Origin of the sequence: Corynebacterium curieae (genome assembly GCF_027570035.1) — a bacterium.
Lineage (GTDB): Bacteria > Actinomycetota > Actinomycetes > Mycobacteriales > Mycobacteriaceae > Corynebacterium > Corynebacterium curieae.
Map to the genome: position 1 here is coordinate 576,094 of NZ_JAKMUU010000001.1, position 115,343 is coordinate 691,436.

General features: G+C 55.4%; 102 protein-coding genes, 1 tRNA gene and 1 pseudogene (1 of these 104 running past the window's edge). 40 read left to right on the top strand and 64 right to left on the bottom strand.

All coding sequences use genetic code 11. The features are described from left to right. The first annotated feature begins 190 nt into the window (after window positions 1–190). Both L8V01_RS02710 and L8V01_RS02715 read left to right on the top strand, forming a co-directional pair. Window positions 191–610 carry an organic hydroperoxide resistance protein gene (locus tag L8V01_RS02710; protein ID WP_269945606.1) on the top strand — a complete coding sequence of 140 codons (420 nt, stop codon included), beginning with the start codon at window positions 191–193 and terminating at the stop codon, window positions 608–610. 347 nt (window positions 611–957) lie between these two features. Next, complete coding sequence (locus L8V01_RS02715; protein WP_269945607.1) at window positions 958–1,260, top strand: hypothetical protein; 303 nt, start codon at window positions 958–960, stop codon at window positions 1,258–1,260. 167 nt (window positions 1,261–1,427) lie between these two features. Here L8V01_RS02715 and L8V01_RS02720 read toward each other — a convergent pair whose 3' ends face one another. Continuing rightward, the gene (locus L8V01_RS02720) at window positions 1,428–3,155 is read right to left on the bottom strand and encodes an ATP-dependent nuclease (RefSeq protein WP_269945608.1); all 1,728 of its coding nucleotides are present in this window, start codon (window positions 3,153–3,155) and stop codon (window positions 1,428–1,430) included. Between the two features lie 787 nt (window positions 3,156–3,942). Here L8V01_RS02720 and L8V01_RS02725 point away from each other — a divergent pair. Genes L8V01_RS02725 through L8V01_RS02735 form a run of 3 tightly spaced genes read left to right on the top strand, consistent with a single transcriptional unit; the run spans window position 3,943 to window position 5,298 of the window. Further along, on the top strand, window positions 3,943–4,275 hold the full coding sequence (locus L8V01_RS02725; RefSeq protein WP_269945609.1) for a helix-turn-helix domain-containing protein: 333 nt from the start codon (window positions 3,943–3,945) through the stop codon (window positions 4,273–4,275). Then, a complete protein-coding gene (locus L8V01_RS02730; protein ID WP_269945610.1) occupies window positions 4,268–5,026 on the top strand; it encodes an ImmA/IrrE family metallo-endopeptidase in 759 nt (252 codons plus the stop codon). The genes L8V01_RS02725 and L8V01_RS02730 overlap by 8 nt, the downstream gene beginning before the upstream one ends. A gap of 53 nt (window positions 5,027–5,079) precedes the next feature. Then, window positions 5,080–5,298, top strand: coding sequence for a PIN domain-containing protein (locus L8V01_RS02735; RefSeq protein WP_269945611.1), 219 nt, complete (start codon window positions 5,080–5,082; stop codon window positions 5,296–5,298). A 50-nt stretch (window positions 5,299–5,348) separates the two neighbouring features. On the opposite strand, the gene L8V01_RS02740 is transcribed toward L8V01_RS02735, so the two are convergent. From L8V01_RS02740 to L8V01_RS02750, 3 genes are all read right to left on the bottom strand, one after another. Further along, the gene (locus L8V01_RS02740; protein ID WP_269945612.1) at window positions 5,349–5,495 is read right to left on the bottom strand and encodes a hypothetical protein; all 147 of its coding nucleotides are present in this window, start codon (window positions 5,493–5,495) and stop codon (window positions 5,349–5,351) included. Window positions 5,496–5,807: 312 nt separating this feature from the next. Next, on the bottom strand, window positions 5,808–6,233 hold the full coding sequence (locus L8V01_RS02745) for a hypothetical protein (protein ID WP_269945613.1): 426 nt from the start codon (window positions 6,231–6,233) through the stop codon (window positions 5,808–5,810). 226 nt (window positions 6,234–6,459) lie between these two features. Next, a complete protein-coding gene (locus tag L8V01_RS02750) occupies window positions 6,460–8,034 on the bottom strand; it encodes a PucR family transcriptional regulator (protein ID WP_269945614.1) in 1,575 nt (524 codons plus the stop codon). 129 nt (window positions 8,035–8,163) lie between these two features. Between L8V01_RS02750 and gabT the strand changes: the two genes are divergently transcribed. The 6 genes from gabT to L8V01_RS02780 all read left to right on the top strand — a co-directional run bounded on the left by gabT (window position 8,164) and on the right by L8V01_RS02780 (window position 14,915). Beyond that, window positions 8,164–9,507: a 4-aminobutyrate--2-oxoglutarate transaminase gene (gene gabT, locus L8V01_RS02755; protein ID WP_269945615.1), complete on the top strand. Its 1,344-nt coding sequence runs from the start codon at window positions 8,164–8,166 to the stop codon at window positions 9,505–9,507. A 55-nt stretch (window positions 9,508–9,562) separates the two neighbouring features. Next, window positions 9,563–11,023: a flavin-containing monooxygenase gene (locus L8V01_RS02760; protein ID WP_269945616.1), complete on the top strand. Its 1,461-nt coding sequence runs from the start codon at window positions 9,563–9,565 to the stop codon at window positions 11,021–11,023. Between the two features lie 57 nt (window positions 11,024–11,080). Further along, window positions 11,081–12,073 carry an alpha/beta hydrolase gene (locus L8V01_RS02765; RefSeq protein ID WP_269945617.1) on the top strand — a complete coding sequence of 331 codons (993 nt, stop codon included), beginning with the start codon at window positions 11,081–11,083 and terminating at the stop codon, window positions 12,071–12,073. A gap of 48 nt (window positions 12,074–12,121) precedes the next feature. Continuing rightward, on the top strand, window positions 12,122–13,504 hold the full coding sequence (locus L8V01_RS02770) for a YkvI family membrane protein (protein WP_269945618.1): 1,383 nt from the start codon (window positions 12,122–12,124) through the stop codon (window positions 13,502–13,504). A gap of 6 nt (window positions 13,505–13,510) precedes the next feature. Next, entirely contained in the window at window positions 13,511–14,629 is a 1,119-nt protein-coding gene (locus L8V01_RS02775) for an alcohol dehydrogenase catalytic domain-containing protein (RefSeq protein WP_269945619.1), read from the top strand. Window positions 14,630–14,756: 127 nt separating this feature from the next. Further along, complete coding sequence (locus tag L8V01_RS02780) at window positions 14,757–14,915, top strand: hypothetical protein (RefSeq protein ID WP_269945620.1); 159 nt, start codon at window positions 14,757–14,759, stop codon at window positions 14,913–14,915. A gap of 9 nt (window positions 14,916–14,924) precedes the next feature. Here L8V01_RS02780 and L8V01_RS02785 read toward each other — a convergent pair whose 3' ends face one another. The 5 genes from L8V01_RS02785 to L8V01_RS02805 all read right to left on the bottom strand — a co-directional run bounded on the left by L8V01_RS02785 (window position 14,925) and on the right by L8V01_RS02805 (window position 20,312). Continuing rightward, window positions 14,925–15,446: a Pycsar system effector family protein gene (locus tag L8V01_RS02785; RefSeq protein ID WP_269945621.1), complete on the bottom strand. Its 522-nt coding sequence runs from the start codon at window positions 15,444–15,446 to the stop codon at window positions 14,925–14,927. A gap of 32 nt (window positions 15,447–15,478) precedes the next feature. Then, complete coding sequence (locus tag L8V01_RS02790) at window positions 15,479–16,375, bottom strand: adenylate/guanylate cyclase domain-containing protein (protein WP_269945622.1); 897 nt, start codon at window positions 16,373–16,375, stop codon at window positions 15,479–15,481. Between the two features lie 183 nt (window positions 16,376–16,558). Then, a complete protein-coding gene (locus L8V01_RS02795) occupies window positions 16,559–17,407 on the bottom strand; it encodes a hypothetical protein (protein ID WP_269945623.1) in 849 nt (282 codons plus the stop codon). A gap of 236 nt (window positions 17,408–17,643) precedes the next feature. Then, the gene (locus L8V01_RS02800) at window positions 17,644–18,252 is read right to left on the bottom strand and encodes a sugar phosphate nucleotidyltransferase (protein ID WP_420869454.1); all 609 of its coding nucleotides are present in this window, start codon (window positions 18,250–18,252) and stop codon (window positions 17,644–17,646) included. Window positions 18,253–18,407: 155 nt separating this feature from the next. Then, on the bottom strand, window positions 18,408–20,312 hold the full coding sequence (locus tag L8V01_RS02805; RefSeq protein WP_269945624.1) for a hypothetical protein: 1,905 nt from the start codon (window positions 20,310–20,312) through the stop codon (window positions 18,408–18,410). A 1,010-nt stretch (window positions 20,313–21,322) separates the two neighbouring features. Between L8V01_RS02805 and L8V01_RS02810 the strand changes: the two genes are divergently transcribed. The 3 genes and pseudogenes from L8V01_RS02810 (at window position 21,323) to L8V01_RS02820 (ending at window position 25,316) form a co-directional block, all read left to right on the top strand. Further along, a complete protein-coding gene (locus L8V01_RS02810; protein WP_269945625.1) occupies window positions 21,323–22,132 on the top strand; it encodes an ATP-grasp fold amidoligase family protein in 810 nt (269 codons plus the stop codon). 163 nt (window positions 22,133–22,295) lie between these two features. Further along, window positions 22,296–23,528 (top strand): hypothetical protein, encoded by a 1,233-nt coding sequence (locus L8V01_RS02815; RefSeq protein WP_269945626.1) that lies wholly within the window; start codon window positions 22,296–22,298, stop codon window positions 23,526–23,528. Window positions 23,529–24,063: 535 nt separating this feature from the next. After that, window positions 24,064–25,316: pseudogene (locus L8V01_RS02820) on the top strand (transposase). 131 nt (window positions 25,317–25,447) lie between these two features. Here L8V01_RS02820 and L8V01_RS02825 read toward each other — a convergent pair. The 8 genes from L8V01_RS02825 to L8V01_RS02860 all read right to left on the bottom strand — a co-directional run bounded on the left by L8V01_RS02825 (window position 25,448) and on the right by L8V01_RS02860 (window position 34,722). After that, complete coding sequence (locus L8V01_RS02825; protein WP_269945627.1) at window positions 25,448–26,722, bottom strand: hypothetical protein; 1,275 nt, start codon at window positions 26,720–26,722, stop codon at window positions 25,448–25,450. A gap of 107 nt (window positions 26,723–26,829) precedes the next feature. Further along, entirely contained in the window at window positions 26,830–27,738 is a 909-nt protein-coding gene (locus L8V01_RS02830) for a UTP--glucose-1-phosphate uridylyltransferase (RefSeq protein WP_269945628.1), read from the bottom strand. 247 nt (window positions 27,739–27,985) lie between these two features. Then, on the bottom strand, window positions 27,986–29,071 hold the full coding sequence (locus tag L8V01_RS02835; RefSeq protein WP_269945629.1) for a glycosyltransferase: 1,086 nt from the start codon (window positions 29,069–29,071) through the stop codon (window positions 27,986–27,988). Further along, entirely contained in the window at window positions 29,058–29,735 is a 678-nt protein-coding gene (locus tag L8V01_RS02840; protein WP_269945630.1) for a hypothetical protein, read from the bottom strand. The genes L8V01_RS02835 and L8V01_RS02840 overlap by 14 nt, the downstream gene beginning before the upstream one ends. Before the next feature lie 2 nt (window positions 29,736–29,737). Then, a complete protein-coding gene (locus L8V01_RS02845; RefSeq protein WP_269945631.1) occupies window positions 29,738–31,921 on the bottom strand; it encodes a glycosyltransferase family 2 protein in 2,184 nt (727 codons plus the stop codon). Further along, window positions 31,921–32,313 carry a hypothetical protein gene (locus L8V01_RS02850; RefSeq protein ID WP_269945632.1) on the bottom strand — a complete coding sequence of 131 codons (393 nt, stop codon included), beginning with the start codon at window positions 32,311–32,313 and terminating at the stop codon, window positions 31,921–31,923. The genes L8V01_RS02845 and L8V01_RS02850 overlap by 1 nt, the downstream gene beginning before the upstream one ends. Before the next feature lie 83 nt (window positions 32,314–32,396). Continuing rightward, on the bottom strand, window positions 32,397–33,338 hold the full coding sequence (locus L8V01_RS02855; RefSeq protein ID WP_269945633.1) for an NAD-dependent epimerase/dehydratase family protein: 942 nt from the start codon (window positions 33,336–33,338) through the stop codon (window positions 32,397–32,399). A gap of 196 nt (window positions 33,339–33,534) precedes the next feature. Continuing rightward, window positions 33,535–34,722: a glycosyltransferase gene (locus L8V01_RS02860; protein WP_269945634.1), complete on the bottom strand. Its 1,188-nt coding sequence runs from the start codon at window positions 34,720–34,722 to the stop codon at window positions 33,535–33,537. A 197-nt stretch (window positions 34,723–34,919) separates the two neighbouring features. Between L8V01_RS02860 and L8V01_RS02865 the strand changes: the two genes are divergently transcribed. The 3 genes from L8V01_RS02865 to L8V01_RS02875 all read left to right on the top strand — a co-directional run bounded on the left by L8V01_RS02865 (window position 34,920) and on the right by L8V01_RS02875 (window position 39,148). After that, window positions 34,920–35,195, top strand: a complete 276-nt coding sequence (locus L8V01_RS02865) for a hypothetical protein (RefSeq protein ID WP_269945635.1) — start codon at window positions 34,920–34,922, stop codon at window positions 35,193–35,195. Further along, window positions 35,188–37,839, top strand: a complete 2,652-nt coding sequence (locus L8V01_RS02870) for a glycosyltransferase family 2 protein (RefSeq protein ID WP_269945636.1) — start codon at window positions 35,188–35,190, stop codon at window positions 37,837–37,839. The genes L8V01_RS02865 and L8V01_RS02870 overlap by 8 nt, the downstream gene beginning before the upstream one ends. A 76-nt stretch (window positions 37,840–37,915) precedes the next feature. After that, complete coding sequence (locus tag L8V01_RS02875) at window positions 37,916–39,148, top strand: hypothetical protein (RefSeq protein WP_269945637.1); 1,233 nt, start codon at window positions 37,916–37,918, stop codon at window positions 39,146–39,148. On the opposite strand, the gene L8V01_RS02880 is transcribed toward L8V01_RS02875, so the two are convergent. Further along, window positions 39,140–39,958 (bottom strand): DUF6270 domain-containing protein, encoded by an 819-nt coding sequence (locus tag L8V01_RS02880; RefSeq protein ID WP_269945638.1) that lies wholly within the window; start codon window positions 39,956–39,958, stop codon window positions 39,140–39,142. The two genes, L8V01_RS02875 and L8V01_RS02880, sit on opposite strands and share 9 nt — an antisense overlap. Before the next feature lie 123 nt (window positions 39,959–40,081). On the opposite strand from L8V01_RS02880, the gene L8V01_RS02885 reads away from it, so the two are divergent. Then, window positions 40,082–41,029, top strand: a complete 948-nt coding sequence (locus tag L8V01_RS02885; RefSeq protein ID WP_269945639.1) for an ABC transporter permease — start codon at window positions 40,082–40,084, stop codon at window positions 41,027–41,029. After that, entirely contained in the window at window positions 41,019–41,867 is an 849-nt protein-coding gene (locus L8V01_RS02890; protein ID WP_269945640.1) for an ABC transporter ATP-binding protein, read from the top strand. The genes L8V01_RS02885 and L8V01_RS02890 overlap by 11 nt, the downstream gene beginning before the upstream one ends. On the opposite strand, the gene L8V01_RS02895 is transcribed toward L8V01_RS02890, so the two are convergent. The 4 genes from L8V01_RS02895 to wecC all read right to left on the bottom strand — a co-directional run bounded on the left by L8V01_RS02895 (window position 41,852) and on the right by wecC (window position 47,928). Beyond that, window positions 41,852–43,531 carry a glycosyltransferase family protein gene (locus tag L8V01_RS02895; RefSeq protein ID WP_269945641.1) on the bottom strand — a complete coding sequence of 560 codons (1,680 nt, stop codon included), beginning with the start codon at window positions 43,529–43,531 and terminating at the stop codon, window positions 41,852–41,854. The two genes, L8V01_RS02890 and L8V01_RS02895, sit on opposite strands and share 16 nt — an antisense overlap. A 216-nt stretch (window positions 43,532–43,747) precedes the next feature. Next, window positions 43,748–45,175, bottom strand: coding sequence for a glycosyltransferase family 4 protein (locus L8V01_RS02900; protein ID WP_338081040.1), 1,428 nt, complete (start codon window positions 45,173–45,175; stop codon window positions 43,748–43,750). A gap of 1 nt (window position 45,176) precedes the next feature. Further along, complete coding sequence (locus L8V01_RS02905) at window positions 45,177–46,472, bottom strand: glycosyltransferase family 4 protein (RefSeq protein WP_269945642.1); 1,296 nt, start codon at window positions 46,470–46,472, stop codon at window positions 45,177–45,179. 190 nt (window positions 46,473–46,662) lie between these two features. After that, entirely contained in the window at window positions 46,663–47,928 is a 1,266-nt protein-coding gene (gene wecC / locus L8V01_RS02910) for a UDP-N-acetyl-D-mannosamine dehydrogenase (protein ID WP_269945643.1), read from the bottom strand. A 215-nt stretch (window positions 47,929–48,143) separates the two neighbouring features. Here wecC and L8V01_RS02915 point away from each other — a divergent pair. Then, window positions 48,144–48,216 (top strand) — tRNA-Asn (locus L8V01_RS02915). A gap of 51 nt (window positions 48,217–48,267) precedes the next feature. On the opposite strand, the gene L8V01_RS02920 is transcribed toward L8V01_RS02915, so the two are convergent. The 4 genes from L8V01_RS02920 to L8V01_RS02935 all read right to left on the bottom strand — a co-directional run bounded on the left by L8V01_RS02920 (window position 48,268) and on the right by L8V01_RS02935 (window position 53,810). After that, window positions 48,268–49,641 (bottom strand): NAD-dependent succinate-semialdehyde dehydrogenase, encoded by a 1,374-nt coding sequence (locus L8V01_RS02920; protein ID WP_269945644.1) that lies wholly within the window; start codon window positions 49,639–49,641, stop codon window positions 48,268–48,270. Between the two features lie 134 nt (window positions 49,642–49,775). Then, entirely contained in the window at window positions 49,776–50,981 is a 1,206-nt protein-coding gene (locus tag L8V01_RS02925) for an oxygenase MpaB family protein (RefSeq protein WP_269945645.1), read from the bottom strand. 50 nt (window positions 50,982–51,031) lie between these two features. Beyond that, window positions 51,032–52,399, bottom strand: coding sequence for an oxygenase MpaB family protein (locus tag L8V01_RS02930; RefSeq protein WP_269945646.1), 1,368 nt, complete (start codon window positions 52,397–52,399; stop codon window positions 51,032–51,034). A 43-nt stretch (window positions 52,400–52,442) separates the two neighbouring features. Beyond that, window positions 52,443–53,810 (bottom strand): oxygenase MpaB family protein, encoded by a 1,368-nt coding sequence (locus L8V01_RS02935; RefSeq protein WP_269945647.1) that lies wholly within the window; start codon window positions 53,808–53,810, stop codon window positions 52,443–52,445. A 457-nt stretch (window positions 53,811–54,267) separates the two neighbouring features. Here L8V01_RS02935 and L8V01_RS02940 point away from each other — a divergent pair, with 457 nt between their 5' ends. Further along, a complete protein-coding gene (locus L8V01_RS02940; protein WP_269945648.1) occupies window positions 54,268–55,395 on the top strand; it encodes a PDR/VanB family oxidoreductase in 1,128 nt (375 codons plus the stop codon). Between the two features lie 23 nt (window positions 55,396–55,418). Here the strand turns inward: L8V01_RS02940 and L8V01_RS02945 are convergent, their stop codons facing one another. The 4 genes from L8V01_RS02945 to L8V01_RS02960 all read right to left on the bottom strand — a co-directional run bounded on the left by L8V01_RS02945 (window position 55,419) and on the right by L8V01_RS02960 (window position 60,033). Then, entirely contained in the window at window positions 55,419–56,339 is a 921-nt protein-coding gene (locus L8V01_RS02945) for a DMT family transporter (protein ID WP_269945649.1), read from the bottom strand. Window positions 56,340–56,520: 181 nt separating this feature from the next. Further along, window positions 56,521–57,897, bottom strand: a complete 1,377-nt coding sequence (gene accC, locus L8V01_RS02950) for an acetyl-CoA carboxylase biotin carboxylase subunit (protein ID WP_269945650.1) — start codon at window positions 57,895–57,897, stop codon at window positions 56,521–56,523. A gap of 34 nt (window positions 57,898–57,931) precedes the next feature. Further along, window positions 57,932–58,474: an acetyl-CoA carboxylase biotin carboxyl carrier protein gene (gene accB / locus L8V01_RS02955; RefSeq protein WP_269945651.1), complete on the bottom strand. Its 543-nt coding sequence runs from the start codon at window positions 58,472–58,474 to the stop codon at window positions 57,932–57,934. 2 nt (window positions 58,475–58,476) lie between these two features. Beyond that, window positions 58,477–60,033 (bottom strand): pyruvate carboxylase, encoded by a 1,557-nt coding sequence (locus L8V01_RS02960; protein WP_269945652.1) that lies wholly within the window; start codon window positions 60,031–60,033, stop codon window positions 58,477–58,479. A gap of 400 nt (window positions 60,034–60,433) precedes the next feature. Between L8V01_RS02960 and L8V01_RS02965 the strand changes: the two genes are divergently transcribed. Then, complete coding sequence (locus L8V01_RS02965) at window positions 60,434–61,789, top strand: MFS transporter (RefSeq protein WP_269945653.1); 1,356 nt, start codon at window positions 60,434–60,436, stop codon at window positions 61,787–61,789. Window positions 61,790–61,953: 164 nt separating this feature from the next. Here the strand turns inward: L8V01_RS02965 and L8V01_RS02970 are convergent, their stop codons facing one another. Then, window positions 61,954–62,595: a 3-oxoacid CoA-transferase subunit B gene (locus tag L8V01_RS02970; RefSeq protein ID WP_269945654.1), complete on the bottom strand. Its 642-nt coding sequence runs from the start codon at window positions 62,593–62,595 to the stop codon at window positions 61,954–61,956. Continuing rightward, window positions 62,595–63,338 (bottom strand): CoA transferase subunit A, encoded by a 744-nt coding sequence (locus tag L8V01_RS02975; RefSeq protein ID WP_269945655.1) that lies wholly within the window; start codon window positions 63,336–63,338, stop codon window positions 62,595–62,597. Before L8V01_RS02975 ends, L8V01_RS02970 begins: the two co-directional genes overlap by 1 nt. A gap of 115 nt (window positions 63,339–63,453) precedes the next feature. On the opposite strand from L8V01_RS02975, the gene L8V01_RS02980 reads away from it, so the two are divergent. The 3 genes from L8V01_RS02980 to L8V01_RS02990 all read left to right on the top strand — a co-directional run bounded on the left by L8V01_RS02980 (window position 63,454) and on the right by L8V01_RS02990 (window position 67,375). Then, complete coding sequence (locus L8V01_RS02980; RefSeq protein WP_269945656.1) at window positions 63,454–64,224, top strand: IclR family transcriptional regulator domain-containing protein; 771 nt, start codon at window positions 63,454–63,456, stop codon at window positions 64,222–64,224. A 12-nt stretch (window positions 64,225–64,236) separates the two neighbouring features. Then, window positions 64,237–65,454, top strand: a complete 1,218-nt coding sequence (locus L8V01_RS02985; RefSeq protein ID WP_269945657.1) for an acetyl-CoA C-acetyltransferase — start codon at window positions 64,237–64,239, stop codon at window positions 65,452–65,454. A gap of 295 nt (window positions 65,455–65,749) precedes the next feature. Further along, a complete protein-coding gene (locus tag L8V01_RS02990; RefSeq protein WP_269945658.1) occupies window positions 65,750–67,375 on the top strand; it encodes a histidine-type phosphatase in 1,626 nt (541 codons plus the stop codon). Window positions 67,376–67,392: 17 nt separating this feature from the next. Here L8V01_RS02990 and L8V01_RS02995 read toward each other — a convergent pair whose 3' ends face one another. From L8V01_RS02995 to L8V01_RS03005, 3 genes are all read right to left on the bottom strand, one after another. Next, complete coding sequence (locus tag L8V01_RS02995; protein WP_269945659.1) at window positions 67,393–68,049, bottom strand: DUF1707 SHOCT-like domain-containing protein; 657 nt, start codon at window positions 68,047–68,049, stop codon at window positions 67,393–67,395. Between the two features lie 39 nt (window positions 68,050–68,088). Continuing rightward, window positions 68,089–69,270 carry a non-hydrolyzing UDP-N-acetylglucosamine 2-epimerase gene (wecB, locus tag L8V01_RS03000; protein WP_269945660.1) on the bottom strand — a complete coding sequence of 394 codons (1,182 nt, stop codon included), beginning with the start codon at window positions 69,268–69,270 and terminating at the stop codon, window positions 68,089–68,091. Between the two features lie 85 nt (window positions 69,271–69,355). Next, on the bottom strand, window positions 69,356–70,636 hold the full coding sequence (locus tag L8V01_RS03005; protein WP_269945661.1) for an acid phosphatase: 1,281 nt from the start codon (window positions 70,634–70,636) through the stop codon (window positions 69,356–69,358). A 430-nt stretch (window positions 70,637–71,066) separates the two neighbouring features. On the opposite strand from L8V01_RS03005, the gene L8V01_RS03010 reads away from it, so the two are divergent. Beyond that, window positions 71,067–71,348, top strand: coding sequence for a hypothetical protein (locus L8V01_RS03010; RefSeq protein WP_269945662.1), 282 nt, complete (start codon window positions 71,067–71,069; stop codon window positions 71,346–71,348). Between the two features lie 73 nt (window positions 71,349–71,421). Here the strand turns inward: L8V01_RS03010 and dnaG are convergent, their stop codons facing one another. Further along, on the bottom strand, window positions 71,422–73,344 hold the full coding sequence (gene dnaG / locus L8V01_RS03015) for a DNA primase (RefSeq protein ID WP_269945663.1): 1,923 nt from the start codon (window positions 73,342–73,344) through the stop codon (window positions 71,422–71,424). A gap of 211 nt (window positions 73,345–73,555) precedes the next feature. On the opposite strand from dnaG, the gene L8V01_RS03020 reads away from it, so the two are divergent. Beyond that, complete coding sequence (locus L8V01_RS03020; RefSeq protein ID WP_269945664.1) at window positions 73,556–74,020, top strand: guanyl-specific ribonuclease; 465 nt, start codon at window positions 73,556–73,558, stop codon at window positions 74,018–74,020. A gap of 2 nt (window positions 74,021–74,022) precedes the next feature. Next, window positions 74,023–74,256 carry a barstar family protein gene (locus L8V01_RS03025; protein WP_269945665.1) on the top strand — a complete coding sequence of 78 codons (234 nt, stop codon included), beginning with the start codon at window positions 74,023–74,025 and terminating at the stop codon, window positions 74,254–74,256. A gap of 141 nt (window positions 74,257–74,397) precedes the next feature. Here the strand turns inward: L8V01_RS03025 and L8V01_RS03030 are convergent, their stop codons facing one another. The 5 genes from L8V01_RS03030 to L8V01_RS03050 form a co-directional block, all read right to left on the bottom strand. After that, the gene (locus L8V01_RS03030; protein ID WP_269945666.1) at window positions 74,398–77,664 is read right to left on the bottom strand and encodes an immunoglobulin-like domain-containing protein; all 3,267 of its coding nucleotides are present in this window, start codon (window positions 77,662–77,664) and stop codon (window positions 74,398–74,400) included. 351 nt (window positions 77,665–78,015) lie between these two features. After that, complete coding sequence (locus tag L8V01_RS03035; RefSeq protein WP_269945667.1) at window positions 78,016–79,308, bottom strand: deoxyguanosinetriphosphate triphosphohydrolase; 1,293 nt, start codon at window positions 79,306–79,308, stop codon at window positions 78,016–78,018. A gap of 51 nt (window positions 79,309–79,359) precedes the next feature. After that, window positions 79,360–80,976 (bottom strand): FtsX-like permease family protein, encoded by a 1,617-nt coding sequence (locus L8V01_RS03040; RefSeq protein ID WP_269945668.1) that lies wholly within the window; start codon window positions 80,974–80,976, stop codon window positions 79,360–79,362. Window positions 80,977–81,126: 150 nt separating this feature from the next. Then, window positions 81,127–81,762 carry an ABC transporter ATP-binding protein gene (locus L8V01_RS03045; RefSeq protein WP_338081038.1) on the bottom strand — a complete coding sequence of 212 codons (636 nt, stop codon included), beginning with the start codon at window positions 81,760–81,762 and terminating at the stop codon, window positions 81,127–81,129. Window positions 81,763–81,915: 153 nt separating this feature from the next. Further along, the gene (locus L8V01_RS03050) at window positions 81,916–82,491 is read right to left on the bottom strand and encodes a YdcF family protein (RefSeq protein ID WP_269945669.1); all 576 of its coding nucleotides are present in this window, start codon (window positions 82,489–82,491) and stop codon (window positions 81,916–81,918) included. A 53-nt stretch (window positions 82,492–82,544) separates the two neighbouring features. Here L8V01_RS03050 and L8V01_RS03055 point away from each other — a divergent pair, with 53 nt between their 5' ends. Next, window positions 82,545–84,554 (top strand): TPM domain-containing protein, encoded by a 2,010-nt coding sequence (locus L8V01_RS03055; RefSeq protein ID WP_269945670.1) that lies wholly within the window; start codon window positions 82,545–82,547, stop codon window positions 84,552–84,554. A 42-nt stretch (window positions 84,555–84,596) separates the two neighbouring features. On the opposite strand, the gene L8V01_RS03060 is transcribed toward L8V01_RS03055, so the two are convergent. The 3 genes from L8V01_RS03060 to L8V01_RS03070 are packed head-to-tail and all read right to left on the bottom strand — an operon-like array spanning window position 84,597 to window position 86,928. Next, the gene (locus tag L8V01_RS03060; RefSeq protein ID WP_269945671.1) at window positions 84,597–85,037 is read right to left on the bottom strand and encodes a hypothetical protein; all 441 of its coding nucleotides are present in this window, start codon (window positions 85,035–85,037) and stop codon (window positions 84,597–84,599) included. After that, window positions 85,037–85,546: a hypothetical protein gene (locus tag L8V01_RS03065; RefSeq protein WP_269945672.1), complete on the bottom strand. Its 510-nt coding sequence runs from the start codon at window positions 85,544–85,546 to the stop codon at window positions 85,037–85,039. The genes L8V01_RS03060 and L8V01_RS03065 overlap by 1 nt, the downstream gene beginning before the upstream one ends. 2 nt (window positions 85,547–85,548) lie before the next feature. After that, complete coding sequence (locus L8V01_RS03070) at window positions 85,549–86,928, bottom strand: glycine--tRNA ligase (protein WP_269945673.1); 1,380 nt, start codon at window positions 86,926–86,928, stop codon at window positions 85,549–85,551. Between the two features lie 185 nt (window positions 86,929–87,113). On the opposite strand from L8V01_RS03070, the gene L8V01_RS03075 reads away from it, so the two are divergent. The 4 genes from L8V01_RS03075 (at window position 87,114) to L8V01_RS03090 (ending at window position 88,714) form a co-directional block, all read left to right on the top strand. Then, window positions 87,114–87,404 (top strand): ArsR/SmtB family transcription factor, encoded by a 291-nt coding sequence (locus L8V01_RS03075; RefSeq protein ID WP_269945674.1) that lies wholly within the window; start codon window positions 87,114–87,116, stop codon window positions 87,402–87,404. Between the two features lie 68 nt (window positions 87,405–87,472). After that, window positions 87,473–87,892 (top strand): Fur family transcriptional regulator, encoded by a 420-nt coding sequence (locus L8V01_RS03080; protein ID WP_269945675.1) that lies wholly within the window; start codon window positions 87,473–87,475, stop codon window positions 87,890–87,892. Window positions 87,893–88,066: 174 nt separating this feature from the next. After that, window positions 88,067–88,516 carry a hypothetical protein gene (locus L8V01_RS03085; protein ID WP_269945676.1) on the top strand — a complete coding sequence of 150 codons (450 nt, stop codon included), beginning with the start codon at window positions 88,067–88,069 and terminating at the stop codon, window positions 88,514–88,516. A 3-nt stretch (window positions 88,517–88,519) separates the two neighbouring features. Beyond that, window positions 88,520–88,714 (top strand): helix-turn-helix transcriptional regulator, encoded by a 195-nt coding sequence (locus L8V01_RS03090; protein ID WP_269945677.1) that lies wholly within the window; start codon window positions 88,520–88,522, stop codon window positions 88,712–88,714. A 12-nt stretch (window positions 88,715–88,726) separates the two neighbouring features. On the opposite strand, the gene L8V01_RS03095 is transcribed toward L8V01_RS03090, so the two are convergent. The 4 genes from L8V01_RS03095 to L8V01_RS03110 form a co-directional block, all read right to left on the bottom strand. Further along, a complete protein-coding gene (locus L8V01_RS03095) occupies window positions 88,727–89,482 on the bottom strand; it encodes an isoprenyl transferase (RefSeq protein ID WP_269945678.1) in 756 nt (251 codons plus the stop codon). A 10-nt stretch (window positions 89,483–89,492) separates the two neighbouring features. Next, window positions 89,493–90,209 (bottom strand): DNA repair protein RecO, encoded by a 717-nt coding sequence (gene recO, locus L8V01_RS03100; RefSeq protein ID WP_269945679.1) that lies wholly within the window; start codon window positions 90,207–90,209, stop codon window positions 89,493–89,495. A 6-nt stretch (window positions 90,210–90,215) separates the two neighbouring features. Next, entirely contained in the window at window positions 90,216–91,253 is a 1,038-nt protein-coding gene (era, locus tag L8V01_RS03105; RefSeq protein WP_269945680.1) for a GTPase Era, read from the bottom strand. A gap of 119 nt (window positions 91,254–91,372) precedes the next feature. Next, window positions 91,373–91,576, bottom strand: a complete 204-nt coding sequence (locus L8V01_RS03110; protein ID WP_269945681.1) for a hypothetical protein — start codon at window positions 91,574–91,576, stop codon at window positions 91,373–91,375. Here L8V01_RS03110 and L8V01_RS03115 point away from each other — a divergent pair. Further along, window positions 91,575–91,958, top strand: coding sequence for a hypothetical protein (locus tag L8V01_RS03115; RefSeq protein WP_269945682.1), 384 nt, complete (start codon window positions 91,575–91,577; stop codon window positions 91,956–91,958). The two genes, L8V01_RS03110 and L8V01_RS03115, sit on opposite strands and share 2 nt — an antisense overlap. A gap of 71 nt (window positions 91,959–92,029) precedes the next feature. Here the strand turns inward: L8V01_RS03115 and L8V01_RS03120 are convergent, their stop codons facing one another. The 3 genes from L8V01_RS03120 to L8V01_RS03130 all read right to left on the bottom strand — a co-directional run bounded on the left by L8V01_RS03120 (window position 92,030) and on the right by L8V01_RS03130 (window position 94,741). Continuing rightward, window positions 92,030–93,046 carry a formamidase gene (locus tag L8V01_RS03120; protein ID WP_269945683.1) on the bottom strand — a complete coding sequence of 339 codons (1,017 nt, stop codon included), beginning with the start codon at window positions 93,044–93,046 and terminating at the stop codon, window positions 92,030–92,032. Between the two features lie 216 nt (window positions 93,047–93,262). After that, window positions 93,263–94,111, bottom strand: coding sequence for a pyridoxal kinase PdxY (gene pdxY, locus L8V01_RS03125; protein WP_269945684.1), 849 nt, complete (start codon window positions 94,109–94,111; stop codon window positions 93,263–93,265). A gap of 51 nt (window positions 94,112–94,162) precedes the next feature. Continuing rightward, window positions 94,163–94,741 carry a TetR/AcrR family transcriptional regulator gene (locus tag L8V01_RS03130; RefSeq protein WP_269945685.1) on the bottom strand — a complete coding sequence of 193 codons (579 nt, stop codon included), beginning with the start codon at window positions 94,739–94,741 and terminating at the stop codon, window positions 94,163–94,165. 98 nt (window positions 94,742–94,839) lie between these two features. Between L8V01_RS03130 and L8V01_RS03135 the strand changes: the two genes are divergently transcribed. Next, window positions 94,840–95,892, top strand: a complete 1,053-nt coding sequence (locus L8V01_RS03135) for a YhgE/Pip domain-containing protein (protein ID WP_269945686.1) — start codon at window positions 94,840–94,842, stop codon at window positions 95,890–95,892. Window positions 95,893–95,898: 6 nt separating this feature from the next. Here L8V01_RS03135 and ybeY read toward each other — a convergent pair whose 3' ends face one another. The 6 genes from ybeY to hemW form a co-directional block, all read right to left on the bottom strand. Next, window positions 95,899–96,507: an rRNA maturation RNase YbeY gene (gene ybeY / locus L8V01_RS03140; RefSeq protein WP_269945687.1), complete on the bottom strand. Its 609-nt coding sequence runs from the start codon at window positions 96,505–96,507 to the stop codon at window positions 95,899–95,901. Then, window positions 96,504–97,484 (bottom strand): PhoH family protein, encoded by a 981-nt coding sequence (locus tag L8V01_RS03145; protein ID WP_269945688.1) that lies wholly within the window; start codon window positions 97,482–97,484, stop codon window positions 96,504–96,506. Before L8V01_RS03145 ends, ybeY begins: the two co-directional genes overlap by 4 nt. Before the next feature lie 23 nt (window positions 97,485–97,507). Further along, window positions 97,508–98,266: a 16S rRNA (uracil(1498)-N(3))-methyltransferase gene (locus L8V01_RS03150; protein ID WP_269945689.1), complete on the bottom strand. Its 759-nt coding sequence runs from the start codon at window positions 98,264–98,266 to the stop codon at window positions 97,508–97,510. Then, window positions 98,266–99,420, bottom strand: coding sequence for a molecular chaperone DnaJ (gene dnaJ, locus L8V01_RS03155; protein WP_269945690.1), 1,155 nt, complete (start codon window positions 99,418–99,420; stop codon window positions 98,266–98,268). Before dnaJ ends, L8V01_RS03150 begins: the two co-directional genes overlap by 1 nt. A gap of 70 nt (window positions 99,421–99,490) precedes the next feature. Further along, on the bottom strand, window positions 99,491–100,540 hold the full coding sequence (hrcA, locus tag L8V01_RS03160; protein WP_269945691.1) for a heat-inducible transcriptional repressor HrcA: 1,050 nt from the start codon (window positions 100,538–100,540) through the stop codon (window positions 99,491–99,493). A gap of 59 nt (window positions 100,541–100,599) precedes the next feature. After that, window positions 100,600–101,739, bottom strand: a complete 1,140-nt coding sequence (gene hemW / locus L8V01_RS03165) for a radical SAM family heme chaperone HemW (protein ID WP_269945692.1) — start codon at window positions 101,737–101,739, stop codon at window positions 100,600–100,602. Between the two features lie 147 nt (window positions 101,740–101,886). Between hemW and L8V01_RS03170 the strand changes: the two genes are divergently transcribed. The 3 genes from L8V01_RS03170 (at window position 101,887) to L8V01_RS03180 (ending at window position 105,453) form a co-directional block, all read left to right on the top strand. Beyond that, window positions 101,887–103,284: a hemolysin family protein gene (locus tag L8V01_RS03170; protein ID WP_269945693.1), complete on the top strand. Its 1,398-nt coding sequence runs from the start codon at window positions 101,887–101,889 to the stop codon at window positions 103,282–103,284. Then, on the top strand, window positions 103,284–104,342 hold the full coding sequence (locus tag L8V01_RS03175; protein ID WP_269945694.1) for a CNNM domain-containing protein: 1,059 nt from the start codon (window positions 103,284–103,286) through the stop codon (window positions 104,340–104,342). Before L8V01_RS03170 ends, L8V01_RS03175 begins: the two co-directional genes overlap by 1 nt. 223 nt (window positions 104,343–104,565) lie before the next feature. Beyond that, window positions 104,566–105,453 carry a hypothetical protein gene (locus tag L8V01_RS03180; RefSeq protein WP_269945695.1) on the top strand — a complete coding sequence of 296 codons (888 nt, stop codon included), beginning with the start codon at window positions 104,566–104,568 and terminating at the stop codon, window positions 105,451–105,453. Window positions 105,454–105,680: 227 nt separating this feature from the next. Here the strand turns inward: L8V01_RS03180 and L8V01_RS03185 are convergent, their stop codons facing one another. The 3 genes from L8V01_RS03185 to L8V01_RS03195 form a co-directional block, all read right to left on the bottom strand. Continuing rightward, on the bottom strand, window positions 105,681–107,228 hold the full coding sequence (locus tag L8V01_RS03185; RefSeq protein WP_269945696.1) for a hypothetical protein: 1,548 nt from the start codon (window positions 107,226–107,228) through the stop codon (window positions 105,681–105,683). Between the two features lie 357 nt (window positions 107,229–107,585). Further along, on the bottom strand, window positions 107,586–108,266 hold the full coding sequence (locus tag L8V01_RS03190; RefSeq protein ID WP_269945697.1) for a hypothetical protein: 681 nt from the start codon (window positions 108,264–108,266) through the stop codon (window positions 107,586–107,588). Window positions 108,267–108,519: 253 nt separating this feature from the next. After that, a complete protein-coding gene (locus tag L8V01_RS03195) occupies window positions 108,520–110,352 on the bottom strand; it encodes an AMP-dependent synthetase/ligase (protein ID WP_269945698.1) in 1,833 nt (610 codons plus the stop codon). A gap of 94 nt (window positions 110,353–110,446) precedes the next feature. Here L8V01_RS03195 and malQ point away from each other — a divergent pair, with 94 nt between their 5' ends. Beyond that, window positions 110,447–112,570, top strand: coding sequence for a 4-alpha-glucanotransferase (malQ, locus tag L8V01_RS03200; RefSeq protein WP_269945699.1), 2,124 nt, complete (start codon window positions 110,447–110,449; stop codon window positions 112,568–112,570). A 40-nt stretch (window positions 112,571–112,610) separates the two neighbouring features. On the opposite strand, the gene L8V01_RS03205 is transcribed toward malQ, so the two are convergent. Then, a complete protein-coding gene (locus L8V01_RS03205; protein ID WP_269945700.1) occupies window positions 112,611–112,850 on the bottom strand; it encodes a hypothetical protein in 240 nt (79 codons plus the stop codon). Further along, window positions 112,843–113,058 carry a hypothetical protein gene (locus L8V01_RS03210; protein WP_239194141.1) on the bottom strand — a complete coding sequence of 72 codons (216 nt, stop codon included), beginning with the start codon at window positions 113,056–113,058 and terminating at the stop codon, window positions 112,843–112,845. Before L8V01_RS03210 ends, L8V01_RS03205 begins: the two co-directional genes overlap by 8 nt. A gap of 38 nt (window positions 113,059–113,096) precedes the next feature. On the opposite strand from L8V01_RS03210, the gene L8V01_RS03215 reads away from it, so the two are divergent. Then, window positions 113,097–114,395, top strand: coding sequence for a carboxylesterase family protein (locus L8V01_RS03215; RefSeq protein ID WP_269945701.1), 1,299 nt, complete (start codon window positions 113,097–113,099; stop codon window positions 114,393–114,395). Between the two features lie 16 nt (window positions 114,396–114,411). On the opposite strand, the gene idi is transcribed toward L8V01_RS03215, so the two are convergent. Together idi and L8V01_RS03225 are read right to left on the bottom strand one after the other, a co-directional pair. Continuing rightward, window positions 114,412–114,948 (bottom strand): isopentenyl-diphosphate Delta-isomerase, encoded by a 537-nt coding sequence (idi, locus tag L8V01_RS03220; RefSeq protein ID WP_269945702.1) that lies wholly within the window; start codon window positions 114,946–114,948, stop codon window positions 114,412–114,414. Continuing rightward, window positions 114,945–115,343, bottom strand: partial view of a hypothetical protein gene (locus tag L8V01_RS03225; protein ID WP_204611230.1) — the 3' portion only. 150 nt of this gene lie beyond the right edge of the window; only the last 399 of its 549 coding nucleotides appear in the window; the start codon falls outside the window, past its right edge; its stop codon occupies window positions 114,945–114,947. The genes idi and L8V01_RS03225 overlap by 4 nt, the downstream gene beginning before the upstream one ends.

Here is a 115,343-nt window from a genome sequence, read left to right on the forward strand (position 1 = left end):
CTACGCGGATGCATTAGGCGCAGGTGCGGTAGGAGCGCGCCACTGCCCAGCAGCTCGCCGCCCACCAAGTCTGCCCCTACTGCAACGCCAGCCGCAGCACTACCGAGGGGCACCATCGGCGTCGTCGAAGACTAGCTATCTTGCGTACAATCGGCGGACGTACAAAGACCCGATAGAAAAGGAGTAAATCATGGACGCCGTTTACACCACCGAAGCACTCTCCACCGGAGCAGGCCGCGACGGCCGCGCCGTAGTTAAGGATTCCGACCTGGATTTCACCATGACCGCTCCGAAGGAAATGGGCGGCAGCGGCGAAGGCGCTAACCCAGAGCAGCTCTTCGCTGCCGGTTACGCCGCTTGCTACCACTCCGCATTGAAGGCAGTGGCCAAGGACAAGGGCGTAGACGCAGAGAACTCCTCCGTCGGTGCCCGCGTTTCTCTGGGCAAGAACGACGAGGGCTTCTACCTCGGCGTGGACCTCGAGGTCACCATCCCAGGCGTTGAGGATGACAAGGCACAAGAGCTTGCCGACGCCGCCCACCAGATGTGCCCCTACTCCAAGGCCACCCGCGGCAACATCGAAGTCAACGTTGGTGTTGCACAGGACTAATTTCTAGCCTTCTCCCCAGCCCACGCCGCGCCCCTTTCAGCGCTGCGTGGGTATTTTTATGCATTATGCAACCTGTTTTGTCGGCGCCTGAAAGACCAATCGGAACCTCAGTAAGGTCAGAACCCTATTTTAAAAACGCGGGTTTCCTTCAATTAGACCGCCAGGTGGAACACCTATTTTATAAAATCAGCGATTCTTAACAATTAGGAGGGCGCCCTATAAAAAAATACCTATCTCTCTTTAAAGTCTATTTAGCTGCTGCCATCGGGATCGCGCTCATTGCTCTGTTAACTTTCAGAACACTCATTGTACGCCACATTCTCTTTTCAGCCGGACCGCAAAACCTAATGAATGATATGCGCTTCGACAGTCCGCCTATCAGCCTGGCTACACTCATTAGCAACAACGCAGACGGCAAGTTTTCCAGTACCTTCACCCTTTCACTCATCGCCAAGATTTCCCTCTACATCGCCGGCACCGCCGCGATGGTCATTTCTCTCGCGCCAGTTGTTTCCATACACTTCGGCGGCTCCGCAACACTCGAATTGCACCGCACCGATGGCCACATCTCCGCCACCAGGATGCGCCTAGCATTGATCACCAGAATGACGTTCTTATTTAGAAACCAGGATGGGTCTACCCACTCCTGACTTTCGAATAAAGCAGTTAGTTGGTATTAAACCAAGACATAGTTCCTAGGAGGGCGCCAGCAAACAGACTCAGGATAACGCCGAGTTTATGTGGTGTACTTGAAGGACAAACATTTTTAAAACTAGCCAGACACACTTCCAGGAAGTAAGAACACCTTCTTAAATACTCAAAACTGTGAACCGATTTGATCGCGCACTTTTCCGAGCACTGTGTCCATGAAAGATTTAGTAGCTTCATTTTCGAATGCGCGTATAGCAATGGCTTTCGTTACCCAGTCCGTTCCATGTCCCGAGATCTTCGGTTCCAAGTCTTCAAGCTGACCTCCGGGTACGAGACAAAGAGGGATTTCCATCAGTTTTTCGTTCAGCCGCTCAACCTCGCCTAAAAGCGGAAGATTGAGATGCAACTTGGTCAGTTTCTTGTTCAACAACTTTTTCCTGCGGCCTTCATACTTGTCTTCTGGCACGCCTTTTAATTCCGAATCCGCTTCCGAAAGAATGATTTCTTCAATCTCATTTCGGAACGAAATTAGATCATTCTCGTCACGAGCACTGGTCTCTTTTAGCACTTTGCTGAACGGCCCTCCACTATGATGACGGTTTTCCGACACAATGAAATCAGTATCTGCGACAATTACCGTCGGCGCCGTCAATGAGCGCAAAAGTTCGAATGTTGACGGAACATTGTTCTTACCCCCAACACCGACAAAGCAAATGGAGGAGGGCTGCAAGCCCGAAGGCAATTCTTCTGCAAGCGACTCTAGAGCTTCGCTAAAGAAATATGCGTCCTTTTCATTCTCAACGATAATCACTGCATCCGAGAAGAGCCCATCTAGTAGATGAGTATGCCGAATTCTACTTTTATTTCTAATATCTTCGTTAAAGGTCGGTGGGATCAAAGAAAAACTGTATTTCGACTTACCATTATCATCAACAGTTCTCTGTAGCCGAATAATAGACAGAGTATCTTTTTGGCCACCAGCCAATCCACTAAGTAGATTTTTGTCGTGAGTAGCGCAAAATATTTGTCGCCCTTCCTGCTCCGCCACCTTACGAAGTATCTGACCGAGCCGATGAGCCTGAGGAGGATGAAGAAACGCTTCAGGCTCGTCCAGTAGCACGATGGGCCTGTCATCAGCAAAAAGACCTAGCAAAATTCCGAGTACACTCTGCATTCCAAGGCCTTGTTGCCACACTTTGGGATGCCCGTCCATTTCTGCCCGCTGAGAGGATGAATAACTCTCGCCAATCCTCGGCATATTTTCGCTCGTTGGAGCAATCTTATAGCCTATGGTTCCCTCACCGATCTCGTATACTGACAGGGGCTCGCCAAACACTTCATGGAAATATTCGGTAACTTTCTTAAGTGCTACCTTGTCGTGCCATACTCGCTTGGCAAGACTATCTTCCTTTAAATCTTTTAGATGCGATTCTTGGACGCGGTTGAGCGGGCCGTCTCGTCGAACGAAATAACCTACAAGACATCCCAAGCTGGAGGCTCCGGAAAAGATGGTTTGAACCTCTTCGAGACCTATAAATCTATTGAGAGCTGTTAGGTGCGAGGAAAAGTGCTCTGGAACGTTCGCCTCGTACCGCCCCGATCGACTCAATGTCAGATTTTCGTTAGCCCACGAAGCACAAATCTCTTCCGACAAGTGTCCACGTCCCCGCCACTGAATTTCTGCTCTGGCGATTAGACCTTCATTCTGTTTCGAAAATGCAGAATCCACCCCCGCAAGCTGAGCTTCTAGCTGATCAAGAAAGTGCGATTTCCCTGAATTGTTGGGGCCAACAAGAGCAGTAACGGTACCAGCTTTGAGACAGATGTTTGCTTCACCGATTTGTATATTGGTAATAGTGGGCTTGACTACGCCGCGATTAGCATTATTCCTCATACCTTGAAATTAGAACACAACTTCTACAAAAACAATGACTTCACCTCCTTTTCCTCCAGAGCCTAGCCTTTCTGAAAGCCTATTCTTAATCCTCCGAAATTCCGTTGGGTCTGCGCATAGTGGTCTCCTACTCCAATTCACCCCGGTACTTCTCCGCTAGGACCTTTCGGTCCGCGAACAGCGCCGCAGCCGTACCTCGAGCGGAGGCGGACGAACTCGACACTGGCGGAAATAAAGGCCGCGGGATTAACAAAATCGTGACGGATGCCACCAGGACCACAAAGTGGACTGGGGAGCCCTTCTGAGATGAGGAGTGCGATGGCACCGGCAGGCGGCGCCCCCGCCCTCGCCTAGCTCGACGCGACGAAGGGCTTCAAAATCGAGCGATCGAAAAAGGTAGCGCCCCGTGGCCACCAAATTCAACGGCGGCTCTCCAGCCGCAGGCTTTTCCACCATGCCCACAACCGTCTTCACCCGGTCATCGCCGGTAGCCACAACATTAAATACGCCATAAGGACCTGGCTCTGGCGACAGCTCCGCCACGCTTCCCGCCTCCCCACCGAAAAGCAGAGCGCCGGTCGCCAACTCTTCACCGCGGGCCAGTTACGCATTGAGCAGGAGTGGATTCCGTATTCTCACGCGAGTGCGACAATTGTGGAGATTTACGGAAAAACTCAGCTTCAATTGACCCCACGGAGCAGGCTCCTCTCCCACAACCTCGAGCTCCTGAATCACATTGACTAAAACTTGATTCACGCGTTTAATGGAGCTAACAAGGAGTGCAACCATGAACATACCTACTGACTTTGGCGAGCGCGTCCGCACACAACGCCAACTGCGCGAGCTTAACCAACGAGAGCTTGCCGCCATGACCGATGGCATTCTGTCCCAATCGACTCTTGCCCGCCTGGAGAAAGGCACAGCCACACCAACTCTCCACCACATCATGGCCCTCACGTGGGCTTTGGGCATCGATGCCGCTGAGTTTGTGGACGCCACCCCGCTCTCCCAGCGCGTACGCGTTGCTCCTCGTGGAGACGGCGTTGGCGTGGATACTGCGACGCAGCAGCTATTGCCATTTCTTCAACTGCGTGTGAACTTGGACGGTCTCAATGCCTAAATCGAAAAGCCCATCACAGCAAGGCATTGACCTAGCTACCCGCTTTCGAGAAAAACACCTGCTAGGTACCGAGCCGATCGATGACATCAATGGTCTCATGAAGCTGGTCGAAGCGGACTTCATTGTCCTCGAATTGCCGAGCGGCTTGGATGCCTTGACTCTTCGCGATCCCGCCTCCGGTGCTTTAACAGTGGGGATTGGAACGAGTAGCAATCCGTATCGCCAACGGTTCACCGTGGCACACGAAATTGGTCATATCATGGCCGGTGACATTACTGAAGACGGGGCTTCCCTGCTCTGCGATACAACTCATCCTTCCGAAACGCGCGCGAACACTTTCGCACGGTGCGTGCTGTGCCCTGTGGAGGCACTACACGATCTTCCCCCGACTTCGACCCAGGAAGAGCTCCTATCATACGTCGTCCAGTGCTTCCAGGTCTCCCCCACTGTGGCAGCAATCCAACTCTGCGATGCCGGACTCATTTCGGAGGAGACTAAAGAAGAACTCAGAAGCTACTCTACTAAGCGGCTAGCCTCTCAATTCGGCTGGAAAGCCAATTACGATCACGCTGCCAGGATTTCGGAGTTGCCCCGCTCCTCTGAAAGGCTCGTTGCCGATGCATACAAGGCTTATAACCAGGGACTCATCGCTCTGCCTTCGGTTGCCTTCGCTGAACAGGTCAGCATCGAGGAAGTTATCGATTCAACGGATAGCGCGCAGCGCCCCCTCCAACAACGAACACTCAGGTAGTAGTGATATCGAAGCTGACCTAGCAGACTTCTTCGCTGACGAATAGGCGCAGCATGACTAGAAAATTCATCTTTGCTGATACCAGCGTGCTCCTCAATTTCATCTGCGCCGACGAACAGGATCTCCTTCTCAAGTTCGTGGGCGATGAACAGCTTTACGTACCGGAGGCCGTAAAAAATGAGGTGAAAAGAAAACTAGAAACTCCAAGGTTTCAGAGCTGCTATACGACTTGGACTTCCCTAGTTACACATGGCCACGTGAAAGTCCTCTAGGATGATTACGAACGCCTCTGGAAGCACATCCATCATTTCTCTGGACCCGGTTACACGATCCAAGGCGGCATGGCGAAAACCTTGGCGAGTACACCACTATCGCACATTGTCTTGCACTTCTTGAGGACAATCCCAGTGTAAGGACTGCAATCATCATCGATGACGAAGAAGCGAAGCAGCTCATAAACAAACGACAAGCAGCGACAGTCTTCACCACCGAAGCAGTGCTCCTCCGCTGCGTACAGCTTCACATCCTCACGGATCGCGGCGAATCACGACGAGTGTGGAAGAAACTCTCGAAGTTCGACAACCTACTCCCCTTTGAACAAACTAAGCTCAACGACCGCACTAACTATCGCCGCTTTAACTAGTCCAAGCCTCATGCTTTGGCATCGCTGGGTTCCACGACATCTCAAACTATCTTCAGATGCCTTGCTACAGGGCTCAAGGAACCACAGCTTTATGGCCGAGGTAATAACGACCTTCGGACAATGGGTAAGCTGCCAAGTCTATTCTTCCTTTTCCATTTTTCTGGCTTGCCTGTGCTCGCGCCTTCGAGCGCGTTTTGCTTTGCGGATGTCCACGACCCAATGCGGAACAAAAGGCCATGGAAGCGGAACCCCGATCACACCCGTAAATCCAATGCCTCCTATGACAAAAGCTGCCACGAGCGGAACTTTCAGCACCGTTTCCACAAACTCAGGAGGGTTCGCGAGCGCGACCAACCCTGCGGCACCGGCAGCGCCCATAATTAGCGTGCAGTAAGGATAAATGAAGAGGACACCATCACTTCCTGCGCCCATCACATCGGATGAGTCGTACCACTCTTCCGATCTGGGAACTCTCCGCACACACCGGATGTAGTAGGCCCAGTAGAACACCATGACAAGCACCGCCGCGACGCAAACAAGCAGCTCGGTAGTATCGCCGTCCATAGAATAGGGCCTCCTGTGGCTGCTGGTCGCGGTATGTACTAAAACGCTACCAGCGTCTGCTGGACCTGACCCCCGTTAGGTAGACACTGATATCCAGCCCGATTGGGTTGAGACGAAAGGTGATCTACCACCATGCCTAAGCGCTCTGAACAGTTCAAACGTGATGCTATGACCCCTACGAAATCAATGAGATCTCAGTTCACGCGGCCTCACCTGAGCACTGGGCCTAGTGGCTTCTAGAGGCTGCAGAGGCGTTTCCTAGAATCAAGAGTTCGGCAGCCACCAGCGGATCTTTGAGGTCTAGCTCGAGAATCTCTGCGATTTCTTCCATGCGGCGCCGCACAGTATGCCGGTGGGTTTCCAGTTCTTCGGCAGTATGAGAAATATTGCCGCCATTGCGCAGGAAAGCCTCTAGAGTACAGGCGAAATCGGTACGGTTGCCGGCATCAATTTCCTGCAGCCTTCCCCACGTCTCTTTTACGCGGTAGCCAATAGCACTGCGTACTTGAACATCGCCAAGCCAATTCAGAGATTTGGCTTCGGGGCCGACCAGCGTTCCCGCCTGAAGACCGAAGACTACGCGTTGTAGTTCTTCCACCACAGTTTCATTCAGATCAGACCACAAGAGTGGGACTCCCACGGCGATGCGTTGAGTGGTGCGCATTCCTAGAAATAGTTCTCGGATATTTTTCACGCTGCGGGTACCCCGAAAGATGAGGAAGGATGTGGTGGCGTCGATAGGCAGGGCAAAAAGCATGCGCCCGTAGCTGGCAAGTCGCTGATCTAGATTGCGTATAAACCGGTGGTGCCCCTGGGGCGATTTTGATTTCACCAGTACTGGCCGCACCCGCCCATCCGCATCGCCTACGTGGTGAAAGATCCGCTGCATCGAGTCTTGGTCTTTCGAAAGCCCAATTTGGATAGCAATAGCTAGGGAATTGAGCTCTTGCTGCATCGTGCGCAATTCCCGCGGGCGGGTGATGATGAGCTCTGCCAAGCCAGCAGCATGTTTGAGCGCTGTGCGATCATGCGAGCTGAAAAGGTGTGGAGCAGCCGCAATCAGACCATAGACGCGGCCTCCTTGGGGCTGGAGCCGCTGGGCAATGACATTGAATGAGCCATACTGGGCGGCGATACCAAATTTTCTTTTACTCGTTTCCTCCACAATGGGGCGAAAATCCAGTTCCTCAGCCCCTGGTATCCCAGCTTGGGCAGCGATTCGCCCATCCAGATCGACGAGGCACATATGGGCCTGCAGAGCTTGCGCTGTGCGCGATACCAGTTCTGGCAATCCCTGGGCGGCGGCCTCACTGAGCAACTGTTGCCGTTCCAACAGCTCCGCATGGGCTAGGTCGCGCTGACGTATCGCCTCACGGTGTAGCGCTGCCTGCAAAGAGATAAAGGGCGTCTCCAACGGGACAATGAATAAGGATATCTCTGCTTCCTTGGCAGCATCGATCATGGCTGAAGGAACCTCATCAAAAGCAATGCCTAAGCCGAATCCAATGCCGGCTACACCGGCCTCGGCAAGCTTGCGCACATAAAGAGGAAGCTCTTGTGGCGTGTGCGCGAAGGCAATACCTGTAAGTAAGACCACGGAACCTGCGCCGATGAATTCGCGCGGGTCCACGAGCTCACAAGGGTGAATAGCAGAGAATTTCCGCCCAGAATCGTGAACCTTTTCTAGGTTTAGCCCCTTTTGGGCCACTAGCCACGACAAGGACAGATCGATATCTGGCCTAGTGAGATCAGCCGCACCACGAACATCTGCATCGGTGCCTACTACGTTGAGTGAAACCATAGCCCGCCCCTCCACATCCATACTGTCTAAGTTTTTCGCCTCAATTCACCACACTGTCTATATCGCATATTACATCTTTCGGTACACAATGATGCACATCACATTCTCAATAAGTACCGAAGGAGTGACATGCAAGATTTCAACCACCGGCTTCCGCAGCAGCGGAACGTGCGCACCGCTATCCCCGGACCGCGTAGCCAAGAATTGGAGCAGCAGCGCGAGGCTGCACTCGCACGCGGACTAGTACCGGGCCTGCCGGCTTATATCGTCGATGGCGATGGCGGCGTTTTAGTCGACGTCGATGGAAATAGCTTCGTAGATTTCGCCTCCGGTATCGCCGTGACAACGGTGGGCGCCTCCAATGAACGAGTAACCACCGCTGTCTCCGAGGCCGCATCGCACCTTCTTCATACGTGCTTTTTAAATGCGCCCTATGAAGGGTTTGTTGCCGTCGCCCGCAAGCTCAATGAGCTCACCCCTGGAGAGCATAAGAAAAAGAGTGCACTCTTTTCCACGGGTGCCGAAGCAATAGAAAACGCGGTAAAGATTGCCCGCAACTACACCGGTAAAAACCGCGTGGCCGTCTTTGATTCCGCCTTCCACGGCCGTACCAATCTGACGATGACCATGACCGCGAAGAATAAACCCTACAAGGCAGGATTCGGCACTCTCGCTGCAGATATTTACCGTGTGCCCGGCTCGTATCCCCTGCGCGATGGCCTAGATGGCCAACAAGCAATCGAGCGCACCATACGCGTCATCGAGCAAACAGTAGGCACCGAGGAGCTCGCCGCAGTAGTCATCGAGCCCATTCAAGGCGAAGGCGGCTTTGTCGAACCCGCGGAAGGATTCCTTCCCGCGCTACAGAAGTGGTGCAACGAGAACGGCGTCGTCTTTGTTGCCGATGAAATTCAAGCTGGAATGTGCCGCACCGGTTCCTGGTTTGCCTGCGATAAAGAAGGGGTTGTACCGGATCTGATTACAACCGCCAAGGGCGTCGGCGGCGGCATGCCGCTTTCGGCTGTAACCGGACGAGCAGAGATCATGGACTCGCCCGGCCCAGGATCTTTGGGTGGCACCTATGCCGGCAATCCGGTGGCTTGCGCGGCCTCCCTTGCTGCCATCGAAGAGATGGAAGAAAAGAGCCTCGGCGCCCGGGCGCTTGAGATTGAGGCCATCATCCGCGAGGAGCTAGAACCGCTGCTGGAGCTGCCCAACGTGGCGGAGGTTCGCGGGCGTGGAGCAATGATTGCCATTGAATTCGCAGACGAAAAGGGCCGTCCGGATGCCGAGCTTACCGCCCAGGTAGCCGCCGCCTGCAAGGCCCAAGGGGTGCTCATCCTTACCTGCGGTCTCGACGGCAACGTCATCCGTTTGCTTCCGCCCCTAGTCATCAACGAGGAAACTCTGCGTGATGGATTGCAGGTCCTTGCCGCAGAAATCCGCAAGAGCCAATCCCCCACTCACCTCTAATCCCTAGATACCGGCTAAAGCAGCCACTGTCCCCACCAAAGAAGGAGTACACCTCATGTCTAACCCACACATCTACGATTGCATCATCCTCGGCACCGGCTACGGCGGCATTGGTATGGGAGCCCAGCTGACCAAGGATGGCACGGAAAACTACCTCATCCTAGAAGCTGCCGATGAAGTAGGCGGAGTATGGCGCGATAATACCTACCCGGGTGCCGCCTGCGATACCCAAGCACTTATCTACTGCTACTCCTACTTCCTCAACCTCGGCGTCTCGCGCATGTTTGCCGGCCAAGTCGAAATGCTGGGGTACTTAAAGGCCATGGCAGAAGAGTTCAATCTCTACGAGCACATCAGGTTCAACCACCGCATCACCCGCTCCGAGTGGCTGGAAGAGATGAAGGCGTGGGAGGTGGAAACCGCTACCGGTGAAACCTTCTACGGGCGTGTCTTTGTGGGAGCTTGGGGTCAGCTTTCCAAGCCAAAGATTCCTAACTTTCCAGGCCGGGAGCGCTTCAAGGGAGTACAGTTCCATTCCGCTGAATGGGATCATTCCACTGATTTGAGCAATAAGAAGGTAGCGACCATCGGCAACGCCGCTTCTGCCGTCCAGCTCGTGCCCGAGGTAGCTAAGGTGGCCGGTCACCTCGCCGTATTCCAGCGCTCTGCCAATTACATTCTGCCGCGCAACCAGGTCATCTTTAGTGAGGAAGAACTGCAGGAGTTCCAAGAGAACCCGGATTCCTACCGCGCTATCCGCCAAGAAATTCACGATACCCGCGAGGCAGGATTCGAGCGCACCCGCAAAGGCACAGATTCTGCCGCAGAGGGCGTCGAGCAGGCGATGGAGCACCTGCGCTCCCAAGTCAATGATCCCGCACTGGTAGAAAAGCTAACGCCTACCTTCGCCTTTGGCTGCAAGCGCATTCTGCGGTCGGATGACTTCTACCCCACCTTTAACCGAGAGAATGTCTCCCTAATCACCGAAGGCATTGCGGAGATTACTGAAAACGGCATCCGCACTGCCGACGGCGTGGAGCACGAGTTTGATGTCATCATCTATGCCACCGGTTTCTACTCCCAAGAATTCCAGGGCGATCTCAAAGTCATCGGCCGTGGCGGTCTAGACCTACGCGAGCGCTGGGGTAACTCACCGGAGGCCTACCTGGGTATGTCTGTCGACGGCTTCCCCAACTTCTTTATGCTCTACGGCCCCAATACCAACCTGAACCATCACTCCGTAGTGGCGATGCTGGAAGAACAGGATAAATACATCAGCCAGGCGGTAGATTTCCTGCGCGATAACCCAAACAAGGTGCTGGACGTAGACCCGCAGGTATTGCGCGAGTTCAATGACCGCATCCAAGCTGAGCTGCAAGATTCCGCCTTCTCCGCAGATTGTTCGTCTTGGTATAAGAACGAAGACGGCAAGGTCATCAATAACTGGTCCGGCAACGTGGCCGAGTACCAAGACCTCACCCGCGAGCTGCAAGTAGATGACTACCGCGTGGCGTAGTTACCCGAAGGCCCACGCTCCTTTATGAGCCGAATCGTTTCCAGAAAGGAACGCTTTATGTACACACAATCCGATGAATACTCCGGCCGCCCTGTGGCCGAGGATGCGTGGAAAGCACTCGCTCCTTTCCGTGATGCTGGAGCACAGTCTTTCCATAACTTCCCTATCCCGGAAGTCCGCGAAAGCTATATCAACTCCACCGGCGCCAATCCCCTGCACGAAAGCACCCCGCCGAAGAGCACCGACTATCCCGTGCACGATTTCCAAGTACGCGTCTATGAACCGCGAGAAGCTGCAGCGCGCCAGGATGCAACCCCGGCCATCCTCTTTATGCACGGCGGCGGGTGGCTGATGGGCAACCTGGAAACGCACGATTCAGTGGCGCGTAGATTAGCAGTGCTTACCGGTTTCCCTATCATCGCGGTGGATTATCGCCTCGCACCCGAGCACCCGTACCCCGCCGCCATCGATGATTGCCGCGCTGCGTACCGCTGGGTATCGGATTCCTCAGCAGAACATGGGCTCACCGTCGATTCGATTGCGGTCGTGGGCGATTCTGCAGGTGGCCAATTGGCGGCGGTGATGGCCAATGAGTTTAGCGGCGTGGAAGGCGTTGCCCCGCTAAGCAGCCAAGTGTTGCTCTACCCAATTACGGATTGTTCCCAACAGCGCACCGAAAACGGTGCCTCCTACCAGCGCCTAGAAGCCGGCTTTCCTCTAGTGGCCGATACCATGCGGTGGTTTATCAATACTTTTATCACCGAGGAATCCCAGCGCACCGCGAAAGACCTTTCACCGCTGCTGCACGAGCTTCCAGAAAACCTGCCCCCAGCGCTGGTCATCACGGTAGATAACGATCCATTGGCGGATGAAGGCGGGGAATACGCGCTCAAGCTCGCCCGAGCTGGCGTGGATGTGACTTATAAGCACCTGGTGGGCTACCACCACGGGCTTTTTACCTCCGCAGGCATTATCCAGCGCGGCGAGCAAGAGCTTGCCGACGTCGCTTCTTTCCTCCGCCGCACCGCCCGCGGCTCATCCCCGAGCTAGGCCGCTTCTCCTTTGCCCCTATCACTTTCCTAGTAAGGAACCACTGACATGTTTAAACGTTCATTTGGCATCGCGATGGCCTTCATCGGCGTGCTTGCCGGTGCCTCCTTTGCCTCTGGCCGCGAGGCGCTGCAGTACTTCGTGGCCTTTGGCAATTGGGGCATAGTCGGCGCGGTGTGTACCGCGATTGCCATGATGGTCTCCGGCATCACCATCTTGCAGATGGGTTCTTATCACCGCGCTAAAGAACACACTTCAGTCTTTGAAGCGGTCTCCACGCCCATCGTGTCCAAACTGCTAGATTTCGGCACGCTTACCTGCCTGTTCTGCATTGGCTTTGCCATGTTTGCTGGTGCGGGTACCAATCTAAACCAGCAATGGGGCTGGCCGGTATGGATCGGGGCAATCATAATGCTGATTTTGACCTTGCTCACCGGTCTTTTGGACGTTGATAAAGTCACCATTGCCATCGGCGCGATTACCCCGCTGATTATCGCTTTATTGACCATCGGCACTTTGTACACGGTCTTTACCGCCTCCCCGGATTGGAGCCACCTCAACGAGCAAGCACAACAGATTCCCACCACTTTGCCCAACTGGTGGGTCTCGGCGCTAAATAACATGGGCCTGAACGTCATTGTGGTGGTATCCATGACTATCGTCATCGGTGGCAATTTTCTCGATGCCAAAGAAGTAGGCTACGGCGGCATCATGGGCGGGCTATGCTTCCTCTTCCTCCTAGCCGTACTCGTCGGTGGCTTGTACATCTCCATCGGTCCGGTCACCGAGGCCGAAATGCCTACCCTAGAGATGATCACGCAAATTCACCCGTGGCTGGGTATTCCGATGGCCGTAGCCATCTACGGCATGATCTACAACACCTCAATCGGCATGTTCTATGCCTTTGCCAAGCGCTTGACCCGCAGCAAACCTCAGAACTTCTACAAGGTCTATTGCATCTCGGTGCTTATCGGCTTCGTCCTGTCCTTCATCGGCTTTGGCAACCTCATCGGCTGGGTCTATCCCATCTTGGGCTATATGGGCATCGCCATGATGTGCATCATTGGCTACGCCTGGGTCAAAAATCGCAAGGAACTAGAAAGCGAAAGCGAGCTGCGCCGCCGCGCCCGAGAGCTACTGCAAAAGCGCTTCGAAGGCGAAGAAACCCTATCGGAGGCAGAAATGCGCGAATTGGTCTCCATCGCCCGAAACTCATCGATCCCAGAGTCCGAGTTCATCACGGAAATCATGACCGAGGTAGATGCCGAGGATCCGCACCTACAAATCCATGACGGTAAATTGCACTCGCTCATTACCGGCAAACCCCGCCCGAAAAGGCGGCGAACAACCGTCGATGACCACACACCGCCTCATCCCCCGCACGAGTCGCACCAAGAAACCACAACCCCAAAGCTAGAAAAGGAGCTGTAATCCATCATGACTGAATCCCTGCAGATTAAAGGCGCCGTTCTCGAACGCTCTGATGCCCCACGCCCCTACGCGGACTCGCAGCCGCTGACAATCAGTGATCTCGAGCTCACCGCCCCTGGCGAGGGCGAAATCCTCGTAAAAATCACCGCCGCCGGCTTGTGCCATTCCGATCTTTCGGTGGTCAATAACAACCGTCCGCGCCCACTACCCATGCTGCTAGGTCACGAATCCGCCGGCGTGGTTGAAGCAGTTGGGCCCAACGTCACCTCTGTCAGTGAAGGCGACCACGTGGTCATGACTTTCCTGCCACGCTGCGGCGAGTGTGCAGGGTGCAAAACCAATGGCAAGATGCCCTGCGAGGTGGGCTCCAAATCCAATGGTGAGGGCACACTCATCCGCGGTACCCGCCACCTCACCCGCAATGGCGAGGTAGTCCAACACCATCTGGGCGTTTCCGGGTTTGCCACCCACGCAGTGGTATCCGAGCTTTCCGTAGTTCCTATTGGCAAGGATGTCCCGGCCGATATTGCTGCCATCTTTGGTTGTGCCATCCTCACCGGCGGCGGAGCGGTACTCAACGAGGTTAAGCCTGGTCCGGAGGACACCATTGCCGTCGTGGGCCTTGGTGGCGTAGGCATGTCCGCCGTGATTACCGCTGCGGCACTGGGTGTCAAGGAAATCGTGGGCATCGATATGCAGCCGGATAAGCTAGAAAAAGCCCGCGAGCTGGGTGCCACCTCTGCCATGTCCGCGGAGGAAGCAGAAGCCTCTGGGAAACGATTCAGCGCCGTGATTGAAGCAGCCGGCCACCCCAAGGCTTTAGAGACGGCCTATAAGATCACCGCTCCTGGTGGCCTGACCGTAACTGTTGGCCTGCCGGCTCCACATTCCGTTAGCGAAATTGACCCGCTCGTCATGACCAGTGAGGCTCGCCGCCTACACGGTTGCTACCTCGGTTCTTCTGTGCCAGCTACCGATATTCCGAAATATGAGCAGCTGTGGCGCGAAGGAAAGCTCAACGCCGAGGGCCTGATTTCTTCCCATATCAAGCTCGAAGATATCAATGCGGCAATGGATAACCTCAGCGATGGGCTAGCACTGCGCCAAATCATCGAATTTGACTAGACCCCTGGTTCCTCACTCCTCCCGCGCCCCGCGCCAGTTCATTCCCGGCGCGGGGCGCATCTCTACCTAGCCGCATACAAGCCCACATTCGTCGGCGCTGCTCGCCCGCTACAGAAAGAAGCGTCCCATGTCTGAAGAAAAGAAGACTTCCCAAGGCCACGCCGCGCCCACATCTCAAGCCACCAATGGAATCGGCACTCCTTCTCCGCACTGGAAGACTGTCAGCGTCTACAAAGGTCACGAACTGAGTAACACGGTTGGAATTTACAAACCTGCCAAACCGTGAAATCACCAACTATACTTTAACGATAAAAACAACAACTAAAGCCAGTAGAAAGACAATTTCAGACATCAAGAATCTCAGAGCCAGCTTAGCCCAATAGAATTTTTTCGCCGCGACCCTCGAGTTTTCAAACACCTGCTGGATGATCAAACTAGAATAAGCAACCTGAGTTCCATTAAGTGATTGAGACAGAGTATTAGCTAGTTCCTCGGGGGAAGTAAAGCCCTCGTAAATGTCATGGAAATAAATAGGAGAAAATCTTCCCCCGATATTTCTAGCATGCTTCTTTGTTCGGGGGTTCAGCCCCCGCAGACAACAGCCGGCAGAAGCCATAGCTGACAGTAAAACCAAGGCCTCAAATAGCTTAATCAACCAATTAGGCTCTGGAAAATCTCTTCCAAGCTGAACTAGGCCTGGTACACCTGCACCTACGAAAGCTAAGGTGACGCCGAGCTTCGCCTCAGCATGCCGAATCCACTCCGAAACCATATTCAGAAGATGCCAGAGGTACTCACGATATTCAGAAGTTTCCATGCCTTCTTTTGGATTCTCAGATCCAGGCACCTCTACTTCACTCCTCTGAGATTCCTCGTAGCTTTTAGCTCGTTGGCGCGCTTTCTTTCCAGCGATACCTGCAGTCGGGGTTTATCCACCTCGGATCGCTTCTTTTCGCCTCGCAGAATCGACTCGCAAAACTCTTCCCCGCAATTTGGACACCACGCAGAAGCAAGAAACATCCCTTGCCTTTCTGGGGCACCTTCAGGCAATTTCTTAATGGTCAAATCTTGCCACAGAAGAGAGGGCTCTCCGTTGCAGGTACAGGACCATGTCAAAAAATCATTCGCCTTTATCGCGTTCCAAACACTTTTAGTGACAGCCATCTGATTTTTGTCAACTGAGGCAGAGGCCTTAAACGCGTAATTCACCGGTTTTCCTGGCCAGATGGGCGCTTGGGAACCTGGCTTTCGACGAACTCCGACCTTCTTCGCCAAAAGCTTGCCAGAGGCAATACCTACTTTTAGTCCAGTGTCTGGTAAAGAATCCCATTTGGTTTTTAGTTGCTCCAGCAAATCCTCACCAAAGGTTTTTATGGTTACTCCTGCGCACAATGCCCTTTCTATTCGACGCTCACCCCAGAAAATCGCGTAGGCTCCGTCACCTTGAATAGATATAAAGTCCGCGCCAAAGTCATCGAAGATTTTTGCCACACTGCCGGTAGAGGCCTCGTATATATTTGCTGTTGACTGCACCCATTTATTCATTCCAAGCTTTGTGGAATTCTTCAGGTCAGCCATTACCACGACGGCGTCATCAATTACTTTCCATCGTCGGGCCTCTATTTTTAAGTCATCATAAACCAAGCTATCACCAGCTGGTTCGACTTCGGGTGTCCTTTCAAGCTCTATTGCAACATTGTTTTTGACTTCCCCGAGAAGTCCCCGCAGACCATTTTTCAATTCCACGCATCCGCCCCTTTCATGAATTGGTCCTCCAAATTGACTATACGCTTATGAGAAACCAGTATCCGAGACACGGAACGAGCCAATCGACCTCTCTCACGGCAGCAAATGCCCAGGATGCTCCCACCACATAGAAACACTTTGAGGGGTTCGGTTTCACACTCCATTCGTCAAACTCTTCCCTCTCTACTCATCGATAACTTCCCCATCAATGACGGATGGCTCGGCAGGGTCGTCTTCAAGCTTGTCAGCAAACTCCGGTGACAGTTCATCAATATCATCAAACTCACCGTTCAATTGGCGTTCGAAAACGTTGATAAGCCGCGTTCCCATCGGCCTGAATGAGGCCCACGCAATTCCACCGGAAACAGCTCCGCCTAGTACTGGAACGGCCTTGGTGATGGTCTTCTCTACGGTTTTCTTAGTCACCTCGGCGCCGAGCATCGTGCCGGTTTTCTTGAGAACCGGATACCAAAAAGTTTTGGTCAAAGCCTTTGCAGCAACCTTCTTTCCTATTTTGGCCCCAACCTTTTGTGAGGTGTTAGCTATAAGCGCAGCAGCGCCGGCCGCACCGAACATTCCTCCCAGATAAGCCATAACTCGGATCTTTGCTTCATCAGAAAGGCCAGATGCTCCATTTGGCTCGAAAAGCTCATCTTCCCCGTACAGATACGAAATCTGTTGTGCCATGCGCATTGCAAAACCGAAATACTGCACAACATCTGCAGCGCCAGCCGGAATCATCATGAGGATGTTAGATGGAATACCGGACGCAAATGATACTGCCGCCGTCTTGGTTGTATTGGACGCTACGATCTTTTTGGCATGCTTGCGCAGTGTAGCCTGAGAAAATACCGCCTGCGGACCAAGCTTGAGAATCTCTTCCAGATAAGGAGACTCTTGGAATTGTTCCTTTAAAAATTCGTTGCGATCCACTCTGACAAATGGAATTTTCGATGCCAAGTTGATCGTATTTAGGGCCGTCGCATACAAATCTTGCTCATCAGGAGCGGAAATTTGCAGCTTCTTTGACATGTTTGGTACTCCACCAATAGAGGAAACTAACTGCAAATAATACTAATTCACGGATTGCGGAACTTTATCTCAGAAACTTGAGTTATTTGAGTTATCGGCTCTAGGAAGACCTATGACTCTCACCCACCTCACCCCGATACTTCTCCAGCAGGGTCTCCAAGTCAGCGAACAGAGCCGGACCGTACTTCGGGTGGCGGAGGCCGAACTCGACACTGGCGGGAATGAAGCCGGCGGGATTACCGAGGGCATGGCGGATACCAACATGGACCACGACGTAGACGGGGGGTCTCGGAAATGAGGAGAGCGATGGCATCGGAAAGCTGCAGCTCCCCACCCTTGCCAGCAGTAATACGGCGCGGGGCACCAAAAGTCGCGCGGTCTAAAAGGCAGCGTCCCGTGTCCACCAAATTCGACTGCGCATCCTCAACCGCAGTCTTTTCCACCATGCCCACAACCTTCTTCACCCGATCAGCCTCGGTAGCCTCAACATCAAAGACGCCATAATTCGACACCTGCGACGGCTCCATCTCCACCGCCAACAACACCGAACCGCCATGCTCCTGGCGCACCCGAATCATCTCACTCATGGCGACGGTCGGCTCGATAACGTCATCAGGAAGTATGACGGCAAAATAGTCCTCATCAGCATCCAACGCGGCCTCAGCCAGCCCCACAGCATGCTCCAACCCCAAAGGCTCATCCTGAATCACCGCAACCGGATGAATAATCTCCGCAGCACGCTGCACCTTCGCCGCCTGCTCATCCTTCCCCCGAGCACGCAACAGCTCCGCCAAAGAATACTCATCGAAGTGCCGCAGCACTACTTGCTTGCTTGGCGACGTCACAATCGCCAGCCTTCACGCCTACACAGCCGCAGCTTTTCCCATTGGTCACTGACCACAAGGGAATAGATCCAGACCGCAACTAGTACGAAACCAGAACATTCCACCGCAGAGTTCGCACTCGCTTGTCCCCTGCCCACATCGCTAGTGGTCTGTTATTACACAGGAAGATCATGGCGCAAGGTTCGCTCACCATTCAATTTTTGTTTGAAGAACTTCACCGCAGATACCCCCATTCGCGTAGCTCGCGACCATGATTCCGATCCAGGCAAATTCTTTTGGAAGGTCTCCTCAAGATACACGGTGTCACCTGGACGTAGGTTGTCGATGGAGATGTTGATTGGTCCGCCGTATTCCGCGCCGTCTATCGCGAACATCGGTTTCCCGTTAACTACGACTGCTAGCTGCATGTAGTTCTTCGCGGCTGGGTTTGTGTACGGCTGATGGACTCGGAAACAAAGGGTTCCGCCCAGCTTCACGGCGTGCAAAAAGACGCGCATCCGGTTTCCTGCTTGCAATGTGTTCGGCGGCATTCTGAAAGACTTCTTGATTTCGACGTCGCAAAGATGATCGCCTTGAGGACTTACAACCTCGGCGGACAAAGCCGCACGACCGGAGCCGTTGTTGAGTTGTTCCCTCTTTAAGTCGCGCCACTCAGAGTAAAGGGTTTCCTGGGAATTAACAGGATAGCGGTTGAGCTCTGGGGCGTTCCTTTCAATTAAGTCGCGGACGACAAGACTGTTACGGACTTCCTGCTCGTCAAATGCCGCCATCAGGTCTCTTACTCGGCGGATACCCGCCGGGACCCACGTATCAAACGCTGCATCAAGTTCATTATGAATCTCTCCGAGCCATTTACCGTGCCTGAATTCCCAATAGGTAAGCGCGCCACGTCCATACCCGTAAAGATTCGAGTCATAGCCCAATGCCTTCAGGCGTGAAGTAACATCCGCCGGAAAATCGCCCTGGCACTTCTCTACTAAAGCGCCAAAGGACAAGTTAGAATTGCCCGTTCGTGAAAGCTCGATGGCATTTCCGCGAATGTTGAGCCACGGCCCTTCGAAAACCTTTCGATACGAAGCCACTAGGCGGTTTCCATGGAAACCCATCGTATTGCTCTGGAGGAGCTCCTCTAATTGGTCATCCACATTTTCGAGTGCCTCCATGTCAAAATAAACATGATCCTTCAATTCGCACGAAGAGATCATCTGGCGCACAATCGACTCGTCATTTTCCATCGTGCGGCCAAAGAAAGACCCTCGCTGTGCTAGGCCTTCCTCTCGTTTTGCGAGGCCATATGTGTAGCCCACGATACGGTCCCAGTACGGCTTAGCCATTGCAAGCACAACCCTGCTATCGACTCCACCGCTGATGGAAAATGCAATACGCGAATAGCGGTCAAAGTACTGTGCTTGTGCTGCGCGCCAAACTCGCTCAATCTCTGCATACTTGGATTCCGAATCCCACTCATAGAAGGGATTAACTTCTCGCGGATAAAAGCGAACTGTTTCTTTCTCGCCCCAGTTCAGTTTGTGATTCGGGAGTAAATGCCGCACTGCCTTGTAGGGCGTCAGATCTGCTGCCCACTGATACTCGGCAACACGGGCATCCTCGAGCGAATTGTCAATCAACTCGTGCGGTAAAACTCTATTCAACAGTTGCAAGTGCGAAGCCGCAATCGGTTGGTCGGCTGAGTAGTACACCGTCCTGTTTCCGATTGCGTCATTGTAAATCCAGGTATTCCCATGGAGGTGTAAAACGATGAGATAACGGCCGCACATATAGTCGAGCTCGTCTTCGAATAAGTCGATCGACTCTTGTGCCAGTTGCAAGAAACGACGCGCCGAGGGGTCATCTTTTCCGTTCTCCGAGCCCGAAGCCCAGTGCCCTCTAATGACCAAAAAATCTCCGCTTTCAGCAGAGGCTTGATCTTCATCCACAAAGCTATCGCTCCACCACCAAAGGCCATTTGGCAATGCTCGCTTTTCAAAATGCGCAATAGAACCAAAGTCCTTGCTGGACAATACGAAACCACTGGCAAACGGAACGTTTTTCTGAGTCATGCACGTAAGCTTAGCTTGAAGGTCATTTCGGTTGCTGCATGTCCCATAAGCCATATACACGACTGAGCGAAGAGAACTGGAACCTTAGAATCGCCGAGGGCTATTACGATCCTGCGGCAGCATCCCTGAATATTCGTCAGAGATCCCCCAAACAATCTATTTTTTGAGATCAGGAAGCCAACAAATATCCCGGCAAAGTCGTCTTCATCATTTTCCAACAGTGATTCGGTCGAAGCCAACGCTACAATTTTGGGAACCTAAACACGCCCTTTGCCCAAAACCCTATTGCACTCTAATTGTATTTAACTAGTTGTAGAGCCGGATCATAAATTTGCAATTATGTTCGACGCATCATATACAATATTCGCTCTTTGCATGAGTGGAATATCACAATTGAAATTCTCACAACACCCCAGTAGCAGGCAATTCTGTTTCGAGTTTTGCCCATTACCACTGCCAAAAGGAATCTACCCCTTTAGGTTGGATAGTTTTCGAGAACTAATGCCTGTGGCTTCAAATGGGAAACTCGGTACTTTTTGCGACACCAATCGACCCCTGCAGAGAATGGAACCTGTCGGCCTATCTTCCTCGTGACAGAGATCTTCATCCGCCACGAAGCGGACGTCGCCCCAAGGGAATGAGAGGCCGATCGCTTCGTGAAACTACCGCTTCCGACCCGTTCCTAATGTAATGAGCGGATCGGCTCAAAACTTGCAAGGGCCCGCAAGGTGGGAGCCAAAGTACTATCAGACTTTAGATTCCATACTTCACATCCTATTAATCTCCACAGTTAAACGAACTCTTGCCAAGGCCAATAGCTGAAAATCGAATAAATGCGAAGATACGAGAGTCCCACAAAGCAATAGTTAAATTGACTTCAATGAATTTGAATCTATCGTGTTACTCAGGTCACCTACGACGACAAGCTAAGCTTTCGCCCATTCAAACAAAAATACAAGTCATCAACATTTTGAGACGGTAGTATAAATTTAAACGGAAGGAGAAAATACATGACTAGATGGACCGACTTTATTAAGGCTCGAAATAGCGGAGAGGAGCCCGGTGCACCTTGGTGGGTAAACGATAAAGTTAAATTACACAAGTGGGCCAAGTCCAATGAGTTCCCTATGCCGAAAATCCTCCGCTCATGGGCTACCCCAGAAGAATTGGAGCTCACCGATTTACCTAAACGTTTCGTACTAAAACCTTCCGTTATGTTCTCAACTTGGGGAGTGATGCTTCTTGAGCAGTTGCCAGATGGAAATTATTGGGAGTCTCTACGGGAACGCCGATTGACAACCGAGCAGATCCTATCCGAGCAACAGCGTGCTTACGAACGCTGTAAATACAAAGGTGCGTACAGGCTAATAGTTGAAGAACGAGTAGATTCTCCAGACAAAGAGCAAGCAATCCCACTCGATTACAAGGTCTATTCCTTCTACGGCCAAACTTATCTCGTGCACCAGATCAACCGCAACCATTCTCCAATCAGGATGAATTTTTTTGATGGGAAGTTTAATCCACTTGACCTCGAAAATAGCATTATAAGCGATTGGAACACCCGCGACTTGGACGCACTAGTTCGTCCCAGCGATTGGCAGCAGCTACTTCAAATCGCAAGAAATGTAACGCTAAAATTAGAAACTCCATTTATGAGTGTCGACATGTTTGTCTCCTCGGACGGCCCCGTTATAGGTGAACTTACTCCGTCACCAGGTGACGCCTTCTATGGAAACAACTTTCGACTCAGTGAACAATTCGACCTCTTTTTAGGTGAACAATGGACGGCCGCAACCGAGCGTATTGCAAACGCCAATTAAACCAGCTCATGAACTGGAGATTTACGCAATCCTCAGTTGAGGTTCGCGGTCCCACTTCTCTACAAAAGAGGTAGAGTTCTGAATACCAGAATGCGGACCAGTTAAATCGTTCCGAGTCACTGTAGTTATATACCACGGCATTCTTTATTTCTTTGAAGGATTTATGCTTTATACTCCAAGGGGCGTCACGCTTGCGGAAAGTGCACACATAAAACGCTACCCCCCTCGCGCTCCCCAAGACCGTCAGCCAGACTATTTAGAGAAGTTTGACTTTCATACTGTTTTCTCGGACGTTTTCGTACGAAACGGACGCTTATGGATGATAGGCCCTCATTTCGAAAATCTCGAGGCAGAGTTAAAAGATTCGACTTTCAGATGGAACTGGGACGACATTTCACAGAGCGTTGTTTTCGAGAACTTCAACCGAATGTCTAGGGCTTCTGCGAACGTGCCGAATTCCCCGGGAGTACTTCAAATCGAAGGCCCCTTAGGAGAGTGGACACTGAGTGTCGGGCTCGTTCAGAATGAACTATTCTCCGAGGCAAATCTGTTAGTGACCCAACAACAAGACAATCGATTAGAATGGATCGCTTATTGGGCTTTCTATAATGCACGCGTTCATCACATCGATTCTGTAGTGATCTACGACAACAATAGCTCTTTATATTCCCCAGAGAGAATCGATCAAATCCTTTCAATGATTCCTGGAATAAAGAATCACGTCGTGGTACGTTGGGATACTCCATTTGGCCCATTGGGCGGTCCAAGCAATTGTTGGGATTCGGACTACGGACAACACGTTGCTTGGGAACACTCACGACGACTTTTTGGCGAAAAGGCCGACACCGCCCTGATGATAGACGTGGACGAACTTCCAATTCACGGAGATGGATTAGCTTTAACTCAAGTACTCGTTGATTCGGAACAAGCATCTCTCCACTTTGGCAGAATTCCTATTTTGCAGTACCCAAATAGAGCTGAAGCCCAGAAGAGTAATACACGCGTCCATTCTAATTACTCACTAGGGGAAGCCAAAGGGGCTTGGCTTTCCACCAAGTATATTTATGCCCCACATCGGATAAAGGATTCAGACCAATTAACGCCACACTTGTTACTCGGCCAGAATACCGCCCCTACTGACGAATCCAAACTATTCGCCGGTCACTTCGACGCGATTAGGATTCCATGGCGGACAGGGAGCAAAGCACCAACCCCTGAGATCCCAAATCGTTCCGCGATTAGGCGAGCCTACAAGGAGATACAAACCTTCAACACCATTTTTGATTGGCTCGAACCAGAGTGGAATGAGTTACTTCAGCGCATTCAACCGATAGTAAACACCCAAATGTCCCCCTGTGAGTCTGATTTTCTAATTCGACCTCAGACCAAAATCTGATACTTTGCCTATCTAGCATCAGCCGGTCTTCGTCACTAACCCCGTGAAATTGTTTACCGTATTGATACGGTATTTTGTCTTACTTGCCGCAAAACCATTCATACCTAGTGCTACTCATTGTGAAATGAAGGTTCCCATCTCGTTGTCCCGAGAGACAAGTAGAATTCTCGATGTTGCGAATGCAGCCTTCTTCGCCCGCTCTGCACAACCACCCTTTTCGGTAATTCCTAGCTGCTGGTTCCCAAAAGCTCACTGAAGATTGTTTCCGTTTTCCAAATCATCGATAGCTAGACCGTTAAAGCCTCGTACCAAGTCCTAAAGGATTTGTGCACCACAGCACCCTATTCAACGCCCTCCTTACCCACGTGGAGGCTTGACCGACTAAACAAACTTTGCTGGCTCTTCCGGTTTCGGGGTGCGTAGCGGGGTGAAGTAGAACACGACGGGTTCAGCGGGTCACCACAACATGTAGGGGTCCCTGATGTGAAGATGAAAGTTCCTACACAACCATCTAAACCCACCAGGGACCCGTACTGTGAAGCCTACTGGAAACCTCGTCGCCGACACTATCTGCCGTACCGCGGAAATCGGGCTTGCCATCACCGGTGCCGCTGATGCCGGACCGCTGACCATCATTGAGGCCACGCCAGTAGCCGTTATCGGCGTGTGCCCGGACTGCGGACAGCCAGGAAAGCTGCGCGACCACACCACCCGTCGACTCGTTGATCTTCCTGTCGTCGGATTCCCCACTAGGCTGCACGTAAAAGTCCCTAGATTCCGGTGCACAGCCACCTCATGTAAGAGAAAGATCTTCCAAGAATCTTTAACCTGCGCGGATGACGGCGCCAAGCTCACTGACCGGGTCACCCGTTGGATCTTGCAACGCCTTGCTATTGACCGGTTGAGTGTGTCAGCTACCGCCAAAGCACTCGGTGTGGGCTGGGACCTGGTCAATAAAGTCGCACTGGATGCCTGCCGCCAGCTTGTCTACGGCGACCCCTGCCACCTAGACGGGGTTCGCGTCCTCGGAGTCGATGAACATGTATGGAAACACACCAGAAAACCAGGCCAGGCATCAAACCTGGTGACCATACTCGTTGACCTCACCCCGCTGGTGGACGGGCGTGGGCCTGCACGTTTGTTAGACATGCGACCGGGCAGGTCCGCAGACGTGCTCAGCGGGTGGCTTAAGGAACGCGACCCCAGCTTCCTGGAGCAGATACAGGTGGTGATAATGGATGGGTTCACCGGATATGCCACCGCAGTCGAGGAGCAACTACCACAGGCGGACAAAGACTCCAACGCGAGACCACTGGGCGCCGCGGACGCAAAGATAACCCGCTGTACAAGCACCGGTGCACCCTGTTGACCAGGACGAACTATCTCACCGAGCGGCAAAAGCAACGCTTAGAAATGTTGTGGGCCACCGATAACGACTACGTGGCCCTAGAAGTAACGTGGTTGCTCTACCAAGACATGATCGCAGCGTACGCGCATCCGAAGAAATCGGAAGGCAAAAAGCTCATGGAACGCATCATCCACACCCTGCGTAAAGGATTACCAAAAGGCTTAGAAGAGCTCGCTCAACTGGGACGCACCCTGTGGCGTCGACGCAAAGATGTGCTCGCCTACTTTGATATCGGTGCCTCAAACGGCCCCGTCGAGGCAATCAACGGCAGACTCGAACACCTACGTGGCATCGCCCTAGGATTCAAAAACCTCAACCACTACATCTTGCGGTGCCTGATCCACTCCGGACAACTACAGGACAAAATCAACGCACTCTAAAACCGGAAGGGCCACTTTGCTTCACATCACCCGACAATGCCTCTGCACAGGACAAAAGCTATTCATGGAGTAGTTATTTCCCTAGTCTGTACCAACGTCGTAGATGGGTAAGGCTTATTTTCCTAGCGTATTTAGGCCTCGATCTGAAAAGAGTCAAACTTGCAGTATAAATGCACAGAGTCTTTACGGTTCTCGCCAAGCCCCTCCTGTCTCCACTGCCGGACGACTATATGGACTCCTGTTGCCGCCTCTGGTATTCGAAAAGAGTCATAAGTTGTCCATGCACGCCCCGGTGCCTCTTGTGAATAGAAGAATGCACAATGCAGCCCCGCAGACCAACTCAGTCCTAGCTTTCTCGCAATCGCTTTCTCTATTTCAACCCCATCAAAGTGAACTTCAATTGCATAGGCTTTAGCTAGTAAGTGTACGGGCGACTTTATCCCCACGGTACACACACGAATGGACGGAGAAAGGTTATATTTCTTCTCCAAAAGAACTGGATATCGCCTGTTCAGGGCTTCCGAGGAGCGAAAAGACGAACCACTGACTTTAACCTCGTTATTCACGCCGCTCGATTTGATTTCTATACAGGACAGATTGGTCCGCAATTCACTAGCTGATCTCGATGCAATCGTGGTTTCCAGGATCTGTATCAGCGATTCTTTAGTCGGAGCAACGTGCCCTGGCCCCAAGTCCGGCAGCAGTTCAATTAGTTTGTCCGGATTCCCACACGTAGATTTAAAGGTCGTAAAATGCTCGATGAAATGATGAGAATCTCCCTCGTTCTGAACATAGACAACCGACGTATCGTTGCCCTCGGCATAATCGCGCGCCACGTTGCCTTCAAATGGAAGGCATTCGCTTCCATCTTCAGTTTTCCAAGCTTTACGCAGGTAGTAAGGGAAATACTTGTACCGGGCTATATCCACCTGAGGGTTTACCGCCACAGCAACTGCCCCGTCAAGACGTGCAGCGTACTTAAGCGCAGCCCATCCGCCAGCAGAAGCGCCAAAGAATATAGGGCGAGTACCTTGTGATACGACTCGGAAAACTTCCGTTAGTGTCTCAATCAAGTCCGGTTGTTCCAGACTTCCCGCATACCATCCCAGACTAAGCGTTCGGTCAAGAATCATGGAAGGATCCGATACTAGAAGGACGTTTGCGTCGAGGGCCGAGGTCACCCCGCGACCGGTCCAGAATGGAACTTCTCGAACCTTCGAGGACGCAGCGCTAAAACAAATTACTGTGTTTTCAGCCTGTCTGTTGGTCCAGTGAAGGTGAATAGGAAGCTTATCTTCAATCGATATTGCACTGCTGGACTTGGAATCCCAGTGTCGCCGAAACTCTTCTACCGACGAGAACTCTTTAAAGCTCAGGTTTTTGACCGCTCGGCGAGGCATACGCACGTCATTCCTTCTGCGCTGTTCAGCGCTTTTCCACCATTAAATCTCGAGACCAACTTTGCTTTACCCGCGAAATTCTAAACAGAAATCCACCTGGCATCAGCAAAATTTTATCCTAATTCTGGTCGGTATTTTTCCAGCAATGCTTCCAAATCCTCGAACAATGCTGGGCCGTACTTAGGATGGCGAAGGCCAAACTCGACGCTAGCTGGAATGAAGCCAGCGGGATTGCCAAGGTCATGGCGGATGCCATCATGGACGACGACGTGAACGGGATGTCCCTCGGAAATGAGCAGATCGATGGCGTCGGTAAGCTGCAGCTCTCCACCCTTGCCCGGCTTGATCCGGCGCAATGCATCAAAAATGGCACGATCCAAAAGATAGCGTCCTGTAGCGACCAAATTCGACGGCGCATCCTCAGCCGCAGGCTTTTCCACCATACCCACGACTTTCTTAACCCGGTCATCTTCGGTGCGCTCAACATCGAACACGCCATAACTTGATACGTGCGCAGAGTCCACTTCCACTGCCAAGAGAACCGATCCGCCGTGTTCTTGGCGCACCCGAATCATCTCACTCATCGCGGCAGTGGGCTCAATGACATCATCAGGGAGCATGACCGCAAAGCAGTCTTCATCCTCATCCAAAACAGACTCAGCCAAACCTACAGCGTGTCCTAGCCCTAAAGGCTCCTTCTGAGTCACAACAACTGGATGAATAATCTCCGCGGCGCGCTGCACCTTCGCCGCCTGTTCATCCTTGCCCCGATCACGCAAAATCTCAACAAGTTCCGGGAACTCATCAAAGTGACGCATAACCTCGTCTTTGCTCGGCGACGTCACAATCGCCAGCCTCGAGGCACCCGCTGCTGCGGCCTCTTCCGCGATCATTTCTATGCCGGGAGTATCAACTACCGGGAGAAGTTCCTTAGGAACAGTTTTCGTAGCGGGCAAGAACCGCGTTCCCATGCCAGCTGCAGGGACGACAACGGTGAGGCCCAAGTTTGAACAATTCGACATGCAACTAGAGTAGCGTCTTGATGGATAATAAATGATCCAGCCTCAGCAAATTTCTGGATCATTACCGAATACGATGAAAAAGAGGTATTTCCGAATATCCTCGTCGCGGCTAAACAACCGCTGAAAAAGGAACTTTCTGTCTACGGTGAGCAACCTGCCAATACAATCGGATTGCTGAAAGTAATAGCCATCACTTCTACATTTCCGGTAACGATCGGGCTCTCACTTGACTTACTCTCAGTACGCTCTATTCACACTGCAATGCAGATATCATCATTCCATTCACGATCTTCTGACTATTACTGTGTTTGACTACAGTTCGAGCTACAGAAACCGCTTCATCGTAAGCGAAAGAGGAAGATACCTCCTTTAGGTCAGCTGAAACTGAGTTTGGGGTAAACCTAAAGACACCATGATCTCCGAAATTGCTCCAAAGACCGGCCCTGAGGTTCTTCCCCTTTTGAATTCCGACGGTTGCGCGTGCACCAGTACCAAGGCAGAGGGAACCAGAGGCAAGCGCTCGCATGCCGGCCATTCCTGCAGTGACGGTGAGAAATGCTTTATTCATCATCTGCGGGACGTCCTGTGGAAGTACCCAACCGTGCATGACGTGTGAGACATTTTTCAGCTCACGGGAGAGCATCCGATAGCGTCGATCGAAATAGTCCCGAAGAGGGCCATCGCCACAAACATCAATCTGCCATTTAATGTCTGGGTATAGCTCACTTAGAGCACGGACAGCTTCCTCAACCGAATCGATTTGCGGAGTCTTGTCCTTGGAAAGACGAGAAGCAGTCACGATATGCCCTACGCCATCCTTAAGCTTTTCATCGTGACTCAGAAGCGGTAGATCAAATACTTCGTCTGGAGCTGCATTGGGAAGATTTGACACCTTCCACGGTGCCACTCGTCCAAACCTTTGAACAAAATGCACCAAAGAAGGGCTTGCCGCAAGGAAAGCATCTACTTGGTCGGACCACTCGTACATGAAGTCATGGTATGCACCATGAATCATAACAACGTGCTCCTTTTGGGCAATCTCATTGGCGACAAGCCCAAACTGCCGTGCCGCCGGGGCATGGGAGAAAATCAGATCAAAATTCCCTTCCTCCCCTACTTGCTGCGCGACCTTCTTCCAGCCCTTTTTCCAGTTGACAACCTTAAATGATGCACCTGTTGCTTCCGCGCGCTCTTTGAATACAACGCCGCTGCCAACGAAAGTAACCTCATGACCTTGCTTCACCAACGCAGAAGCTGCATCAACGGTCCACTCGTGAACCCCGCCCCACTCGGCGACAGTTCGAACCGGCATCAAAATCTTACGCTTGGACATCGTTTAGCATTCCTTCCAAGATCTCGCTACTTACGACAGTGAGCTGTATTCCGATTGCAGCGCAAAGCTCAGCTAGTTCCTTCTTGCTCTGTTCGTCTTCGCCTTTGCGGTCCTCCACGACGAGAAAAGAAGACCTCCAATCGCCTGCTAGTAACAGTCCAAGCGCAACATTGAACCTCAGTTCGCTACTGTGTCGGCTGTCCGCGAACACCGATTTATTAACTGCAAATTCGACCCGATCTAGGGAAAAGAGCTTTCCAGTCCATTTTGTACTATCTCGAGTTTGAATGAGTACGTTTCGACCCTTGCCTTCTGGTTGAACCGGCGTTGCCTCGCTACGGTAGTCCGCAAGAATTAGCTGTGTATGGCTCTCTGGTTCTGCCTGCTTCAGAGGATTCACGTTGAGGTGCGGGGAATACTCGCCAAAGAGGCGTCGGAAAGTGCGATCAAGCTCAAGAGAAGCCTCGGGCGACGAGATAAATTGCCCGCTGTCAAGCGCTCCGAAAAGGAGGCTCCCGGCCAACAGTGCATTCAACGGCTGGACGCTCAACAAAGTGATATCTGCACGAAGCTCCCGTGGAAAGCTCAAGACATCAGTTGCATCATCAGTCTCTTGACGAAGGCAGAACTTTCCATTGAGTTGATTTTCGTAATCAAATTTCACTGCTACATACCTGCCAATCCGGAATCGTCAATGGAGGCGGCCACTGCTTCCTGCTCCCGTGCTGCTTGGTAAAACGGGAGGAAGTCCTTTGGGTCCTCATTCAACAGAAGCACTTCCGCTTGGGTAAAGCGCTCAGTCAATTCTCCGAGCGCCTGGATAGCTTCACGGGATGTTCCATAACCGGCCAAATACATGGTCGTGCTAAAGCCGAATTCACCCGTGCCGATAACTCGCCGCAGCAGTTTTTGATTTTCGCCTTGCAGCTCGTCCTCAGGAATCCATGCTTCTTCATCGAGATAGACAGCCACAAAATGCAACTTGCTGTCCATCTTCTTGGACTGCTCCGCTAAATGGACAAGGCGCCCCAACACAGCCTTGCGAACCCTAGCCGCTACTTCTCGTTCCATGGTCTCGAAATCTTCTGGGGAAATTAGCCTTTCGGCTTCATCTCCTTCAGACAGGACCATTGAAGGCTTAACAACAAAGTTCTTGATGCCCATTTCCCTCAGTTGAACCAAATCTTTCTGAGAGACATTTTCAAGCCTTGCTTCTTCAAAAAGGGCTTTTCCGGTTTGCAGATCCCGCCCGGTAAGAATGGTGGTGACTCGGTCTGGCATATCAGCAGCACGGGCCTTAGTCACCGTATTGCCGGTAAAAACTAGATCTCGTTTAATGAGGTGATCAGGAAGGTAACCGCCGAAATTGGCATGCAAGTTACCCGTACCCGGGGTTGAGGGGTATCTATTTCCTTTACCCTGAGCCGCCATCTGTTCATATCCATACCGAGAGGTTAGGAACCGGTTTGCCAGCTTTGAAAGGGTGTGACCGGCCTTCTGGTTGTCCGTATCCTGCGCGGTAATCTGCAGATCGTGCACACGCCGCAAATACATAAATTTCTGGACGTGAAGCCAGCGCACGCCGGAGTTCATCAAACGAGAAGCAAGCTCATGGTCTACGGATGAGGTCAGCCGCTCATCATAGCCGAATTGCTTAATCAGCCACGTTGGAACCGTCCACGTGCTGTGGCCTGGGCCGGCACCATTGAAGGCAATCATCTTCTCGTTAAACCCGGTACGGGTAAGAAATCCACGCAATTCACCGGTGGCGTCGTCGAAATTGATCCAACTGCCGTACGTAGCATCTACTGTGTCACTCAACGGAGTGATGCCATCTAACAACCTATCTGGGAGCATTAGATCGTCATCATCATGAACTGCCGTTAACAAGCTGTCTGAGTGTTGTGCTGCTGTATTCCGGGCAGCTGCCACTCCTAAGCTTTCTGTATGAGCGACAAATTTGATTCGAGGATCTCCCAGTTCCTCTACCAAGTTCTTGACTTTGTCCTGATCCTCGGAGCCGTCATCAACAACCACGATCTCGAATTCTTGAAAGCTCTGGTACCGGACCGAGTTGATGCTTTCTACCAACATTTCCTGTCGATCCTTGGTTGCGATCGCCACTGTAATGAGTGGTTCTCTAAGTTCCCTTGGCACTGTCCACTCTTCGAGATTCCGGTAAAGAGTATGGTTGGCCAACGCTATGCTTTTGGCCTGTGTTTCTGCCGCTGAGTCATTGGGAAGCTCATCCTTTACCACAAGCGCTGCAATGTCATTAGCTGGCTTTTCAAAGTCAAAGCCACCGCGCTTTTGGCGAAGAAAGAAATCGAAGCCCAAGGCAGCGCAAAACTGCTCGTGTTCGTCATAGCCACGCATTTCCATAAAATGCTTCTTTTGAATGAGAAACGCCTGGCCTAAGCGCTCGTTAGAAAATGGAAGGGCCGAAGAGGAATCTGGACCAACCAGTTCGGAATTGCAATTCGCCACATAGCGGCTAATAGGTCTGATACCCCGCTGCTCACGAAGCTGATACCAAGCAGCCTCAGAGTCGCTTTGTACCCTCAGCCAAAATGGCTTTTCCAAGAAAAGTAGCGTTTCTTCTGCGGCCTCCGCGGCAATCAAGTTAAGGCGTTGGGCGACGTTGTATTCCTCAACTGGTTGCCAAACCGTGAAAAACTCATCCCGCAGCGCGAATAACTCATCCAGTTCTGCTTCATCATCTATCGAACCGGCTGCAGGTAGAGAAAGCTTACACTCTGTTATCCCTTGTATCCCACGCAGATGCTCAATGAAGGGACGCCACAATTCCCTATCGGAGGGCAGAGAATTTAGTACTACCGATACGCTCATTAGTTCTTAATCCTTCTGGTCCAAGTCAGCCCAAGTTCATCGTCCTTCACGGCTATCAGCAGCGATTCCTGAATGCTCCGGGCCAGGTCCTTATCCTTTTTCCTCCAAGGGGACACCTCTACAAATACCGAACGTGCTGGGGCATTTAACGTGATTGGCTTTATTACTTCTGACTGCGCACCAGTTTCGCCAGCCTTCAAGTAGCGAAAACTGCCCCCTAGCTTTGGAGACCAAGATGCACTGACTTCTTCTGGTTCCAACTGCTTGCCTTCAGAATCGAAGAAAGCAAAAGTAGCAACGAAGTCTCGGTATTGATACTCAAAAGGTGTTGCTAGAGCCAGCGAGAACTCCTTAAACTCGCTGGGGAAAATGACATTTGGCCGATTTTGCATAGGGAAAAGTATATCCTTTTAGAAAGTAAGTCGCTGGCTAAGGAAGCGGAGGGAAAGCTGCTAGGAAAGGCACTAGTGTGGGTCTAGCAACGCCGTGCCCGGAAATACGAAACGGTTTCAGCGAGCCCCTGCTCAAGTTCAAAGTCTGGCTTCCAACCTAGTTCCTCGCCCGCCAGGCTCGAGTCCAATGATGATCTAGGCAAGTCACCAAGGCGAGCCGGAAGCATCGTAGGTTCAACTCCTGCCTCAGCTTCTGCAGCAATGAGTCGATGCAAGGCCAAGTCAGACGTTTCACGCCCCGTACCAATGTTGTACCGCGTTCCGTCAACTCCTTGTTGTGCCGCAAGAATAAAGGCCCGCGCGACGTCCTTTACATAGACGTAATCCCTAGTGTTATCTCCTTTACCAAAAGCGAAGGTTTCTGCACCTTCCAACAGCTTTTGGGAAAAGATAGCTACGACTCCGGCCTCTCCATGTGGATCTTGCCTTGGTCCATACACATTTGCGGGTGCAATGAATGTTGTTTCAAGACCATAGAGATAGCTAAAAGACTTCAGATACAGCTCGCCAGCTACTTTGGAGACCGCATAAGGAAACTTCGGATCTACTGGAGTCTTTTCAGAAACTGGGAACGAATCGGGCTCACCATAGATAGCCCCTCCCGATGAGGTATGCACAATTCGACGCACGCCGCAGCCCTTGGCGGCCGAAGCCATTCTAATTATGGCGGAAATATTAGAATCCGCGTCCGTGAGGGGATCTGCGACCGACTTCCTCACATCAATTTGTGCGGCAAGCGAAAAGACCACTTCAGGCTTGTGGTCTTCGAACAAAGCTGAAAAGTCAACCGTCCGAATATCGTCCTCAACGATTGCTACTTTTCCGGCCGCCTGCGCATCCGCCAAGTTTTCCATACGACCATGAGAAAAGTTGTCAACAACGACGACCTCATGTCCACTTTCCACAAGCAAATCCACGAGATGAGAGCCGATAAAACCCGCGCCCCCGGTCACCAAGGTCTTCATAACCAACTTCCTTTCCTTCACAGGCTACTTTACGGTAAACACTAGGGTTACGATTGCGCGGGGTATCCCCTACAGCATTTTGGCCACATTTTCTTTTTGGAATAAGCCTCTTTGGAATAAGCGTCCGAGTTTGCTAGATGGCTTTGAAGGCTTGTGGGGAGGTAGTTCCTACGGTGGCACTAATCTTGAATACTAATCAACGCGCGTGAATTTTATAATCAAGTTGCTTTCGTTGTTTGCCCTTTTCGGAATCAAATTCCGAAATGATTCGAATATTCCATTCCCCAACGTTGAAGTTTCCAGCTAAAGCAAAATCTCCAGAATCAGCGTCAAGTTTCACGCTAGCCATTTCACGGTAGATTCCGGTCTTTCCGGTCACGTGAAGAGAAACAGTCGCCCCGTTGTTAGTCAGACCAGTAAATTTGATACGCCCCGCCTTCACCTTGGCTTTTTGCATTGGCTGATACACATAAAGAAATGGAACAGTCGGATCAAAAATGGAGGAATTAGTCTTTACAATCTCCCGCTTTAGCTGTTTCATTGAAGCCTTGAGCTGTTCCATCTTCCAAAGCTCGCCTTGGGCTCGGCGCCAAGTCAGGCCGATAGTTGCTGGCATGGAAGCCTGTAAATCCACCCACTCTCGCAGTGCTTCGAGGTCGATACCGAATCGTTCCACATCTGCCGCAGAAATCTTTCTCCACGTATCAATGCCACCCACTCGCTTCTCATAAGAGCCATCGGCCTGCTTATGATAGGTGTACAGAAACTGTGGGCTTCCGACATCCGATGCAACTGCTCTATAGCCAAGGCGCTTCGCAACCGAGAGCCACTTGACATGATTCTGGAACATGACCCTATCAAGTTCAGTCAATCTGCCGTAGAAAACGGTATTACACGGATGAGATGCATAGCTCAGATTGCCCACTTCTTGATCTGGGGCGTTCAGCGCAAATCCCTTGGCCATGGAAACTACGGCAGGCTGGTCAGGTTCCTTTGCAATCTCATCAAAAACATTGTCAAAGAAATCGGCAGCGACAGCATCATCGTCGTCAATTCGAAGTACAGCAACCCGCTTCGACGGCGGTACTACGGCTTTCGCAGCATTCATAATTGCATCTCTGGTTTGAGAATTACTTTCCACGAAGACGAAACGAACAAAGCCCTGAGCCCCAGCGGAAACAATCGAATGCAATTCCTCATAAACTTGCGTAGGGATTGCGCTGTCTAGAACGATGTACCAAGTGAAGTTTTGCCCTTTAAAGCGAGACAGGCTGGGCACCGTGATCGCTTTCAATAACTGCAGACGAGCTGCCCACCATTTCTTATCAAAAACACCGATTCCGCACCGTGTTACAGCAACTATTGGAGTTTCCCGTACAGACAAACTTTCCTCCACAAGGTTACGAGGCCGTGAGCATTTAAGAAGTGGCTGATTAACAGCAAAGCGGGGGCGAAGCTAAAAGAGCCCGACTCCGCAGTAAAGACATAGTTTACTTCAGTCTTCCGTAGCCGTCACTCTGGTATGTTGAATCTGTAACTTTCACCTCGGTCAACCGTTACAACGGCTAAAGGCACCTGTTTATGAACCAAACTCCATTCTCTAACGACGATGTCGCGAAACGAGCTCTCGAAGTCATCAATTCGCTCTCGACTGAGTTGTCAAATACTTACAAAAATTTGGCCACTGAAGCCGACCGCAGCGACAGACTCCTCGACAGTATCGAGAAACAGCAGAAAGAAATCTCTTTCCTCAAACAACGCGTTGAGACACTCGAGAGCACTAAGGCACTAAAGTTGCAACGCCGTTACTGGAAGCTTAGGAAGGGGCTCCCCTTTGGGAAAGGCAAGTATGCGTAAAGAAGAGATACAGTCTGAGCACAAACGCCTACGTAAGGTAAAGAAGAAAGCAAAAGAAGGCCAGGTTCGTGCCGATAGTTTTAGCAAGGCCAGCCAGACCCCAATGTTTCGCAACTACCTGACCGGTACAGGTCCGCTGGTCAAACCAATCGTTAAACGAAAAGACTACCTTCGCGAATTTTCAAAATTCGAAGAAGCTAACGCCTCCGCTATGCAGAAGCTCCTAGCGGAGGCAGAAAGTTTACCTAAAGCTTCCGCGCAAAAGTGGAACACGAAGCGCGAAGCAAAAATCGGAATCATCGCCGATCGCTTTCTTTATGAATCCCTTGAAGTAGCTGCTGATTTCATTCCAATCACGCCCGAGAACTTTCGCGAAGCCATTCCACAGACTGATGTCCTATTAGTCGTATCTGCTTGGCGCGGGCTGAATGAGGAATGGGTAAATCTCCCGCGCAGGACCTCCGGTAAGCGAGAGCTTCTAGAAGAGACAATCATCCCATTTGCGAAGGATCAGGCAATACCTGTGGTCTTCTATTCAAAAGAGGATCCACCAAACTATGAGTCCTTTGTAAGCCTAGCCCGCCTTGCAGATCACGTTTTCACTTCAGCCGAAGAGGTTATTCCCAAATACAGGAAAGATATTCCTGACGGTATTCCTGTTGAACCCTTGCGATTCGGAGTAAATTACAAAATCCACAACCCCCTAGGCTCCATGCGCCATTTGGGACGTGAGATGGTTTTTGCCGGATCATGGATGAGTCACAAGTATCCTTCTCGTGCCGCAAGTACTGAGAAGATGTTTGACGGAGCACTTCGCGCGGGACTGCCTTTGTACGTTGTCGATAGGAACTTGGATCTAGATCCAAAGTCTTTTAAGAATTTGGAAAAATACATGTTCCCCGATCGCTTTGTAGCTAATCTTCACCGCCCGCTTCCCCACGATCAGCTGCTCCGTCTGCAAAAGCTTCTTCCCTTAGCATTCAATCTAAATTCTGTTATGGGAAGCCAGACGATGTTCGCGAACAGAGTTGTTGAACTTCTCGCAATGGGAACGCTGCTGATTTCAAACTACAGTGCGGGCGTTAATACGAGGTATCCCTCAGTGGCAATCATGGATACTGAGCTCGACACGCAACAGTTCCTCGAGACCTTGAGCGATGACTACCTCAGGTACTGCCAGGTCGAGGGAATTCGTGAAGTCTTCCTTCATGACACGGCCTTTGACCGAGTTGACAAAATCTTGAACTCCGTTGGCATTAACACCCCTGAGGACAACCACCGGATTCTCATTGTTGCAAACAGTCAAGCCGAATTTGAGCAATTCCAAAAGTCTCAAGCCTCTGATTTTGATTGCACTTACGTCCCCTCAAGCGAAGTCTCGAATATCAAGGGATCCGAGTATGGCGACCTAGTTATCTTCGCCGATCGCCTCGAGTCTTTCGGTCCTGACATCATTAATGATGCTGTGGCTGCATATCGCTACTCGGCACCGGATGCACTTTACATCACTGCTTTCGATTCAGGAGCTGAAGCTTACGAGCCAAAGGCCCACGGGAGTGGCATCTCAAAACCAGCTACCGCTTACTGGATCAACGCTGGAGAAATAGTGAACGATGCCAATGTAGAAACGTCAATGACAATCAAATCAAGTTTCACCAGCAGCAATGAGACGAAACAGTCCTCTCAGGAGGCTGAGCTTTCGGTAATTGTTCCTGCCTACAATAACGGCAAGCACCTAATCCATAAATGTTGCCAATCCATTTTCCGAAGCAGTATTAACAATCTAGCGAAGGTAATTATTGTCGACGACGGATCGACGGACCCTAAAACACAGGCCACCTTGAACCTTTTAGAAAAGACAAAGCCAAACGTTGAGGTATACAGGTTTCCTCTTGGAGGCTCAGGAAGCGCCTCGCGTCCTCGTAACAAAGGGCTTGAGCTAACTCAAACGCCATACGTGACATATCTCGATCCGGACAACGAACAGGTTAATGACACCTATATTAGGTTGCTGGACCGAGTGAAAGACACCGGTGCCGACTTTGCTATTGGAAACATGGTTCGCTTTAAAGGAAAGCGTAACCGCATCAATAATTCCAAAGAGCTCAAAAAGGCAATGGCAAAGAGTGCTGCGTTAGATGGGCAAAATGCCGATCTCCTTGAGAAGCTCGGCTTTAAACCAATGAGTATCCAGGCCCTTGTAGCTGATACTGCTTGGCTGAAGTCCCTCAACCTTGAGCAGCCAGTAGGCGCCGTTGGGCAAGACTCCTACTTCTTCCAACAAATGCTGTACTACGCAAGAAAAGTTTCAATCACCAGTCGTGCAGCACATATCTACTACGCCGAAATTTCTACATCTACGGTGAACGCAATTTCGCCAAAGTATTACCGGAAATACCTCCCTCTAGAAGAAGATAGAGCAAAGTGGCTAGAGGAGGTTGGTCTGCTTCGTGCGTACCAGGAGGATCGCTTCACCCAATTCCTTGAGCATTGGTACGTAAAGAAGCTGGAGAACGTCGATCCCGATGACCTTGACGAATGTATTGAGCTCATCGAGGAGATCAATGGGATCTACGGGTTATCAGAGGACTCGAACCCTGAAATCCGACGAATCATGGACAAAGCCCGCACTCTGAAACAGTAAGTAGACCGATCTGGCTGCGCCATCCATACCTTGTGTGTGGCGCAGCCAGATTTACTAATTCGCCCCTTACAACTCGATGAACCAGACTTTTCAACGAATATTTTCTACAGAGCCAAGCCGCACCTTCCCGTCCGTCTCGGACTTCTTGTCTAATTGGAACTTCGCCAAAGACACCGGGGATATCCAAGTGGAAATGGAAGAAGGAATTCCACTACGAATTCATTGGGATTTTAGGAATTCCTCGCAAACTCTGGTTCGGTTTTTGCCGGCACCAGCTGGATATTTCAGGCTTCCTGGCTGGCAAGATGATTCCATTTTTCCGAATCTTCAGTGCAACATCCTGCTTTTATCGGACCCTACCCTTTTGGCAGATGCCGGCCTCAGCCATACCTGGTTTGAATCCACAGATTTTTGCCCGAACCTTGAATCAAACATCAATTCAATTCTGAGCCGCATAGGAGAAGAAAGCGAGCTCCTCACTTTTGGAGAGCTCTCCAGTGGTTTCGCCGCGATTAAATACGGAGCGGTCAACAATGCTCGCATCATAGCCATAGAGCCCAGTCTTACGCGTCACCACCTCCGAGGCTGGAACGACTATATAGAATCGCTCAGCCCTAAAGACTCAGATTTGGACTGTGCCGCGACAGTAGTTCCAGAAAGCTACTCGCGGCGCTTGTGGGTGTTTACAAACCGCACTGACTTTGAGTACGAGAAAGTGATGCTGACTCCATTTTTGGAAACTGTCCCGTTGAGCATCGATCTGAAGCAAGTATCCTTCGCGGCCCAGCCCTCAGACAGGCTACTCACCAACAACTCACTTGAAAGAATTGTCGAAGAAATAGTCTCCGAGGACCAGCAAAGCTCGCCCTCGGAAAGTCGACTTCAAGTCGAACTTTCCGACTCAAGAATGAAGCCATCCTTTGAGCGGGCTCGGTTGCCTAGAAGAAAATTGGAAATCCTTTTAGATGAAAGTTTTTCTTTCACTAACCAGCCGAAATCATGCACCATAAAATTGCGCTCGACCACGGCTCTGAATCACAAGGATCTTGTACTTCTTTTCGCGTTCCACTCAACTCGCGAAAAACTCGCACCCAATGATATTTCGCTTGGTTGGTCGCCGAGCTTAGGCTCCTTTTTCCATTACGTGGAAAGCCTCACCTCCGACCAAGTCACCACGGTTTCAGAGTTGGAACTTCCTCCGTCGGTAACAGGTTTTCGTCTACGCTTGGCAAGGTGGGATATACCTGACGACCGGGAAATTCAAATTGATCTACAAACTGGTTTCGAGTTTCAGTCGACATCAACTTAGGACATGCGCTGGCGACTCTTCAAAATCCCCTACTCCGCGGTCGAAAGGATTGTTTTTTCGAGCGAAAATCCGAATTTCCTCGTCGAGCTTCCGATATACCGTCTTTTCATAATGAAATGGGGCGCTACCCCATTTATGATCAGGGTCACTAGTCGTATCTGCTAAGCGCAAAATCGTTACGCCAAGATTTTCAAGGTGCGCAAGGTAAGTAGAAAACACGTCGTTATAGAAATCAATTGATTTTCCGGCAACTTTCTTATTTTTCCCGCCGTGAATATCCCTGACGGCCCACTCTGGAGCCAACACCAAGAGTCGATCCTTGAGTTCAAGTTCCTTCAGAATTGCGACGAACATTGTAGCTGCTGCACACCACCGTGAATAATGCTCTTCTGAGCCAAATGCAATGAATCTTGCATTTTCTAGGACCGGCGATATTCCTTCGACACGTTTAAGTTCTGCACTGTTGGTAGCGATTGACCCATCATCGAATCGCCAGACACCAGAACGCTCAATATTTAGGTCCCACAGAATCACGTCCACTCCTCGCATTTGCCGGAGTTCTTTCAAAAGATGACCGGAAGCGTCTAGGTCCACCATCTTCTTTTGAAACGCGCTTGGAAGAACCAACTCTGGCAGACTAGCGCGAGCATCTGTCCCTACCGATAACAAAGAGTTTCTCGCAACATACTTCACAAGGTTGTAGGCCTGTGGATCGGCGAACGCCACGGTGTCGCGGCTCACGCAGCCGCCGTATACAAATACTCTCCACGTCTCTTTAGACAGATCAACAGTTTCTGCGGGATCTTGCATACCGCCCAGCATATATCACCGGATCAGGCCAATAGCGTCTCGGCGTATAGCTCTACTAGGCACTGTTTGCCTTTGCTCGTACTATGGTTAAGAAAGTTGTTTTTGTCAGGAGCACGTTACCGCATGATTAGACGCCGTTCTCGGAGTACACACGCCCAGTCTTCCAGCTCTGTTGATGTACAAAGCCTAGTTCTGAGCAATGAAATGGAAAAGGGTAAAGAGGCAACAGTCTTGGTGTCTCGCGAGCCCCTCGAGACCATTAACGCACTGCCGCCCTTTTCAGACTACGTCTCCCAATTATGGAAACTACGTCACTTCATATACTTCGACGCGCGTAGCAAAGCTTTTAAGTCATCCCGCGATTTACTACTTGGTAGAGCATGGATCATCATTCAGCCGCTTATCGACGTCATGATCTATGCGTTTATTTTCGGTGTCGTCCTCAAAACCTCTAGAGGAATTGACAATTTTCTTGGATACCTAACAATTGGTGTAATCTTCTTTGGCTTCATCACAACTGGTTTAAATAGCGGAACGAAACTCATTCAAAGTAGTTACGGCCTTATATCCTCTTTTTCTTTCCCTAAAGCCGCTCTCCCGATTGCCCTCGTTACAAAACAGTTCATTGACAACCTTCCCCCCGCAATCATCTCAATTGCCCTGTCTTTTGTGTTCCAGTGGCCACAAGGCCCCACGTGGAGGGTATTTCTCATTATTCCTCTTTATCTTTTGGCCCATCTACTGATTTTGGGCGTAATCTTTATTATTGCTCGGTTAACCGCTTTCATCCCAGATCTGAAAGCGCTGGTCGGCATTCTCAGTCGCGCGCTGTTTTTTACTTCAGGCGTATTCTTCTCCATCGATAGGTTTAGCGGCAGCCCTACAGCGCAAAAAATCATGGAGAACAACCCTGGTTATATCTTCCTGCAGGCGTGTAGAGACGTCACAATTTACAATACGGTTCCCGATCTGTCCTCTTGGATCCATTTGATTGCTTGGAGTTTTGGTCTCCTTATCATCGGGTTTATATTCTTCTGGAAGGCTGAAGAAAGGTACGCGAGTGTCAAATAAGGCGACAGTTGTTGCCAGGAAGCTTGGCAAGTCTTATTTCGTCTCTAAGAACGGATCCAACGTGGGCCTTTTCCGCAGCCGGATGAGGGAAGTTCGCGCATTGGAGTCAGCATCATTTGTTGCACATTCGGGCGAATCCATAGGCATCCTAGGGAAGAATGGCTCGGGAAAATCAACCCTGATTCGTCTAATGGCTGGGTCGGAATCCCCCACTCGTGGAGAGGTCTATGTCTCTGCCAAACCGACCATGTTGGGTGTGTCTGCTGCACTCCAGAGGCAAATGTCGGGTCGAGATAACACGAAGCTAGGACTTCTAGCTATGGGTCTTCAGCCTGATGAAGTTAAAGAGCTTCTTCCTAGCGTGATTGAATGGGCAGATCTTGAAGACGCCATTGATCGACCGCTAAAAACCTACTCCTCGGGTATGACAGCCCGACTGAAATTTGCAATAGCAACGTCAGTTAAGCGGGAGATACTCCTTATTGATGAGGCGCTGTCAACGGGTGACTCAACATTTGCTGCAAAAGCAAAGGAGCGCATGAACGACTTCTTGGACACAGCCGGAACCGTGTTCTTGGTCTCCCATGGTGCCACTACCATCCAAGAGCATTGCTCCCGAGCAATTTGGCTTCACGAGGGAGAAATGATTGCTGATGGGCCTGCACAACAAGTTGCTAAATCTTACCGAGTCTGGGGCAACCGCGCTGCGACTGGTAAGCATGAAGAGGCAGACGCCATCATCGAAAAGATGCGAAGCAAATTCGAGGAGCCGAAAATAATCTTCGACGACGAAGCGGAAAGGGCCTTGAATAAGGCCTCTGCTCAGAAATCGAAATGATCTCTGAAAGTGTTGAAAAGTACTACCTCACTATTGGCAAGAAATTCTAGGTCTTTAGAACCCCAAGTGTGATTTGTTTTCCCTCGGACCTGTAGGAAATTGAATCGGTCGGCAGAGTAAATGCGTTTTCCTGCTTTTACAAGGCTAGATAGAAAGGCCGAATCTTCCCCGATTGTTCTATCTTCAAAGGGATGCTCTTCAAAAGTAGAACGAGGGCCAAACAAGGTTGGGCCAGCTACGAAGTCAGTCCACCGATGTTCCTTTACCGAGTTCTTTAACGCAATAATTGAGCTTTGCTCCAAGGACACATACACAGCCTGCTTGCCAACGAGATCAGCCCCAGAGTATTTCAGAGAATAGTACTGGTCAATAAGATAATGTCGGCCATATTCATCGTCATCATCCATTTTCGCAATGTAGTCTCCGGTGGAAAGTTCAACCAGTCGATTTAAACAGTTACCCAAGCTTTCGTCGGAGGACACCGCCACTACTTTAAGATTCTGAACATTACTCTGGGCTTGCAGTTGAGGAAGATCCACGGTTTGTTCATCGAACCCGTGAAGCGCCAAGCATAGTTCAACTTCCACATCGCATTGTCGCCCAACCTGTTCAAACAGATGGTGAATCTGCTCGGGCCGGTTGGTAGCACTAATAACCGAAATCCGCGGCTTTACACTCGGTCCGTTGGTGAGGCCGAGTGTCATTTCAAGCACGAACTCTGCCCGTTTTTCATACGTATGCTGAGTCCATATTTTCCGCTGCGCTTTATGAACAATTCGGTCACGTAGTTCTTTTGAATTCACTAGTGCCCGCAACAGGTGTTGAGCCTCGACTCCATCGCTCACTGTTGGCAGTTCATCTGTGTCGAAGAAATGGTGTATCGCTGCGCTGGGGGTACTTACAACCACAGTTCCGGAAGCCAAAATTTCAAAGACTCTCCTGGAACACATCGAAGTACTGTTCACAACCGAGTTAACGTTTAGAAATACCTTGTGTTGACGGTACGCCGACACCATCTTTTTATACGGCAAGCCACCGACTACGTACCTATCAAATGGCGCTGGGAATTGATAGCGCTCGTCACCACCTGAATATCGCGAATAGATAGCCAAACCTGCCCGCATCCGCGGAGCCACAGCTGCAGCCGCGCCTAGGAGTAAATCCATCTGCTCCCTGCGCTCTTGAAACTTGTGCTTAAAATACATCCCGGCGAAAGCAATATCGCCAGGCTTTTCATCGCCGCTGAGCCGAATCGGGTTATGTAGCTTTGGCTGGGCTGCAAAAGGCAGGCAATAAACCTTGTCATGCCCCAATTCCTTGATGTATTCAGGTATTTTTTCCTCGGCGGTAGTAAAAACTACGTCGAAAAGCTTTGCCGTTCCCAAGAAGTCGTGGAAATGAGGTGGATCCTCTTTATTCCAGAATGCCGTCGGAATCCCCAATCGATTACATTCTTCAACGAGCTCTCTTAGCTTTTCAGAAGGAGCGTTCTGGCCCGCAAGCTGATATTGCCATTTTCCCCCATTTCCATTCCAAGAAGACTCCACAAATAGAAGGTCAATTTTCGGTGCATTCCCATCAGCCAGTTGCGCCTTGAACTGATCTGAGTCGAGGGGAACAATACTGAATTCTTCGCTCCATACCTCGAGGGAAAAGTCATCCATGATGACTCCAACTTTTACTGAGCTAAAGCGCTTCTTTTTAAAACTTGGAGGAAGTGGCTTTACGTGTAGTGGGTTATGAGCCGTTCTTATAACCAACTTATTATTTAATAGTCTTAATGCCTTCTGCCGAGTATTGCGAATTCCGTTCGCCTTAGTATTTCGAACCGCTTTCGTAAGACCACCACGAACAGCGGTCAAATAGTATTCGAGGCTCATCTACTTTTCTCCAGTCAATTCGGTGTACATCGCTTCTAGTTTCTTCACGTTATGTTCCCAAGTTCTGGTTCGCAGCCACTGGTTTACTCGTTCCTGGTTTATCTCAACGTTGCCGTCAAGAATCACCTTTATCTTTCTTACAAAATCTTCCAGGTTCTCGGGCGCAAAATAGACTGCAAGTTCTCCAGTAACTTCATGAAGCGCTGGGAGATCTGATGCCAAGACTGGGATTCCTATCCGCATTGCTTCGAGAGTTTTGATTGGGGTAACCCTCGCAGTGACGAGGCTAGAAATTCGTGGAACAACAAAAACGTCCAGCGCACCATACCACTCACCTATTGACTCAGTTGGTTGCTTTCCAGCGAAGACTACCCTATCGGCTACTCCCAATGATCTGGCTAGTGCCTCTAGCCGGCTTCGCTCTATTCCATCTCCGACAAAAAGAGCATTAACATCCGCTGGGAGGAAAGGTAATGCCCGTATAACGATGGATAAGCCCTCGTAGTGTACTAGGCTGGACACGGTCCCAATATATTTCTTGCTTTTATCGACTAAGGACGAAACAAGCTTTTGGGCCGAATCGTGACCTTCCGCGGTTGTACTACGTCGAGGCAGGCTATTCGGAATTACCCAAGCCAGACCTGGGTCAATTCCTTTTGAAACAGCATCCGCTTTTGCTACTTCACTAAGAAAAATGGTTCTGCCAGCTTTCCTCACTGCTTCCATTTCTTTTTCGTGAGCGTAGGTATAGTATCCGGACGCAGCAGCCTCATTTCTCTTCTCTGCTTCAAACTGACTCAACCAGGTATTTTCCCGCTCTCCCCTCACTTCATAAACCCACGGAATCGAAAGCCGCTTAGCCACCTGAGATGCGACGTACGCATTTCTATAGTCAGTTGTTGTATGAATGACTCCAACCTGCTCTGATTTAGCAATTCTCGTGAGTTCTCGAATTTCTTCTTGAGCACGAAGCCGGCTGTTAGGAAAAAATATCCGCGGTATGATCCGCCGGTAAATTACACCGTCGAGATTGTCTTCTCGAGACTTTGGGATACGGCCCACGACCACAGGGTAGCCGAGTCGGGTAACACAAATTATTTTTCTTGAGTTTATTTTGCTATGCGCCCTGAGCAGTCCTTGAGTTCGTACGGTGTAACCCGATTGTGTGTAGGGCATGGAATTATTGGCAAAATACAGCACTGCGGTCCGCTCATCTATGGAGCCCTGCGTGCTTTGTTGAATTTTTCCCGGCAATTCATAGTTACGTGGCTCCTTGGCACCCCAAGCACGTGCAGAAGTTTCGTTTCTGGAGGCCTTCCGAAGGCGAATTCCAAACCTCTGTTGTACTTTCAGGCAGAATTCGATGGGATTCTCCCACAACAGACTGACGACGACTGAAGGAAGAGACAAGTAAGGACGAAACCACATCCTACTTATCTCCAAATACGTTACGAATAAAGGCGTAAAGCTTTTCTGGGGCGATTTCAGTTCTTTCTTTTGCAACCCATTCTCTGCCAAGGTTTCCTACGCGGAGTTCACTAAGATTGTTTGCTAACCGTACCCACAAGGCGGCAAGTTCCCTGGGCCGCTCAGGAGGAACAACTTCACCCGCATTACAGTATTCAATGATCTCCGCGGCTTCTCCCGCCACTACACCGGAAATGTGCAGCCCCGAAGACATTAGCTCATAAGTCTTTGAGGGAACGGCTCGCTCTAGAGGTTCCCAATCGGTTAGATGCACCAACGCAGTGTCAGCCCATTCGTAATGCTCGTCAAGTGCATCAGCTGGCCGACGAAAATAGAATTCGGCATGAACGCCGAGTGCCTCAGCCATTTCTCTCAACGCTTCTTTCGCTGCCCCTGCACCCACGAATCTCAAATGAACATCAACACCTGAAGTAGCAGCAATCTTCGCTGCTTCAACAGCGTTCGCCAAGTTTTGAGCTCTCCCGATGGTTCCTGCATAAAGGACATTCAAAGTCCCCTTGAGATCTTCATTCACATACTGGCGTACAAAATCAGTTCGCGAGGGAAACACATTCCGTATGGTCACTAGTGGTAGTTCACGGCCGTTCTTGGAGAATCTACTCCTTAGATTTTCTTCCAAGTGGCTCGAGGTCACCATTACACCGCTCGAGTGCGCAAGAACCCAATTAACAGATCGGTCCGTCAACCATGAAGCACCTTGTAATGGTCCATGCGAAAGGAGAAATTCTCGAAACGAGCGTGATCCGACACTATTATTCCACTGGTCAGATTGAGAAAGAAGATCTGGCCAAGCGTCACGTAAGTCAATTATGTATGGAGCACGTAGGACCTTTGACGCAAAATAAGTGACTACGGCCGTAGGCAATGCAGGTACAGTACCGATGATGACATCTGGTTTCCTAGAAGGATGGCTAAAACTTAAAACGGTTAGTTTCAACATCATCCCCATGGCGACCGTAAGTTGGTTCAGTGCCTTCTGCGTTAAAGAATTACCACCAGGAATGAAAAAGGTTCGATGAATTCTTTCACCAGAGGGACCAAACTCTAAATCTCCCCGGCCACGCCCAACAACCTGCTTTGCCCAATCTAAAAGCTTCAGATTGCGACGATAGTGCGGGGGTGGAGCTATAACTTCAAGTGCATATTTGCTTCTGAGCAAATCTGAGAGCCATGTCCAGCGCCGTTGCGGTACGCCATTTTCCGGATACCAATACTGCGATATCACCAGGATTTTCAAGAAAGGCTCCCACCTTCGCTCAGACCAAAAGGGAACTTACATCCTAACCAAAATTGTCTATCTAAAGAACAGTTTGCACCTATTAGGACAGTATAAGCCACGGCCTCAAAGAACCGCGGATCGGGGAGTTCTTCAATGATGTAAGCGAGTAAGGGGCACCAAAATAATCGCTGCCCCTCATACGCTGCTCCTAAGAACGCCAGATGCCTTTGGTATCGATAACCGACTTGCCTTCAAGCAAGGAAGTGTCCATCTGGACAAATTCCTTGTGGTTAACCAAAAGCAGAACCACATCTGCATCATGTACGGCAGTTTCTAGTTCCTGCTTTTTCAGATTTGGTATCGCCGATAGTGATTCTGGCAAATCCGAAACATTCGGCTCAACTACTCGGATATCTACCTCCGGATTCTCCGAGCCGAGAGTCTTGACGATATTTAGCGAAGGGGATTCTCGAAGGTCATCGATGTCGTTCTTAAAAGCGATACCCAACGCTGCAACAGTGGGACTCTCCTTACCTTCGAGCGCAGCCTTGACTTGTTCAATTACCCATGCTGGTTTTCCATCGTTTACGTCTCGGGCCATCTTGATAATTTTTGCCTCTTCAGGCACGGAGGAGACAATAAACCAAGGATCGACTGCAATGCAGTGACCGCCGACGCCAGGGCCTGGCTGCAGAATGTTTACACGAGGATGGTGGTTAGCAAGCTCAATGAGTTCCCACACATCAATTCCCAAACGGTCACTAATCAGTGACAACTCATTAGCGAAAGCAATGTTTACGTCCCTGAAGGAATTTTCGGTAAGCTTAGCCATTTCAGCTGTTGTGGCATTCGTCTGCAACAGTTCAGCTGTACAGAATGTGCCGTATAACTCAACAGCAAGCTGGGTGCCCCGTGGGGTCAAACCACCGATCACTCGGTCGTTGTTTTCCATCTCTTCCATAATTTGCCCTGGAAGCACTCGCTCCGGACAATGTGCTACGAAAATTGCATTTTCGTCGTCTTCATCCAGGGACAGGTCCGGGCGAAGTTCGAGGATGTAATTCGCCATGTCCTCGGTGGTTCCTGGAGGAGAAGTGGACTCTAGAACGACCAATGCGCCAGGACGCAGATGCGGGGCCATAGCCTCAACTGCGGAATTGATGAACTTGGTGTCTACCTTGTGGTCTTCCTTGAAAGGCGTAGGAACGCAGACGATATATGCATCTGCTTCAACCTGTTCGGTCTGGGCAACCAGGTAACCCTCCTCAACGACCCGCTTTAGAAGAACGTCGAAACCCGGCTCAAAGAAAGGTACTTCCCCTTGGTTGATTGACTCTACGAATTTAGAGTTCACATCAACGCCAGTGACATGAACTCCCTTGGAAGCAATGAACGCAGCGGTGGGCAATCCGATATAGCCCAGTCCAACCACACAAACTCTTTCAAATGTCTGAGTAGACTTTTCAGAATGCATGAATACCTTTCTCGAATACTTTCAAATCCATACCCTACACGGAGTTTGAGCCTCGCTCAGTGGGAAGTGGCACAGAAGTTCAGCTGAGCACTGCAACTCTTCCTATAGCCCCGTTTATCAGCTTCTTACAGGCGATTTGTACCTAACCCTTCCTTGCCTATATAGTTATTTCTCGTTGCACAGAGAACAGCAAGTTCGAAGTACAACGTGCATATTCCTCCATAGCTCAGTTGGCAGAGCATTCGACTGTTAATCGAAGGGTCACTGGTTCGAGCCCAGTTGGAGGAGCAATAGGAAATACCGCCTAGCTTTCTTGCTAGGCGGTATTTTTGTTGTGCCCTAATCGTTGATGTACAAGTACTGCTTGTTTACAAACTCATCGAGGGCGAAGACGGAAAGCTCGCGGCCATAGCCGGAGTTTTTGATGCCGCCGAACGGCAGTACTGGGGAAAAGTACTGACCTAGGTTTACGTGGATCATGCCGGTATCGATCTGATCGGCGACCTTGGTGGCGCGCTCAGTGTCATCAGAGAACACGGCGCCGCCTAGGCCATAGTTGGAGTTATTGGCCAGTTCCACTGCCTCCTTCTCAGAGGAGACCTTGTAAATCTCGGCTACGGGACCGAAGAACTCTTCGTAGTAGGAGTCGGAGCCCACAGGGACGTCGGTAAGCACAGTCGGCGTGTAATAGGCTGCGGTCTCATGCAGCTCACCGCCGGTGCGGATGGTTGCCCCATTGTCCACGGCGCGCTGGACCTGCTTGTCAATGTTCTCGGCCGCGCTACGCGAGGACATTGGGTAGTACTGATTGTCCTCCGGATTGGAGGGGTCACCCTGAGCCATGCCCTCAGCAATGCGAACCATCTCATCCACAAACTCATCGTAGATGTCCTCCATAACGATGATTCGCTTATTGGAGGTGCAAGCCTGGCCGACGTTCTCGATGCGCTTTACCCACGCTTCTTCAGCCGCCTTGGTGACATCGGCGGCATCAAGAATGATGTACGGGTCGGTGCCGCCGAGCTCGAGCACTGCCTTCTTGAGGTTGCGACCGGCTATTTCCGCGATGGCGGCGCCGGCACGCTCCGATCCTGTAAGAGATACACCCTGAATACGCGGGTCGGCGATAATGTCCGCAATCTGGTCATGGTCGGCGTAGATATTGATGTACACACCCTCCGGCAAGCCGGCCTCGCGGAAGATTTCCTCGATGGCCGCGGCGGACTTCGGGGTAATCTCGGCGTGCTTCAGCAGAATGCAGTTACCATTCATCAGGTTAGGACCAGCAAAGCGCGCAACCTGGTAGATGGGGTAATTCCACGGCATGATTCCCAACAACGAGCCAACCGGCAGGCGGCGAACGGTGGCCTTTCCACCAGGCACATCGACCGGTTTGTCCTTGTTGTGCTCTGGGGCATTATCCGCATAGAACTGCAAGATGTCACCAGAGAAGTTAATCTCCCACTCGCCTTCCGGCGTAGCCTTACCCATCTCTTGAGCCTCAATCTTGGCCAGATCAGCCTTGCGCTCTTTAAAGAGCTCGGCAGCGCGAGAGACTATTTTTGCGCGTTCTTCAATCGGGGTCTTGCGCCAGGTTTGGAAGGCCTCGTGGGACTTGGCTAGAGCTTCTTGGATTTGTTCGTCGGTAAAGGTATCGAAAGATTCGACTACCTCGTTGGTGGCCGGGTTGGTTACTGCATAGCCCTGTGACATTGGGACATCCTTTCTGGGGTATTTGAACGGTGGGGATACTCACGCACACATTGTGCTTGCCACAACAGTACGCGAATTATGTTATGTGAGTCACCGTTTATGATGAGTAAAAATTTTTAGCGAAAGGAGGCTTATTAGGCGCCCACAGCAAGGGAGCCGTCCTTCATTTTCACGCCATCGTCTTGCTTCATGTAGGTGGCATCGCGGGTGAGCATCTGACGGACCATCCCTTCGTTTTTCTTAATCTCCGCTTCGAGTGCTTCTTCGTTGTGGCGCAACAGGTCGAAACGCTCCTGAACGAGAGGAGCTTCCATTTCCAGAATTGGGCGCATCACAGAATCCGCCACGCCGCACGCATCGGCAACCTCATCGCCGTGGATGATGCGTACGTGTGCTGCAGTCCAATCTGCGAGAGTGTCTTCCGGAAGACCGGTAAGTTCTTGAGCATTGACGACGAAGCCGGACATGAGGGCATCGACAAGCTTGCGGGCAGAGTCATTAATCTCGCCATCGACAGAGTGAATAGCATCCATGGTTTCCTGGGACGCTTCTACCCCATCCTCGCCTTGGAAAAGATCCGTGCGAATGCCCAGCATGCGCCCGACGATCTTCCAAAGGTAGAACGCGTCCTTTTCCTCCTCGGCGGTGAGCTGCCAGCCCATGCGCCGCAGGCCAGCGTATGGAATGTAGGTGAAGTCGAACCAGGTACGCAGCATATCGAACTCACTAATCGGGGCGCCATAGTGGGAATAGTCCAGCCCCTTGCGGTTATGCACGCGGCGCACGTGAGCGTGAATAGCACGCACCATGCCGGTGTGGATAAAACCCTCACCACCCGGCTGTAGCGCATCCGGCAGGTAGAGCGAATAGGTCCAGTTGGTGGTGTAGGCGAGGCGCTTTACGGCGCCATCGGTAAGCTCGCCTGTGTTGACCAACAGGTCCGCAATTGCCGGAGTGGCATAAGTGTGAACCAGGGATCCTGGGCCTAGCGCCAGACCATGGCTCAACGGCGGGATGGAGAGATAGGTGCGGCGGCCGCGCTCTAGCTGCTCGGCATCCAATCCATCAAGAGGCTTGGTCATATCCTCAATAAGAGCAGCGACTTCCGGAAAGGTGTTCTCATCCGCAGTGCCGCGGGCAAGGGCCTCGCGCAGATTGGGCATGATCTCCTTGACGGTATGACCGCTGGTAAACAATGCGTCCGCTACTGGGTCCATTGCCCAGAAGGCTTCTTGGAAGCGATCGGCGCGGGCCTTGCCGTACTGGGCCACGAATTCTTCGCGGTTGCCGCGGCCGGCAGGCCATTCCTCAACGGTGGTCAGTGGTGCTGGTGCGTTCATGGGGATTGCTCCTATTCGTAGGTTGTGTGGTGATTGGGGTGCTTGCGCGGTTAGCTGCGGGCTTCTTTAGAGTCATCGTGCAGCGTGTAGTCCGACTTAGTGTCCGGCTCATTCTTGGCGATGTAATCCTTGATGACCTCCGTAACAGCGGACCATGGCGGCTTGCCATTATTGGCGCGTTTGATTTTGGCCTTTTGGGCACCAGGAAGTTTGTCCCGCAAACGGGCAACTCGGGCTTCGGCCTTAGCTGCAGATTTGAATGCGATACCCCAAGGCTTGAAGTTGATCTTTTCCCAGCGCGTGCCTTGCACCATGAATTTGGTATCTTTGTCCCCGCAAATGGTCGACAGCGCGCCTAAAGCAACGTGCGGCACGAGCGGGTGGAGCGTTTCCAAAATGGACATCAACGCCGTAGCCACACGCTCGTGATAGGAGGAGGAATAGCCACCGTTGCCATAAACGTAGTCCGTCATCTTGCGCATTTCATCGCCAGTTTTGGGGATAAGGCGTTCTTCCGCGCCCATCATGTAGAGGATGTAGCCCCAGTATTGGGCCACATCATCCCATTCCTGACCGGTGTGGGGACGACCAAAGAACTCGTCGATGGCTAGAGGCATGAGTCCGAACCAGCCTTCACCGGAAACGAGGAAACTCGAGCCAATCGGCCGACCAAACTCGTTATAGTGCTCTGGCCCCCACATCTTTTCTAGACCGCGGTTAGCCTGCGCGTGCAGCAGTCGCACGCAGACGGCCGCCTTGCGGCCCTCCCCGAAACGCTCGAAGACGTTCTTCTTTCCTAGGTCCACAAAGAATTGGGCTGTTTCAATAAAGCGTTGCATGGCTTGGAACTCAAACATGCCGGTTTCACCCGTTGCTGCGGAAGTACGATCTTCCAGGGTGGTAGCCCAGTAAGCAAACGCAATGGCAAGGACCTCCGCGGTCCGCGTGACGTTGTAATAGGCCACACGCCCGCGTTCTGCCGCTTCCAAGTCCAACCACTCTGGAATGCGGTCTACTTCTTTGAAAAACTCGACTAGCTCTGGGGCAGGGTCTTGCACCGTATCAATGCCATGGTTGAGCGCCTGCTCAAACTTGGCGCGCGATTCCTTTGCACCATCGCGGCGGAAAGCTTGAGCGAGCTTCTCACCAGTCTCATCGGTCTGCCACATGTGGTCATCCAAAAGGCGGGTCTGCAGCGTACCGTAGCCCTCCCAAGAATCTTCCACCGTGTGCCAGCCATCAAACATGTTATGGCGCAGGGTGGACCAGCTGGGGCTTGCGGTACGGCGATGGGGCGCCGGCCGCAGCGGCATACCCTCGCGGTAAAAATAGCGGAAATCCTCATATGGGTTTGCGGACATCGGCAGGATCTCTGGCTGGCCTGCTGCTGTCTCCGGGGGCTTGGTGGGAGCGGACATCATTCCTCCTTTTATCTATGCGTTTCCCGTTATCGGTAATCTCTTAGCGTTTGGCTTCCTTAGAGTCATCGTGCAGCGTCCAGGCCACTGTGACGTCTGGTTCGTTGTTTTTGATGTATTCCTCTACCTCTTCCAAGGCGTTGGTCCACGGCGGACGCCCCTGGGTAGCTTTTCGCTTTTTGTATTCCTCAGCGTCCGGCTGCTCATCAGCTTCACGCGCTTCCTTCGCCTCCGCACGTGCCTTCTCTTCGAATTCCTTCGCAGCCTCAGTGAAGTCCAAGTCTGCCCAGCGAGTGCCTTCCACCATGAACTTGGTATCTTCTGGGCCCACTAGCGTGGCTAGAGATCCGAGCATCTCCAGTGGAAGGTCAGGGTCCATCTGTTCCACGATGGACATCAACGCGGTGGCTACACGTTGGTGGTAGGCCGAAGAGCGGCCACCATTGGCGTAAATAAAGTCCGTCATTTTGCGCATATCATCGCCATTTTTCGGAATGATGCGATGCTCAGCGCCCATCATATGCAGCACGTAAGCCCAATACTGCGCCACATCATCCCAATCGCGGCCAGAATGCGGACGCCCAAAAAGCTCGTCGATAGCTAGTGGCATGAGGGCGAACCAGCCTTCTCCAGAGACTAAGAAACTAGAGCCGATGGGCCGGCCAAACTCGTTATAGTGTTCGGGCCCCCAAAGCTTTTCCAAACCACGGTTGGCTTGTGCATGCAGCAGCCGGACGTGGACGGCTGCCTTTCGTCCCTCACCAAAGCGGTCAAAAACGTCTTGCTTACCCAAATCCACAAAGAATTTGGAAGTCTCGAGCGCACGCTGCATTGCCTTGAACTCGAACATCCCAGTTTCGCCTGTAGCCGCCGAAGTACGGTCCTCCATGGTGGTAGCCCAGTAACCGAAGTTGAAGGTCAAAAAATCTGCACTTGGGGTGGCGTTGTAATAAGCAACGCGACCGCGCTCAGCTGCTTCCAAATCGATCCAATCAGGAATGGTGTCCACCGCTTTAAAGAACTCTAAGAGCTCTGGCGAAGGACTCTTAACGGTCTCGATGCCATGGTTTAGTGCCTGCTCAAAGTTGGCGCGCGATTCCTTTGCACCATCGCGGCGAAACGATTCCGCGAGCGCTGCGCCTTGTTCATCGGTTTGCCACATATGGTCATCCAGCAAACGGGTTTGCGGGGTGTCGTAGCCGGACCAATCATCGTGGACGGTATGCCACTTATCAAAGAGGTTATGCCGGAGTGTGGACCAGCCAGGCTTGTCTACACGACGCTTGGGCGCTGGCCGCAGCGGCATACCCTCGCGGTAAAAATAGCGGAAGTCCTCATATGGGTTTGCGGACATCGGCAGGACCTCTGGCTGGCCTGCCGCTGTCTCCGGGGGCTTGGTGGGAGCGGACATAGTGCTCATTCACTTTCTCTCAACAGTGTTTCATGACACATCGTTCAACAATGTGTGTTGTAGATCACCCTTCCTTGGGTAATAGTCATCCTATAGACGGCCAGATCCCCATGCAATGAAAACTGAGGACAGCTCAGGGTGCAGCCTTCACTGGGGGTTACTAAAGTTCACCCACCAGACACAAAACAGAGCAGCTAGCACGGGAAACATTCACGCGACCCCGATTGATGAAAGCGTCCAAATTGGAATAATGCCCCACCCATGTGGGTGCATTAAGGGTGAGTAGGGCACCAGATATCGCGAATTTTTAGTGATTTGTACCTCATACAATTGTTAATATGACTGTAATTACATACAGGAGGCGCTTTATGAGCCACGCGGTGAAAGTCCATGAACGTTCTTGAGCTCGCCTGAAGCGACCGTTTGATTCCCTGATGGTTGAAAGGACACCTCAGCTATGAACAAGTTAGGCCATGCTTCTACTCCAGAAACCTTCAGTCCGGCCAGGACACTTCCTGCGCACTGTGATGACGCAAGTGACGGATCTGGATCGGCAGATTCAACTGAGAAAGAAAAGCGACTACTGCGCGCGAAGGTCTGCGCTGTCACCGCAGTAGCAGAAGACTTAGCTGTGCTGGAATTCCGCTTACCGGGCGGCGCGGCGCTTCCGGAGTACTCCCCTGGGTGTCATGTAGACGTCACGCTCACCGGCCCAAATGGTACGCAGTTGGTGCGACAGTATTCTATTTTCGATCTCTCCTCCCCCACTGACGTCCATGCGGAAGGCCAAGCCGCACGGACATATGGCATCGCAGTCAAGAAGGAAGAAAACTCACGCGGCGGTTCTACCGCGATGCTGCGGCTGCGCGCTGGCGATGACCTCCTTGTTTCAAAGGCACATAATAACTTTGAACTGGTTTCCGGCGCCGGCTACTACGTTTTAGTTGGTGCTGGGGTGGGAATCGCCCCCATGCTCTCTATGGCCCAGCACCTCCAGCAGCAACGCACCCCGTTTATGGTGCTTTATTTTGCCACCAGCCAAGAGCGCGCCGTCTTACGCGATAGGTTGCGGGAAGCGTGCGGCGATAGCCTCATTGAGATCTTTGGTGAGCCACGAACACGGCAAGAAGAGATTTACCGCCACCTTCTAGCCCAAGCTCCGGCGCGCACCGTATTTTACGTGTGCGGGCCGCAAGGGTTCATGTCGAATGCACAAAGCATCGTGAGAGACTACTTGCCGCGTGAAGATTTCCACTGGGAGAATTTCCACCCAGACCAAGAAGCACTGACTGGCCAGAAGAATGCAGGCGCGGGAGATGGTGCTTTCCGCGTGGAATACTGCGGTGAGGAGCTCAACATACCAGCCGATAAGACAGTGCTTGAAGTTCTAGAAGAGGCAGATCTTCCTGTTATGTCGCGTTGTCTAGAAGGAACCTGTAGCACTTGCATTATGAAGGTGGTGGAAGGCGAACCAGACCATCGCGATTCGGTCTATAACGACAAAATGTATGACGAGGGCGCCTTCGCGCCCTGTGTCTCACGAGCACTTAGTCCCAAGCTCGTGCTCGAGCGTTGGCGAGGTTAGTCGGGAAGGCAGTGCTGCGCCGCCTACAACGAGCGCACCATCACGACGCCGATAATGACCAGGGCAAGGCCTACCACGCGGTGAACCGGCGGAAGACCGCGGTGCGCGTTTCCCCATCCCAGTGATTCCACTACTTGGCCGCAGATAATGGAACCCACTAGCGAGCCAATCACGGTGGTACCGGTGCCTAGGATGGGTGAAAGCGTCGCGCCGCCAACGACGAAGAGGGCACCTAGGACACCACCACCCCACATCCACCACGGGCCCGGCGCGATACCGGTGAGCAATGCACGGCGCGGCGCGCGAAGTATGAGAGAAAGCACGGCGAGCAAGAGTACGCCGACGGCTAAAGAAATCTCACTGGCGGGCATGGGGCTTTCCAGCGCGCGGCCCAGGTAACCATTTACTGCGGTTTGAGTAGCAGATCCCATACCGATGAGTACGCCGAAAAGGCGCCACAGCCATAGTTGCAGGCCGCTGGCCGTAGCATGGGTGGAGTTGCGGCGGCCTATTTCTAATACCAAAGCGATACCGGCCAACACCACGGCCGCGCCAAGAATGCGTAAGGGCCCCACCGCGACATGTGGAGAATGGAAGAGCCCGGTGACATCGCATAGCAAGCCCATCGTCACTTGGCCGAGGATTGGCAATATGACGGTTTCCACGCTGCCGATACGCGGGAAAAGTAAGATATTTCCCACGATGAAGGAGACTCCCATAAAACCGCCGAGCCACACCCACCATGGCTGTTGCGCGGCAGTGGCCACATCCGGGATGAGATGACCAGTAAGTATAAAGGCAATAACCGCCGAGACAGCAAGCCCGATAATAAAGGAATAGAACCCAGCCACAATAGGCGAGCCTATGCTTTCCCGGAACCTAGTATTAATGGCTGTTTGTATTGGCACGATAGCGCCGACCAGCATGGCGGCGATAACCAACATTGCTCGTCCTTTCACTATGGGAGCCCATGTGTGGGGCTAGGCGTGGGGTGGGAGTGGGGAGGCGGCTAGGAGGCATCGGCAAGCAGGCCACTCCCCTGCCCCATGCGCGAACGCCAAAAGTGCAGGCCCGGATATTGGGTCCTGCACTTCAGGCTCGGCGTTCTAATTTCCGGCGTGATAGCTATCCATCCGCTGGGATGGAATCGGTGCCTTCCAACAGCTTGGCTACGTAACCGGTATTGAACTCACCGCTGCGGAATTTGTCGCTATCTAGGAGCATGGCCTGAAATGGTGCGGTAGTGACTACGCCCTCTACTTCCAGCTCATTGATGGCGCGCAACATGCGGTCGATGGCTTCATCGCGGTCATCAGCCCAGACGATGAGCTTGCCCACCATGGAGTCATAGAACGGAGGGATAGTGTAGCCCGTCTCAATATGGGTATCCATGCGCACGCCGAAGCCGCCCGGTGCGCGGTAGTGCTCAATCTTGCCGGGACGCGGGGCGAAGTTCTGGTTCGGATCCTCGGCGTTGATGCGGCACTCGATGGCGTGACCACGGATCTCAATATCATCTTGCGTAATGGAGAGCTTTTGCCCCGAGGCAATGCGCAGCTGCTCTTTGATGAGGTCCACGCCGGTAATCATCTCGGTAACGGGGTGCTCAACCTGGATACGGGTATTCATCTCAATGAAGTAATACTTGTTTTCCGTATTATCGAAGACGAACTCGATAGTGCCGGCGTTTTTGTACTTCACTTCCTTGCACAGGTTTACGGCTGCTTCTTGCATGCCGGCGCGCAGCTCTTCTGTAAGGACTGGGGAGGGGCCTTCCTCGATGAGCTTTTGGTTGCGGCGCTGGGAGGTGCAGTCGCGCTCGCCTAAGGCAACGACGTTTTCGCCATCTGAAAGTACCTGGATCTCAATGTGGCGGATATCGGTGAGGTAGCGCTCGATATAGACCGAGGGGTCATTGAACGCGGATTCGGCCTCGTTCATGATCTCATTGAGGTCTTTTTCCAGCGTATCCTCGGATTCCACCACGCGCATTCCGCGCCCGCCGCCGCCGGCGGCGGCTTTAATCAGAAGTGGGAAGCCGGTATTGCGTGCGACTTCCATGGCCTCATCGATTTCGGTGACCACGCCATCGGATCCTGGGACAGTAGGCACACCGGCGGCTTGGGCGATGCGCTTGGCTTCAATCTTGTCACCCATCAAGCCGATGTGTTCGGCTGAGGGGCCAACGAAGCCGATGTTTTCTTCTTCCACCATGCGTACAAAGTCTGGCTTTTCGGACAAGAAGCCATAACCGGGGTGGATGGCATCGGCCTTGAAGGCCATGGCGGCAGAGACGATGAGCTCGGGGCTGTTATAGCTCTTGGCCGCATTCGCAGGTCCGATACATACTGCTTTATCCGCCAATTTGACCGGTAAAGAGTCCTTATCGCCCTCGGAGTAGACTAGGATGGATTTGATCCCCAACTCCTTACAGGCGCGGATGACGCGCAGGGCGATCTCACCGCGGTTGGCAATGAGGACGCTATCTAAAAGATCTGACATGTTTTCCTCCAGATCGTTGTGTAAGGGAACAGGTTTACTTCGGGTCGATGACCATAAGCGGCTGGCCGTGTTCGACGGCTTCTTCGTTATCCACAAGGATTTCCTTAACGGTGCCGGCGACCTTGGACTCGATATTGTTCATCAACTTCATGACCTCAACGATGCACAGGACCTGGCCGACCTCGACTTCGTCGCCAACCTTGACGAAAGGATCCGCGCCCGGCTTCGGGGAGGCATAGAAAGTACCCACCATCGGTGCGGTGACGGTCTCGCCCTCGGCGGCAGGAGCGCCCGATTCCCTAGGCTCGTCCTTCGGTGCTTCTTCCTTCGCAGCGGGAGCAGGCGCTGTCTCTTCCTGAGCAGGCGCCTGCTGCGCTGGCGCTGCCGGTGCTGCTTCTGGGCTAGCCGCAGACTGAGCTGCAGCTGGAGCCGGGGCCGGACGGTTCAGGCCACCTGGAGTGCGGGACATGGCGAGTTCGATATCGCCGTACTTGATCTGCAGCTCTTGGATGTCATCGGACAGGTTTGCCCACTTCAGGAGGGACTTCAGGTCTTGCAGGTTGGTGGTATCAGTCATGGTTACTTTTCTCCTTTGGTGAGGTTGATTTCCAAATCGGAAGTCTTGAGGTGGAAGTCGGTGGTATCGGAAGAGTTATAGATCTGCTGGACCAGGGAAGTAAGGACACCGCCTTTAACGCCCTCGCCCTCGCCGCCGCGACCTTCAGCGACAAAGCGCTTCATTTCATCGACCTGGCTTCCGGCGAACATGACGCGCAGCAACAAGGTGTCAATATCTTCATCTGGGTGGGCTTCTTTAAGTCCTGGCAGGACCGGCTTGAGCTCGGGGATTTCCTCTGTAATCTCGGAGGAACCATTTGCCAGAATCTTCTCCAGCACATCTGGATCCAGTGGGGCGAGCGGCTCGCCGTAATATCCGAGTGCGTACTTTTTAATCTCATTCGGAACGACGGAGTAACGGTCACCGGTCATCACATTCATCACGGCTTGAGTGCCCACAAACTGGGCAAAAGGCGTAATCATGATGGGATAAGCCAGCTCTTCGCGCACGCGAGCGACCTCATAGAGCAACTCTTCGAAGCGATCTCCCAAGCCAGCGGTTTCCAGCTGGGATTCGAAGTTGGTAAGCATGCCACCCGGCAACTGGTGCATATAGTGCAGGCCGTCGAATGCGCGGGGGACGCCTACCGGCTTATCCTCGGTATCTGCAATCTCTTGGATGCGATCGCTGGCCTTGGAAATGCGCTCATCATCCACGTTGACGGTATAGCCCAGCGCGCGCAGATCACGCACGAGCGCCTGGGTGGCGGGCTGTCCCGGGCCGTTGGCCAGTGGGGCGATGGAGGTGTGAATGGAGTCAACGCCTAACTCTGCGCCGAATAGATAGGTCAGTGGGGAAAGGCCCGTAAGGGAGTGTGTGTGAACCTCCAGCGGGACATCGCCGATAGAGCTGCGAATGGCGGGGATGAGGGTCTTCATGCGATCCGGGGTGAGCAGGCCACCGGCATCTTTGAGCATGATGCGGTCCACGTCAGTGCGCTCAAGGAGTTCTTCGGCCTTCTGCTTGTACAAGTCATCGGTGTGCACTGGGCTTAAGCAATAAGACAGCGCACCGAAGGTTTCTGCACCCAGCTCCTTGGCTAGCTTCAAGCCCTTGTCAATGTTGTCGATGTCATTGAGGCCGTCGAAGGAACCGATAACGCGAAAGCCGTTGGCATAGAGTCGCTCGGTCCAATTGAGGATGGCATCATCCGGGAGGAAATCGAAGGAGGCTAGGTTCTTGGAACGGATAAGGGCTCGGAACTTGGTACCCGGCGCAGCGTGCTCGTGGACGAGGCGTACACGCTCCCACGGATCTTCCTTGAGGTAGCGTACGGCCACGTCGAACTGGATGGGGGCGACAAGGTCAACGTGCTCGAACCCCGCATTGGTGATGTCATCCAGTAGGGACAGGATGTGGTCCGTGGTCATGCGGGTGGCCCAGATGCTCTGGTGCGCATCACGCAGGGTGGTATCGATGATTTTGATTTCGCGCTCGCTATCGGCTGGGCGTCCGCCCGCGGCCATGATTTCTGCGAGGCCTTCTGTGCTCAGTTCTTCAGGACTGAGAGCAGTCATAAATCCCTCCTTAGGGTGTGGCTCCGGCAAGACTCGGGTGGTTCAGGACTCATCCCTGGACGTCCGTGTCATGCATCACACACTACAACAGCGGGTACAAACTTTGGGCTGGAAGTTTCATTCGGAAAGCATTTTCCGGCCATTCCCCAAGCTCGCCACCATGGATTCTTTTACAAAACACCCCCATGTGGGGCCACTATGCGCACCTAAGTTCACTCTGCGAACGTTCGATCCAGGTGAAATTGACCCCCTGAAAGTGGCGGACGACATGGACTTTCTTTCCATCCCGCAACGAAAGTCACCACCGCACGGAGAGTAGTGAGTTAAATCCACTCACCGTTTTGGTGTGATCTGCGTAATATTTTCTTCAATCCCAGCCAACCTATCCCCAGGAGGAACCATGACTGCGACTGCCCCACCAAAAACCAGCACAGAAACTGCTTCGGGCGCCGGACCCGCATCTAAGACCGACGTTAAGTCACTCGGCGCCAGCCTTACTGGCCAGATCCTTGAGTGGTACGAATGGAGCTCCTATGCCGTCTTTGCTCCCTTCATTGCTACTGCAATGTTTAATAAAGGCGATTCCACCTCTGCCCTTTTGGCCACCTTCGGTGTTTTTGCCGTCGGCTTTTTGGTACGCCCACTCGGCGGCATCATCTTTGGACGCGTGGCCGATAAGCGCGGACGCAAAACCGTCCTGATGATCACCATCATCATGATGGCCGTCGCCTCTGCTCTCATTGGATTCATGCCCACCTATGAGCAAATCGGCATCTGGGCCTCCGTAGGGCTGCTGATCATCCGCGTCTTGCAAGGCTTTGCCCACGGTGGCGAATCCGCTGCGGCCAATAGCTACATTCCAGAAATCGCCCCCAACGCACACCGCGGCAAGTGGGGTTCGATGGTATATGTCTCCATCTTCGGCGGCTCCGTCATCGCCTACGTGTTAGGCGGGCTGATTTCCATTGTGCTAAACGACGACCAAATTGGCTCCTGGGGCTGGCGCATTCCCTTTTTCCTGTGCGCACTGTCTGCCTGCGTCGCTTTGTATCTGCGCCGCCACATGAAGGAGTCCGATCATTTCAAAGAGATCGATAGCTCCGAGCCGTCCGTGGAGTCCCTAGCGCGCCCGCCGCGCACTACGCCGCCTACATCCTCTTCCAACAGCCGACCCGCATGGGTCAATATCCTCTTGGTGGTAGGTATGGTCTCCGGAGTGACGGGGGCGCATTACACTTGGACGTCTTACGTATCGACCTACGCAATTAGCCACGAAGGGATGTCTACTCAAGGCGCTTACTGGACCACCGTGGTGGCACAGACCGCCGGCCTTATTGCCCTACCGCTCTGGGGTGGGCTTTCTGACAGAATAGGACGCAAACCTGTCATCTATATCTGTGCCGTTGGGATGGGTATACTCCAGATTCCACTAATGGCGCTCATTGATTCCCGCCCGTGGACCCTGCTCATTGCCTCTACGGTAGGTGTGGTTATCGTCGCCGCCGGCGGCGCGCTGCTGTCCTCGATCATGTCCGAGGTCTTCCCTACAGCCCAACGCACCCACAGCATCGGGTTGGCCTATTCGCTCTCTGTGGCCATCTTTGGCGGCACGGCGCCCTATATTTACCAATGGTTTGTCGCCCACGATTTAGCTTGGGCCTCAGGCTTCTATGTTGTAGCCCTGTGCGTCCTCACTCTTATCAGCATGTACATCCTGCCTGAGACAAAGGGAGTCGACCTGCGCGACGTGAAATAGACTATCCCCCGCCATTGGCTGGGTCGAGGACCTACCTCTTCGACCCAGCCCTTCTTCTGCCCTTTGTGCCGTTCAAACGGACTCAGCCAAAGGAATACAGGCAGCACTAAGCAATAAAGAAACCCGCTCTCCGAGACGTCGGAAAGCGGGTATAAACGTATGCACTACTGTAGGGCTACCTTGAAGGGGGCATCAGTAACCTCGCGGATAGATTCCTCGGTCTCCCCTTCCGCGACTTGGACCAGAGAAAGGCCCTCTAACTCGTCTACGCGGAATACAGCGCGATCCGTAATAATAAGGTCCACACAGCGCGCGCCGGTAAGCGGTAGCTGACATTCAGAAAGAATCTTTGACTTACCGTGCTTGGACACATGCTGCATCATAACCACGATGCGCTTAGCTCCATGCACCAAATCCATGGCGCCGCCCATGCCCTTGACCATCTTGCCCGGAATCATCCAATTGGCAAGGTCCCCGAATTGGGAGACCTCCATCGCCCCCAGCACCGCAACATCGATAGCGCGAGAGCGAATCATGCCAAAGGACTCGGACGAAGAGAAAAAGGAGGCACCTGCGGCTGCAGTGATGGTTTCTTTGCCGGCATTAATAAGCTCTGGATCCACCTCATCATCGGCCGGGTACGGCCCCACGCCTAAGATGCCGTTCTCGGAGTGCAATACCACCTCGAGTCCTTCCGGCAAAAATCCGGGAATGCGAGTGGGCATGCCGATGCCTAGGTTGACGTAGTCACCGTTATTAAGCTCTTGCGCGGCACGTGCGGCCATTTCTTCTCGTGACCAGGTCATTATTTACTCACCGTCCTAAATTCGATTCCGGTTTCTTGCTTGCCCACTTCCACAACGCGATCGACGTAAATGCCGGGAACATCCACTTCGGCCGGTGGAATGGCGTCTACTACTTCTTCAGCTTGGACAATGGTGATTGCGGCACAACGGGCAGCATCCGGATTGAAGTTTTGCGCGGTCTTGGCAAAGGCTAGGTTGCCGTAACGGTCAGCGCGTGCCGCGTGGACGAAGGCAAAGTCTGGGGTCAGCGCTTCTTCCAGCACATAGAGCTCACCATGAAACTCTCGAGTTTCCTTAGGCTTGGAGGTCTGCGCAATGGAGCCATCCCGGTTATAGCGGGTAGGAATTTCGCCTTCTGCTAGCGGGGTGCCCACGCCGGCTTTGGTATAGAACGCGGGGATACCAGCGCCGCCTGCGCGCATGCGCTCCGCCAAGGTGCCCTGCGGAGTGAACTCTACTGTGAGCTCACCCTCGAGGTATTGGCGGGCATATTCTTTATTAGTGCCCAAGTAAGAACCGATCGAACGAGAGATACGGTGATCTTTGAGCAAGAGCCCAAGGCCAAAGTCATCCGTACCAAGGTTATTGGAAATGATGGTGAGGTCCCCGGAACCGAGTTCACGCAGGGCGTCAATGAGACGCGCCGGAATGCCCACAAGTCCGAATCCGCCCACCGCAATGGAAGCACCGTCTGGGATATCCGCCACGGCTTTCTCTACTGATGAAATTACTTTCTCTAACATGGCCTCAGCCTACGTCTGGTTCACCCATTGCACAAGGGTTCACAATGCGAACAATTTGAGGTACACTCCAGAGACCTAGGACACTTACTCTAGATTTTGCATTGGAGGCCACACCTTGACCGATACCCCCACGGTGCAATCACTCGCCCGCGGACTGGCCGTATTGCACTCATTCAATGGCGATCGCCCACGCCAGTCCTTGACTCAAGTTGCCGAGGTCACAGGCTTAGCGCGCGCCACCGCCCGCCGATTTCTGCACACTTTGGTAGCGGAAGGCTACGCCCGCACGGATGGCGCCGAATTCTGGCTTACCCCACGCGTTTTGGAATTGGGCTATTCGTACCTTTCTAGCTTGGGACTCCCGGAAATCGCCCAACCCCATTTGAGGGAGTTATCCACAAAACTCGATGAGTCATGCTCCGTAAGCGTGCTGGACCGCGACACTGTGGTCTACGTTGCCCGTACCGCTGCACACCGCATCATGGCTACGAATATCACCATCGGTACTCGCTTTCCAGCCCACGCCACTTCGATGGGCCAAGTGCTGTTGGCGAACCTACCACCTGCTCAACTCGACGAGTTTCTAGCTCACACCGAGCTCGAACAAGTCACTTCACACACGCTAACTACACCGGACGAACTCCGCGCGCGATTAGCGGAAGTCCGCAATCGGGGTTGGGTCATCGTGGACCAGGAACTTGAGGTGGGCCTGCGTTCTATTGCCGCTCCCATCCGTGACGGCAATGGCCGCACTGTGGCCGCCATAAACGTTTCCACCCAAACTTCCGTGTACTCCACTGAGGACATCACCACTCGGCTTTTACCCCAACTACTTGAAACCTGCGAGGCCATCTCTCATGACCTTGCAACCACCAACCTTGCTTAAGGAGACATCACCATGAATGCCCATGACGTAGTCCTGTGCCACCCCAAGCGCACCCCAGTTGGCCGCTATGGCGGCGCGTTAAAATCTGTACCCGTCCAAGAACTTGCGAGCTTGGTAGTCAAGACCATCGTGGACGAATCCGGCATCGATCCTTCCGCCATCGATGACGTAATTTTGGGGCAAGGATCCCCCAACGGCGCAGCTCCAGCTCTCGGCCGAGTAGCCGCACTGGATGCTGGTTTGCCCGTCACCGTCCCCGGTATGCAGCTAGACCGCCGCTGTGGCTCCGGACTGCAAGCCATCGTTACTGCCGCCGCTCATGTCGCCACCGGTGCCGCCGAGGTCATCATCGCCGGTGGTGCCGAATCTATGTCCCGCACCGAATACACCGTTGACGCCGATGTTCGCTGGGGTGCAAAGGGCGGCAATATGATTTTCCGCGACCGCTTACAAGAAGCCCGTGAGACTGCCGGTGGAAAGAACCACCCCATTGCCGGCGGCATGATTGAAACAGCAGAAAATCTACGCCGCGAGTATTCCATCGACCGCGCCGAACAAGATGCGCTCGCGGTCCGCTCCCACCGCAACGCGGCTACGGCTCAAGAGCAGGCGCTTTTCGACGCCGAAATTGTCCCCGTCACCGTCCCCCAACGCAAGGGAGAGCCCATCGTTGTGGATAAAGACGAGCACATCCGCCCCGATTCTTCCGAAGAAAAGCTGGCCAAGCTACGCGCCGTAATGGGCAAGCAAGACGAGGATGCAACCGTCACCGCGGGCAATGCCTCGGGGCAGAATGACGGCGCGGCCGCCGTATTGGTGACTACCCGCGAAAAGGCAGTGGAGCTCGGCCTTGAACCGATGGTTATTCTCAAGGGGTGGGCGCTGTCAGGTGTAGACCCTGAGCGCATGGGTATCGGCCCTGTCGACGCCACTCGCAAAGTTATGGAACGGTTGGATATCTCTTTTGCAGACCTAGACCTCATCGAGCTCAACGAGGCCTTTGCCGCCCAAGCTCTAGCAGTGCTCAAGGAATGGGACATCTCACCCGAGGACCCGCGCGTTAACCCTCATGGTTCCGGCATCTCGCTAGGCCACCCCGTAGGCGCCACCGGCGCGCGAATCGTGGTCACTGCCGCGCATCATCTGCACCGCACCGGCGGCAAGCGCGCGCTTGTCACGATGTGCATCGGTGGTGGACAAGGCCTAGCTGCCATTATCGAGGCAGCCTAAAGCACCAGCCCATTCCTTTGCAGTAGCACATAACCCAGCCGTTGTTTCATGCACGATCCAAGGCCTAAACGACAGAATGTGTTGTTTAGGCCTTCTAGACCGGTATGTCGTGGAAATGCACGGCCATTCAGGGGTAAGTAACAAGACGGGGATGCGGGAAATGCTCCTAGCTTTCGTCCGCATCCGTAAAAGCCCCCATTAGCCTATTAATGTTCACGGTTTCGCAACCTCCGCGCAAAGTCCTTCTTCTACCGTGGTTAGGTCACTTATCACCGTCTCTCACGAAGGACTTTTCATGCGCACTCGTGCTCTCGCCGTCGCTACCGCCATTGCCCTTGCCACAGAACCAGTGCCCGCGCTGGCGACTGATGGCGCCACCTACTACTCCACCAAGCAGCATTATGAGCCGCAGGGCTCTGATTACGCCTCAGCGCCGGAAGGCTTCCGCCAGATTTATACATCCACTGTGGACCGTCACGGCTCCCGCGGGCTGTCCGGGTTCAAGTACGACGACTTGGCGCAGCAGATGCTAACTTACGCCCAAAAGCATGATCAGCTCACCGAATTGGGTGAGAAGCTCATTCCCCAAGTCGAGGCAATGATCACCGTGAACAAGGAACTAGCCGGAGGCACCGGTCAGGAGGCCGGCTACGGCAACTTGACCGTGGTAGGACGGGAGGAGCTGCAGGGTATCGGCCAGCGCAATGCCCAGCGCAACGCCACGCTACTGAAGAACATCGACAAGGAAGGCCTAAAGGTTAAGTACATCTCCTCCGGCGAGGACCGCGCCAACGACTCTGGGTGGAACTTTGGCCAGGCGTGGCTGGAAAAAGAGCCAACGCTTGCAGACAACCTTGTGGACGGCATGAAGGACGGCCACGTCAACATTGAGACGCGCTCGGACCTTATGTACGCCCACAAGGACAAGCAAGCGCCGTCCTATGAGAAGTACTCCGAGTGGAAGGACTCAGATGTTCTGGAGGCCAAGGTGGATGAGGCCTATTCCAAGCCAGCCTCCCAGAAAGCGGCGCGCGGCCTACTGAGCAAGATCTTCACCGAAGACTTCATCGCCGGCCTCGAGGATGGCTCAATCAAATTTGTAGGGCGCGAGAACGACGAAAAAACGGTGGAGGGCATCGTGGATGCTGCCCTGCAGTTCTACAACCTCTACATCATCGCTCCAGCCTTGGCACACGAAGCAAAGGCGCCGGCCGAGGGCTGGATATTTGACCAGTATATGGATGATGCCAGCGGACCGACCTTTGCCTACCTGCTCGACGTAGAGGACTACTACCAGAAGGGACCGGCTATTGCGGGACAAACGGTGGCATACGACAACTACGAGCCACTGTTGAAGCACATGATCCAGGGCGTCAAGGACCGTGCTGCAGGCGGCGAGGTGGCGGCCGAGTACCGCTTCGGGCATGCGGAGACCATCATCCCGCTCGCCGCACTGCTCAAGCTTCCGGGCTCTGAGAATGGCACGCCAGCTAACGAGCTGTATTCCTGGGAAAACTCCGACTGGCGTGGAGACAAGGTCTCTCCCATGGGCGCGAACATCCAGTGGGATGCCTTCCAGAACGAGCGCGGAGACACCCTAGTGCGCATGCTCTATAACGAGAAAGAGATCGCCTTCCACGACGGTTGCGAGCCCATCGCTGAGGGCTCGACATTCTATACCATCGACGAGCTGGAGGCCTGCCTGCCGCTGGGGGCGACCTCGGATCACTCCAAGGCACGCATCGAGGTGCCAAAGCACTCGCAGGATTCAGACTCCAGTTCTTTGTCCTCAAACGCCTCAATCTGGGGCATCATCGCCGGGGTTATCGGTGCTATCACCCTAGCCGCGGGCGCGATGAGCGCTCACCTTCCGCAGATTCGGGCACTGGCCAAGCAATTCGGTATTCCGCTGCCATTCTAGAGCGGTGCGGGAACGGCCTAGCGCTTGGTCACATGCACGTCTACGCCGCCGAAGAGGCTGAAACAATTCACGATGATTTCTGGTGCGTCCACCGGCAGGTCATTCGGGTGGATGGCGCCATTCTCTACTTTGAGGTCGTGACCGCCAAAAAGCCCTAAACCACCCATGCGAACGCGGAAGCCTTCCGGAATGTAGACATCGGTGCCGCCGAAAAGACCCACGGCGTTGATGGTGGTAGTGCGGTTGCGCAGGGCAACGCCTGCTAGATCAATATCCACGCCACCGAAGATGCCCATGGCGGTAAGCTCATGGTCCACTGCCCCACCGTTGACCGTGGAGCCACCGAAAATTCCCAAGGCAAGGGACCGCGACTGGCCGGCCGAAGGCTGAACCTGTTTCATTGCCTGTTGCACTTTGGCAATGGCATTGGATTCTTGGTTGCCAGAATAAATGGCGGTGGACCCGCTTTGAGCACCAAAGAGAAGTACCTCTGGGTCTTCTACCAGGTCAGCCAGGGGCTCGAGAAGCTCGCCCCGGGTCGTAGCGTTTACACACGCAGCCGAGCGATTTTCGAATTCATCGAAGTCAATCTGCCCAGCCGACAGCGCATCCCCCAGAATGTCTGCGGCCTTCATTCGATCCTGGTGATTACAGCGGATATCCAGCGGTTTCATGCTCGTTATTATATCCGCTATATCCACTATGCGCGCAGGCTATTCCTTGTTCTGGGCCGCCTTAGAGGTATCGACTTCCGGCAGAAAATCTTCCACGCGCTCGCCCACTCCGGTCAGCTCCGCAATGGCGGCGATGGCGCGCTGCGCGCCCTTACCATCGCCATAAGGGTTGACGGCATTGGCCATGGCTTGGAAAGCGGCGTCATCAGAAAGCAAGAGCTTAGCCTCTGCCACAATGAGCTCCCGGTTTGTGCCCACCAGCTTCACGGTGCCGGCAACGACGGCCTCGGGGCGCTCAGTGTTCTGGCGCATGACCAGAACTGGCTTACCCAATGCGGGAGCCTCTTCCTGGACTCCGCCGGAATCGGTCAGAATGATGGTCGCACGGTTTTGCAGCTGGGTGAACTGGTCATACGGCAGTGGATCGGTGATGATGATATTTGGCAGGTGCTCAACCTCCGGCAGGACTGCCTGGCGCACCTTCGGGTTCAAGTGCAACGGCAGGGCAAAGTTGATCTCTGGGTAAGCTTCCGCCAAGTCCTTAACTGCGCCACCGATTTCCTTCATAGCCTCGAGGTTTTCGCGGCGGTGGGTGGTAACAACAACGAGGCGCTTGTCCGAATCTGCGGCTTCCTGCAGAGCTGGGTCCTCAAATTTGGTGTCCCAGGATGCTGCCTCCAGCAGGGCATCGATGACGGTATTGCCGGTGACCACAATATCCTTGGAGCGCACGTTCTCGCGGCGTAGGTTTTCCATCGATCCCGCGGTAGGCGCCAAGTGCAACTCGGCTACTTGGCCGATGAGCTTGCGGTTGGCTTCCTCCGGGAACGGGGAGTGGATATCGCCGGTACGCAGGCCCGCTTCAAGGTGCACAATCTTCACTCCGCGGTGGAAGCCTGCAAGCGCTGCTGCCATAGCGGTAGAGGTATCTCCCTGGGAGATAATGACGTCCGGCTGTTCTTCTTCAATGATGGAATCCAAGCCCGCAATCGCGCGGGAGACGATCTCATTGAGGCCCTGGCCTGGTTTCATCAAACCCAGGTCATGCTTTGGGGTAATGCCAAACATGGTGTTGACCTGCTCCAGCATCTCCTTGTGCTGACCGGTAGAAACCGGGATGGATTCAAAGCGCTCATCATCATCCAGCGCCTTAATAACTGGGGCAACCTTAATGGCCTCTGGTCGGGTGCCATAAATGGTCATTACCTTGGGCTTAGTCATTAATCTCTTCCTATGCTTGAGTTGAATACTTTTTCATTGAATCATGGGCGGCGGAGCCATGCCCCCGTTTAGGACTAAGAGTTCGCTAGCTAGTAACGCTCACGCTGCCGTCTTGACCGATGGTGACCTTGGCCGCCATGGCGCGGGCCAGGTCAAGGCGCTGCCAAGAGCCTCCTTCTGCCTGCCAGTCCAGCGGGTTGCCGGCCGGGCGTGCGGTCTGGCGTAGCACCTCGGCGCGCTGGTCCCAGGTGAGTTCTGGATGGGATGCGGCAAGGAGGACTGGGGCGGCCTGTGGGACGACCATCGGAGCATCGGTGCGGTAGCGCGGCGCGAAATCATAGTCCATGAACTTCGAGTATTCCGCTACTGCATCCTGAGTGGAGCGGTAGTCGGTGCCCTCTTCCCTATCCTGGGCCACCAATTCTTCCACCGTCTTGCCGGTGCGCCATTTGAGCTCTTTGCGCACTTCCATCGAGGCTTGCCACAAGGCATTGCGCATGCGCTTATCGTTCAAGCGATCGGCTGCGGCGGCTTGGCCAGTCATGCGACCACCGATGACGTCCAGCGGGTAATGCACGCCTAAAACCACGCGGTGGTTGCCGGCCTCCGCGCCGCGCAGCATGAGCTGCGGGCCCACCTCCGGCAGCATGAAGGACATCAGCGTGGTAATCCACGTTGCCTGATTGGTATGTCCGGAGGGGAAGGCTGGTGAGGTGGGGTAGAGATTCTTGGAGCCGTCGTCAAAGCGCTTAATTGCCTGCGGCGCGCGCTGGTACGGGCGCTGATAGTTGAAGTAGTACTTCTCCGACATCGTGGAGTTGGCCAGCCCGCCCGCGCGGGCGGCGTAGCCATTGCCCAGGAGGTATTCGGTTTTGGGCAGGCGGTGCTCGGCCAAAGCGGCGCGGAAGGCATCTCCTAAGTTCTTGCCCATGGAATCGGACACGGCGTTGAGGACACTGGTGGAACTGGCCTTAGCATCGGACTGCGCGCGCCGGATAAGGGCTTGGTCTCCTGCTGCGGCGTTATTGATGGCCACGGCCTTGTCCATATTTTCTTGGCGGATTTCTGGCTGGGCCTTAATGTGATCAAAGAGCTGGACCACCTGCCAGTAGTTGCCAAATTGGTAGGAGGAGACATCGGATTCAAAGCCCGCGATATAGTCCGTGCTAAATGGCTCCGGAACAGGTGCACCGGGGTGCTGGACCGGTTGGGCGCCGGCAGTCTGCTGGGTAACGGGCTCGCGCAGCTGGGGTACGGATACGGGGAGGGCGGCGCTGGCAGCCGGTGCCAGCGCTACGGTCAGTCCGGTGGCGGCGCACAAGGCGAGCGCGCGGGTTGCGGGGCGAAGATTATTCCGATATTTCAACGTAGAAACCTTTAACTAGCATTAAATTCCCACGCATATTATCTAGTTAAAGTTAAGGGAAGGTGAACGCGACGCTAACCTCTCGTGCACACTACCGGGGTGGCGATTAGACCTTTACGGGTTATAGCTAGCAACCTTCGGGCCATATTGGGGCTTGATGAGCAGCCGCGGCGTCTGGGTGCTGGCTAGCGGATTCCGCGGAGATGCTCGCAGTAAAAAGCGCGGCCAGCGCCACTGCTGAGGCCGCCGAATCCCTGCGCTTGTTAATTTCCACGCACTTAAACTAGCGCGTATTTCCTGCCATGAAAAGAGTTAGTCCAAAGCGGGGCTAGGACCACCCCTTAACAGTGGCTAGCGGCGAGCAACGGGCCTTCACGGTAGGCTGGTGGGGAACTTTTACTCGCACTGGAATAAGGGGACACGCTAGATAATGATCCAATTCGTCTTCGGCGCCGCAGCAGGATACGTTTTTGGCACTAAAGCTGGCCGCAAGCGCTACCACCAGATTAAGGGCGCATACGAAAAGGCCGTCAACTCCCCCGTGACCAAGTCCGCTGTGACCTCCGCGCGCAAGGCGGTAGCTAACCGCCTCGACCCAGAACCACGCATGCGCGAGGTTCGTGATTTATCCGCCAAGCGCAAGGGTAAAGGCCGGTTGCGCGGATCGCAGGTGGATAATGCGGACCGCATTTATGAACCCGATGAGGACTAGGTAGATTTAGGTCTCGCCTCTCCCCCTTCCCCTCGGCGCGCAGCTGATTCTATTGCGCGCCGAGGGGAGATTTTTATGCTTGGGGAGGCGTGCCACGGAAGGCGCGGTCATTGAGTTCGCGGCGGGCCTGTTCGAGGGCGACGAGGTCGGCGAAGAGCGAGTTATAGCTGGCTTCATCATCGGACGGGCGCATGCGACCAAGACGAGCCTTGATCTGGGCGATTTGATCGCCCACCACGGTTTCTTGCAGGCGGGAAAGGACGGAGTCGGCGTATTTTTCGGGGCCGACGTCGGTAGGCAAAATTGCTTCTACGGCAAGTTCGGAGACGAAGTTGCGGCCGGTGAGATCCTGCATTTCGCCGGCTACTGCTGCGATCCATTCCACGGCTGGCATCGTCGCACCCTGGGCGGCGCCGCCGACGGCGGAAATGGCCTCGCGGACGAGGCGGTAGGCGTCGTTGGTATAGGCGTCGGCAGTAATGCCATCGAAGTACGAGCCCGCTACCTGCGGCATCTGCAAGGCCAGCTTGAGGGCCTCGCGCTGTGGCCACAGGTGGGTTTCCTTGGGGCTCGGCGGATGGATCATCGGCACGTCCTGCTGCGCCGGCTGTTGCTTCGCGTTGTCGAAGCGACGAATGGTGGGTTTTTCGGCCTTCTTGGGCTTGCGCGCCTCGGCGCGGACCTGCTGGAGGACCTCCTCCGGGTTGGGCCAGCCCACCCAGCCGGCAAGGCGGCGGGCGTACTCGCGCTGCAGGGGCTGATCGCGGATCTGCGCTACCACCGGCACTGCGCGGCGCAGGGCCTGCAAGCGGCCCTCCGCGGTGTCGATGCGGTACTCCGCAATGACGGATTGGATAACGAACTCGAACATGGGGATGCGGTCCGCAATGAGCTCGCGCACGGCGGCGTCGCCCTTCTGCAGGCGCAGATCGCACGGGTCCATGCCGTCTGGCGCCACGGAGACGAAGGACTGGCCGGTGAATTTCTGCTCGCCGTCGAAGGCCCGCATGGCGGCCTTCTGCCCTGCCTCATCGCCGTCGAAGGTATAGATGAGCTCGCCATTGAAGTAGGAATCATCCAGCATGAGGCGGCGCAGCACCTGCAGGTGCTCGCCGCCAAAGGCGGTGCCACACGATGCTACTGCGGTTTTCACACCGGCCGCATACATGGCCATGACGTCCGTATAGCCTTCCACCACCACAGCCTGGTGGTTATCGGCGATATTGCGCTTGGCCAGATCGAGGCCAAAGAGCACCTTGGACTTGTGATAGAGCATGGTGTCCGGGGTGTTCATGTATTTGCCGAGCTTGTCGTCGTCGAAAAGCTTGCGTGCGCCAAAGCCAATGACGTTGCCGGATAAGTCCTTGATAGGCCACAGCAGGCGGCGGTGGAAGCGGTCAATGGGGCCGCGCTTGCCCATCCTGGAAATGCCGGCGGCATCCAGCTCCTCGAAGGAAAAGCCCAAGCGCAACAGGTGCTTGGTGGCGGTATCCCAGCCTTCCGGCGCATAGCCGCACTCAAAGTCATAAATGACTTCCCTGGAAAAGCCGCGATCCAGCAGGAAATCGCGGGCCGTGGCCGCCTGCGGGGTCTCCAATTGCTGGCGGTAGAACTCGTGCGCCGCCTTATTCGCGGCGATAAGGCGCTGGCGCGTGCCGGGCTTCTCATTGCGCGCGCCCGTGGAACCGCCCTGGTAATTAATGTGGTAGCCAATCTTTTGCGCTACCGCTTCTACCGCCTCTGGGAAGGAGACCTGCTCCATTTCCATCAGGAAGCTAAAGACATCGCCACCCTTGCCGGTGGAAAAGCAGTGATAGTAGCCGCGCTGCGGGCGCACGTGGAAGGACGGGGTCTTTTCATCCTTGAAGGGGCTAAGCCCCTTGAGCGAATCGTGTCCGGCGGGTTTGAGCTGAACGTACTCGCCCACGATCTCTTCTAAAGGCGCGCGTTCACGGATAGCTTGGATGTCGCTGTCCGGAATTCTGCCTTTTGCCATGCGTACAGACTACCCCGCGCGCGGTGGGAATGTTCAAATAGCTGGGTGAGGATGGTGACGTGGCCTTGGGTTCACGGATTGGGCCGAAATTACCCTCCAATGGGGTGCATTCCGCACGGCTTTGCCTACCCCCGTGACGGGGGAATTTTTGGCCTTGCTAGCGCTTTGGGCTGATTTACGTTTTTACCGCTGCACCTGCAACAATAAAGGTATGCCCAAGTCCCACGCGTCCAAGAAATCGCTCCCGGTAGCCCTCGGCGGTCTTGCGCTCGCCGTCGTGGCAGGCTACTTCGGCTTCGACCTCGGCGGCGATGGTGATTCCTCTTCCGCTTCTTCTCCGTCCGAGTCCAATGGAGGGGCCGCGCTTGGCGACGCCGATACGTGCGAGATGTCTTCCCTCCCCGCCGAGGCCAAGGACACCGCCGACGATATCTTGGCCGGTGGCCCCTACGAATATCCCGATAATGACAACGCCCGCTTTGGCAACTACGAAGGGCGCTTGCCGCAGCAGGACAAGAATTACTACCGCGAATACACGGTAGAAACACCCGGCAGTAAGAACCGCGGCGCTCGCCGCATTATCACCGGCGGCGGCAGCGAGACCGACCCGGATGTGTGGTACTACACCGATGACCACTATGAAAGCTTCTGTTCTATCCCGGACGCGGAGGAGTAATAATGCAACGCATCCTCATTACTGAACACATCCGCACCCGCGCGGATTTCTTCAACGCTCTTGGCCGCACCCGCGGCTGCGAGGACTGCGGCCCACGCAACCTCGACGACCTTGCAGATTTCCTGCGCGAGCAACACACCACCGTCATCGTCGCGTCTCATATGGAACTCGCCGAGGAAGATTTGCAGGGCGTTGCCACTGTTTTGAAGGATCAGGGAGTGAAGTTGGTGCGCTAAGTGCTTTCTTAAACCAAGCGATAGTGGTGGGTGCGTAGATTAAAGGCCGGACCGAGGACGTGGGGTCCTCAGTTCGGCCTTTTCACGCTCACGTATCACAGATACGCTATTTGTCTAACGCCAGCGAAGATGCCATGCGAACTAGAGCCCGAGGGCGCGCTTTAGCTTCTGGATGGTCTCCGGGGCGAAGTAGTTCAGCAAGCCCGCGATAATCCCGGTAGCACCCGCGGCACCGATAAGGGCGCCAAAGATGGCAGGGAGCACGCGGTGGGAGCTTCCCTGGCTCGAGCTGGAACTGCTCGAAGAGGAATCAGAACTGGAGCTGCTGCCTGGGTTGTGGCTGCCGCCAGTTGCGGTAACTTCCACGACTCGAGAAGCTAGAGCTTGGTTTCCAGCGGAGTCTGTGACGGCGTAGGTCACCGAATAAGTGCCTGGCTTGGAGGTATCCACGCTGCCGATAACCTTCACCTTATCGGTGAGATCACCATCCTCCTTGTCCTTGGCGCTCACACCCTTGGTGAGATCAGCCTCTGCGCCCTGGGAGATGGTGAGCTTCTCACTGGGGACCACAAGCTCAGGAGCCGCGTTATCCGCAGTGTTTTCCTGCGCGGTGAAGACGCCGAACTGGCGGACGATGCCGCGCTTGTTGGCGTCCTTAGAAGAGGCGTCGGCAGTCGTGGCATACCAGCCGTAGGTCTCACCAGCCTTAAGGTCCTTGTAGATCGTGCTCGTAGGCCAGCCGGACTTGGCGGTGTCTTTACCAATTTCCTTGCCGGTATCGGTCAACGCAACCATGGAATTGGTCTCGAAATTGGTCTTGCGCGTCTTGAACTGGATGGGTACGCGGAATTCATCCTCGTGGCCGTTATAGCGCTGGCGGTCGTCGTACTCGGTGGCGTTGTGGTCATCCAGCAACGGTGAGTAAGTATCCACCACCATCTCATTGTTCTTCAGGTCAAACTGCAGCAGACGCAGGTAGCTGGAACCGAAGCGAAGGCCGGTATCGCCGTCGTACTTGCCCGTCTCAGTCAGACCCAGCTCATCGGAGCCCACCTCGTAGAACTGGTAGTCCGCCAGTAGCTCGGTCACGTGGTTATTGGTATGGCCTACATCCTTGCGGGTGACAATGGATACGCCGTGCTCGTGCCCCGCCAGGACCAAAGCAACGTTCGGGTTCTTCTTGATCACATTGTCATAAACCATCACGCCATCGTGGGAGAAGTCGGAGTTGCGGCCGTCAGGGCTATTGGATGGCTTGAGGTAAGCGTGGGTGAGCACGATGGCATTGCGCTCCGGGTACTGCTTGAGCACCTTATCGGCCCAGGCTGCCTCTTCTTCGGTGACATCATAGCCCAAGTGCAGGGCGATGAAGTCCATTCCGTTGGTGGTAAAGAGGTCATAGTGGTTGTCGTTATCGCCCTCAGCATAAGGGTGGTACGAAGCATCTTCCTTGGCCCAATTGCCCTTGCCCTGCTGTGCCTCGTAGCGCTCTGGGCCGAAGTACTCGTTGTACAGGTTGCCCGCACCAACATCTTCACCGCTGATGTTGTCGTGGTTGCCCGGAAGCACGCCATTGACCACACCTGCATCTTCCAAGTTCTTCTGTGCCTTGGACGCCACCTCGAATTCCTTTTTAGCGTTGGCACGGTCCTCGCCTGCTACGCGCCAGTTCTCAATGAGGTCGCCGGTGTGTGCAGAGTAAGCAATCTTGCGCTCTTCTGCGTTATCTGCAATCCACTTGGTAACTGCGGTATAGCCTTCCTCCCACTTCTTGCGTTCCTCGGCCGTGGCCTTCTCTACCGCGCCTTCGGAGAGGTACTGGGTATCGGTATGGTGCGCAATAGCAAAGTCATAGTCGTTGGCGTCTGCGAATTCCTCGTTGACGGGCTCATTGAGGTCATCGGCAAAAACGTCATAGCCCACCACCATGGTGTGGATGGTATCGCCATCGACAAAGTCATTGTTAACCTGCGCACTCAGGCTGACTTGATCGTCGGATACACCGCGAGACTCCGCAAGCTTTTCCCACGTAGAGGTCTTGGTATTCCACGCCATGAGGCGAACAGCACGCTTGGGATCTACTGCACCGGACCAGGCAAGGTCGTGGGTCTCCTTTTCTGCGTCCTTGATAGTTAGATCAAAGCGCTGGAATGGCATGTTCTCGGTAGAAGCAGACTTCTGTGCCTCTTCGTTGGACGGGGTCAAAGACTTCTCAAAGTCCTCGCCATCCTGATATTCAAAATCCAGCTCTTCCGGGATTTCATTAAAGGTTCCTTGGAAGCCGTTCTCCGCTACGCTGACATCGGCTTCGGTGAAGGTGGTTTCCACGTCCCCACCGCTCGGGTTTTCCGCGCGGGCCGAGATGGTTGCTCCGTTGCTGGTAGGAGTGGAATCGGTTCCGGCAGCACCCGGTAGGTTGCCGGAAGTGAAATCGATGGACTGCGAGATTTGGTTGCCAAAAACATCGTGGCCTTCAACCTCGATGACGTGGTTGCCTTCCTTCAGGCCAGTGCCGATCTCCTGCCCACGCTCAATCTCCTCACCATCCAGTGTGTAGGTGAGTTCACGGGAAATGAGAGCTTCATCATTTACCGCGACATCGAAGGATACCGGGCTGGTTAGGTGATCACCGGCGCTCGGGGTGGAGCTGGTGATCTCTGCCTTCTTGTCGGTGCTCAGGTTTGAGTCCTCATACAGTGCCGTCACGTCTTGTGCACTGAGCGGATCGGAGAAGACGCGTGCTTCACTAACCGCCACGTCCGAGTAGAACTGGGCGCTATTATTTGGGCCGGAATCAGCGCCAATCATCACTGCGGTGGAATTGCTCTTCGGCTTCTTGATATCACCGGTGGCGCCGGTGTTCTCGGCGACCTTCTCACCGTTGACGTAAAGCTCATTCTTGTGGCCATCGAATACGCCGACCGCGTGATACCACTGGCCCGGTTCCATCTTCTGTTGGGCCTTCTTATAACCGCCGTTGGCATTAACGGTAAAGGTCAGCTGGTCACCATAGATGACCATAGCCCAGCCACCGGCTTCCTTATTAGCGCACAGGCTCTTTTCGTTGCCGTCAAAGTCGCCGTCATAGCGGAAGACGCACTCCACGGTGAATCCGTCTTTGACTTGGTCAAACTTATCTCCGATATCAAAGCCGACAGCATCCTTGCGGCCGTCGAACTGAGCGACAGGGCGCTCGAGCACGCTGTCCTGTGCAACTGAAGGCGCACCGATGGTTAGCGGCTCGGTTTCGGAGGCGGAGTTGGTGATGGTCCCATTGTCGAGGGCCATATCGAAGATATCTGCTTGAGGCAGGGATTGAGCAGAAGCGAATGCGGGAGCCACTAGGCTCGAACCGGCCAGGCTGATGGAGGTAATCAGAGCGGCCTTATAAAAACGTCGTTGAGACACGAGAATTCCTTGATACTTAGTAAATGGGAGAGAGTTCGCGTCCAGTCATAGTGGAAGCGAATGGGACTAAGAGTAGGCCGGCTGATTTACGTAAAGTTGTCGGAATAGTTACGCCAAAATGAACGCGATTCAAATGTTTTTGGCTAGGAATTATTTCCCTTCTCCTTTTCAAGTTAGATCGCGGCTAAATACAGAGAAAAGGGTGAAAGAAACAGGGCAGTCAGGCTAAATAGCTACGCATTGTTTAGGCATAGAGATATGCCCGAGCTGAAACGGTGGCTCTCCAGTACGGTCATTCAAGCGCGATAGGACACTGAGTTCCTCGCAGACTTAGCCCAGTCCAGGCTTGTTCTAACTCAAAAACCCTGACAGCTCCGCGCTCCGGCGGGCCAGGCGCTCGAGCCGGGACTCGGTCATGGAGGCGATCTGGTCGATGATGGCGCGGTCGCGGGCGGCGTCGGTATCGGCCTGCTCCCACCACAGCCGGAAGGTGGCATCGAGGGAGCCGGGGGCGCCGGCTACGAGGTAGTCATAGACGCGGTAGATGCGCTCGCGCTGACGGTCTTGGCGCGCGAGGTGGGCGGGCTCGTCCATGACGTAGAGGACGGCGATGGTTTTGAGCAGCTTGACCTCGGCTTCGGCTTGCTTGGGTACGACGAGATCGCCATGCATACGGCCAAGGGTATTGGAGGCGATGAGATCGGCATTGGCCTCGCTGGTGGCGCCAACAGTCGCGCCGACGTAGCGGCCCACGAGCTCCGAGGTCATCTTTTTGAGGTTGGCATAGTCGCGCAAGGAATAGTCAAAGTCACCGATGGCGTTAATGACGCTTAAGTTGCGCAGACTATCGGCCGCCTCCAAGAGCTCATCAGCGGTGCCGCCGAAGGCCTTGGCGCCCTTTTCCGCCAGCTGGGCCAGCTCCACCAAATCCCACAGAACGTTCAAAGAGATGCGCTGGGAGATGATGCCATCTTCCACATCGTGCACGGAGTAGGCGATGTCATCGGACCAGTCCATGACCTGGGCTTCGATGCACTTGCGGTTATCGGTATGGCCCTCGCGCAGCCAGTCCAAAAGGTCCGCGTCCTCGTCATAGGCGCCGTACTTGCGGTTGGTGGTGCCATCGGGATTGGTCTTGGTCCAGGGGTATTTGCAGGCGCCGTCGAGGGCCGCGCGGGTGAGGTTGAGGCCAAAGCTCTGTGGCTGGCCGTGGGCATCGTCCACGATGACTTTGGGCTCCAGGCGGGTCAGGATGCGCAGGGTCTGGGCGTTGCCTTCGAAGCCGTTGAGGGCGACCTCGTTGAGCGCGTTCTCGCCGTTGTGCCCGTAGGGCGGGTGGCCGATGTCATGGGTAAGCCCGGCCATGTCACACAGATCGGGATCGAGGCCGAGCCCAGCACCAATGCTGCGCGCGATTTGGCCCACCTCCAGCGAGTGGGTAAGCCGGGTGCGCGGGGTATCGCCGTCACGCGGGCCGACGACCTGCGTTTTATCCGCTAGCCGGCGCAGCGCCGCCGAGTGCAGCACGCGGGCGCGATCGCGAGCAAAGACCCCGCGGTGTTCCTCCACATTGTGGAAGGCTGAGCCCTTCGGCTTTTCATCGGCCAGGCGGGCAAAGTCGGCGGCGGAATAAGAATAGGACACGGCCTAAAGTTTATTCCGCGAACTGGTCTTTTGGGTGAGCAACGTGGCCGCCTAGCCATTAACGGCCTGCGGACCTTTCACAAAGTTGCTGCCAATCGCAGCCGCTCCAACGACTACTACCAAGAATAGGATGAGGCCGGGAGGAACACTCGGGAAATGAAGGACAAGCTTATGCGCGATCTGGGAGTCCATATACGTGCTTAGAAGGCCGGCTGCCCCTAATGACAAAGCCACTGCAAAAGCCGAGGGTAGACAATTGGCTAGCTTCCTGTTTCTATGTGCTTCTCCAACTGAGACTCCTTGTTCCCAAATGGCCTTAGCAAAGCGAATGAGTCGACCTTGCTGCGCCAAGGCCTGTCCGAAGATGAGAACTGCTCCCCCAACAATTACGTAGGCAAACAACGGAATAAACTCGCTCGTACCCGTACCGTTTGGTCCGTAAAACAACGTTGAAGGTAGGTTTTCGGCCCATTGTTTAGCGCTTACGACTTCCATTTCTTGAGCATCGCTAAGTTCTATTTCCTTCGAAAATACAGCTACCGCATAGGTTCCGGCTTCTCTTTCGGTTCCTCCCCATTCGGAATCTAACTCAGAATTAAAAGTTTTATCCCATGGACGCATCCAAGTCTGATCGAAGGGCGATCGGGGTTGCTTCTCGGCTACTGGTTGGTCGTTGACCAAAGCATTTACTGTTTCATCCCGATCACCCACCAACGCAAAGACAGCACCCGTTTCCATGCTGGAAGGCTGAAGCTCTTTAGAGTCCTCGACAGCGGGCACCCAGCTAAGGACGCCTAGACAGTCTTCTGCGTAGGTCTGACAAATGCTCTCAGCATCCGCCGTATTACCCGTTTGTCCGGCCTTCGGCGCTCCTACGTACACGTCTTTTACGTTGTCAGCTAATGCTTGTCTAGCGGAGAAAAGTGCCGAATCATTCGTGATGAAAAGAATGATGGGAAGCATGACAAAAATGCAGGAGACCCGCAAAACGGTATTGGCGATAAATGACCGCGCGTATCGGACTCCCAGAATCGGAGGATTCCATCCTCTAAACTTCAGCGCGAAATACTCAACGATGTAAAGAGTAACTGCATATATGAATACAGAAGCAGCGCTAACCAGTAGAGGAACACAGTAGACAAAAATTAGCGGCCATTTACTAGCGGGCGTCGCGTGAGGCATTGCGACGAATCCGCTTAGCAACACGACAAATGCTGTTATCCCCAACGGATATCGGAGAAGTTCTGCAGCTCGCGGGTTACTTGGTATTGATTCTCTACGCGTTGGGCCTCGGCTTATGTCTTCCAAAGCTTTCGTTTCTTGCCGGAAGGGAATGAAGCTCAGAAGATTAATCATGCACCACGAAAATGGTGCTACGAGCAATGGTGAAGGAAGGCCCTGGGGAAATTCAATTCCAAACCCCGAATACAAAACCAAGAAGATTGGCTTCATCAACGCTGGAACCAGTATTGCACTAATGACCGCAAAGAAGGCATAAACAACGGTTAGTTCAAGGAATAGCACTCGGCGAATTCGTTTTAGTGGTAGCCCAAATAAGCGAAGAGCCTCATAGTGGTGGCGTCTACCCTCCACAACATGTCGAATACAGTACTTGAGGGCGACAGCAAAAGGGACTGTGGAGATGATAGCTGAATACATCAGCCCCATTGACATAGATTCCTCTACCTCGTCTGCAGCTACAGTCGAAACCAACAAGCTGACAAAGAAAATGAGCACAAACGATGTAGCGAGCAACGGTATACTCTCTATGAAAGTGCTTCTGCGGATCCTCGATTCCACAGTGCGAAAGTTCACCAGTTAACCTCCGATTTCCAAGACCCGATCAGCAAATTGCGCTAAGCGATCATCGTGGGAGACAACCAAAGCGATTGCACGGTTTTCCTTTACATAGCTATGCAGGTAGCGCAGTACGGAATATGCATTTTCCTCATCTAGCGCGCTCGTCGGTTCATCTGCCAATATAAGCTGTGGCATTTTAGACAGTGCTGTAGCGATGGCGGCACGTTGACGTTGCCCTCCTGACAGCTCATGCGGGAGGGCGCCACGATATTCGCTCATGCCCAGTTGAGCTAGGAGAGAAAGATTATCGTCCGAGGTTACATCGTCCCCACTCAACCCTTGAGCAAAGGAAAGATTCTCGTCGATGGTCAAGCACGGCACTACGCCGGAATCCTGAAACACGATTCCCATCGACTTTGCTCGAAACTTGTCTCTGCTTTGAGCAGAAGAGTTCCACAAATCATTTCCGAATAGGTCGACGGTCCCCGATGACGGCTTCTGGAGCCCAGAGATTACGCGGAGCAGTGTAGATTTGCCGGAACCTGAGGCCCCACGAATCCAAGTAAGTGTACCTGGCTCGTGCACGGAGTCGATAGAGAAGAGCGGTCTGCTTTTCCTACTTAATTTCACTGATAGGTCCTGCAGCTTAAGCACGCTCTCCTCCTGATGCTCCGTAGCATTTCAACGATCACCAAATAATGGCTGGGTGTTATTCCTCGGCTCCCCGTAAGTAAATAAGAAAATTCTCTTATTTTGAAAGGTATCGCCAGGGTACAGAGTATCATGAGGAATTTCTTAATTAAGCGATCAAAAGTTCTCTTCTTCCCGCTGGATCATCTGATGCCGCAGCTTCTGATTCGGGCGCAGCACCTGCTCCACGCGGTAGAAACCATTGCGCAGCGCCGCGGCACCGTGAGCGGGCAGCAGCCCGGCCATCAGCGCGTAGGCCACGCCACCGGTTTCGTGGGCAAGGTAGCGCCACCAGGGCTTAGAAAAGCGCGCGGCCGGGTAATAGGGCGTGCCGGACACGGTGGCCTTGATCCCCTCTTGGCGGGCGATGAGTGCGGTGCGCAGGCGGTGGAGAGGATCGGTGATGATGGTGGCGTCGGAAAGCGCGAAGGCTTCCTTGACCGCGCTAAGGGAGCTGCGGGTATCCATCCCCTCCTGCACCGCATGCACGGTTAGGTGGGGGAAGTGCTCGCGCAGGTAGGTGCGCCCGACGCCGGCCTCAGTAAATCTGTCCCCGGGCAGCTTGCCGCCCACGGTAATGACGTCCAGCCCCTCGGCCGTGGCTAGCTCACCGGCGTGGCGCAGGCGGCCGGCCAAAATGCGAGACGGGCGGCCGTCGTATTGGGCGGTTCCTAAAACAATTGCGTACCTCACTGCCCCATTACACTACCCGCACCGGGCTAGGTGGAGCCGGTAAAGTGGTGGGCATGAATTTGAGTGCACGTTTGGGCCGCGCGGCCATTGCCGCTTTCATTTTGGGCTGCACCTCCATCGGTGCGGGGTCTGCCTTCGCCGCCGAGACCACCACCGTGGCGCAGGGCACCGGTACGGCGACCCTCACGGAAAAGGTTACCGATGACGCAGGAGTATTAAGCACCCAAGAAAAGGCCGAGCTCAGGGAGAAGATTGGCCAGCTGCAAAAAGACGAGCACCGAACCCTTTTTGTCTACATCACCGATGAGTTGGGCACGGATCCGGAAACCTTTGCCGCAGCGGCGGTCAAGGACAAGGGACCGAATTCCGCGGTCTATGCGCTATCCATTAATGACCGCAAGATGGGCGTACAGACCGGCAATGCATGGCCCAAGGGCCGGTTGGATCAGATGTATGACGCCGCCTATGACAAGCTGGCCAGCGATGAGTACGGTGCTTCGGCCCTCGCCCTTGCCGACGCCGCCTTGGGCAACTCCCCCACCTCCAATTCCTCCGACTCCTCCGGCCTGGCGTGGTTAGGCGGTGGCGCGGCCGCCATCGTCGCCGCCGGAGGCGGAATCATGTACTACTCGCGCCGCAATACCAAGAAGAATAATGCGCAGACGCTGGAGTCCGCCCGCGAGATCGCCCCAGGCGATACCGATCAGCTGGGCCGCCTGCCGCTGGAAACCCTGGACCAACTGGCCCAGGAAGAACTGGTCTCTACCGATGAGTCCATCCGCCGCGGCAAAGAGGAGCTTAATATCGCGCTCTCCGAGTTCGGCCCAGAGCGCGTGCGCCCGTTTACCAAGGCCATGAACCACTCCACCTCTACCCTGCAAAAGGCCTTCCACCTGCGCCAGCGCCTGGATGATGCCGTGCCAGAGTCCCCGGCCGAGCGGCGCCAAATGCTGGTAGAAATCGTCTCCTCCTGCGGCCAGGCCGATGACGCCTTGGATGCGCAGGCCGAAGAGTTTGCCAAGATGCGCGATCTGCTCATCCATTCCGATGAGAAGCTGGATGAGCTCACCCAGCGCACCGTGGGACTGCGCGCCCGCCTTCCGGAGGCCGAGTCCACGCTGGCAGGATTGAAGGGCAATTATGACGAGAACGTGCTCTCCTCCATTGCCGATAACCCTGAGCTTGCCGCCGCTTCCCTCGATGAGGCCGAAAAGCTTTTAGACAAGGCCCGGAAGGTCCAAGAACAGCCGGCCGGCCAGCAAGGCCCGTTGGTGGGACTTATTCGCGATATCGAGCACGCCTGCGAGATGACCGATCGCCTCATTTCCGGCGTGGAAAACGCCGAGGAAAATATCGCCACCGCCCGCGGCAACCTCGAGTCCCTCATCGCCGAGGTCGAGGGGGAAATCGACGAGGCCCGCGAGCTCGAGCGCCAAGGCAAGGCTCAGGGAACCACCGCGAATTGGGACGCCCTCGAGGATCTCCTCGGCCGCGCCGGCACCACCGTCAACGAGGCCAAAGACCACGGCCAGCAGGATCCGCTGGGCCAGCACACCGCGCTGACCTCTATCGATACCCAGCTGGATGAGGCGCTCGACCGCGTGCGCGAGAAGACCTCCACGCACGCGCGCCAGCTGGATCTCTTCCGCCAACAGATTTCCGTGGCGGAATCCAATATCCAGGCCGCAGAGGATCTCATTTCCTCCCGCGGGCGCATCATTGGCTCGGGTGCGCGCACCGCGCTTGCCGACGCCAAACGCCTCCACGCCCAAGCCCTCCACACCGAACGCAGCGATATCCGCGCCGCGCTGCAGTCCTCCCGCGAGGCTGTGGCCGCGGCCCAGGCGGCGCTGCAGCGCGCCAAGGAGGACATCGACGAGCACCGCCGCCGTCAGCAGCGCCAGCAGATGGGCAATGCCGCCAATAACATCGTCACCGGCGTTGTCCTCGGCCAGATGCTCGGCGGTGGCCGCGGCTTCGGCGGCGGCTTCGGTGGAGGAAGCTTTGGCGGCGGAGACTTCGGAGGTGGCGGCGGAGGCGGCTTCCGCGGCGGCGCCTTCTAGCGACCCATCTGCCGCCCTAGCCCGGCTCGGGCGGCCCTGGGCCTAGGTGCGCAGGGTGCGCGGGGTGGCATCGAGAAGCGCGCAGGCGTAGCTCAAAAACATGGCGTCAAGCTCAGGCAGCTCGCCCACGCTCACGCGCAGTCCGTCGCCGGCCGGCGCGGTACTGGCAAGCTCGGCGCCGGTGCCGCGGGCCACGATGCGGCGCTCGCGGCGGAAGGGGTTGCGGCGCTCCAGCAGGTACTCGCGGTCTGCGCAGGTCGCACGCAGGCGAGTGACGGTGATTCCGGACTGGGAGACCGAGAACTCTTCGCCCGCTACGGTCTGCGCGCGCAGAAAGAACCGCGGGGAGGCGGAATCCAGTGAGGATTCCACAGAGAGGCGCTCGCCGGCCGCGGTGGCAAGCACGCCGTCACGCACGGAGGCGAGCTCGTTGCCGTCGGCGTCCGTAAGCGCGCTCGCGCGCCAGGTCCACTGCGCAGTCATTAGAAGATAAATAGCGCGGCGAGGGCAACGATGGACGCTAGGACCAAGGTGATGATCCAGGCCCAGGCTTTGCCTTGAGTGGTGGCATCCAGGATGACGCGGGTAAACCAGCTTAGGCCGGCGATTTCGGCGGTGGAAAGCCCCTCGGCATCGTGCTCGAATTCCAGGATGGCCTTGCGCACGCCGGAGTTGCGTGAGGAGAACTGCCCTACCTTTTCATTGTCAACGTCATCGATGATCCAGTCGCCGCTGTTTTCGTTGATGAAGGTAAACGTGCGGCCGTTGAGCGATGCTTCCAAGCGCTTATCGCGGCCGGGGCGGCCGGCGAGGCGGTAAATGGCGCCGTCGGCAAGCGTGGCAGAGGCGCCGAGATCACTGACCTCGGTGCGCCAGAAGTGGCCGTCCACCTCCGCGGAATGCTCCGAGAATACGCCCAGCTGCTCTGGGCCTTCCTCGGCCAAGAGCACGGGTTTTGCGCGGTCGGAGCGATCCCAGCTGGTGTAATGCATTTCTAGCACCCAATCAGGCGAGAGGCGAGGTAAGCCTCGAGGTCATCGAGCTTCACGCGCTCTTGCTCCATGGTGTCGCGCTCGCGCACGGTTACGGCATCGTCCTCGAGGGTGTCGAAGTCGAAGGTGACGCAGAACGGGGTGCCGATCTCATCCTGGCGGCGGTAGCGGCGGCCGATAGCACCAGAAACGTCAAAGTCCACGTTCCAGTAGGCGCGCAGCTTATCGGCCAGCTTGCGGGCCGGCTCGGAGAGCTCTTCCTTCTTCGACAGCGGCAGCACGGCCACCTTGATCGGTGCCAGGCGGCGGTCTAGGCGAAGGACCACGCGCTTATCGGTGCCGCCCTTGGCGTTGGGAGCTTCTTCCTCATCGTAGGCATCCACGAGGAAGGCCATCATGGAGCGACCCAGGCCGGCGGCTGGCTCAATGACGTACGGGATCCAGCGCTCGTCATTGGCCTGGTCATAGTAGGACAGGTCCTCGCCCGAGCCCTTGGCGTGCACGGACAGGTCATAGTCCGTGCGGTTGGCCACGCCTTCCAGCTCTCCCCACTTGGAGCCCTTGAAGCCGAAGGCGTACTCCACGTCCACGGTGCGCTTGGAGTAGTGGGAGAGCTTTTCCTTCGGGTGCTCGTATAGGCGCAGGTTTTCTTCCTTGATGCCTAGGTCCACGTACCAGTTATAGCGGTCATCAATCCAGTACTGGTGCCACTCTTCATCCTCGCCCGGCTTGACAAAGAACTCCATTTCCATCTGCTCGAACTCGCGGGTACGGAAGATGAAGTTGCCCGGGGTAACCTCGTTGCGGAAGGACTTACCAATGTTCGCAATGCCAAACGGCGGCTTCATGCGCGAGGAGGTCATCACGTTCTTGAAGTTGACGAAGATTCCCTGCGCGGTCTCTGGACGCAGGTAGTGCAGGCCCTGCTCATCGTCCACTGGGCCTAGGAAGGTCTTGAGCAGGCCGGAGAAGGCCTTTGGCTCGGTCCAATCGCCCGGCTGGCCGGTTTCTGGGTCATTGATATCTGCCAAGCCGTTTTCCGGCTCGTGGCCGTGCTTTTCCTCGTAGGCCTCAATGAGGTGGTCGGCACGGTAGCGCTTGCCGGTATGGCGGGATTCCACCAGCGGGTCAGAAAAGACCTCAACGTGTCCGGAAGACACCCAGACCTGGCGCGGCTGGATGACGGAGGTGTCCACGCCCACGACGTCTGCGCGAGACTGCACCATGTGGCGCCACCACTGGCGCTTGATGTTTTCCTTGAGCTCTACACCAAGAGGGCCGTAATCCCACGCGGAGCGGGAACCGCCGTAAATTTCACCTGCCTGGTAGACCAAGCCGCGGCGCTTACACAGGTTTACAACGGTATCGATGACGGATGCCATTAGTTTTCGGACTCCTCTGGTAGGGGACAGTCTTGACAATCTCGTTCAGTCTAACTCGAAGCGCCCAACCGTGGTGGGATTGGGGCATGAATTTAATTTGAAATATATCCGAGTTATTCAACGCATCGGGTAATATAAGAGTGACCGACAGGTAATAGGTATTGAATTGAAGGTGACTTTTCCCTATGACGACCACTGACACGGCCCTTAATAATTCCGCGGCCGCCGGCGTGATCGCTGCCCTCGATTCGCCCCTACGCATCGCAATCATCTCTCGCCTGGCCGAGCGCGATCACTTTGTGCACGAGCTCGTCAAGGCTACTGGCAAGTCCCAGCCACTCATCAGCCAGCACCTGCGCGTGCTCAAGCAGGCCGGCATCGTTGATTCCGAACGCAGCGGGCGCGAGGTTACGTACTCTCTCATTGCCCCGCAGGTTTTGGGCCTGCTTGCCGACGCCGCCAAGATCGCCTCCTAGACCCTCACCCTGCATATAAAGCCGCCGTGCTATGCGGTTGTTGAAAAAGAATTGATAAAATTGCGGTCATGGCTTTACACGACAGTATTCCCAAACTAGGCGCGCGCAATACCAAGCAGCGCACCGCGGTTGTTGAGGTGCTGCGGGACATGGAGAAATTTGCCTCCGCCAAGGAGATCTATCACGAGCTCCAAGAGCGGCAGGAAAAGGTGGGCCTGACCACCGTGTACCGCACCCTGCAATCCCTGACCGATATCGATGCGGTAGACGCGCTCCACATGCCCAACGGCGAAACCCTCTACCGCCACTGCGAGACCGATGCCCATCACCACCACTTGGTATGCACCAAGTGCGGCCGCACCGAGGAAATCGATGGCGGCCCCATTGAAAAGTGGGCCACCTCCGTGGCGAAGGATTACGGCTTCGAGCTCACCGGCCACGATGCCGAGGTCTTTGGCATCTGCAGCGACTGCGCCGCTTCCACTTAAACGCGCTCGCGCTTCCTCGCGAAGCCACTCCACTAACCTCAGACTCCAACTTCCAGAGCCTGAGGTTTTTCTTTGCTTACCACCGTGACAGTAAAGCCTCCTTTACAGTAAAGGTCCCTTGACATATAGTGTGTGTCAAGCACGCTTTACAAGCGCTTACTACAGGAGGTTCCTATGCAGACCACTCGCTTTGGCCGCCCTAAGTTCGGCGGCACGCAAACCAAGCTCATTACTTTGTCCGTGGCTGCAGGCGCGGACATCGCAGCGGCCGCCGGTGCCCTCATGGCCGCGTTTGTGCACGATGATTCACCCTGGCTAGCGTTTGCCGTGTACTCACTGTGCCTCCTGCCTGTTGCTATCTCCGCTAGCTGGCTTTTCATGGTGGATCGGTCCACCATCCGCGGAGCGACACCCGACCCAGAAAATTCCATCGAAGCCCACTGGTATTCCCAGGCTTCCGAAAACACCCTGCACGCCATTCTCATCGCCACAGGCGCATTGGGTATAGCCTCTTCCATCTGGGAATTCCAGGTTTCCGGCACCATGCTCACCATCATCTTGGGAGTATTTGTCAGCTGTACCTTTGGCATTAGCTACTTTGCCCACAAGCGGGCGGCGAGCTAAATCATGGACAACCGGCTAAAAGAGATTCGCGAGAGCCAAGATCTCTCGCAGCAGGGCTTAGCTACGGAGCTAGGTGTCTCGCGCCAAACGGTCCTCAGTATTGAAAAAGGGCGCTACGATCCTTCACTCCCCCTCGCATTTCAGATCGCGCGCCATTTTTCCTGCCGCATCGAGGATATTTTCATCCCCGAGAAATAATCACGCTGCGCGCTACTTTTTAACGCCGCCGAAGCGGCGGTCGCGCCGCGCGTATTCCTCAATGGCGGCGAAGAGATCCTCCGGAGTGAAGTCCGGGAAGAGCTTGTCCTGGTAAATCATCTCCGCGTACGCGGACTGCCACAGCAGGAAGTTAGAGGTGCGCTTCTCACCGGACGGGCGCAGGAAGAGGTCCACATCCGGCATGCCTGGGTCATAAAGGTGCTGCGTGATGGTCTCTTCCTTAATATCGCGCGGGTTAAGCTCGCCTGCGGCAACCTGCTTGGCGATGTCTCGGAAGCCATCTACCAACTCTGCCCTACCGCCATAGTTCACGCACATGGCCAAGGTCATCTTGGTATTGTCCTTGGTCAGCTCTTGGGCGGCCTCGAGCTCCTTAATAACCGAGCGCCACAAACGCGGGCGGCGGCCTGCCCACACCACGCGCACGCCGCGTTCATTGAGCCACTCACGCTGGCGGCGCAACACGTCGCGGTTAAATCCCATAAGGAAGCGGACCTCCTCCGGGCTGCGGCGCCAATTTTCCGTGGAAAACGCGTACGCGGAAAGGTAGGGAACGCCGGCGGCAAGGCAGGCATCGACGACGTCAAGGAGCACGGCTTCTCCGCGCCTATGCCCCTCGGTGCGCTTCATGCCCTTTTCTTGGGCCCAACGGCCGTTGCCATCCATGACCAGCGCAATGTGGCGCGGCATGAACTCGTCCGGAATATTCGGCGGGGTCAAAGTGCGGTTCGGGTCTGGCGTAATCACGGGCTATATTCTACTGCTCCATAACCTGCAATGCGGAAACATTGCGCTCCATATGCCATTGCAGGTGCGCCCGCGCCAAGCGGTGCCCCTCCTGCTTTTGTGCATTCGTGGGGTTCGTCGGATGGTTGTGCGCTAAAAGCCACAGGTGGTGCAAGGTTTCCGGGTCTACCTCGGCAGCGCCCGGCGGCCGGCATTCGTGGCACGCCGCCCCACCAACCGCCGGGTGAAAGGCGTGGTGCGGGCCCGGCCTGTTGCACTGTGCACAGTTAAAGAGGCTCGGCGCCCAGCCGGCATGCGCCATCGCCTGTAATAAGAAGGTATCCAACGCCATCGTTGGATCCGCCGTCTGCAACTGCGCAAAGGTAGCGATGACGGATTCGTAGAGATAAGGGTCATGGGCGGCGTCAGCAAAAGCAAGGCGCTCAGCCGATTCCAGGACCGCGCACGCGGCCGTATAGCGCTCATAATCCTCAATGAGGCGCGCGCCAAAATAGTCGACGGTATCCGCCTGGGAAATGGTAGCTAGGTTCTTGCCCACATATAGCTGGACGTCAAGGTTGACAAAGAGCTGCAGGCGCGAACCAAAGCGCGACTTTGCCCGGCGCACGCCTTTAGCCACCGCGCGCACGAGGCCATGATCGCGAGTGAGGAGGACGATGACGCGATCGGCCTCGCCAAAATCATAGGTGCGGATGACCACTGCGCGGTCACGATAGTTCTCGCGCATATCCGCTTAGAAACCGAGCCTGCCCAGCGACTTCGGATCCGACTGCCAGTTCTTTAACACCTTGATACGCAGGTCCAGGTACACGTTTTGGCCCAGCAGCTTAATAATCTCCTTGCGGGCATTGCCCACAATGCGGCGGAAGCGCAGGCCATCCTTGCCCTCAATGATGCGCTTTTGCCCCGGGCGCTCCAAGTACAAAATGGCGTGGATATCCAGCACGCCCTCACGAGTGCGCGACGGCAGCATCTCATCGACCTGCACCGCCACCGAGTGCGGCAGCTCCGCCTTCAAACCGGACAAGGCGGCCTCACGAATGAGTTCCTCGATGCGCTTTTCTTGGCCCTCATCGGTGATGTGATCATCCGGGTAGAACTTCGGGCCTTCTGGCAGGTGATCCACGATGACCTGCACGAGCTCATCCAATTGCATGCCCTCCTTGGAGGAGACCGGGATGACTACCGCATTCGGGTCATCCTGGGAAAGCAGCTCATGCAGGGCCAGAAGCTGCGCGCCTACTTGGTTCTTGCTGGCCTTATCCAGCTTGGTAACGATGCCGATGATCGGGGTCTTTGGCGCAATGGAGCGCACGTTTTCCAAGATCCAGCGGTCACCCGGGCCGATCTTTTCATCGGCCGGGATGGTCAGGCCAATAACGTCTACATCGGCGTAGGTGTCCTTGACTACCTCGTTGAGGCGCTCGCCCAACAGGGTGCGCGGCCGGTGCAGGCCCGGCGTATCTACGACGATGACCTGGGCATCATCGCGGTGCACCAAGCCGCGAATGGTGTGGCGGGTGGTCTCCGGCTGGTCCGCGGTAATCGCAATCTTCTGCCCCACCAGGGCATTAGTCAGCGTGGATTTGCCGGTATTCGGGCGTCCCACGAAGGATACGAAGCCCGAACGGAATCCCTCCGGGGTATCGGTGTACTGGGAATAATCAAGCGGGGCTGCCGTATTCTCGGCGCCTTCCAGCACGACATCATCAGGGTCTTCTGGCAGGCCCTCGAATGCCGCATCAAACTGTGCATCAAAATCAGAACTCATTACCCGCAATAATAGCCCACAGAGTCAAGATCTCCGATAAGTTCACGGCCAATTTCCACCAGTGCCACAGCCTTGAACTAATCTATGGAGAAACCTCTTCTCCCCAGCACACACCGTGCTCACTCTCCGAAAGGCCCCTTCATGCCCCGCAAGTCCCCTGCCTTAATTTTGGGCGCTGCACTTACTCTCATCCTCTCTGCATGCTCCTCGCCCGATTCTGAACCGTCCCCAGAGACGAGCACGAGTTCCTCCGCAACCTCTTCTTCCAGCACCTCCAGTTCTTCAACCACCACTTCTTCTACCACCAGCAGCGAAGAGAGCATGACCGAAGAACCTGCAGAAAGCGTTGCTCCTGAGCCGGAAACCCAACCCCAGGCTGCGGCAGCGGAGCCGGAGTTGCTGTATTGCGATCCGGGGAACCTCACCATTCTCGGAACTTTTTCGGATGGAACCCAAAAACCTACAGAGCTGTGTGACACACCCGCCCATCGCCGTTCCGCACGCGCTGAAGGCGTGTGCGGTAATCCGAACGGTCGATACGAATTCCCTGAGGAATATGCGGAGCTTTGCCACTATGATCCACCCGAGTATCAGCCGGATGAGGCGGACTGGCCAGATTCTCCGAACGAGTCAATGCCTGATTACGACTACTCTGAAACCGACGACTATTCAGGCGCTACCGAATCTGTATCTCCGGAGTACTAGAAGGCAGTATTCGCACGCACCAAAGCCCTGCACCCGTAGAAATGGGTGCAGGGCTTTGGTGGTGGATTAGCTTACTTAAACTCGTCCGGCAGCGGGCCGAGCTGCGGGCCGTCCGGGTAGTACTTCCAGCCGTCCTTGATGCGGACGTCGTCAGCCCAAGGCAGTTTGTACTCGCCCTTGGCCAAGTCCTCGACCCAGGTGAGATAGTTGTCGGTCTTGCCACCGGGGTAGCCCACGTACCCGCGGTTGCCCAGGTTGAAGATGTTGTTTTCTAGGCCCCAATTGATGCGGGCCTTGTCAGCCAGCTCTGGGAAGATTTCGGCGGTGACGATCTCGCCGGGATTGCGGTGGCCCTCAGAAATCATGTGGCCGTCGTAATTGCAGACGTTGCCTTCACCGAAGTAGTAGAAGGTGTTGTCGTAGCCAGCCAGGTTTACGGAGGCGGTGTACATCAGGTTTTGGAAAGCATTGGTCTTATTGGTCATGATCCACTGATCCTGGGTCTGCGTGGAGTAGCCAGAAATGCGGATATAGACATTGGCACCCTTGTATGCAGCCTCGCGTGCGAGCTCAGGGAACATGCCGTCGTGGCAAATGTTTACAGCGAGCTTGGAGCCCTTCGGGCCGTCGCAAACCGGCATGCCCAAATCGCCTGGGTACCAAGGTTCGATGGGAGTCCATGGCTGCAGCTTGCGGTAGTGCAGGGCGATTTCGCCGTCGGAGTTGATGATGATGGCGGTATTAAAGGGTGGCTTTCCTTCCTCATGGTTTGGCTCCATGATGGAAAAGACGCCCCAGACATCATTGTCCCTGCAGGCCTGCTTGAACTGGTCCACCTTTGGGTCATCGAGGCCGATGAGGAATTCATCATAGGACCAAATCTTGGTGTTGAGACCGGAGGAAGAATATTCCGGGAAGACAATAAGGTCGAGGTCTGGGTAGCCCGCCTTGGTGGAACCCACCATGCGGCAGATTTCGTCCACGCTGGCTTGGACGTCTTCTGGGGTATTGACCACTGGAACGGGGTACTGCATAAGGGCCATCAACAGGCCGTCGGGGGATGCGCTGATGCTGCCGGTGCTGGACATGGTGGGCTCCTATCGCAAAGTAGATAAAGTAGATGATGTGATGAGAGCCATACTACTGACATAGTGGTAGTACGTCACACTATTCATCCAAAGAAGCAGTCTCGTATGAGAGACTCACCGGAAGCCGCCGTTAATGGAAGAAAAGAGCCGAGCTGAAGGGAAGTTCTCAGCTCGGCTGAAACTCGATAGAGCTAGCAGATAGGGCTCGGGCGTGGGTTAAAGCTCCTCAGCGTGGAACTGCATGCGTGGGTGCGCGAACACGTCCTGGGATTGGATGAGTTGGAGCTCGGCAGTCTCTGCCTCGTAGGTGTTTTCCAGCAGGTCGTACACAGAAGAGGCGGTGCGGCGCAGGGACTCCTTGACGTCGCTGGTCTCGGTGTAGTGGCCGGTAAACAGGGCGGCGGTGACGTCGCCGGAGCCGTTGCGCTTGAACGGCAACAGCGGGGTGGACACGAGGAAGGCACGATCGCCGTCGACGGCAAGCATCTCAACCTGGTCGTCGGCAGTCTCGGGGCGCTTGACGGAGGTAACCAGAACGGTCTTCGGGCCGATCTCCTGCGCCTTCTTTACCGCGGCGAGGGTTTGCTCAAGGGTGCCGACCTCGGAATCGGTGAGGTAGCCCAGCTCGAATTGGTTCGGGGTGATGATATCGGCGACGGGCACGACGCGGTCGCGCAGCAGTGGCGGAATCTCATCAGAGACGAAGCAGCCGGACTTGGCATTGCCCATTACAGGATCGCAGGCGTAGAGGGCCTTGGGGTTGGCGGCCTTGATGCGGCGGACGGTTTCCACGATGGCGTCGGCAATGTCGGCGCCGCCTTGGTAGCCGGAAAGGATGGCGTCGATCTGCGGGAAGGCGCCGCGCTTTTCAATGCCATCGATGATGGAGGTGACGTCGCTGGCCGGAATCATCGGCCCGCCCCAGTCGCCGTAGCCGGTGTGGTTGGAAAAGTTCACCGTGTGGACCGGCCACACCTCATGGCCGGCGCGCTGCAAAGGAAAGACGGCCGCGGAGTTACCAACGTGGCCGTAGGTGACATGGGACTGGATGGAAAGGATAGTCATAGCTATCTATTGTGCTACGCCCGTCACCTACTGACAAAGGTGAGGCGGGTATTATTTTTCCACCTTGCCGCCATTTTCCAAAAGAAGCGGAAGCGAGACCTCATCCACCACGGATTCAATGACCTCGTCCGGCAAGGAACGGGTAAAGACTAAGTAGTGGAAGAAGATATCCGCCGTGGCAGAAATTTGACGCTCGGTGGGGTCTTTCCGGACGGCCTCTCCCCTGTCGCGGGCTCGGCTTAGCGCGGCGTCGATATACTTCACGGCCGGCAGGCCGGTGTTGCGCTGCGCCATATCTGCGAGGGCAGGCGTAGCTTCTGCCAAGATGCCGGCCACTACCGAGAAGCCGAATTCCTCAAATCGCCCCCGCAGGCGGCGGCCCAAGCGCTGGAGATCGCTGCGCAGGTCGGGGCCTTCTGGCTCGCCTAGGGTAAGGCTCGCGGTGTCCATGATGGCGCCAGCCACGAGCTCCGCGCGCGTGGCGTAACGGCGATAGACCACGGGCTTTGAGGTGTGCGCACGGGCCGCCACACCCTCAAAGGTCACCCCTTGGTATCCGCCGTGCGCAAGCTCTTCCAGGATGGCTTTGTGGATAGCCGCTTCAACTTCAGCAGCGCTACGACGTGCCATAACGCCCCTCCCTTTTAGATACGTTGCGTTTCTTGAAGATTAAGTTTAACATGTATCCCGTTGAAGAAACGAACCGTATCTAAAAAGATTGGATTGCCATGAAGAAAGCACACCGCGCTTGGCTGATGCCGCTCATCATCGCCGCGCTCTTCATCTCCATGTTTGCCCTGATGTTCGGCCCCATGATGAACATGAAGCCACACGACTTGCCCGTAGCAGCGGTCATGAATGATCAGGGAGTCGATACCCCCAAGGGTCACCAGGTCGCAGGCGAGAAGGTGCTAGACACCATGGATGAAAAATTCTCCGAATCCGGCGCACTCAAGATGGAGAAGGTAGAAGACGGCGAGTTCAATGCCAATGACTACTTCGCCGTCATCACCATCCCGGAGGACTTCACCAAGCAGATGTCTTCCCACCACGCCACGGTTGATTTCAAAGTCAACCAGGGAAAGAACCCTATGGCCGCCATGCAGCTACAACGGATGGTGACCAAGATTGATATGGGTGATTCCGGCGTGGTCCTCAAGCCGGACACCTATAACTCGATTGACCCGAAGCTGGGCTTTGCCGCGAATATGATTCCTACCGTCCTCATCATGATGACGATGGTGCCGTCCATTGTCGGCGGAAACCTGGCTTCTTCCAGCACCCGCCGGTGGCTGCAGCCACTGCTTGCCGCACTCGTTGCCATCTTTGTGGGCCTCGCAGCTTCCGCCATGATCACCTGGGTCACCCCGCTGACTGATTGGAACGCTCACCTAGCGCTCTACCTGGCCGTCGGCTCCTTCTGCATGGGCATGCTGACTATCGGTGCCATTAACCTCTTGGGCCGCTCCGGCCTCATCCTGCCGGTGGCCTGCGTCATCTTGGGTATGTCTACGGGTATGCTTCCGCGCGAATTCCTGCCGGGCTTCTGGTCCGATTTTGTCTGGCTGTGGAACCCGGTTCACAACCTGGCCAATGGCGTGCGCAATATCCTCTTCCTGCACCAAACCTGGTCCGGTGAGGCCATCGGTCTGCTGACCATTGGTGGCGTCGGCGTCATCTTGTGGGCTCTTTCCGCACTGCGCCGCACACCCGCCAGCATGAGCAAGGATGACGGTACCCCTTCTGAGGACGCCGCCGCTACCCCGGTCGCTGCACAGTAGGTATAACTACTCGCCCTGCGGCTCGCCCACCGCAGGGATTCCGCCGCCGGGAACCTGCTTGTCCAGGTTGGCGCGCTCGGCGGCGTCGGGAAAAGCTTTGGGGCCGGACGGCTTGGGTTGATAGGCAACACCGCGCTCGGCTAGATCGTCGTACCAATCCGCAAGCAGCTCGTTTTGGCGGCCGAACATTTCCTTTTCCTCGGCCGGAGTGGAGTGGTCATAGCCCAACAGGTGCAGGCAGCCGTGGACCGTAAGCAGGGCCAGCTCATGGCCTAAGGAGTGGCCGGCGGCTTCTGCCTGGCGCAGGGCAAACTCGGGGCACAGCACAATATCGCCCAGCATGGCCGGGCCCGGATCGGCGGCATCGGGGCGGCCGCCGCCTGCAATCGCGCCGGGGGTGAGCTCATCCATGGGAAAGCTCATAACATCGGTGGGGCCTTCCAGGTCCATCCAGCGCACGTGGAGATCCTCGATGGTCTTCAAATCCACACAGGTGATTGTGCACTCAGCATCGGGGTTAATATCCATCGCACCGAAGGCATAAGAGGCGACGTCAATTAGCATCTCCTCGTTGACGCCTTCGAAGCCGGATTCATTGAGAAACTCGATACTCATTCCATTCCCTCGTATTCTGCGGCTTTCTTATTATCAAAGGTCTCATATGCATTGACGATGCGCCCGACTAGCTGGTGGCGCACCACGTCCTTGGAGCCCAGATCCGCGAAGTGAATATCTTCCACGTTGCGCAAGATGCGGCGTACGATGCGCAGGCCGGAGACCTGGCCGTGTGGAAGGTCCACCTGGGAGACATCGCCGGTGACCACAATCTTGGAGCCAAAGCCCAGACGAGTAAGGAACATCTTCATCTGCGCGGGCGTGGTGTTTTGAGCCTCGTCAAGAATGACAAAAGCATCATTCAACGTGCGGCCGCGCATATAGGCCAACGGGGCGACCTCAATGATGCCGGCCTCCATGAGCTTGGGGATCATCTCTGGGTCAAGCATGTCCCGCAGGGCGTCATAGAGCGGGCGCAGGTAGGGGTCAATCTTGTCATTGAGCGTGCCCGGCAAAAAGCCGAGCTTCTCCCCTGCCTCCACGGCCGGGCGAGTGAGGATGATGCGCGAGACCTGCTTGGTCTGTAGCGCCTGCACGGCCTTGGCTACCGCAAGGTAGGTTTTGCCGGAACCGGCCGGGCCGATGCCGAAGACCACCGTATTATCGTCGATGGCTTGCACGTACTCAGACTGACCCACCGTCTTCGGGCGAATGGCCTTGCCGCGGCGCTTAACGATGTCCGCCGCCATCGCCGCCGAGACCGACTGCGGCGCCTCCACGGCCACCATGTCCATGGTGTGCTTGACCGTATCGGTGGATACGGCGTGGCCGCGGCGGGCGATGGCCTCGAGCTCGTCGAGGATCTTGGCGGCGCGGGCCACTTCATAATCGGGGCCCGTGACGGTGACGACATTGCCGCGGGCAAAAAGGTCCGCATCGAGGCGGTTATTGAGCACGCGCAGGTTATCGTCCGCGCTGCCCAGCACGCTACTGACGTAGGCGGAATCGAGCTCACATTTCTTCGTGATGATAGACACGTGCTTTAGGCTACCAGCGCCGGTTACCAACGCTCGGTGCGCATGCCGATTGCTGCCAGCGCCACCATCGCCGCACTCGCTGTGCGCAATACTTCTGGGCCGAGCTTAATGGGCGTGGCACCCGCTTCTTTGAGGCGAGCAAGCTCAGCGTCGCCGATGCCACCCTCTGGCCCCACGAGCAGGACGACGTCCCCTGTAAGCGGCACGTCCTTGATGGAGGCGGTAGCTTCCTCGTGCAATACGAGCACGGTGGGTGCGGCCGAGGGCTCGTCACCGCGGCCGCCACCGAGTTCTTGGACGAGCTGCGGGGTGGTCAGCGGGCCGCGCACCTGTGGGATGCGGGCGCGACGGGATTGCTTGGCCGCGGAATCGGCGGCCGCCTGCCACTTGGCCACGGCCTTGGGAGCCTTCTTCCCATCCCATTTAGCCACGCAGCGATCCGCCTGCCAGGCGATGATCTCATCGGCGCCGGCCTGGGTAGCGAGATCCACGGCGAGCTCGGCGCGTTCGGACTTTGGGATGGCCTGCACCACGGTCACGCGCGGCGTGGGCTCGGGCGCGGTCACAATGGACTCGACCGTGCCCTCCAGGGAGTCCTTGCCCGAGGTGGCGGTGATGGTGAGGGTGAGGCGGATACCGGTGCCGTCGACAAGCTCGAGGCGCTCGCCCTCCCCCATGCGCTTGACCGTGACGGCATGGCGGGCCTCCGGGCCGGAAAAGCTGAAGGCCTCGCCGGTGCGCGCGGCGGAAAGATCCGGGTGGATGAAGACGGGCAGCGACATTAGCGGCGGAACTTATCGCGAATGCGGCTAAAGAAGGATTCCTCCTGGCCGTCGCCGGTGGTGCGCACGCGCGCGCCCTCGTCGCGGGAATTGCGGATCTTCTCCAGGGATTCGCGGGTCTTGCGGTCCAAGTCCTTGGGCACAACGACGTCCACGTGGGCAAAGAGGTTGCCATAGCCATCGGTGCGCAAGCGCGGCATGCCCGCGCCATCGACCTTGATGGACTCGCCCGGCTGGGTGCCCGGCTCGATATCGATGGTGAGCTCTTCACCATTGAGCTGATCGATGGTGAAGTTGGTGCCCAAGGCTGCGTCAATCATCGGCACGCGCACGGTGAGGTTCAGGTCATCGGCGTTGCGCTGGAAGACGGGGTGCTCCTCCGTATGAACCTCGACGTAGAGGTCACCGGCTGGGCCGCCGCCGTGGCCGACCTCGCCCTGGGAGGCCATGCGGATGCGCATGCCGTCATTAATGCCGGCCGGGATATTCACGGTGATATCGCGGCGCTTCTTCACGCGGCCGTCGCCGGCGCAGTGGTTGCACGGATCGGTGATGACCTCGCCGAAGCCCTGGCACTTCGGGCACGGGCGGGTGGTCATGACGTTACCCAAGAAGCTGCGCTGCATCTCCTGGATTTCACCCATGCCATTGCAATTATCACAGGTAACCGGCTTTGCCTTGGACTCGGAGCCGGTGCCACCGCAGCTATCGCATAGCACCGCAGTATCCACGGTGACCTTCTTCTTCAAGCCGGTATAGGCCTCTTCCAAGGTGATGCGGGTGCGCAGCAGGGCATCATTGCCCGGCTGGACGCGGGACTTCGGGCCGCGGGAGCCGCCGGCGCCGCCGCCAAAGAACTCGGCAAAGATATCGCCTAGGCCGCCGCCACCGAAGCCGCTAAAGCCACCGGCGCCAGCACCGGCACCGCCGCCCTGCTCCATTGGATCGCCGCCCATGTCCACGATCTGGCGCTTTTGCGGATCTAGCAGAACCTCCTGGGCCAGCGCGGCATCGCGGAACTTCTCCGCCGCGGTTTCATCATCCGGGTTCAAATCCGGGTGATATTTGCGGGCCATTTTGCGGTAGGCCTTCTTAATCTCCTGGTCAGATGCGTTCTTATCAACACCGAGGATGCCGTAGTAGTCACGAGCCACTGTAAGAGATATTCCTTCTAATTCGTCTTGTTGGGGTTAGCTTTAAAAAAATTATTCGCGGCCAGCTAGTTTACTCGCACTGTTCGCCGGCCAAAATTTCGCTCACATACCGTGCAACGGCAGAGACCTTAGAAATTGTTCCCGAGTAATCCATAAAGGTCGGCCCCACTACGCCAAGGCCGCCGAGTGTGGCCACCTCATCGCCGGTGCCAAGGCCGTAGCCCGTGGCTACCACGGAGGCTTGGCGCAACTGGTCTTCCTCGTTTTCCTCGCCGATGACCACAGAAACATTGCCTAGGTCCGGCACGCGGGCAAGCAGCTTGAGGACGACGACCTGCTCTTCCAACGCCTCAATAATCTTGGGCAAACCTTCTGGGAACTCGCGGGCCACGCGCGTCAGGTTGGAGGCACCGGCCATAATCAGCCGGTCGGAGGGCTGTTCCACTAGGGTCTCGATGAGGGTGGTGGCCACCTTGAGCACGTGGTGGCGGATATCCGAGGGGGCGTCGTCGACGAGGTGGGCAAGTTCCACGGAGGCATCGGTAAGCGTCTTGCCCACCAAGGCGCTATTGACGATGTCGCGCAGGCGGAAGGTCTGGTCCTGGTCGATGACTTCATCGAGCTCCACATTGCGCTGGTCCACGCGGCCATTATCGGTGATAAGCACCAGCAGCAGGCGCACCGGGGACAGCGCCACGACCTCGCAGTGCTTGACGCGCGAGACCTTGAGGTTGGGCAGCTGGACGACGGCCGCCTGCTTCGTCACCTGCGCCAATAGCTGCACCGAGCGGCGCAGCACGTCTTCCAAATCAACGCCGCCTTCCAAGAAGTTGAGCATGGCGCGGCGCTCCGGGGCCGACAGTGGCTTGACCTCATGCAGCGAGTCGACGAAGTGGCGGTAGCCCTGCTGGGTAGGCACGCGGCCGGAGCTGGCGTGCTGCTGGGAAATAAGGCCCTGGGATTCCAGCACGGCCATGTCATTGCGGATGGTGGCCGAAGAAACGCCCAGCTGGTAGCGCTCCAACAGTGACTTAGAGCCAACGGGCTCCTGGGAGGCAATATAGTCCGCCACGATGGCGCGCAGGACTTCCTTGCGGCGGGCATCGGTTGAGGTAGACACTATGGCGCTCCTATTCGCTTGGCTATTTCGCGTGCTTTCTAGTTTAGATGGGATGAGGATTAGGTTTCCTCGGCGACGAGGAGATCGGTGATGATGCCATCGGCCAGTAGGCGGCCGGGCTTGGTGATGCGCACGCGATCGCCGGCGCGTTCGAGCAGGCCGCGGCCGATGAAACGTTCAAGGGCGGGGGCGGCGTGGGCATCGAGCCAGGCCTCCGGGATGCCCTCGCGCAGGCGCAGGCCGAGCATGATTTTCTCCATGTGGCGGTCGGCGTCGGTAAGCGTCTCGGATTCCTTAATGGGCAGCTCGTCGCGGCCAAGGGCGTCGATATAGCGCGAGGGGTGCTTGACGTTAAAGAAGCGCTCGTTTCCTAGATGCGAGTGGGCGCCAGGGCCTGCGCCCCACCAATTACCATCCACCCAATAGATGCGGTTGTGCTTGCACTCGCCGCCCGGTTTTGACCAATTGGAGACCTCGTACCACTCGAATCCTTCTGCTTCGAGGGCGGTAGAAATCATCTCGTAGCGCCGGGCCAGTACGTCCTCATCGGGGGCGGGCAGGATTCCCTTTTTGACCTTGCGGGCCATGCGGGTGCCATCTTCTACGATGAGCGAGTAGGCGCTGACGTGGTCCACGCCGGTCTCCAGCACGCGCTCCAAAGTCTCGCGCACATTGTCATCCGTTTCGGTGGGAGTGCCATAAATCATGTCCAGGTTGACATGCTCGAAGCCTGCGGCACGGGCCTCGCGGGCAGCCGCGAACGCGCGGCCTGGAGTGTGCGCGCGCTCAAGCACCTGAAGAACGCCGGAGGAAGCGGACTGCATGCCGAGGCTGATGCGGGTATAGCCGGCGTCGGCAAGCTGGGCAAAGTACTCCGGCGAGGTGGACTCCGGATTAGATTCGGTGGTGACTTCTGCGCCTGGGGCTAGGCCAAAGGTAGAGCGGACTGTGTTCAGGATTCGGGTAAGCCCCTTGCCGCCCAGTAGCGAGGGCGTGCCGCCGCCAATAAATACGGTCTCGGCCGGCCGTTCCACGCGCGCGGCCGCCATCTCCAGCTCGCGGTCCAAGGCATCCAGGTAGGGGCCGGTGAGATCGCGCGGGCTGCCGAGCTCGCCTGGGGTATAGGTATTAAAATCGCAATACCCACAGCGAGTGGCGCAGAAGGGAACGTGGATATACAGCCCGAAGGGTTCAGTCATGGATAAAACCCTAATAGGCGGGGAACAAAATGGCTGAAATGGGGGTTAAGCATGTAGTATGTTTCCATCTTCCCTAGTAGAAAGGCACCCTCAGTGGAACCTCCCAGTCGATGTCCCTGCCACCTTCTAGGCGGTGGGGAGTAAATCATGTTATCGGCTATTTTGATGATCCTGGCTGGCTTCGTAGTCATCGGCCTCATCATCGTCGCGAACGCATACTTCGTGGCCCAAGAATTTTCCTATATGTCCGTGGACCGCACGCAGCTGCGGACCCAGGCTGCTGAGGGGGATAAGACAGCGCAACGTGCGCTGGCCATTACCCAACAAACCTCCTTCATGCTCTCCGGCGCGCAGCTCGGCATTACGATTACCGGCCTGCTCATCGGCTATGTGGCCGAGCCTCTCGTCGGCCAAGGACTGGGCACGCTGCTAGGTGGTGTGGGCGTTCCGGCCGCGGTTTCTGTCACCGTAGGCACCATCGCGGCGCTTTTCATCTCCACCATCGCGACGATGCTTTTTGCGGAGCTCTTTCCCAAGAACTACACCATCGCCGCACCGATGAAGACGGCGCGCTGGTTGGCTGCCTCCACACAGCTGTACCTGCGCCTTTTCGGCTGGCTCATCCACTTCTTTGAGTACTCTTCCAATGCCATCCTCAAGCTCTTTGGTATCGAACCGGTAGAAGACGTGGACTCTTCTGCTACCGCCGATGACCTAGAATCCATCGTGGATTCCTCCCACGAGGCCGGCGATTTGGATGAAAATACCTACATGGTGCTCGACCGCCTGTTGGACTTCCCTGAGCACGACGTGGAACACGCAATGATTCCGCGATCCCGCGTGGACATCATCGATCCGGATACCACCATCGGTGAGGTTCGCGAGATGATGTCGGCCGATCACACCCGCTACCCCATCATCGATGGCGAACATAACCCGGTGGGCGTGGTGCATCTTTTTGATGTCTTAGCAAGCAAACTACCGGACGCCACGAAGGCCACCAGCATCATGCAAGAAGCCGTAGTGGTCCCAGAGCTTATGCCGCTGCCTGATGTAGTGGAGGAGCTGCGCGATAGCGATCAGAAGATGGCCTGCGTCATCGATGAATACGGTGGCTTCGTGGGCATCGTCACCATGGAGGATCTGGCTGAGGAAATCTTGGGCGATGTCACCGATGAGCACGATATCGAAGAAACCGAGGAGATCACCGAGCAGGATGATTCCCACTGGGTCATCGATGGCGATACCCCGCTAGATGAGGTAGAGCGCGCCATTGGCCACGACCTACCCGAAGGTGACTTTGAGACCGTTGCCGGACTCGTCATTGCCCACTCTGGCGCATTGCCTGAGGTGGGTGAGGAGCACACCATCCAGCTCGAGGCCGAGCCCGAGGACTGGGTGGACCATGATGAAGCCCCCATCCGCTCCATTCGCCTGCGGGTGGAAGAAGTGGACCGCCACGTGCCATCCGTCCTAGCCGTAGAGCTGGTGGAGGATTACCCGGACCACTCCCACGACGAGGCAGATAAGAAGGAGGATGCATAATGACCGAATCTTGGTGGTTTAACCTTCTTGTCACCCTGCTTATCATCGCCGCCTCCGGCTTCTTTGTGATCATCGAGTTTTCCTTGATGGGTGCGCGCCGCAACCGGTTGGAAGAAGATGCGGAAAACTCCCGCACCGCCCGAGCCGGCCTGCGCTCACTTAATGAGCTGACCATCATGCTGGCCGGCGCCCAGTTGGGTATTACCGCGGCTACCTTCGTGCTGGGTGCTGTAACCAAGCCGTGGATCCACCACCTGCTCATGGGCCCGCTCGAGGCGCTGGGGCTGCCACTAGGCATTGCCGATGTCGCCAGCTTTATCCTCGCCCTCTTCGTCGTCACCTTCCTCCACCTGGTGCTGGGTGAGATGGCTCCGAAGTCATGGGCGATTGCCCACCCGGAAACCGCCCTGCAGGTCATCGCGGTTCCCGCGCGCGGCTTCGTGTGGCTCTTCCGTCCACTGCTGAAGTGGATAAACGTCATGGCAAATAAGCTGGTCGCCATGACGGGTGAGGAACCCGTCGACCGCGCCGGTGCAGCCGGCTATGATGCCGAAACCCTGCGCACCCTGGTCGAGCATTCCCGCGAGACCGGTGCTTTGGACGATGACTCCGCCAACCAGATTTCTGATGTCATCGAGCTGGAGAATTCCACCGTTGGCGCCATGGCCCGCGAGCACGGCTCGGAGGTAGTGCCCCTGCCTTCCGACGCCAGCGTGGAGGATCTCCAAGACCTCGTGGTGCGCAAGAACATCATGCGCGTGCTGGTCTTTCCCAAAGACTCCCGCGTCCCGCGCGTGGTCCACGTGCGCGATACCTTGCTGGCCGAGCCGGAGACCCCAGTGCTCGAGTTCTCCCGCCCCGCTCTTTCTGTGTCTTCTTCCACCACCGTGCAAAAGACACTGGACCATATGCGTGCGCGCAATGAACAGCTCGTCATGGTGGGCAAGGCCGACAAGGACAATGCCGTGTGGATCCTCACCTGGGATGACATCATGGGCCAGCTGTGGCCGCAGATTACCGAGCAGCTAGACAAGGTCACCCCTCCCCCGGCCGTCTAACCCCGCCGCTTCCCCGCCCGCGCCCCGCCTCATTTTTGGCCGGCGCGGGCCTTTCTGTTTTCTCGCTCGAGCGCAAGTGAAGCTTCTCTTCTTGTGGACAACCACGGCCGCCGCTTACCCCAACAACCCCACCTGCCACTTACCTATCTCGGCCGCCTTATTATCCACAGCCCCGGCCGCTGCTCACTCGCGCCGGCCGACATCCTGCCTTTTCCTAGGAGCCATGACAGCACCACTGACTAATATCGATTCCATCCGCACCAACCACCCGACCTTCTGGACCGACCTGAAAAACGGCACATTCTTTAAACTCGCACCCCGCATCGCGGTCCGCCGTGACCATTATCACAGCCTCGACTTTCCTTCCCAGCTTCGCCTGCGCGCTATCGCGGCAGCTCGCAGTGCCTATACCGCAGTTCTCATCTCCAAATCTGCCGCCCGCGTGCATGACCTGTGGGTCATTCCCACCGCCGAGGAGAAAATTGAGTTGGCGCTGCCCACCAATACTCTTCCCCGCAAGGATCGCCGCGGACCGGAGCGCATCTACCGCAAGGCCGCGTTGCCCGATCCCGTACTCGTGGATGGTGCCCGTTGCGTGTCCAAGGCCCGCGCGGTTATCGACGTCGCCCGCTACCACGGCTTCAACGATGGCCTCATCGCCGCCGACTCCGCCCTGCGCGCCGGAGTGAACAAGGAGGACCTCACCCAAGAATTCGCCTGCATGGGCCGGGTCCGCAATAGCCATACGGTCCGCGCGGTTATCCACCACGCCTCGGAGCTTTCCCGCTCTCCCTATGAATCCCTTGCCCGTGCTCTTATCATCCAGGCGGATTTTCCTTGGCCGATATTCTTCGAAGCGCAGCACAAAGCTTTGCCCGGTATCGTGACCGCCCTATGCATCAATAACGCCTACGCCATCGACATCGCTTCTACCCGACGCACCTCCGCACAGGCCATGCTCTACCAACGTGAACGCCACCGGCGCCTGGGAGAATCCGGCTATACCGTCCTGAGTTTTGCGCCGCGCCAACTTATGGAGCATCCCGAGCGCTTCATCTCTGAAATCATCGCCACCATCTCCGCTAGGCAGAACGCATCCCGTTCTGCCTAGGTCCGCGTCTTCTGCCTACCAGCACGCCCATCCTCCCCACCCCGCCCTTCGCGCTCACTGGCGAAGCGTCTTCCGCGAAATCTGCTCTGTCGGTGAGCGCTAAGGGAGGGAGGCAGGAATTCTTCACGCGGGATGCGCCAAAATTGTGCCCATATGCGAATAAGCCTCCACGAGCAGATGCTCGTGGAGGTTCCACTGAATCCAGCTAAGGCCTTAAAAGAGAGGTCTTACTGATTGATGCGCCATGGGACGCTGTTCTTCGGCAGCATGCCGTGGGTGTAAAGGTAGTCAATGGAAGACAGAATGCCCAGGACCGTGCCGCCACCTACAAGTGCAGCCAAGAACGAGAATCCTGCTACGGAAGAAAGGTCTGCGTCCTTGCCATCCTTACCGTTGATGCCGTCGCGACCATCACGGCCGTCGCGACCATCACGACCATCCTGGCCGTCCTTGCCTTTCTCTCCGTCACGTCCGTCGCGGCCGTCACGTCCGTTTTCGCCATCTTTGCCGTCGCGGCCGTCGCGACCATCACGGCCGTCGCGACCATCACGGCCGTCCTGACCGTCACGACCATCCTGGCCGTCCTTGCCTGGAACAGCAGCTGCCTCGGTAGTGGAAGGCTCAGTAGTTTCCTCAGAGGTGGAGTCCTCAGCAGTTGGTTCCACGGACTCTTCGGAATTCTCAGAGGTTGGCTCGTCAGCGGAGGTCTCGTCGGTGGAGGTTTCCTCTGCAGAATCGGTTGGGGTGGCCTCTTCAGCGGAAGTTTCCTCAGTGGTAGGTTCCTCGGAAGCAGGAGCCTCGGAAGTGGTCTCTTCGGAGGAAGGTTCCTCGGAGGTCTCGGCGTCGGCAGGCTGGTCCTTGGTCTTCTTGCCGTTGAGCATATCGGAGCATAGCTGGCCGGCCGGTGCGTTGACAGCGGCCAGGTCGGAGGCAGCCTTAGAGATGTTGTTGAGGGAGTCCTCAATGCTCTTTTGCTGGTCCTTGCTCAACTTCAGGTCGCCGGCAACGCTTGCGCCAGGAACGAGGCCGGCAATGGTAACGGCTGCGTTGAAGAGCTTGAGGATAACCTTGGTGCCCTTGCCAAAGACGCCATCGGCGAACTTAAGCAGGCCGGAAACGGTCTTCTTGGCAGCGTCGGGGTTGTTCATGTCAACCTCGGCATCGGCGTTGTCGATGCGGCCGATGGCCATGCCCTGGGCGCGGGAAAGATCCCAGGTTACAGCCTTGTCCTTCTCGCCTTCCTTGACCAGCTTGGCAATTCCATCCCAGGTTTTGCCGGAAATCTTGTCAATGAAGTCGGCCGGAACTAGGTCACCGACGACCGGGATGATTTCCCAAACGGTCTTGATGATCTTCTCGCCGCCATCGTAGAAAGCCTTGGCCAGGGCAAGCTTGAGGTCGAGCATGTTGCCTTCCTTTTCAGGGGCATCAGTCACCTCGCAAACGAGCTTGTCCTTTTTCTCATCCTTGACCACCTTGACGTTGACGTCATCGTTGGAGGCCTCGGTCTGTGCGAGTTCATCAAGGGAGGTTGGCTTTGCGGTTTCCTCCGCATCGAGCTCTTCCATCGCCTTATCGCCGGCGTTGTTTTCCTCGAGCAGCTTGCCGTTTTCATCGAATTCGACGCCGTTAAGGTTGACGGTATCGTCGGTGGTCTTTTCCTCGACGAAGGTGGTGTCTTCAGCGGCGAAGGCGGTGGGAACGACGGTAATGGAAGAGAATGTGGCTACGGCCACTGCGCTAGCAATGAGGCGAGAAGTTCGGCGTGCGCCCATGGATGTACTCCCTTGTGGTGTGGTTAAGGAATTCGTGTGCGTGCACCGCTTGTGGATGGAGCTCAATTGCGGTGCTTGCTCGGACGAAAAATACCCTACAGCGCAATTAAAGTATTTTCTACTCATATTTTAAGGTTGATCCGGCAACAAATCCCTCTGGTTACGGCACATACGTGGATGAACAGGAATAATAGAAGCCATACAGAACGACCGTTAACCTAAAATTTCCCTAAGTGTTTACCCACATTGAGGTATCTAGGGGTCTAAATCGGGTGGGAAAACTTCAACGGCCACCGAGAGAGGGATTCTCGGTGGCCGTGAGCATACCCTTGTATAAAACAAGGAAGTCTTAGTGCATTATGCGGTTGTAGCCCGGCGGGCAGCCTCGCGCTTGGCTCGGACTTTTTCTACCACCGCGGCGATGCGAGCGCGTTCCTCTAGGAACTGTGGCGGGTTATGACCGCGCATCGTGCGCACATAGGCTGGGTGCGTGTCGAGCACGGTGTGCTTCCACGCTTGGACCGCAATGAGGGCAGACTCGCCGGTGCGCTTGTACAGGTGCGGCAGGGAGACCATATCGAGGTTACGCGCAACGGCATCGGTTTGTGCGAGCACGTACTCGACTACCTCGCGGAGATAATCCGCTACCGCTTGGGTGCGGCAACGCAGGGATTCAGCCAGCTCGTGCACCACGATGGGCTTGGAGATGGGGAATCGCTCATCCAGCAGGCGCGGAGTGAGTTGTTCCGGTTCCTCTACGTCATTGACGCCGGAAGAAGCGGCGGAAATGGTACCGGAGCGCACACCGGAGACCAATGCTTGGCGCAGGCCCATAAGTTCGCCCACGCACCTACCGGAATCCACGCGGGCATCTTCAACGATATCGCCTAGCTCAGCTAGGCAATCCATGCACAGCTCTTCATCCCAATCCTCGATGGCTTCAATGAGGTGCTCGAGATATTCTGCGACTTCGTCGCCGATATTATAAATCTCTTGTGTGAGCTCGCGGTGGCGCAGCTCGGCGGCGATTTTGTGCATTGGCTTCGAGCCACTCCTTCCGCAGTCTCATTTCTAACCTCTAGTAGAGGTTGAGGTTTGCTGTAACGCTTCACGACTCTATGCCAGATCAGCCGCCGCGGGCGTGCGACACTCCGAAGCCATTCACAGGTTTATGGCAGGTTCGCCCCTGCCAGGGTGAGGGTGGTGGGGTGAGCTGCACCGAGGGGGCGTCGGCAAGCGCGGCAAAAAGAAACACCCGAGGGAAATCCTCGGGTGTCCCCGCAGTGCGGCTTTAGCGCTTATATAGGTGCTCGATGGCCGCAGCATAGCGCTGCGCTACCACGTTGCGCTTAACCTTCATGGTGGGGGTCAGCTCATTTTCTTCCTCGGTGAGATCGGACTCGAGGATGTAGAACCTCTTAATGCCCTCCGCATGGGAAACGGTGGCGTTGACCTGGTTGATGGCATCCTGCAGCTCCGCGCGCAGGGTGGGATCGGTAGCCAGCTCGCGCATGGGGCGATTTTCCGGAATATTGTGGTCCAGTTTCCAGCGCTTCAGGATATCCGGATCCAGGGTCAGCAGCACGCCGACGAAGGGCTTGCCATCGCCTACCACCATGGCCTGGGAGATAAGCGGGTGCCCGCGCAGAATATCTTCCATCGGGCCAGGCGAGACATTCTTGCCGCCGGCCGTGACAATGAGGTCCTTCTTGCGGCCGGTGATAACGAGCTTGCCGTCCTCATCAATCTCGCCCAAATCGCCGGTGTTGTACCAGCCATCCTCGAGGGCCTCCGCGGTGGCTTCCGGATTATTCCAGTAGCCGTGGAAGACGATATCGCCCTTGATGCAGATTTCGCCTTCATCATTGATGCGGATGGTCACGCCACCCATCGGTGGGCCGACGGTGCCGATGGACTGGTCCACAAAGTCTACGGCAGCCGCGGCGGCAACCTCGGTCAGGCCATAGCCCTCATAAACCGGAATTCCGATGCCGCGAAACCAGTGCAGCAGGTCATGACCCATAGCGGAGCCACCGGTAATGCAGTAGTTCACGTTGCCGCCCACGCCCTTGCGGATGGCGGAGTACACCAGCTTGTCAAAGACCTTGTGCTTGGCCTTGAGGAAGCGATCCGGGCCCTCCGGCTTATCCAAGGCCTTGGAGTACTCAATGGCGATCTTTTCGGACTGCTCGAATAGCAGCGTTTTGATGCCGGACTCGGCGGTCTTGGAAGCCGCGGAGTTGCGCACCTTTTCAAATACGCGCGGCACGCCCAAGATCACGTTGGGGCGGGAGCGGGCAAACTCCATGGAGATGGTGGAAAAATCGGACCAGTGATTCTGGGAGGCCCCGCGCATGGCCACCGCAATGGATACCGCACGGGCAAAGACGTGCGCCAGCGGCAAAAAGGTCAAGGTGTGGCTGCCCGGCACGGCGAAGATACCAATGGGGTTGGTGCATAGGCCGCGGGTTTGTGCCAGCCAATTGCGGTGGGTAAGGATGCAGCCTTTAGGGCGGCCGGTGGTGCCGGAGGTATAAACCAAGGAAGCTAGGTCATCGGTGGAGGTGGCCTTGATGCGGGCGTATACCTCGTCGGCGGCCACGCCGCGGCCCTCAAACTTCAAGGTATCGATGGCAGAAGAGTTGATCTCCAGCACGCGGCGCAGCTGGGAGGGAGAGCCCTTGAGGTTCGGCTCGCCGTCTTCTTGCAGGACCAGGTTTTCAACCAACTCGGAATGCTCGCGGGTTTCCGTGATGGCGAGCACGGCGCCGGAATCCTCGATGATCCAGCGCACCTGGGAGGCAGAAGAAGAAGGATAGACCGGCACGGAAGCCGCACCGGCGGCCCAGATGGCAAAGTCCAGCAGGGACCACTCATAGCGGGTGGCGGAAATCAGTGCGACGCGGTCTCCCTGCTCCACGCCCAGGGCAATGAGCCCCTGAGCTACCTCAAAGACCTCATCGATGAACTCTTTGCCGGTGACGTTGACCCATTCGTAGTTGGCAGGGCGAGTAAACATCACGCCGTGTGGGCGCTTCTTCGCGGTGTCCATCAGGGCGGTCAGGCAGGTTTCGCCCGGCTCGATAGTAAATTGGGCTGGGGTGTGGACTTCTTGCAGGGTCACGCGGTGTCCTTTCGAACAGCTAATTATTAGTCTCCGCCCACTGTACCAACCCGTTGCCCAGCAGGCGCGTTGCACCCGTGGCACAATGTGGCCTGTGACTACCCGCGCCTTGCTTGAAGAACTCGCCCAGCGCCACGGTGTGGCCACCAGCTATACCTCCCAGTCTGGTTTCCCCGTCCACGTCGCTGAAGACACAATCGTCTATACCCTGCGCGCCTTGGGCGTCAATATCGATGACGACCCAGACGATGCGGCGTTAACGCAGCTGCTTTACGACGACTACTTGGACCGCTCCTCCCAGCCCCTCCCCCACTGCATCGTCGCACCGCAGGGCCAAGAGCGCGGGTTTGCAGTCCACGTCCACGCCGGCGCTGCGGCCGACCTACACGTCGAGCTAGAAGGCGGCGGCACCCGCGAGGTCTACCAGGATCCCAATGATGCCCCAGACGCGAACGTCGATGGCACGCTGTGGGGCGAGGCAAGCTTCCACATCCCCGGGGACCTGCCCATGGGCTACCACGAATTGGTGCTGGAGTCCGGGGGCATCGGCAAGCATGCCTGCCCGCTCATCATTACCCCGGCGCGCCTTTCTACGGCCGATGAGTTTGTGGAGCGCCCGATTAGCGGCGTGATGGCGCAGCTCTATTCGGTGCGCTCGGAATCCTCGTGGGGCATTGGTGATTTCCAGGACTTAGGCCAGCTGGCAGAATCGCTCGCCCCGCACGCGGATTTCTTGCTGGTCAACCCGCTGCATGCGGCCGAGCCGCTGCCACCGGTGGAAAATTCGCCTTACCTGCCTACCACGCGGCGCTTTATCAACCCGCTCTACCTGCACATCGAATCCATCCCAGAGCTCAATCTACTGCCAGAGGACCTGCAGGATGATGTACGCGAACTGGCGGAGGAGTTTCGCCAGCGCAACCGCAGCGCCGAGGAAATTGAGCGCGACACCATTTTTGAGGCCAAGCTTCAGGTACTGCGCGAGCTCTTTAATTACCAGCCCACCCCGGAGCGGGAAGAGGCCTTCGTGCGCTACGCCCGCGAGGAGGGCCGTGGACTCCGCGACTTCGCGGCGTGGTGCGCGCAGCAGGATGCCGCGGCGCAATCGGGCCAGCGCCATGCCGAGGATCTGGATATGGATAAGCTCACCCGCTTTTATTCTTGGCTGCAGTTTCTGTGCGATGAGCAGCTGGCCACCGCCCAGCAGCGCGCGCTCGATGCCGGCATGCGCCTCGGCCTAGTCACCGACCTAGCCGTGGGCGTGCACCCGGGTGGCGCCGATGCGGTCAACCTCACCGAGTACCTGGCGCCGCAATGTTCGGTAGGTGCGCCACCGGATGACTATAACCAGCAAGGTCAGGATTGGTCGCAACCGCCGTGGCACCCGCAGCGCCTGGCGGCGGCGGGCTACGCCCCGTGGCGCGAGATGCTCACCACCGTGTTGCGCCATGCCGGCGGCGTGCGCGTGGATCACATCCTGGGCCTATTCCGTCTCTACTGGATCCCACGCATGGCCAGCCCGCTGACGGGCACATATGTCTCTTATGACTTTGAAGCCATGGTGGGCATCTTGGCGCTAGAAGCAGAGCGCGCCGGCGCGGTGGTCATTGGTGAGGATCTCGGCACCGTGGAGCCATGGGTACAAGATGTCCTCGCCCACAAGGCGGTATTGGGAACATCGATCGTATGGTTTGAACGCGACGATGATAACTACTCCCCGCTGCCACAGGAAAAGTACCGCAAGCTGGCGCTATCCTCGGTCAATACGCACGACCTGCCACCGACCTTGGCGTACCTGCGCGGCGAGCATATTTCACTCCGCGCGCGATTGGGCGTGCTGAACCGCTCGGTAGATGATGAGCAGCACGATGACATCGAGTGGCAGGCCCGCGTGCTGGGAGCGGTAGCTGACCGCGGACTATTGCCGCAGCGCGATTACCGCGTGGATCCGGATGGGCGCTCCTCCCGCGGCGCGGAGGAGGATCTCAGCGTAGCCCTGCACCGGTATATCGCTGGCACGCCTTCGGCACTCGTATGCACCAGCCTGGTGGACATGGTGGGTGATGTACGTGCGCAAAATCAGCCGGGCACTACCCACGAGCTTTATCCCAATTGGTGCGTGCCGCTGTGCGATACGGCCGGTAATGCCCTACTTATCGAGGATCTTCCTGGGCTGGAATTCTTCCAGCGCTTAGAATCCACCAGCCGCAAGAGCTAGGGCTGGGCCATCTCCCGCGCGGCTCCATCGGCGGGGTCTTTTAAGTCCACAGGCCGATGAGCGCGACAATGATGATGAGGGCGATCATTGTCCACAGCGTGAGCGAGACGCGGGACTTGGGCAGGGCACGCTTGCGCTTTATCGGCTGCGCGCCCGGCGTATCTGTTGCGGCGGAAGACTGGGCGACGCGCTTGGACTCGGGGTCCCAAAGGCCCTCGCGCGGGTTGGCGCGCAGCTCGGCGCGTTCCTGCTGGGCGCGCTCGTTGTTTTCCTCAGCCATGGTGGTCTACCTTAGTGCGGCGGTTGCGCTGCTGAGAAATCACGCCTGCGGCGCGGTTGGCCACGCGGTCGACTGCCCACATGAGGCACCAGGCGATGACCACCATGAGCGGCACGGCAATGGCCACCACGATGATCATTTGAATCCATACGGGCGCCTGCACCAAAAACTGCGAGAGCGTGCTGCCCAAGCTCGTCAACCACTCCATGGCACCTCATCCTACTTGCTCGCGGTAATCTGGCAGACATGTCGAGCGCCCAGATACCCGTTACCGTTGCCACCGCCTCCGGCCGAATTACCGGCGTGCGCCGAGATGGCCTGCACTATTTCCACTCGGTGCGCTATAGCACCATACCCAGCCCCTTCTCCCCCGCCAAGCCACAAGAGGGCACCTGTGACCAGGATGCCCGCGAGCCGCATCCAGAAGACATTGCGCTGTCTATTACCGCGCCTGCCGACGCCGCCGAATGCCCCGTCGTGGTCTATATCCATGGCGGGCGCTACGAGCACGGAACGCACGAAGACCCGCGTCTGACGGGTACGACAAATGCGCGCCACGGCGTTATTCAAGTGCAGGTGGGCTACCGCGTGGGTTTGGCTGGCTTCGCGCGCTTTGATGGCGATGAGGCGGACCGCTACCGCGGCATCGATGACTGCCTGCTGGCTTTGGAGTGGTTGCAGGACAATATCGAGGCCTTTGGCGGGGATAAGACCAATATCACTTTGGTGGGCCAGTCCGCCGGTGCGGCGATGAGCCTGTGGCTGGCGCGCCGCGATCACTTCCGGGGCGGTTTCCGCCGCGTATTGGCCCTCTCGCCGGCGTTCCCGCGCGACCGCTTTGAGCACCGCGTGGCGGATCTGCGCAAGTGCCTTGGTGTGCCGATAACGCGCCAGGCTCTGGAGAAATTGGAGCTAGAGTCGCCAGCCAAGGGGTATGCCAAGTTCCGCAAGAAATACCGCTTCGACGTTGCTTTAGGTCCTGCCCCATTGCAGGCCGAGGAGCTGGCGGATATTCCCATCGTGGTGACCTCTACCCGCGATGAGTTCTACGATATGCCCGCCGCGCAGCGCATAGACAAGATGGCGCTGGCCGGTTTTATTACCAGCTACCTTTCGCCCAAATTTGGCATATCGCACGAGCGCTTCAAGCAGTGGCGGCAGCTTGCGCACTACGTGGATCCGCAGCGACCCATGGGCCGTCTCATCGGGGATGCCGCCGTGCGCCGGTGGGCCGCCCAGGTGGCTGCGCATGCCCCAGGCCCGACGTGGATGATGGAGTTTACGCGCACCGATTCCCCCGCGGTGCATTGTGCGGAATTGGGCCCTCTTTTTGGCGATAGCGGAAACGAGGCCGGCGAGGAAACCCCTGCCAGTGAGCTCAATGAGTGGCTGCGTCACTTTGCCACCACCGGCAAGCCCGGATTCCCCAGCTACGGCGATGACCATAACGTGCTGGAATTTGACCTGGATACGGGCGAGCGCCGCCTAGCCTATGCCACCTTGGATTATGTGGCCGCAGCCTTCTATGACGAAGATGACCTATAAGACTGGCGCGCCGAAATTACAGCGCGGCGCGCAATTTGTCGTCCGCTAGCTCGTCAATCATCCACGGGCTAAAGACTCCGGGCATGGCATCAGCCGCGGCGAAAAGCTGCGCCGGCTCGACCCATTGGTAGGAATCCACCTCGTTTGGGTTGGGTTCCCAGGCGGCGTCGGCAGAAAGCTCCACCTTGTACACGGGGCAGATTTCATTTTCTACCGTGCCCGAGGAATCCACGGCGCGATAAGAAAAGTCCGGCAGGATAAGCTGCGGGGTAGACAGGTCTTCAGGCGCAATACCCAGTTCAAAGGTGGCGCGGCGCAGCACCGCATCGGCGGTTTCCTCGCCGGGGGCGGGGTGGCCGCAGAAGGCATTGGTCCACACCCCGGGCCAGGTGAGCTTGCTCAGCGCGCGGCGGGTTACCAGCACCTTGCCGCCGCAGGTTAGCCAGGCGGAGAAAGCAAAATGCAGCGGAGTATCGGTGGAATGAACTTCGGCCTTGGGAGCGGTGCCGATGGGTTCACCCGCGGCAGAGGCCAAGACTACAAGTTCCGTCATAGATTAAGGTCTCCTACCCAGGTCACGTTGCCAATGTGCAAGCGGGCATTCCACAGGTTGCCAGGCGTGACATCAAAGCGGTACTGCAGGTTTACCGAGGCGCCCGCACCCAACGGGTGATCGAGCCCCGGTGGCTCCACGTCTGGGGCAGACTCCTTGTCATAGGGCAAGGAGTTGATCTTGGCCCAGCCGCCGTTGCCGTCGGCGCGCTCGAGGGTGGGATCTTCAAAGGCGTCGACCGGCAAGGGAACGTCGTTTTCATTCTTCAACAGGATGGTCACTACGGAGCCGCCGGAGTTATTATCGGAATACACTCCTTGCAGCTCCCAGCTCACGCCAAGGCCCTTATCCTCAACGGGTTCGGCCAGGTTAGAGGTGACCTCTTTATCGTCGGT

What these genes read in the sequence shown, in the direction of transcription:
- L8V01_RS02710 (WP_269945606.1), top strand. Translation starts at nt 191, where the DNA reads ATGGACGCCGTTTACACCACCGAAGCACTCTCCACCGGAGCAGGCCGC.
- L8V01_RS02715 (WP_269945607.1), top strand. Translation starts at nt 958, where the DNA reads ATGAATGATATGCGCTTCGACAGTCCGCCTATCAGCCTGGCTACACTC.
- L8V01_RS02720 (WP_269945608.1), bottom strand. Translation starts at nt 3,155, where the DNA reads ATGAGGAATAATGCTAATCGCGGCGTAGTCAAGCCCACTATTACCAAT.
- L8V01_RS02725 (WP_269945609.1), top strand. Translation starts at nt 3,943, where the DNA reads ATGAACATACCTACTGACTTTGGCGAGCGCGTCCGCACACAACGCCAA.
- L8V01_RS02730 (WP_269945610.1), top strand. Translation starts at nt 4,268, where the DNA reads ATGCCTAAATCGAAAAGCCCATCACAGCAAGGCATTGACCTAGCTACC.
- L8V01_RS02735 (WP_269945611.1), top strand. Translation starts at nt 5,080, where the DNA reads ATGACTAGAAAATTCATCTTTGCTGATACCAGCGTGCTCCTCAATTTC.
- L8V01_RS02745 (WP_269945613.1), bottom strand. Translation starts at nt 6,233, where the DNA reads ATGGACGGCGATACTACCGAGCTGCTTGTTTGCGTCGCGGCGGTGCTT.
- L8V01_RS02750 (WP_269945614.1), bottom strand. Translation starts at nt 8,034, where the DNA reads ATGGTTTCACTCAACGTAGTAGGCACCGATGCAGATGTTCGTGGTGCG.
- gabT (WP_269945615.1), top strand. Translation starts at nt 8,164, where the DNA reads ATGCAAGATTTCAACCACCGGCTTCCGCAGCAGCGGAACGTGCGCACC.
- L8V01_RS02760 (WP_269945616.1), top strand. Translation starts at nt 9,563, where the DNA reads ATGTCTAACCCACACATCTACGATTGCATCATCCTCGGCACCGGCTAC.
- L8V01_RS02765 (WP_269945617.1), top strand. Translation starts at nt 11,081, where the DNA reads ATGTACACACAATCCGATGAATACTCCGGCCGCCCTGTGGCCGAGGAT.
- L8V01_RS02770 (WP_269945618.1), top strand. Translation starts at nt 12,122, where the DNA reads ATGTTTAAACGTTCATTTGGCATCGCGATGGCCTTCATCGGCGTGCTT.
- L8V01_RS02775 (WP_269945619.1), top strand. Translation starts at nt 13,511, where the DNA reads ATGACTGAATCCCTGCAGATTAAAGGCGCCGTTCTCGAACGCTCTGAT.
- L8V01_RS02780 (WP_269945620.1), top strand. Translation starts at nt 14,757, where the DNA reads ATGTCTGAAGAAAAGAAGACTTCCCAAGGCCACGCCGCGCCCACATCT.
- L8V01_RS02785 (WP_269945621.1), bottom strand. Translation starts at nt 15,446, where the DNA reads ATGGAAACTTCTGAATATCGTGAGTACCTCTGGCATCTTCTGAATATG.
- L8V01_RS02795 (WP_269945623.1), bottom strand. Translation starts at nt 17,407, where the DNA reads ATGTCAAAGAAGCTGCAAATTTCCGCTCCTGATGAGCAAGATTTGTAT.
- L8V01_RS02805 (WP_269945624.1), bottom strand. Translation starts at nt 20,312, where the DNA reads ATGACTCAGAAAAACGTTCCGTTTGCCAGTGGTTTCGTATTGTCCAGC.
- L8V01_RS02810 (WP_269945625.1), top strand. Translation starts at nt 21,323, where the DNA reads ATGACTAGATGGACCGACTTTATTAAGGCTCGAAATAGCGGAGAGGAG.
- L8V01_RS02815 (WP_269945626.1), top strand. Translation starts at nt 22,296, where the DNA reads ATGCTTTATACTCCAAGGGGCGTCACGCTTGCGGAAAGTGCACACATA.
- L8V01_RS02830 (WP_269945628.1), bottom strand. Translation starts at nt 27,738, where the DNA reads ATGTCGAATTGTTCAAACTTGGGCCTCACCGTTGTCGTCCCTGCAGCT.
- L8V01_RS02835 (WP_269945629.1), bottom strand. Translation starts at nt 29,071, where the DNA reads ATGTCCAAGCGTAAGATTTTGATGCCGGTTCGAACTGTCGCCGAGTGG.
- L8V01_RS02845 (WP_269945631.1), bottom strand. Translation starts at nt 31,921, where the DNA reads ATGAGCGTATCGGTAGTACTAAATTCTCTGCCCTCCGATAGGGAATTG.
- L8V01_RS02850 (WP_269945632.1), bottom strand. Translation starts at nt 32,313, where the DNA reads ATGCAAAATCGGCCAAATGTCATTTTCCCCAGCGAGTTTAAGGAGTTC.
- L8V01_RS02855 (WP_269945633.1), bottom strand. Translation starts at nt 33,338, where the DNA reads ATGAAGACCTTGGTGACCGGGGGCGCGGGTTTTATCGGCTCTCATCTC.
- L8V01_RS02865 (WP_269945635.1), top strand. Translation starts at nt 34,920, where the DNA reads ATGAACCAAACTCCATTCTCTAACGACGATGTCGCGAAACGAGCTCTC.
- L8V01_RS02870 (WP_269945636.1), top strand. Translation starts at nt 35,188, where the DNA reads ATGCGTAAAGAAGAGATACAGTCTGAGCACAAACGCCTACGTAAGGTA.
- L8V01_RS02875 (WP_269945637.1), top strand. Translation starts at nt 37,916, where the DNA reads ATGAACCAGACTTTTCAACGAATATTTTCTACAGAGCCAAGCCGCACC.
- L8V01_RS02880 (WP_269945638.1), bottom strand. Translation starts at nt 39,958, where the DNA reads ATGCAAGATCCCGCAGAAACTGTTGATCTGTCTAAAGAGACGTGGAGA.
- L8V01_RS02885 (WP_269945639.1), top strand. Translation starts at nt 40,082, where the DNA reads ATGATTAGACGCCGTTCTCGGAGTACACACGCCCAGTCTTCCAGCTCT.
- L8V01_RS02895 (WP_269945641.1), bottom strand. Translation starts at nt 43,531, where the DNA reads ATGGATGACTTTTCCCTCGAGGTATGGAGCGAAGAATTCAGTATTGTT.
- L8V01_RS02900 (WP_338081040.1), bottom strand. Translation starts at nt 45,175, where the DNA reads ATGTGGTTTCGTCCTTACTTGTCTCTTCCTTCAGTCGTCGTCAGTCTG.
- wecC (WP_269945643.1), bottom strand. Translation starts at nt 47,928, where the DNA reads ATGCATTCTGAAAAGTCTACTCAGACATTTGAAAGAGTTTGTGTGGTT.
- L8V01_RS02920 (WP_269945644.1), bottom strand. Translation starts at nt 49,641, where the DNA reads ATGTCACAGGGCTATGCAGTAACCAACCCGGCCACCAACGAGGTAGTC.
- L8V01_RS02925 (WP_269945645.1), bottom strand. Translation starts at nt 50,981, where the DNA reads ATGAACGCACCAGCACCACTGACCACCGTTGAGGAATGGCCTGCCGGC.
- L8V01_RS02930 (WP_269945646.1), bottom strand. Translation starts at nt 52,399, where the DNA reads ATGTCCGCTCCCACCAAGCCCCCGGAGACAGCAGCAGGCCAGCCAGAG.
- L8V01_RS02935 (WP_269945647.1), bottom strand. Translation starts at nt 53,810, where the DNA reads ATGTCCGCTCCCACCAAGCCCCCGGAGACAGCGGCAGGCCAGCCAGAG.
- L8V01_RS02940 (WP_269945648.1), top strand. Translation starts at nt 54,268, where the DNA reads ATGAACAAGTTAGGCCATGCTTCTACTCCAGAAACCTTCAGTCCGGCC.
- L8V01_RS02945 (WP_269945649.1), bottom strand. Translation starts at nt 56,339, where the DNA reads ATGTTGGTTATCGCCGCCATGCTGGTCGGCGCTATCGTGCCAATACAA.
- accC (WP_269945650.1), bottom strand. Translation starts at nt 57,897, where the DNA reads ATGTCAGATCTTTTAGATAGCGTCCTCATTGCCAACCGCGGTGAGATC.
- accB (WP_269945651.1), bottom strand. Translation starts at nt 58,474, where the DNA reads ATGACTGATACCACCAACCTGCAAGACCTGAAGTCCCTCCTGAAGTGG.
- L8V01_RS02960 (WP_269945652.1), bottom strand. Translation starts at nt 60,033, where the DNA reads ATGACTGCTCTCAGTCCTGAAGAACTGAGCACAGAAGGCCTCGCAGAA.
- L8V01_RS02965 (WP_269945653.1), top strand. Translation starts at nt 60,434, where the DNA reads ATGACTGCGACTGCCCCACCAAAAACCAGCACAGAAACTGCTTCGGGC.
- L8V01_RS02970 (WP_269945654.1), bottom strand. Translation starts at nt 62,595, where the DNA reads ATGACCTGGTCACGAGAAGAAATGGCCGCACGTGCCGCGCAAGAGCTT.
- L8V01_RS02975 (WP_269945655.1), bottom strand. Translation starts at nt 63,338, where the DNA reads ATGTTAGAGAAAGTAATTTCATCAGTAGAGAAAGCCGTGGCGGATATC.
- L8V01_RS02985 (WP_269945657.1), top strand. Translation starts at nt 64,237, where the DNA reads ATGAATGCCCATGACGTAGTCCTGTGCCACCCCAAGCGCACCCCAGTT.
- L8V01_RS02990 (WP_269945658.1), top strand. Translation starts at nt 65,750, where the DNA reads ATGCGCACTCGTGCTCTCGCCGTCGCTACCGCCATTGCCCTTGCCACA.
- L8V01_RS02995 (WP_269945659.1), bottom strand. Translation starts at nt 68,049, where the DNA reads ATGAAACCGCTGGATATCCGCTGTAATCACCAGGATCGAATGAAGGCC.
- wecB (WP_269945660.1), bottom strand. Translation starts at nt 69,270, where the DNA reads ATGACTAAGCCCAAGGTAATGACCATTTATGGCACCCGACCAGAGGCC.
- L8V01_RS03010 (WP_269945662.1), top strand. Translation starts at nt 71,067, where the DNA reads ATGATCCAATTCGTCTTCGGCGCCGCAGCAGGATACGTTTTTGGCACT.
- dnaG (WP_269945663.1), bottom strand. Translation starts at nt 73,344, where the DNA reads ATGGCAAAAGGCAGAATTCCGGACAGCGACATCCAAGCTATCCGTGAA.
- L8V01_RS03020 (WP_269945664.1), top strand. Translation starts at nt 73,556, where the DNA reads ATGCCCAAGTCCCACGCGTCCAAGAAATCGCTCCCGGTAGCCCTCGGC.
- L8V01_RS03025 (WP_269945665.1), top strand. Translation starts at nt 74,023, where the DNA reads ATGCAACGCATCCTCATTACTGAACACATCCGCACCCGCGCGGATTTC.
- L8V01_RS03040 (WP_269945668.1), bottom strand. Translation starts at nt 80,976, where the DNA reads ATGGGGCTGATGTATTCAGCTATCATCTCCACAGTCCCTTTTGCTGTC.
- L8V01_RS03055 (WP_269945670.1), top strand. Translation starts at nt 82,545, where the DNA reads ATGAATTTGAGTGCACGTTTGGGCCGCGCGGCCATTGCCGCTTTCATT.
- L8V01_RS03060 (WP_269945671.1), bottom strand. Translation starts at nt 85,037, where the DNA reads ATGACTGCGCAGTGGACCTGGCGCGCGAGCGCGCTTACGGACGCCGAC.
- L8V01_RS03065 (WP_269945672.1), bottom strand. Translation starts at nt 85,546, where the DNA reads ATGCATTACACCAGCTGGGATCGCTCCGACCGCGCAAAACCCGTGCTC.
- L8V01_RS03070 (WP_269945673.1), bottom strand. Translation starts at nt 86,928, where the DNA reads ATGGCATCCGTCATCGATACCGTTGTAAACCTGTGTAAGCGCCGCGGC.
- L8V01_RS03075 (WP_269945674.1), top strand. Translation starts at nt 87,114, where the DNA reads ATGACGACCACTGACACGGCCCTTAATAATTCCGCGGCCGCCGGCGTG.
- L8V01_RS03080 (WP_269945675.1), top strand. Translation starts at nt 87,473, where the DNA reads ATGGCTTTACACGACAGTATTCCCAAACTAGGCGCGCGCAATACCAAG.
- L8V01_RS03085 (WP_269945676.1), top strand. Translation starts at nt 88,067, where the DNA reads ATGCAGACCACTCGCTTTGGCCGCCCTAAGTTCGGCGGCACGCAAACC.
- L8V01_RS03090 (WP_269945677.1), top strand. Translation starts at nt 88,520, where the DNA reads ATGGACAACCGGCTAAAAGAGATTCGCGAGAGCCAAGATCTCTCGCAG.
- recO (WP_269945679.1), bottom strand. Translation starts at nt 90,209, where the DNA reads ATGCGCGAGAACTATCGTGACCGCGCAGTGGTCATCCGCACCTATGAT.
- era (WP_269945680.1), bottom strand. Translation starts at nt 91,253, where the DNA reads ATGAGTTCTGATTTTGATGCACAGTTTGATGCGGCATTCGAGGGCCTG.
- L8V01_RS03115 (WP_269945682.1), top strand. Translation starts at nt 91,575, where the DNA reads ATGACCGAAGAACCTGCAGAAAGCGTTGCTCCTGAGCCGGAAACCCAA.
- L8V01_RS03110 (WP_269945681.1), bottom strand. Translation starts at nt 91,576, where the DNA reads ATGCTCTCTTCGCTGCTGGTGGTAGAAGAAGTGGTGGTTGAAGAACTG.
- L8V01_RS03120 (WP_269945683.1), bottom strand. Translation starts at nt 93,046, where the DNA reads ATGTCCAGCACCGGCAGCATCAGCGCATCCCCCGACGGCCTGTTGATG.
- pdxY (WP_269945684.1), bottom strand. Translation starts at nt 94,111, where the DNA reads ATGACTATCCTTTCCATCCAGTCCCATGTCACCTACGGCCACGTTGGT.
- L8V01_RS03130 (WP_269945685.1), bottom strand. Translation starts at nt 94,741, where the DNA reads ATGGCACGTCGTAGCGCTGCTGAAGTTGAAGCGGCTATCCACAAAGCC.
- L8V01_RS03135 (WP_269945686.1), top strand. Translation starts at nt 94,840, where the DNA reads ATGAAGAAAGCACACCGCGCTTGGCTGATGCCGCTCATCATCGCCGCG.
- ybeY (WP_269945687.1), bottom strand. Translation starts at nt 96,507, where the DNA reads ATGAGTATCGAGTTTCTCAATGAATCCGGCTTCGAAGGCGTCAACGAG.
- L8V01_RS03150 (WP_269945689.1), bottom strand. Translation starts at nt 98,266, where the DNA reads ATGTCGCTGCCCGTCTTCATCCACCCGGATCTTTCCGCCGCGCGCACC.
- hemW (WP_269945692.1), bottom strand. Translation starts at nt 101,739, where the DNA reads ATGACTGAACCCTTCGGGCTGTATATCCACGTTCCCTTCTGCGCCACT.
- L8V01_RS03170 (WP_269945693.1), top strand. Translation starts at nt 101,887, where the DNA reads ATGTTATCGGCTATTTTGATGATCCTGGCTGGCTTCGTAGTCATCGGC.
- L8V01_RS03175 (WP_269945694.1), top strand. Translation starts at nt 103,284, where the DNA reads ATGACCGAATCTTGGTGGTTTAACCTTCTTGTCACCCTGCTTATCATC.
- L8V01_RS03180 (WP_269945695.1), top strand. Translation starts at nt 104,566, where the DNA reads ATGACAGCACCACTGACTAATATCGATTCCATCCGCACCAACCACCCG.
- L8V01_RS03185 (WP_269945696.1), bottom strand. Translation starts at nt 107,228, where the DNA reads ATGGGCGCACGCCGAACTTCTCGCCTCATTGCTAGCGCAGTGGCCGTA.
- L8V01_RS03190 (WP_269945697.1), bottom strand. Translation starts at nt 108,266, where the DNA reads ATGCACAAAATCGCCGCCGAGCTGCGCCACCGCGAGCTCACACAAGAG.
- L8V01_RS03205 (WP_269945700.1), bottom strand. Translation starts at nt 112,850, where the DNA reads ATGGCTGAGGAAAACAACGAGCGCGCCCAGCAGGAACGCGCCGAGCTG.
- L8V01_RS03210 (WP_239194141.1), bottom strand. Translation starts at nt 113,058, where the DNA reads ATGGAGTGGTTGACGAGCTTGGGCAGCACGCTCTCGCAGTTTTTGGTG.
- L8V01_RS03215 (WP_269945701.1), top strand. Translation starts at nt 113,097, where the DNA reads ATGTCGAGCGCCCAGATACCCGTTACCGTTGCCACCGCCTCCGGCCGA.
- idi (WP_269945702.1), bottom strand. Translation starts at nt 114,948, where the DNA reads ATGACGGAACTTGTAGTCTTGGCCTCTGCCGCGGGTGAACCCATCGGC.